Consider the following 114,393-nt stretch of genomic DNA (forward strand, 5'->3'; position numbering starts at 1 on the left):
GTTCGACCAGATCGGACAGGACGCGCGCACGGCGATGGTGTCGATGAACAAGATGCTCGTCAAGGCGGACAAGCTCGTGGCACAGGTCAACGGCGATGTGGCTCCGCAGGTGGTCGCTGCCCTGCAGGATATGCGCCGCACGCTCGATACGGCCAATGGCGCGCTGGCGCCCGACGCATCACTGCAACAGGATACGCGCAGGATGATGCAGGAACTCACGCAAACAGCCGTCTCGCTGCGCATGCTCACCGATTATCTCGAGCGGCATCCCGAAGCGCTCCTGCAAGGCAAGAGGGAAGAGAAATGATGAAACGTCTAACGATGCTCCTTACGCTGGCCGCCGCGGCCACGACCCTGATAAACGGCTGCGCGTCGCCCGAGGCGCGCTACTACACGCTGGCGGCCAGTCCCTCCGACGCCGCGCCGGCCGGTACCTCGCGAGCCGGCCGTAGCGGCGACCCATTATGGATCGAAGTCACGCCGGTGCGCGTGCCGGAGCGCCTGAACCGTATTCAGCTGGTGGTGCGTGACGGCAATGGGGGCCTCAAGCTTTCCGACACCTCTCGCTGGACGTCGCCATTACCCAACGAACTGCGCGATGCGCTGTCGCAGCAGCTGCAGGCGAGCCTCGATGCGGTGGATGTCTACCAGCGCGGCCTGTCGGCGACGCAGCCGGCATTCCGTGTGACGACCGATGTGGTAGCCCTCGACGCCGACGTGGGCAAGCGGGCAGCGGCGACCATCGCCTGGACCGTGCGGCGACTGCCGGACGGCAAGGTCCTGAGCGGCCGCACCGAAACGGAGGTGCCCGCGCCCGGGCAGGTGGAGGGCGTGGTGAAAGCATATCGGGAGATCCTCGCGACAACCGCGGCCGATATAGCAATTGGCGTGCAATCGCTAAACCGCTAGACGTGACGTTCGTACCCGGCGCCACCGCGCCACATCTCGACGCAGCCGGTTCCGGCCGACCGACGGTGGACGCCTGCCAGCTAAGGGGCCACCCGTTTTTCTGGGGCATACTCCAAGGTTCTGAGTGTCAGGCAACTGGAATGACGGACGATCGAACTACGGGGAATGAGTGGCCGGACCTGTCGGCTGAACGGGGCGTTGCGCAATATCAGCGGCTGGCCTCGTTGCTGAGGCACCGGATCGCAAAGGGCGAGTATCCGCTCGGCATGCTGCTGCCGCCGATCACGCAGCTCGCCGCTGACCTGGGCGTGGCCGTCGTTACCGTCCGGCAGGCGTATGAGTTGCTTTCCAAGGAAGGCCTGATTCGTAGCCAGCGAGGCATCGGGACCCGCGTGGCTGCCCTGCCCGCCGCCACCGCGACCTCGAACTGGCGATCAACGATCCGTTCGCAGCGCCGGAGGCGCTCGCCTTCGAAGTACTCGAAGTCCGGCGCCGCACCAAGGTGCCGCAGGAACTGCTCGGACCGGGCGACCGGTCGGACGGCGAGTACGTCTGTGTCCGCAAGCTACACACCTATTCCGGCGAGCCGTTCTGCTACGCGGAGATCTATGTGTTGACCCTGGTCTTCGACGCATTGCCCAAGGACACCGCCAGGAACAAAAAGCTTCTCGCCGCGCTGCTCGATGAACTGGGCTCGCGGGGGCAAACGTGTGCGACAACGGTTGACCGTAATGCCGGCGGATTTTCCCCTGTGCGACATGCTGAAAATCCCGTTCGCCACACCCGTCGCGAAGATGTCGCGACGTCTTCTTGATAACAAAGGCAACGTACTCTACGCCGGCGTCACATGGTATCGGGGTGACCGCTACGTCTCCGAAATTGACATCCCGGCGTCCGCGTTGAAGGCGGTGCCTGCCATTACCGAACCTCGCAGGGCCGCTGGCGAGCGCAAGTAAGGCTAAAAATCCTGGTCAGTCAGCCCCTAGGGTAAACAAGGGGCAGAAAAATCCTTCCTCAGCCACTAACATTCCAACATTAGAACTTTAGAAGTATCAACTTGACATGCAAGCCCGTTAGCCAGGCTTCGCCGTTGCACTGGGCGCTTCTATTCCTCCGGCGCGTTGCCGCCGTACTGAGTTTCCCGCCGAAGCGGCGTCCCTCTTCCGTGTCGTCAAAGGGCGACTTCCTTCTCAAGGATTCACATCCTCTAACAAACGGAGACAACTCATGACTGCAAGAGTACTTACACAGCCCACGACGTCCACCGGCGCCAAGCTGCCGCTGCCCGCCTTGCCGCAGGACAAGCTCCTGACCGTCAATATCGAGCAGATCCCGCTGATCAAGGATGTCTTTCCGGGCATCCACATCAGGCCGCTGCGCATGGACCCGGAGCGTGGTGAGTGGGTCATCATGGCCATCGTGGAACCCGGCTGTTCCCTTCCGATTCACTACCACACCGGAACGGCGCAGGTGTGGACAATCCAGGGCTGCTGGAAGTATCGCGAGTACCCTGACCAGCCGCAGACGGCCGGCTCCTACCTGTACGAACCCGGCGGCTCGGTGCACACCTTCTACACCCCCGAGGACAACACCGAGGACACGATCACCATCGCCTGGATCGAAGGCGCGCAGGTGAGCTTCAACGAGGACGGCACGTTCCACTCGCTCAATGACGCACTCTCGATCCAGTACGCGATCCAGGCTCTCGCGGCGGCGCGCGGCATCGGACCGGTGCCCTACGTCCGCGGCAATGGCACCGACGTTATCGAGGGATAAGAAGCGACTGACACCAAGGCAGGCTGCTCGCCGGCCTGCGCGGTGCCGTTCCTCTGCTCCTTACAGGCCAGCGTGTACGACACCGATCAGATCAATCAGTGACGATCCATCAATCCGCGAGATTGAGAGAGTGCAAGATGCGAATGATCAAAGCCGAGAGGATGTCGATACTGCCGATGCTGTTGTTGCTCGTTTTGCTGGCGACGCCGCAAGCCACAAGAGCGTGGGAACGCGGCAAGGTCGAAACCTTCGCCAAGTTGCCCGCTGGTGAGGCGCATCCCGAGGGGATCACCGTGGACCGCGAGGGCAATGTCTACGTCGTCACGGTGGCGGCGAACAAGCCCAGGACGAGCGAGGGCACGCTACTTGTGTTCGATCCGCGGGGCAAGCACCTGCGCACTGTCACCATCAAGGGCTCGAGCAGATTGTTACTTGACCTCGGCTTCCATCCCCGGACGGGCCAGTTGCTCGTCGTCGACTACAAGGGCGCGAAGGTCCTGAGCGTCGACCCCAGGACGGGTGCCTCGTCCGTGTTCATGACGGTCACCGGCAAGAACCCCGGCCTCGACGGGTTGACGTTCGACCCCGCCGGAAACGTCTACGTGACCGACGCCCACCAGGGCATCATCTGGAAGGTCGGACCCGATGGCGGCGAAGGGACGGCCTGGGTCACCAGCGCGCTGCTGAAGCCCACGCGGATACCACCGACCATCGGCGCCAATGGCCTGGCGTTCAACAACAAGAAGACGGCATTGTTCGTTGCCAATACGGCGAACGACATCGTTGTCAGGATACCGGTGAGCGGCCCGACGCTCGAGCCCGGCACCCCTGAAGTCTTCGTCAACCGGATCGGCGGCGGACCCGACGGCCTGATCATCGACGAGCACGACAACCTCTGGATCGCGTGCAACCAGTCCAACGAGATTCTCGTGCTCGAGCCGACGCAAGGCCGGGTCATTGCCAAGCTCGGCGATTTCGGCGGCATCGATCGCAACGGGGCGCCGATCGGCTTCCTCTGGTCGAACAGCCTCGTCTTCCATGGCGACGACATTCTGGTCACCAACCTCTCACTCGATGTCGAGACGGCCATTTCGCAGCTCAGTGACGAGCTTGGCCTGGCGCATCTTGTGGGCAAGAATCTGCGCACCATCGATGGGCCGTGGGCGCGCCAGGTGAAGACCCACACCATCTCGAGAATCAAGAAGCCGATACCGGAACGTCTTGCGCTCGACCGCGGTCCACGCTAACCAGATCCTGGTCGCTGACCGCACGACACCGGTCGATGAAAGCTTGCAGCCGATGATGGTGGACGAATTCAACTGAGTTAATCCAGCCGGAGCCCGACCGATGAACGATGCGTTGTTGCAAGCCCGAGGTCGCGGCCGATCGGCACGGAACGGCGGCCTTCCGGCCAGCCGTCATACATTGCCCCAACGGGATGAAAAGGATATGAAGAAAGAGGAGACAACGGGGCCGCTGGCCGGCGTAAAAGTCGTCGACATCACGTCAGTATTCATGGGGCCTTCTGCCACCCAGATGCTGGCTGACCTGGGCGCCGACGTGATCAAGGTCGAGCCTCCGGGCGGAGACAGTACGCGCGGCATCGGTCCCTGCGGCGATGAGAAGATGGGCCCGCTATTCCTGGGCCTGAACCGCAACAAGCGCAGCATCGTGCTTGACCTGAAAGCGCCCGCGGGGCGTGAGGCCCTGCTTTGCCTGGTACGGGATGCCGACGTGCTGGCCTACAACGTGCGCCCGCAGGCGATGCAGCGGCTGGGGCTGGACTATGAAACGCTGTCGGCCATCAATCCGCGCCTGGTCTATGTCGGCATGTTCGGCTTTTCGCAGCGGGGACGCTACGCGCCCCAGGCTGCCTTCGATGACCTGATCCAGGCCGCAACCGGCCTGCCGCTGGCCGTTTCGCTGGGCAGCGGCGACAGTCCCCGGTATCTGCCCATCACCATCGCGGATCGCTCGGTGGGGCTCTATGCTTTCGGTGTGATCTGCGCCGCCCTGTATTCGCGCATGAGCACTGGCAAGGGCCAGCGCGTTGATGTGCCCATGTTCGAGACGATGGTTCCCTATGTGATGGGAGACCACCTGTATGGCGAGACCTTCGTCCCGCCGAAGGGCGGCTTCGGCTATCCGCGACTGCTCTCGCCCGAGCGGCGCCCGTATAAGACGAAGGACGGACATGTCTGCTGCCTGATCTATCACGATCACCATTGGCGGGCCTTCCTCCGGGTCATTGGCAAGCCTGAGTTGTATGACACCGATCCGCGCTTCGCCAACATCAACACCCGCACCGCCCACATCACCGACCTGTATGCCATGGTCAGCAACGAAATGGCCAGGCGCAGCACCGAGGAATGGCGCACCCTGCTCAAGGAGGCCGATGTTCCGGTCTTTCCGATGCACACGTTCGAGTCGCTGCTGGACGATCCGCATTTGCAGGACATCAGCTTCTTCAGCGAATCGGACCACCCGGCCGTCGGGCGTATCCGGGAGATGGCGGTGCCCAGCGAATGGCATGGCACCCCACCGACCAGCCGCCGCCATGCACCCGGCCTGGGTGAGCACAGCCGCGAGGTACTGCGTGAGGCCGGCTACGACGACGCCGCCATCGATGCGCTGCACGCGTCCGGCATCTTGGGGGACTGGCCGAAAGCGCTCCACGCCAAAGGAGAAACCAGCCATGAGTGAAGAATTGCTGAGCGAGGTCCGGGGCGCAGTGCTCTACCTGACCATCAACCGCCCGGGGCGCCGCAATGCCATCACGCCGGGCGTAGTGCAGGGACTTCGCGACGGCATCCTGCGCGCCGATCGTGATGCCGACATCCGCGCTGTGGTCATTACCGGAACGGGCGAGCAGGCGTTCTGCGCCGGCGCCGATCTGCAGACCGGCAGATCCTTTGCCTTCGATTACGCCGAGCCCTACCTGGGGATGGCGGACCTTTTCCGCTGCGCCAGACAGTCGACGGTACCGCTGATCGCCCGTGTCAACGGCGCCTGCATGGCGGGCGGCATGGGGCTGATGGCGATGTGCGATCTGGCGATCGCCAGCGAAGGCGCCCGCTTCGGCCTGCCGGAGGTCAAGCTGGGCTTGTTCCCGGCACAGGTCCTGAGCGTGCTGCAGCACCTGGTGCCACGCCGCACGCTCACCGAATTATGCCTGTGCGGCGAGCCGCTGTCCGCGAGGGAAGCGCTGGCCGCAGGACTCGTCAACGATGTCAGCGACGCTCTCGACGCCAGGCTGGACTTGCTGCTGGCCCGCCTGCTGAACAATTCGCCCGCCGCCATTCGTCGGGGGCTGTACACGCTCAAGCATATGGAAAACATGTCGTTCGAGCAGTCCATGGCGTTCACGGAAAGCCAGATCGGGCTCTTTGCACTGACTGAGGACGCGCGCGAAGGCCAGCTGGCATTCCGCGAGAAGCGCGAGCCCTTGTGGACTGGCAGATAGGGAGATGGGAATGGACGTGAAAACGGTACGCATTGGCGGGGCTTCCGGGTTCTGGGGCGACAGCAGCGTTGGCGCGCCACAGCTTGTGCGCCACGGCGATATCGATTACCTGGTGTTCGACTACCTGGCCGAACTGACCATGTCGATTCTCGCCGCCGCCCGATTGCGCAAGCCGGAACTGGGTTACGCCACCGATTTCGTGACGGTGACAATGAAGCACCTGCTCGGAGAGATTGCCGAGCGCGGGATCCGCGTGGTCAGCAATGCCGGTGGCATGAACCCGCACGGGTGTGCGCAGGCCATTGCCGCGCTGGCCGCGGAACAGGGCCTGACGCTGCGCATCGCCGTGGTGGAAGGCGATGACGTGATGCCCCTGCTTCCACAGCTGCGCGAAGCCGGTGTGCAGGACATGCAGAAAGGCCGACCCCTGCCGGAGAAGGTGGTCAGCGCCAACGCGTACCTGGGGGCCTTGCCGATCAAACAGGCGCTGGACCAGGGCGCCCAGATCGTCATCACCGGGCGCTGCGTGGACAGTGCCGTGACGCTCGGCGTGCTGATGCACGAGTTCGGTTGGCAAGCCGACGACTATGACCGCCTGGCGCAAGGCAGCCTGGCCGGCCACATCATCGAGTGCGGGTGCCAGGCCACGGGCGGCTTGCATACCGACTGGGAAAGCGTCCCGGACTGGCACGACATCGGCTATCCGGTGGTCGAGTGCCGTGCCGACGGCACCTTCCTGGTCGGCAAGCCCCCCGCCACGGGGGGACTGGTCAATACCGCCACGGTCGGCGAGCAGGTGTTGTACGAGATCGGCGACCCGGCCACCTATCTGCTGCCAGACGTCACCTGCGATTTCACGCAGGTAACCCTTCGGCAGGCCGCAGCCGACCTGGTGGAAGTCAGCGGCGCGCGCGGGCGGGCCCCAGGCAATGCCTACAAGGTCTGTGCCACCTATATCGACGGCTTTCGCTGCAATGCGCAGCTTTCCATCGTCGGCATCGACGCGGTGGCCAAGGCGGAACGCACGGCGCAGGCGATCCTTGCCCGCACGCGCAAGCTGTTCGGGGAGAACGGGTGGGGAGACTACAGCCGCACCCACGTTGAGGTGCTGGGAGCGGAGTCCTGCTTTGGGCCACATGCTGCCGTCCGTCACACCCGCGAGGCGGTGATGCGGCTGGCGGTTATGCATCCCGAGAAGGCGGCGCTGGAATTGTTCGCGCGGGAAATTGCCGCGGCGGGGACCAGTTGGGCGCCGGGCACGACGGGCTCGGCTGGCGGGCGTTCCAGTCCCTCGCCATCGATCCGCCAGTATGCATTCCTGCTCGACAAGGGCACCTTGATCCCGGCGGTGGTGATAGACGGCGTACGCAGCGGCGTCACTGTTCCTTCGGGCGGTCAGGCGGTACCCGTCGCCCCGGTGGCGTCTTCACTCGCGGAAGCGCCGGCCACGGGCCCGGCAGAAAGCGACACCGTCGAAGTTCCGCTGATCCGGCTTGCCTATGGCCGTAGCGGCGACAAGGGGGATACCTCGAACATCGGACTGATCGCCCGCCGGCCGGCGTACCTGCCCGTGCTGCGGGCGGAAGTGACGGTGGCGCGCGTGGCGGAGTGGCTTGGGTACCTTGTGAAAGGGCCGGTGACCTGCTACGACCTGCCTGGCTTCGACGCCATGAACTTTGTCTGCGAGTCGGCACTGGATGGCGGTGGCATGGCGTCGCTGCGCAATGATCCGCTCGGCAAGGGAATGGCGCAGATTCTGCTTACCATGCCCGTGCGCGTGCCGCGGGAGTTGTTGTCATGACCAGTAATGCGACCAGCGCTGCGGCCAACGAGAGCGTCATCCTCGCCGACGACGGCACCGGCGGCGTGACGCGATATCGACAACTCGCCAGCGTCATCCGGCACAAGATCGTGTCAGGCGAGTACCCGGTGGGCATGCAGCTACCAACCGTGGACAGCCTCGCCCAAAGCTACGGGATCGCCAAGGTCACCGTGCGCCAGGCCTTTGCCGCGCTGACGGAAGAGGGGCTAATCAGCAGCCAGCGCGGTCGTGGCACCCACGTCATGAAGCAGCCGCCAGCACCCGGAGAAGGCCTGCGCTCCGCCATCAATGACGAATCGGCCCATGGCAGCGAACTGGAAATCCGCATCCTCGAACTGCGCGAGGGCGTGGCGCTGCGGCCGGGGCTGGCCCGCCGCGGCACGCCGCTGGACAGTTATGTCATGGTCCGCAAACTGCATTTGCATGGCGGCACGCCATTCTGCCTGATCGAGGTGTATGTGGCCTCGTCAGTCTTTGCCCGCTTTCCCCGCGGTGGCGAAAGACACCACAAGCTCGGTCACCTGCTGCGCCAGGTCGAAGGTGACCGCCTTGGCATGATGCAGCAGACCATGACAGTGGAGCCGGCCGACTACATCCTGGCGCGCGACCTCGCCTATGGCTTCGGGGCGCCTATTGCCAGGATCGTCCGGTCGACGCTGGACGTCGACGGCAATGTACTGCTGGCAGGGGAGTTCTGGTATCGCGGCGACCGGTTCATCCTGGACGTGGAAATGCCCGCCAAGCTGACCGAGCACTACCCCGCGCTCGCCATCCCCGACAGCCGTCGCTGAGCGCGACAGATTTCACCTTCAAGCGAGGAGACATCCGAATGACATCATCCTATGTACGGCGGGCCGCTGACGTGCCCGCGTACGCACCGGCCAACCATACGGGAACGGCGAACCAGCGCATCATCGGCAAGGAGACTGTCGGCGCGCGCCGGCTCGAGGTCCTGCTGGGCACGATTTCGCGGGGCCACGGCGCGTTGCCGCATGCACACCCGAATCTTGAGCAGGCGTCGTTCCTGCTCGCCGGCGAGGGTCTTGGCGAACTACCGGGAAAGCAGCGCATCTTGCGCGCGGGTGACTGGAGCTTCAACGCCGCCGGCGTCTTCCATCGCTTCGAGGTCATCAGCGACGAACCGGTACAGGTGATGGTGGTCTACGCGCCGCCGTACAGCGAAAACCCGAACGCTGCAGTGACCGCGGCCGGCCCGGACGACCCACGCCTTCAGACCGGTGCTGCCGATGTCCGCGACGTTCCTGCCAGCACCGAACCGATCGCGCTGCCGCACTACCGTGGCGCGCTCGTCAGGCCGGTCATCACACGCGAGACCGTCAATTCCCGCTTTCTCGACATCTATATGGTCGAACTTGATCCCGATGGCGGCGCCGAGCCGCACAGGCTTGGCGAGACCGAGCAGGTGCTCTTCGTGCGTGGCGGCACGCTCCACGGGCACATTGAAGAGGAGCGCTTCGCAGCCGGGACCGGGGAGTGGGTCTACGTTCCCGACGGTGCGGAACTCAGCCTCGAATCGGCGGACGGGACGTGTGAGCTGATTGTCATTCGCGCACACGATCCGCTGTCTTGACGCAAGCTCGGCCAAGTCAATCCATCAGATCCCGAGATGCGGGAGGAGACAAGATGATCCAGCGATTTCCCCGGCGGCGCATGCTCGCCCTGCTGTCCGGACTGGCCGCTGCTTCCGCGGCCCCGCAATGGGTGTGGGCAGCGGGCCTCAACGAGTATCCGGACAAGCCGATCCGTGTCGTGGTGCCGTTCCCTGCAGGCAGTGGCACGGACAACATCGCGCGCTACATCGCGCGGATTATCACTGACCAGACCGGACAGTCCGTCGTCGTGGAAAACCGCCCCGGTGCCAACGGCTTCATCGCGGCAACGGCGGTCGCGACTGCGCCCGGCGATGGCTACACGATGCTCATCACGACAAATACCACCCACGCGGCCAATGCGTCCCTGTTCAAAAAGCTGCCCTATGATCCCATCAAGGACTACGCGCCGGTGTCGTTGATCGCAAGAAGCGGATTGGTCCTGGTGGTGCCATCCGACAGCCCGGTGCAGAAGGTCTCAGAACTGACCACGCTGGCGAAAAGCCGGCAAGGCAAGTTGACCTTCGCCAGCGGCAGTTCCTCCACCCGGGTCGCCAGTGAGCTCTACAAGATGATGAGCGGCGCACCGGCACTGCATGTGCCCTACAAGGGCGTGCCGCAGGGCCTGACCGACTTGATGGGCCACCAGGTCGACTTTATGATTTCCGACATCAATCCGGCCCTGCCCCTGATCCAGAACGGCAAGCTGCGCGCAGTCGCCGTGACCACGTCCAGGCGCCATCCCCTGCTCGCCAATGTTCCGACCATGGCGGAAAGCGGCCTGGCAGGGTATGAGATGACGGCCTGGGTTGCTGCCTTCTTTCCTGCCACCACGCCGAAACCCGTCGTCGCGCGCATGAGCCAGCTGATTCGGCATGGGCTGACGAGCCCGGCGGCTACCGAACACTTCAGCCGGACAGGAGGCCAACCCTTCCCATCGACGCCAGAAGAACTGGCAGCGTTCGTGCGCAGCGAGACCGTCAAATGGTCTGAGGCAATCAAAGCCGCCGGCATTCAGCCGGAATGACCTGCGCCGCCGTCGGAGGCCGGGAATACTCGGCCGGCCCCCTGGCGGTAGTCAGAACATCCGGATCAGTCGGATCCGGGTGAACTTTCCGTGCTTGGCATTGCGCGACGGCGCCACGAAGAGGATTTAACTCGTTGATTTTTAAGGAGTATGACAACGGAAATCGCCTCTCTTCGGCACCAAAAAGAATTCAGGGCATCGCCCACGCAAACCCGGACAGCCCTCACGCTCTCCGGGTTTTTTGTTGCCTGATCTCCGAAGCGCGGCCCAGGCCAGCGCAAGCGGATCTTCTTCCGTCTCGATAAGCTCCCATCCTCGCGGCATCTAGCGCATGGCGTCTGCCCACGGCGCGCATGATGCCACCGCAGACGCGTCGGCCATGGCGTTCCGGCAAACGGGGAGAGGCAGGCTACCGCCCCAACCGCCGCGCCCACCAATACCGGAACGGATGGTCGAAGTCGGGATAGAGCACCGGCTGGCTGAAGCAGCCAGCGTGCTTCATCAGGAGGTAGGCGACAAGCATGGTCGCCCAAAAAGCAAACAGGTCCACGATGCACGGCCACCCTTGTTTGCCAGGTGGCCGTTTTCATTATAGGGAGCGCTGCCGCTGCGGGGCCGATACCGCACTCCGCACTTACCCTAACGCCAGGTGCGTCAGTACACTTCCGGCACGAACATCTGTTGCGGCACCGGATGCCGCACATAGTCCTCATGCCGCTCGCGCGCCGGCAGCACGATCGTGGGTGCGTCCACGTCCTGGTAAGGCACCAGGCTGAGCAGGTGGTGGATGCAGTTCAGCCGTGCGCGCTTCTTGTCGTCGGCCTGCACCACCCACCACGGCGCCTCGGGGATGTGGGTGCGCTCGAGCATGATCTCCTTGGCCTTGGTGTAGTCCTCCCAGCGCCGCTGCGATTCCAGGTCCATCGGGCTGAGCTTCCATTGCTTGAGCGGATCGTGGATACGGCTGAGGAAGCGCAGGCGCTGTTCGTCGTGCGTGATCGAGAACCAGTACTTGACGACCTGGATGCCAGAGCGCGCCAGCATCTTCTCGAACTCTGGCACCGAGCGGAAGAATTCTTCGTACTGCTCGTCGTTGCAGAACCCCATCACGCGCTCGACGCCGGCGCGGTTGTACCAGCTGCGGTCGAACAGCACGATCTCGCCTGCCGCGGGCAGGTGCGCCGCATAGCGCTGGAAGTACCACTGGGTGCGTTCGCGGTCGTTGGGCGCGGGCAGCGCGGCCACGCGGCATACGCGCGGGTTCAGCCGCTGCGTGATGCGCTTGATCACGCCGCCCTTGCCGGCGGCGTCACGCCCTTCGAACAGGATCACCAGCTTGTGGCCGGTGGCCGCGACCCAGCTCTGCAGCCTGACCAGCTCGCCCTGCAGGCGGAACAGCTCGCGGAAATAGTGGCGGCGGCTGTCCTGCTCGGCCCCTTCGGGCAGATGTACCGGGTCGCCGAAGGCTTCGCGGGCTTCGCGGTCGTCCAGCTCCAGTTCGATCTCTTCGTCGTAGTAGTCGGCCACTTCATTGTGGATGCGCCGTACCAGCTCTGCCTCGCCCGGTCTCATCTGCTCCTCCTGTCGGATACATCGCGGTCGCGCCGATGCTGGCACGCCAGTGTTGCAGCCGCGTGAACGCCTGCGCGCGCTATGCCGCCGGGTTGATGTTGTGGTTGTGGCGGAACAGGTTGCCCGGGTCGTAGCGGCGCTTGACCTCGACCAGCCGTGCGAAGTTGGGACCGTAGGCGGCGCCGATGCGGTCGGTTTCTTCCTGCGTCAGGAAATTGACGTAGACGCTGCCCAGCGCGAACGGCGCCGCGGCGCGGAATACTTCGCGGGCCCAGCCGATGCACGCGTCGTCCTCGGCCGGCGTGTCCCAGCGCCCGTGCAGGTTCATGATGAACTGCGCGTCGCGGTTGGCATAGGCGGTGGCGTCCGGCGCCACGCGGTTGGTCTGGCCGCCCATCGCGCCGACGAACACCTCGCATTGCGGCGACGGCAGCTTGCCGATCTGCTCGACCAGCATCGCGATCAGGCCGTCGTCGAGCCCGGCGAAGTTGTGCGATTTCCAGTAGTTGCGCGCTCCCGGCGTCAGCAAGGGATCGAAGGCCTGCTGCCATGCCGTGAACGGCATCGGTCCGATATGCTCGCCATAAGGCGTGCCCAGTTTGCGCAGCGGCTCGACCAGCGCGGCGCCATGCTCCGGCGGGCCGATATAGCAGATCGCCAGCGCCACGATCGGCTTGCCATGCGCCTCCGGTGGCAGGAACGGCAGCGGTGGGGCCTGGCGCAACACCGCCCATACCGTCAATTCATCCGGCATCGACTTGAACTGCTCGCGAAAGGCCGGCAGCACGGTGGGACCCTGCTCGAGGGGGTAGATGATCAGGCCGCCATAGACCTCGGGGCCGACGGGGTGCAGCCGGAACTCGAACATTGTGACCACGCCGAAATTGCCGCCGCCGCCGCGCAGTGCCCAGAACAGGTCGGGGTGCTCGTCGGCGCTGGCGCGCAGCAGCTTGCCGTCGGCAGTGACCACCTGCGCCGAGACCAGGTTGTCGACGGTGGTGCCGAACTTGCGGCTGAGCCAGCCGAAGCCGCCGCCAAGGGTCAGACCCGCGACGCCGGTGGTCGAGTTGATGCCCAGCGGCGTGGCCAGCCCGAAGGCCTGCGCCTCATGGTCGAAGTCGCGCAGCGTGGCGCCGGGCTCTACCCAGGCACGCTGTGCCCGCGGGTCAATGCGCACCGAGCGCATCGCCGTCAGGTCGAGCACCATGCCGCCGTCGCAGATCGCCAGCCCGCCGATATTGTGGCCGCCGCCGCGTATTGCCAGCAGCACACCGTGCTCGCGCGCAAAGTTGACCGTGGCGATCACGTCGGCGACGCCGGCGGCCTGCACGATCAGTTGCGGCCGGCGGTCGATCATTGCGTTCCAGATGCGGCGGGCATCATCGTAGGCGGCGTCGGCGGGCTGCAGCAGCCGTCCGCGCATTTGCGCCTTTAGTGATTCGATATGTTCTTGCGATAACTGGCCCATGATCAGCCTCCCGATGCGGGTTTGGAAACATCGGACGACGCGCGGCTGCCGGGGTGCAGGAAGATGGCCACGAGGACCGATGACTTCACCATTTAAGGCAGGCCCCCGGCGAATGTAAACGCGGCGTGCAGCGCGCCCCGCTCAAGTGCCGCAACGCGATCATGGCGCCGTGCCCGCCTATCATGGAAGCAACGCCGGCACGGTGCAAACGGGCGCCGGCCGGCTGCGCAAATGGACACAACCAGCCACCCTCCCCTGTTCCTGTGCGGCGATGTGATGACCGGGCGCGGCATCGACCAGATCATGGCGCATCCCAGCCAGCCGCTGCTCCACGAGTCGTATGTGCATTCGGCGCTCGACTATGTGCGCCTGGCCGAGCGCAAGGCGGGCCCGATCGCTCATCCGGTGGCGCCCGCGTATCCGTGGGGCGATGCGCTTGCCGAACTCGACAGTCGCGGCGCATGGCCGCGCATTGCCAACCTGGAGACGGCGATCACCACCAGCGACGACGCATGGCCCGGCAAGGCCGTGCATTACCGCATGCATCCGGACAATGTCGATTGCCTGCAGGCGGCAGGCATCGACTGCGTGTCACTGGCCAACAACCATGTGCTCGACTGGGGACGCGCTGGCCTGGCCGATACGCTGGCGGCGCTCGATGCCGCGCGTATCGCGCATGCCGGTGCCGGCCCCGATGAGGACAGCGCGATGCGGCCGGCGTGGCTGCCGCGGCCGGGCGGCGGGCGCGTCGCGGTATTTGCCTTCGCCATGCATAACTGCGGCACGCCCGCTGCATGGCGCGCCACCGCCGGCCACTCCGGCGTGAACCTGCTGGATGACTGGTCCGCCGCCTCGTGCGACCGCATTGCCGCGTGGATTGGCAGGGACAAGCGTGCCGGCGACCTCGTGGTGGCATCGATCCACTGGGGTGGCAACTGGGGCTACGACATCGCCCCGGCGCAACGCGCCTTCGCGCACGGGTTGGTGGAGCGGGCCGGCGTGGATATCGTGCATGGGCATTCCTCGCACCATCCGCTCGGCATCGAGCTGCATGCGGGCAAGCCCATCCTTTATGGCTGCGGCGACTTCATCAACGACTACGAGGGCATTGGCGGCTACGACGACTACCGGCCGGACCTGGCGCTGATGGTATTCGTCCGCTTCGATGCGGCAGGCAACGCAGACCTGCGGCTGGTGCCGCTGCGGCGCAGCCATTTCCGGCTCGAATATGCGGGCGAAGTCGACATCGCCTGGCTGCTGGCGATGTTCGCCTATGAAGGACGCACGCTCGGCACGCGGGTCGAGCGCAGCGGGCTGCACGAACTGCGCCTGTCGGCGGCATGAGATCGCACCATGAGGCCGGCGCCATGAAAAAGCCCGCCGGCACGGCGGGCTCTTGCGGCACGTACCGCCAGGCTGCGGTGCGGCGCTAGTGGCGGTGAATCATATGGTCGAACCATGTGCGTACCGACTGCTCCTGCTGCTGCAGCAGCGTCGGATTCTTCTCGCGCATGATCCAGATGGCAAAGGCGGCACAGGCCACCAGGGCGATCAGCGCCAGTGCCGTGATCAGTGCGGCAGTCATAGCAACCTCCTGTAGAAGACTGGTTGCACCTTCAGTGTAGGTCGGATCGCGCGCGATGCAGGGGACGTGCAAAAGCAGGAAGGCCAGCCGCATTGGCTGGCCTTCCGGTATCTCAAGTGCCACGTGAGTCGGTTCCGTGTAACGCTTCCACAGTTTGCTGGTCCGCTTCTGCATTCACTGCCCGAGACTAGCTCTCTCGCCCATCCTGCGGCACCCCAGGACATACCTGCAGGATAGTACAAATTCGGGCGCGGGGAAGCGCGCGCGCTGATGCGGGCACAGGTCACGCACAGGTCACGCTCACGTCACCTCAATACGGTCGTCGACGAGGCAGATCTGGCCACCGGGCTTGTCTTCCACCACCTTGAGCACGCGGCTGCCCACCTGCAGCGTGACGCCGCCATGGATGCGCCGTGCCGCGTCGATGACGGCACCGGCTGCGGGCTGCATCTGCTGGCCCAGTTCGGCCAGGCGGCCTTCCAGCTCGAACAGGTCACGCGAGAGCTTGAACAGCGTGGCACGCGCCTTCTCGCGCAGGTCGCCGACGGCCTTCTCCGGATGCCTGGCAAAGAACGCCACCAGCTGCCTGACCTTGTTCTGCTCGTCCAGCAGCCGCCGGCGGTCTGCCTCGAGCGCGGCGCGTTGCGCGTCGGCATAGGGATTCAGTCCCACCTGCACGCTGGTGGCGCTGCCGGCAGGACTGCCGAGCACCGCGGCGTGCACCGCCAGCATGGCGCGCGTGCGCCCGCCGCTGATGCTGCCCTGCACGCCGGGGCCTCCGACCACGATGCGCGCGCCCGCGGCAACATCGCTCTGGCGGATGCCGCTGTCGACGTTCACCTCGGTGCCGGCCTCGACCACGGCGTTCTCGATGAAGCGGGCCTTGACCGCGCCCTTGCAGCGCACGCTGGCGCGGCTGATGCCGCCGTCGGCATGGCCGGTCTCGGACTTGCCGATGATGCCGCCCTTGACCACGACATTGCCGCCGGCGTCGATGTCGGCGGCTTCGATGGTGCCTTCGACCAGCACGTCGCCGCTGACGCGCACCGACATGCCGGTACGGATATCGCCCGCCACCCGCAGCGTGCCGTCAAATGCGACGTTGCCCGAATGCAGGTCGACCGCCTCCACCTGCACCACCGGGCTGACGGCGATGCCATGCACGCCGGCTACTGGGGCGCCGGCGATCACGGCAACCAGCAGGTCGGGGTCGTCGGGATCGGCGGCGGCGCCGGTCAGGCCCTCGGCAAAGGGCGGATCGTCCATCGGATCGGCGGCAATGGGCTTGCCGAACACGTCGACGCCATCATGTCCGGGCACCGCCGGGATGCGGCGCATCAGCGGCATGCCGGGACTGACCAGCAGCAGGTTGCCGAGGTCGCGCAGGTCGACGCGCGAATCTTCCTCATCGGCCTGCACTGGCTTGCGCGGCTGCAGCAGGTTGACGAAGCGTGCCGGCTCGCCCTGGCGCGGCGCCACGCCGGCGGCGATGGTGCGCAGCTCGCTGCGGCCTTCGGCCAGCGCGGCGTCGAGCGCCAGCGCCTGGATCGGCGCCACCACGCCGCGCTCGGCGACGGCGCGGCGGATCTCGTCCTCCGTGACCGGGCGGCCGCCTTCGGCGGGCATCAGCGTGAGCCGCGCGGCCAGGCCGTCGTCCGTGATATCGAGCTCGAACGCGCCATCGACCAGCACACCGATGGCGGCGTCGATCTCATGCTCGGCGCGCTGGCACTGCTGCAGGAACTGCGCGACCGCGCGTGCATCCAGCCTCGCGCCGGCCCAGCCGTGGCTGTCCAGGCACTGCCTCAGGCTGGCGTGATCCGGAGCCAGCCTGCCTGGCTCCGGTGTGTAGCGTGCATGCACCTGCTCACCTGGCTCGGTCAGCTCCAGGCGCAATCCCGACTCGTGCATCATGAGTCCCCTGACGTTGGTTGCGGAGCTGCATGGCGCTCGGCCACGGCGGCCTGCCCGCGCTGGCGGACAGCGCGTGCCCGGACGGCTGGCGCTCCACTTGTTATCGATCCAAGACCATCGGCAGCGGGAGTACGAAACTTGAGCGGGCAACGGCCCCCGCCGAGGAGGGGTGGGCCAGGCCATCAGCGGATGGCATCGCCGGACTTTTCGGTAAACTGTCGGCATTTCCGGGACGCGCCGCGTCCCGCAGCCTGTGCAGTCCCCATGTCAAATACCCACGAAATCCGCCCCGGCCAGTCCCTCGAGCTGCTCAAGGAACTCCATATCCTGACGCGCGACGGCAAGATGAACCAGGACAGCCGGCGCAAGCTAAAGCAGGTCTACCACCTGTTCCAGTTCATCGAGCCGCTGCTGCAGCAGGTCAAGGATGAGCGCGGCCGTGTCACGCTGGTCGACCATGGCGCCGGCAAGTCGTACCTCGGCTTCATCCTGTACGACCTGTTCTTCAAGGCCTTGAAGGACGATTCCCATATCTACGGCATCGAGACGCGCGAGGAACTGGTGAAGACCTCGCAGGCGCTGGCAGCGCGGCTGGGCTTTCCCGGGATGTCGTTCCTGAACCTGTCGGTGGCGGACTCGATCACCTCGCCACAGTTGCCGCCGACCGTCGACGTGGTCACCGCGCTGCATGCGTGCAATACCGCCACCGACGACGCCATCCGCTTCGCGCTGGCCAAGCGCGCGCAGCACATCGTGCTGGTGCCCTGTTGCCAGGCCGAAGTGGCCAGCGTGCTGCGCAAGCACAAGGGCAAGCTGCTGGCGGGCAATCCGCTGACCGAGATCTGGCGCCACCCGCTGCATACGCGCGAATTCGGCAGCCAGGTGACCAATGTGCTGCGCTGCCTGCAGCTGGAGGCGCATGGCTACCAGGTCAGCGTGACCGAGCTGGTGGGCTGGGAACACTCGATGAAGAACGAGCTGATCATCGCCCAGTACAAGGACCTGCCGCGCCGGCGCCCGGCGGAGCGGCTGCAGAACGTGCTGGAAACGCTGGGACTGGAAGAGATGAACGAGCGCTTCTTCACCGCCCCGGTTTCGGACAAGCCGGCCGAGCCAGCGTAAGTCAGTCTTTCGGGGGCGGGTTCTTGCCGGTGGCTTTGTCTTCGGCTTTGTCTTCGGCTTCGTCCTCGCCCGCCATCACGCGGCGCCAGCCCGCATGCCCCAGGCGGCGCATGGTTGCCTGGTTGCGCTCGTAGATATCCGCCGCATCCGGGAAGGCCGCCGCCGCGCGCGCGATGCTGTCCTCGCGCAGCAAGTGCAGGATCGGATACGGTGCGCGGTTGGTGTAGTTCTCGATGTCGTCAGGCTCGCTATCGGCGAACTGGTACTGCGGATGGAAGCTGGCGATCTGCAGCGTGCCTTCCAGGCCCAGGCTGCCGAGCAGGCGGTCGGCGAAGTACAGCAGGTCGTTGTAGTCGAGGAAATCGGCCACCGCGTGGGGCAGGATCAGCAGCGTGGTGTCGATCTCCGCCGGATCCGTCTCATCGAGCAGGCGCAACTCGCGCTCGAGTTCACCCAGCACATCCGGCGCTTCGGTGGCGGTGCTGACCACGTAGCGCACCTGCTCCTTCACATAAACACTCTTGGCAAATGGGCACAGGTTGAGCCCGATCACCGCGCGCTCAAGCCAGTGGCGGGTGGCGGCGATGACAGCGTCTGCGGAAGTGGCGGCGGAGGGCATGATGGGGATACCGGGCAAACCGTCATTCTAGCGCTGCCGCAGGCTCTATAATCCGCGGCGGAAACACTGCTGTCCTTGCCGAGCGCCCCATGTCCCCTGCCACGCCTCCCGCTGCCACCGCCAACCCACCAGATGTCGCCATCATCGGCGGAGGACCGGCCGGGCTGATGGCTGCCGAAGTGCTGGTGGCGCAAGGCGCCAGCGTGGCGGTCTATGACGCGATGCCGTCGGTCGGGCGCAAGTTCCTGATGGCCGGCAAGGGCGGCATGAACCTCACGCATGCCGAGCCGGAACCGGCCTTCCTCGGCCGCTATGGCGCCCGTGCCGCGCAGATCGCGCCGATGCTTGCGGACTTCGGCCCGCAGGCGCTGCGCGAGTGGGTGCACGGGCTTGGCATCGACACCTTCGTCGGCAGCTCGGGCCGCGTTTTCCCGACCGACATGAAGGCCGCGCCGATGCTGCGCGCATGGCTGCACCGGTTGCGCGAGGCCGGCGTGCAGTTCCATATGCGGCATCGCTGGCTGGGTTGGGAGGACCGGGATCAGGGAGCGCTGCACGTGCTGCGCTTCGCCACGCCGCATGGCGAAGTGCCGGTGCCCGCGCGTGCCGTGGTGCTGGCGCTCGGCGGCGCAAGCTGGGCGCGGCTGGGATCGGATGGTGCGTGGGTGCCGCGGCTGGCTGACCGTGGCGTCGATATCGCGCCGCTGCGGCCGGCTAACTGCGGTTTCGATGTGGCATGGAGCGAATCGTTTGCCGACCGTTTCGCCGGCACGCCGGTCAAGCCGGTGGCGATCGCACTGACCGATCGCGATGGCAACGCGCACTATCGCCAGGGCGAGTTCGTCATCAGCGCTACGGGCATCGAAGGCAGCCTGGTCTATGCGTTATCGGCGCCGATGCGCGACCGGCTCGAAGCCGATGGCAGCGCGGTGATACACCTCGACCTGCTGCCCTCGCACACCGCGGAACAGGTCGGCAACGAAGTGAACCATCCGCGCGGCTCGCGTTCGCTGTCGAGCCACCTGCAGAGCCGGCTCGGCATCACCGGCGTCAAGGCCGGGCTGCTGCGCGAATGCCTGACGAAAGATGCGATGCAGGATCCCGGCACGCTGGCCGTATCGCTCAAGGCGCTGCCGTTGCGCCTGCTGCGCCCGCGTCCGATTGACGAGGTCATCAGCAGCGCCGGCGGCGTGCGTTTCGAAGCGATGGATGAACGGCTGATGCTGCGCGCCCTGCCGGGCGTCTTCTGCGCGGGCGAAATGCTGGACTGGGAAGCGCCCACCGGCGGCTACCTGCTGACGGCATGCTTCGCCAGCGGACGCACCGCGGCGCTGGGCGCCGCGGCGTATCTGAGGCAAACCTAAGCCTGCTTGCCGCCGACGATGCTGAGCGCCACCGCCTCGGCCACCTCGATGCCATCGATCGCGGCCGAGTAGATGCCGCCGGCATAGCCAGCGCCCTCGCCCGCCGGGTACAGGCCCCTGACGTTGATGCTCTGGTAGTCGTCGTTGTTACGGCGGATGCGCAGCGGCGACGAGGTGCGCGTCTCCACGCCGGTCAGCACCGCGTCATGCAGCGCGAAGCCGGGCAGCTTCTTGTCGATCTCCGGAATGCCTTCGCGGATCGCCTCGATCACGTAGTCGGGCAATGACGTGCTCAGGTCGGTCGGCGTCACGCCCGGCTTGTACGAAGGCTCGACCGAGCCCAGCGACGTCGACGCACGGCCGGCGATAAAGTCGCCCACCAGCTGTCCCGGCGCGTTGTAGTTGCTGCCGCCAAGCTCGAACGCGCGCTCTTCCCACTTGCGCTGGAACTCGATGCCGGCCAGCGGGCCGCCCGGATAGTCTTCCGGCGTGATGCCGACCACGATGCCGGCGTTGGCATTGCGCTCGGCGCGCTTGTACTGGCTCATGCCGTTGGTCACCACGCGCCCCGGCTCCGACGCCGCCGCCACCACCGTGCCGCCCGGGCACATGCAGAAGCTGTACACCGAACGCCCGTTGCTGCAGTGGTGCACCACCTTGTAGTCGGCCGCGCCCAGCAGCTTGTTGCCGGCGAACTTGCCGAAGCGGCTGCGGTTGATCAGGCCCTGCGGATGCTCGATGCGGAAGCCCAGCGAGAACGGCTTGGCCTCCATGAACACGCCGCGGTCGTGCAGCATCTGGAAGGTATCGCGCGCGCTGTGGCCGACCGCCATGATGACGTGGTCGGCTTCCAGGTACTCGCCATTCGACAGCTTCAGGCCGCGCACCTTGCCGCCGTCGATGTCGATATCGTCGACGCGCGTTTCGAAGCGGATCTCGCCGCCCAGCTCGATGATCTCGGCGCGCATCTTCTCGACCATGCTGACCAGGCGGAAAGTGCCGATATGCGGGCGCGCCTTGTACAGGATGTCTTCCGGCGCGCCGGCGCGCACGAACTCGTTCAGCACCTTGCGCCCGTAGTGCTTCGGGTCCTTGATCTGGCTGTACAGCTTGCCGTCCGAGAACGTGCCCGCGCCGCCTTCGCCGAACTGCACGTTCGACTCCGGGTTGAGCACGCTCTTGCGCCACAGGCCGAACGTGTCCTTGGTGCGCTCGCGCACTTCCTTGCCGCGCTCCAGCACGATCGGGCGGAAGCCGGATTGCGCCAGGATCAGGCCGGCGAGCAGCCCGCACGGGCCCATGCCGATCACCACCGGCCGCAGCGCGGGCCCGCCCTGCGGGGCGCGCGCGACGAAGTGGTACTCCATATCGGGCGTCACGCTCCAGTTGGGCTTGCCGGCCATGCGCTTGCGCGCCTCGGCTTCGTCGCTGACTTCGAGATCGATGATGTAGGTCAGCTTGATGTCGGAGCGCTTGCGCGCATCGTGGGCGCGGCGGAATACGGTATAGCCGATCAGGCCGTCTCCCTTGACACCGATCTGCGCGGCGCTGGTACGCACGGCGGCGTCCAGGTCGGCTTCGGCATGGTCGAGCGGGAGTTTGACTTCACTTAGACGTAGCATGGGGAACCCGGGAACTGCGGCCGGGGGGTTGGGCACACCAATGTGCCAGGTCCGGCCGGAGCGCAATTTTATAGTTTTTCGGGCGCCGGGTCGGCAATCGATTGCGGCTGGTGCCGCGATAGCCACGGCACGCGGCGCTTGCGCCACTCCAGCAGCGCCGCCAGGCGGGAGAACAGGCCAGGCGGCACCGCGATGGTAAAGACGGCGTCGCAGCCCGCCGCCACCTGCACCCAGCCTCGCGCCGGCATGGTCAGGGACTCGCCCGCACGCAGGCGCCGGCGCGGAATGTGGCAGGTTTCGGCCAGCCATTGCGGCGGCCCGCTGATCTCGACCTGCCCTGCGCCGGCATGCAGCACCGTACCCGCGGGCACATGCAGATGCAGGCATTGCCCGGCGGACAGGCGCGTGGCTGACACCTGCGGGACGGCTGCTGAAGTGTCGATCGATACGCTTGGCATGGCTTGGCTCCGGTAACAGGCACAGGACTCCAGCCTATCGACCGCCTCTCGCGCGCGGCAGGCACACCCCCGTGCGACCTCGACCGTAACAGCAAGGCAAAACCGGGGCTGTTACGATACAGAGGCCCCGCATCTGTATCTGTAACCCGATGGCCTTCCGCGCCACCATGCCGCCATGGAATCCACCCCGCTCTACCGCCAGGTTGCCGGCCACTACCGCCGCGCCATCGAAGCCGGCACCCTGACCGCCGGCGACCGCATGCCCTCCGTGCGCGCGCTGATGGGACTGCACGGCGTCAGCCTGTCCACGGCGCTGCAGGCCTGCCGCCAGCTGGAGAGCGACGGCCTGCTCGAAGCCCGACCGCGCGCCGGCTATTTTGTTTCGGCGCCCCAGCGCGCGCCGCTCGCGCCGCTGACCGAGCCCGACGCAGCGCTGCCCGATCCCGCGCAGTACGTCGGCATCCACCAGCGCATTTCGGGGCTGCTGGCGCGCAGCCAGCACCAGCATGTCCATACCAACCTGGGCGGCGCCTACTGCGCGCCCTCGCTGTATCCCGCCGATGCGCTGCGCAGCGCCGCAGCGCGCGCCCTGCGCCGGCATCCGATGCTGTTCGCCGAGGCGGTCGAGCCGGAGGGCCATGCGCCGCTGCGCGGCGCCATCGCGCGCCAGGCGCTGCACGCGCGGATGCAGCTGGCGCCGGAGGAGATCGTCATCACGCACGGCTGTACCGAGGCGCTCAACCTGGCGCTGCGCGCGGTGGCCGGCCCGGGCGACGTGATCGCGGTGGAATCGCCCACCTACTACGGGCTGCTGCAGATCCTCGAAAGCCTCGGCATGCGCGCGCTGGAAATCCCGTGCAGCCCGCAGACCGGGATGTCGCTCGAAGCGCTCGAACTGGCGGCACAGCACTACGACAATATCCGCGCGGTGGCGGTGGTGCCCAACCTGCAGAACCCGCTCGGCTGCATCATGCCCGACGCGCACAAGGCGCGGCTGGTGCAGTGGTGCGAGGCGCGCGGCATCGCGCTGATCGAGGACGACTGCTTCTCCGCCACCGCCGACGGCGATACGCAGCCGGCGGCGGCCAAGGCCTGGGATAGCAGCGGCAACGTGATCCACTGCGCTTCGCTGCACAAGGTGCTGGCGCCGGGCATGCGGCTCGGCTGGATCGCCGCCGGCAAATGGCAGCCGCGCGTGGAAATGCTCAAGTTCGGGCTGTCGCGGCCCAACGAGATGCTGTCGCAGATGGCGGCGGCGGACTTCCTCGCCAGCGGCGCGCATGAACGGCACCTGCGCCGCCTGCGCACGCGGCTGCAGCTGCAGCGCGAATGGTTCGCCCAGGCGGTGGCGGCCAGCTTCCCGGCCGGCACGCGGCTGGGCTCGCCGCGCGGCGGCATGCACCTGTGGGTGGAGATGCCCGCGCAGGTCTCGTCCGAGGCAGTTTTCGACCAGGCGCTGCAGGCCGGCATCCGCGTCATGCCCGGGGTGATGTTCTCCAACGCCGGGCGCTTCGACCATTGCCTGCGCATCAACTGCGGCACGCCGCGCTCGGCGCAGATCGAGCGCGCGCTGGCCACACTCGCCGGCGTGGTCCAGAAGCTGGCGGGCTGAGCATCCGCTGCCGCTACGCATTTTTGCAGCACCGGCCCGATCCGCCCTTCCCGATCGACCGGCTTTTTTGCGCCGGTTTGTCCCCATTTGCCGCCGCCTCGCCTATCCTAGTGCGCTGGCGCGGCGGCCATGGCCCGGCTGGTCCCCGGTAACTTGCGAGCTCCGCCGCCAGACGGGAACAAGAACAAAGGAGAGTGGCCTTGAGCAGTCCATCCGCGGCATCGCGCAACCGCCCTGCCGGCACCGAGCCGGGCAACAGCTTCGACGATTACCAGACACTGTTCCAGCTCGCCCCGGTGTCACTGTGGCTGGAAGACTTCAGCGACGTGCGGGTGCACTTCGAACAGTTGCGACGCGACGGGGTCACCGACCTGCGCGCCTACCTGCGCGCCAATCCGCACCAGGTGGCGCAATGCTCGTCGCTGATCCGCGTGATCGACGTCAACCAGCGCACGCTCGACCTGTTCCGCGCGGCCGACCTCGATGACCTCATCGCCAATCTCGAGACGGTCTTCCGCGACGACATGTTCGACCAGCATGTGGAAGAACTCGGCCAGCTCTGGGACGGCGGCAACCGCTTTGCCAGCCAGACCGTCAACTACACGCTGGACGGCGAACGCCTCGACATCCGGCTCGAAGCCACGGTGATGCCCGGCCATGAAGGCAGCTGGGAGCGCGTACTGCTGTCGATCGAGGACATCACCGCGCGCGTGCGCACCGAACGCGAGCTGCGCCGCAGCGAGCAATACGCCGTTGGCCTGTTCGAACACTCGCCGGTATCGCTGTGGGTGGAAGACTTCAGCGCGGTCAAGATGCTGCTCGATGAAGTGCGCGCAGCCGGCATCACCGACTTCCGCACTTTCCTCAACGTGCATCCGGACTTCGTCTCGCGCTGCATGCAGGAGATCCGCGTGCTCGACGTCAACCGGCAGACGCTGCTGATGTTTGGCGCCGAGTCCAAGGAGATCCTGCTGTCGCGCCTCGGCGACGTGTTCCGCGACGACATGCGCATCCACTTTGCCGAGCAGCTGATCGACCTCTGGCACGAGAAGCTGTGGCAGCAGCGCGAAGTCATCAACTACGCGCTCGATGGCCGCCAGGTCGACGTCTTCATGCAGTGGTCGGTCTTCCCCGGCTGCGAGGCCGACTGGGACCAGGTGCTGGTGTCGCTGACCGACATCACCGCGCGCAAGAAGGCCGAGGCCTATGTCGAATTCCTGGGCAAGCACGACGTGCTGACCAAGCTCTACAACCGCGCCTACTATGAAGACGAACTGGCTCGGCTCGGCCGCAAGGGACCATGGCCGGTCAGCGTGGTGGCGGTGGATTTGAACGGACTGAAGGTGGTCAACGACCAGTTCGGCCACGGGGACGGCGACGGCCTGCTGCGCCGCACCGGCGAGGTGCTGAAGAAAGCGGTGGGCGAGCAGGCCTGCGTGGCGCGCATCGGCGGCGACGAATTCATGGTGCTGCTGCCCGGCCGCGACGAGCGCGGCGCCGCCACGGTGGTCGAGCAGATCGAGAAGGTGGTCGAGCTGAACAACACCTTCTATCCCGGCGTGCGCCTGAGCTTCTCTATCGGCCACGCCACCTGCGTGCAGGGCGAGCGCCTGACCGACTCGGTCAAGGTGGCCGACAGCCGCATGTACGAAGCCAAGCGCGCGCACTACGAGGCGCTGGGCAACGAGCGCCGCCGCGAGAACTGAAGCAGCCCAGCGCAAAAGAGCCGGCTTGCGCCGGCTCTTTTGCTGATGACATCGCGTACTACAGGAAGATGACCAGGGCCACGCCCCCCACGATCAGGCCGAACTTGGCCACGTAGTACAGCTGGCGGTTCCACGCCTTGAAGCGGCGGCGATATTGCCCGCCCAGCCAGACAAAGCGGAACAGCTTGTTGATCATGCCGGTCTGGTCGTGCTCGTCATTGGGCGAGCTGGCCGCGGTCATGACCTTGCGGCCCATCCAGTGGTTGAACCTGGCGGCCCAGCCATAGCGCATCGGCCGCTCGATATCGCAGAACAGGATCAGCCGGTTGGCGTCGCTGCGGTTCTCGGCCCAGTGCAGGTAGGTTTCGTCGAACACCACGCCCTCGCCGTCGCGCCAGCTGTGGCGCTCGCCGTCGACCTCGATGAAGCAGCGGTCATCGTTGGGCGTGGCCAGGCCCAGGTGGTAGCGCAGCGAGCCCGCGAACGGGTCGCGGTGCGGATTGAGCTTGCCGCCCGGGGGCAGCTCGGCGAACATCGCGGCCTTCACGCTCGGCAGCTCGCGCAGCAGCGCCACGGTCTTAGGGCACAGCACTTCGGCGGACGGGTGCTGGGCCTCGTACCACTTCAGGTAGAAACGCTTCCAGCCGTACTTGAAGAAGGAATTGAAGCCGGCGTCGTCGTTCTTGTCCGCGGCCTTGATCTTGCGCATCGCGGCCAGCGCCAGGCCTTCGTCGCGGATCTCCGGCCACGCGGCGCGCAGCTTCTCCAGGTCGGGGAAATTTTTGACCGGAATATACGGCGTGCGCGGCACGCCCGAGAACGCGTACATAAAGCAGTTGATCGGCGCGACCAGCGCCGAATGGTCCAGCAGCTGGCGCCAGATCTTCAGCCTTACCTTGCCGCGGAAGTGCACATACAGGATGGCACCGAGGTAGCCCGCGACGATTATCCACTTGATCACCCGAAATCCTCCTGGTTGGCCGCCCTGGCGCGCATGATGACGGGCGCAGCGGGCAGTTGGGCGAAAACCGGCATTTTACCGAAATGGCCGCCACAGCGCAGCCAGTGGCGGCTGCAGCACATCGCAACGGAGCGGCTGTCAGGACTCGCGATCCGGGCCGCCGCGCGACTGGCGCGCGATCCGATCGATCAGCGCCTGGGCATCTTCGGGCATGCCCTGCAGCGTCAGCAGGCGGGCGTTAAGCACCAGGTTTTCCAGCACCAGCTTGGCGGTCGAGGCCCACATCGTGGCCAGCAGCGCTTCCATCGGCATGCCGGAGGCTTCCAGCTGCTCGGAGCGCTCGGCGATCAGCCGGCATGCCAGCTGGCGCAGCGCGCGGTCATCGAACGGCAGGTCGGCGTAGTCGATCGGGTCTTCCTTCTCGACCTCGGCCATCAATTGCAGCAGGGTGTCTTCTGTCATGGGCAGACTCCTGGCACAGCATGAACGCGATGGGCATCGCCAGTCACGCGGCGACGAACTACGTGCCATCGCGCTCGACCTGATCGGCGTAGCCATTGCCATAGCCTACCATCGCATGGCCTGTCGGGCCACGATGCCTGCCCGCCACCCGCGTGGGATTGTGCCTTCCGCTCGGCGCCACAGACGCGAGCAAATCCAGCGCGCCGGGGCCTGTGGACCGGCCGCGGCGGCGAGCGTGGCGCTATGTTCAGAGCGCCGGCGGCTGGCGGCGGAAGCCGACGCCGAAGCGGTTCCACGCATTGATCATCGAGATCAGCAGCGTCAGGTCGGCAATTTCCTTTTCCGAGAACTGCTCGCGCACCGCGTTGTAGTCGGCGTCGGGCGCCTGGCTTTGCGGCAGCAGCGTCAGCGCCTCGGTCCAGGCCAGCGCGGCACGCTCGCGCGCGCTGAACCAGCTCACTTCGCGCCATGCCGGCAGCAGGCTCAGGCGGCGATCGCTCTCGCCGTGCTTGCGCGCGTCGGTCACATGCATATCCAGGCAGAAGGCACAGCCGTTGATCTGCGAGGCACGGATCTTCACCAGTTCCTTCAGGCTGTTTTCCAGCCCGCAGCGGGCAATGTAGATCTCTACGCCGACCATGGCCTTGTAGGCATCAGGGGCCACGTCTTGCCAGTTCATACGTTCTTCCATGTCGATTCTCCAGGGATCCGGTTGAGTGATTGGCGGGCGCTGGCCCGTTGGACTCAAAGATAGCCGCCGCGATTGGCTCCGTACACAGCCAATTTCCGGCAAAATCGGTAGACCAATTCCACGCAACGACCATGGAGCTCCATCTCGCGCTGGACCACGCCGGCGACCTGACCGCGCAGATCGTCCACCAGATCCGCGACGCCATCCAGTCGGGGCGCCTGGAGGCCGGCGCACGCATGCCGCCCACGCGGCTGCTCGGCACGCAGCTGGGCGTCGCGCGCAAGACCGTGACCACGGCCTACGAGCGGCTGGTGGCGGAGGGCTGGCTGCACGCCCGCGTCGGCGATGGCACCTATGTCGCCGAGGGACTGGCGCGCAAGCCGGTGCGCATCGCCGCCGCGCCGGTGCTGCCGCCGGCAGTTCTGCGCTGGATGGCGGCCGAGGCGCCCTTCCTCGGGCCGGCCGGCGGCGCGCGCTACGCCTTCCAGCCAGGCCAGGCCGACACCGCGCGCTTTCCGCACGAAGCCTGGTCGCGCTGCGTGCGCGCGGCACTCGCGGCGGAGCGGCAACGCGCGCCCGGGCCCGCGGATCCCAGTGGCGAGATGCCGCTGCGGCAGGCCATTGCCACTCATATTGCCTTCACCCGCGGCGTGCAGGGCGCTCCCACCGATATCCTGGTCACCGCCGGCGCGCAGCAGGGCATCGACCTGGCCGCGCGGCTGCTGCTTGGGCCGGGCGCCGTGGTAGCCATGGAGAATCCCGGCTACCCGATGGCCCGCGCGTTGTTCCAGGGGCTGGGCGCGCGCGTGGTGCCGGTACCGGTGGACGGCGAAGGACTGGTGGTGGAGGCGCTGCCCGGCGAGGCGACGCTGGTCTTCGTCACGCCGTCGCACCAGTCGCCGCTGGGCGTGCCGATGAGCCTGGCGCGGCGGCAGGCGCTGCTCGACTGGGCCGCGCGCCGCCACGCGGTGATCCTGGAGGACGACTACGACAGCGAGTTCCGCTATGGCGGGCAGGCGCTGGACGCACTGCAGACGCTGGACCGCCACGGCCGCGTGGTGTACCTGGGGACGTTTTCCAAGACGCTGCTGGCCAACCTGCGCTGCGGCTATCTGGTGGTGCCGCCATGGCTGATGCCGGCGGCACGCAAGGTCAAGCACCTGATGGACTGGTACACCCCGACGCTGATCCAGCAGGCGCTGGCGCGCTTCATGTCGGAGGGACACCTGCTGCGCCATATCCGGCGCTCTCACGCGCGCCATGCGCAGCGGCGCGCGCGGCTGCTGGCGCGGCTGCACGGCGACCTGTCACCGTGGCTCGAAGCCCTGCCGGCAATGGCCGGGTTTCACCTGGCGGCGCGGCTGCGCGTGCCAATGGCTTCCGACGCGCTGGTGGCGATGGCACGGCTCGCGGACCTGGAACTGGCCACCCTCGACCCCTTCTACGCCACGCCGCCACCGACCTGCGCCGGCCTGCTGCTCGGCTTCGGCGCCATCGACCTGCTCGACATCGATCCGGCGCTCGACCGGCTGGCAATGGTACTCTCTGCCTTGGCCCCCGAGCCGGCGCGCGTCGTGTGACGCTGCCGCCATCCAGCAGAAGTGCCGGCCTCAGGGTACGCACCGAATGCGTAGTAGCGCACGCGCAGTCATACTGGCGTTCGCAAGCTTCCGTTGAACAAATCGGACCGGAAGCAGTCTTATTCGCACTTCCAACCACACCAGAGTCGCGTTCATGACCAAGCGTTTGTTGTCCGCCATGCGTCAGTACGCATGGTTTTCAGGGGTGAAGCATCATGTCGTGCAGGGCGTCGAAGCCCTGGCGGAGTTGCTCAAGTCCCCTTCCGCCGCGGCGCGTGCCGTCGCGGCCGTGATCGCCGAAACCGAACACGGCGTGCAGGTCTGGGTCTCGTATCTCGGCAAGCCGCTGGACCCGCACACCAACTACGTGCTGTGGCCGAACCGCGCCCTGCGGCCGGCACGGCGCCGCATCCAGCCCTCCCCCATCGAGCAGTTGCAGATGCGGCGACGGCGCGACGAATAGCCCGAACAGCCGCGCCCTCCGCTGCATCGACGCAGCGCCCCGCCGGTATCCCGGCGCCGGGCGCTGGCAGCGCTCAGGCGTCCGCCCAGCGGCGCAGCAGGTTGTGATAGACGCCGGTCAGGCCGATAACGGCTTCATGCGACTGACCGAGTTCCTGCGCGGTCTGGCGGATGCGCCCGTCCATCTCGAACAGCAGCGCACGCTGGCCGTCGTCGCGCACCATGCTCTGGATCCAGAAGAACGACGACACCCGCGCGCCGCGCGTGACCGGCGTCACGTGGTGGATGCTGGTGGCCGGGTACAGCACCATATGCCCGGCGGGCAGCTTCACGCGCTGCTGGCCGTAGGTGTCCTCGATCACCAGTTCGCCACCGTCGTACTGGTCCGGTTCGGTCAGGAACAGCGTTGCCGACAGGTCGCTGCGGATGCGGAAGCTGGTGCCGCGCAGGTAGCGGATCGCGTTGTCGACATGGTTGGCAAAGGTGTGCCCGCCCTCGTAGCGGTTGAACAGCGGCGGATATACCTTCAGCGGCAGTGCCGCCGAGAAAAACAACGCGTTGTTGCCCAGCGCATCCTGGATCAGGTCGCCAACCTGGCGCGCCGCGGGCGAGCCTTCGGGCAGCTGCAGGTTGCGCTTGGCCAGCGCCGACTGGTAGCCCGAGGTTTCATTGCCATCGGTCCACGGCGCGGCGTCGATGATCTGCCGCACCTGCGCCACCTGGTCCTTGGAAAGTACGTCTGGAATCTGCAGCAACATGGTGGCGACAACCTCTGGGCAAGAATGGGGAAAGCGCGCACGCCGGACGGACGCGTCGTGAACGCGTATTGTATGTGAACCCTGATGCCGCTCGAACAAGAATCATTATTGTTTGAGCTTGCGCAGGCGCCGGTTCCACTACAATGGTTTTTGTGTTCCCGTCATCGCCAAGGAGAAGACATGTCCGAACCGCTACACGACGAAGCGCTGGTCAATCTCTACCTGGAACGCATTTCAGCCCTGTCGGTGAGCGCCTTCGATGGTGCCGATGTCGGCGCCGAGCTCGATGCCGTGATGCGCGAAGCGGTGGCCAAGTGCCAGGCAGCAGGCGGTCCGCAGGCACAAGGCACGCTGGCGGTGCTGGCCAAGCGATTGCGGGAGCGCGCCGATGCAGCCGAGCGCGAAGACCAGTCGCTGGTGCGCAATACCTTCCTGCAGGCGGCGCAACGATTGCCGGCCTGACGACGAGCAAGCACCGAGCGCGATCATCGCGGAGGTTCGCAGTTCAGTTCGGAGCTGGGAATGAATCAGGCCGGACGGCCTTGAGAACAACACCTTGAAGAATTGCGGCGGACACCGCGAAAGGTGTTGGTTGCGGGGGCAGGACTTGAACCTGCGACCTTCGGGTTATGAGCCCGACGAGCTGCCAACTGCTCCACCCCGCGTCTGAAGAAACAAATTATGCAGCATTCGCGCGGATCTGGCAAGTCTTTTCTTGACCGGCTGCAAAAATCGCCAGCGTGCTCACACGCGATGCCTGGCGGTGTCACCACATCCAGCGTAGGAACGCCGGCCCGGATCAAAAATGATCCAGGTCAACGGCCACAGATCATGCCGTGATATATGCCATTGCGAACCGCGCAACGGCGCGCAAGTGGCGCGCGGGGGCATCACTCGGGCGGCGGCCCGAGCAGGCGGTCCACCAGCGCATAGCCAGCACCGAATGCCGCCACTTCCGCCGCATGGCGCGTAGCGAACTGTTGCGAGCCGCTCACCAGCACTTCGGTATCGCCCGCATCGGCGGGATCGACGCCTTCCTGGGCCACGCGCACTTCATAGCCCCATCGACCGATGCTTCCCTGGCCCTGCGGCGACACCTGGACGTAGACATCCATGTCGCGGTACTGCTCGACGCGCCAGTCGTTTTCCATGCCCATTGCTCCGGTTTGGCTTGTACTGCCCTTGAGTCGAGCCTAGGAGGCGGCAAGGACGCGCGCAAGCCGTGGCGCAGCAAAAACGCTGGCGGCGCGGGGACTACAAGCGATGCGAAAGACAGGGAGAGAGAGGCAGGAAAACAAAAAGGGCTTCCGTTTCCGGAAGCCCTTTTCTTACTGCATAGGTGGCGCGGCTGGCAGGATTCGAACCCACGACCCCTTGGTTCGTAGCCAAGTACTCTATCCAACTGAGCTACAGCCGCACTCGAGAAAAGAGATTATATCTGAGATTTCAGATTTGTGAACCCCCTTCTGCACTTTTTTCTCATCTTTTTGCGAGCGTGGGTCTGTCCGCAGCGTTTTTCTATAATGAGAAGCCGAAGATGTGATCCGGACCATGAACAAGGCATTTGTCAAAGAGTCCTCTGGCGACGAGGACGACGACCTCCCCGAAGGCGCAACGCCGCTGCCACCCGGCACCAAGAACTACATCACCGCCGAAGGCTACCACCGCCTGCGCAATGAGCTGATGCAGCTGATCGACGTCGACCGGCCCGATGTGGTGCAGATCGTCTCGTGGGCGGCATCCAATGGCGACCGCTCCGAGAACGGCGACTATCTCTACGGCAAGAAGCGCCTGCGCGAGATCGACCGCCGCATCCGCTTCCTGACGCGCCGCCTGGACAAGGCCGAGGTGGTCGATCCCTCATTGCAGGGCGACAACGACCAGATCTTCTTCGGCGCCACCGTCACCTACGCCAACCGCGCCGGCGAAGAGACCACCATCACTATCGTGGGCATGGATGAAGTGGACCTGGACAGCAACTGCGTGAGCTGGATCTCGCCGATCGCCAAGGCACTGATCAAGGCGCGCGAAGGCGACACCGTGCCACTGCGCACGCCGGCCGGGATCGAGCAGATCGATATCCTGGAAGTGAGCTACCCGTCAAAGAAACAATAAGTGGGCATGTGCCCTGGCGCGGCGTGCGGCCGCAGACTGTACAAGTAGCACGGCAACAAGGCCGCACAACGACGCCAGGGCCGTCCTGAAACGCCCGCCTAGCCGTCGTTGCGGTCGCGGAAGATGCGGATGACGTCGGGGTTGCGGCGCAGCCCGCGCATCACGTTGGCCAGGTGCAGGCGGTTCTGCACCTGGATAATGAACTGCATGTAGGTGGCTTCCTGGTGGCTGCCGTCCTGCTGCTCCATCGCCACGTGCGCGACGTTGGCATCGGCGGCGGTCAGGTCCGCGGCGACGCGGGCGACGATGCCCTTGACGTTGCGCACCATCACTTTGATCGACACGTCGAAGGCACGCGTGGTTTTCTTGGCCCACATCACGTCGATCCAGTGCTCCGGATCCTTGCTGTGCAGGCGCTTGGCGATCTTGCAGTCCTGCACGTGGATCTGCAGCCCTTCGCCCTTGCCCAGGTAGCCCACGATCGAATCGCCGGGGATCGGACGGCAGCACGCCGAGAAGATTATCGACATGCCCTCGTCGCCGGTGATCGGCACCGCGGGCGCCTCTTCGCCGGCAAAGGTCTGCACCGCCGCCAGCAGCGCGCTGTCGACGTCGCCGGACAGCTCCTGCAGCAGGATCTCCATGCGCTTGGCCACCACCGCCGGCACGCGCCGGCCCAGCGCCAGGTCGGCGAAGATGTCTTCGCGCTGCTTGTTGCCGGTCCACTGGATCATGCGGTCCCACACCGACTGCGGCACCGCCTTCAGCTCGATGCCGAGCTGGCGCGCGGATTGTTCCAGCAACCGCTCGCCGAGCTGGATCGCTTCGTCCAGCTTGGTGGTCTTCAGGTAATGGCGAATCGCCGCGCGCGCCTTGCCGGTGCGCACGAACGACAGCCACGCCGGATTCGGCTTGGAGTACGGCGCCGTCACCACCTCGACGATATCGCCGCTCTTGAGTTCGGTGCGCAGCGGCAGCAGCTCGTTGTTGATCTTGACCGCGACGCACTGGTTGCCCAGGTCGCTGTGCACCGCGTAGGCAAAGTCCAGCGCGGTGGCGCCGCGCGGCAGCGCGCGGATATGGCCCTTGGGCGTGAACACGTAGACCGCATCCGGGAACAGGTCGATCTTGACGTGCTCGAGGAATTCCTGCGAATCGCCGGTCTGGCTCTGGATATCGAGCAGCGACTGCAGCCACTGGTGCGCCTGCTGCTGGATATCGTTGGCGTGGTCGGCCTGGTGCTTGTACATCCAGTGCGCGGCCACGCCGGCCTCGGCGATCTGGTGCATGTCGCGCGTGCGGATCTGGAACTCGACCGGCGTGCCGAACGGGCCCACCAGCGTGGTGTGCAGCGACTGGTAGCCGTTGATCTTGGGGATCGCGATATAGTCCTTGAACTTGCCGGGCATCGGCTTGTACAGACCGTGCAGCGCGCCCATCGCCATGTAGCAGTGCATCTGCGTTTCCACCACCACGCGGAAACCATACACGTCGAGCACCTGCGAGAACGACAGCTGCTTGTCGTGCATCTTGCGGTAGATGCTGTACAGCGTTTTCTCGCGGCCGGACAGTTCGGCCACGATGCCGGCATCGGCCAGCCCCTTCTGCGCCGCCTCGAGAATGCGCTTGACCACCTCGCGCCGGTTGCCGCGCGCGGCCTTGACCGCTTTTTCAAGCGTGGCGTAACGGAACGGCGAGCCGACCTTGAACGACAGTTCCTGCAGTTCGCGGTAGATGGTGTTGAGACCGAGACGGTGCGCGATCGGCGCATAGATCTCCATGGTCTCCAGCGCGATGCGGCGGCGCTTCTCCGGCGGCACGAAGTCGAGCGTGCGCATGTTGTGCGTACGGTCGGCCAGCTTCACCAGGATCACGCGCACGTCGCGCGCCATCGCCAGCAGCATCTTGCGGAAGCTTTCCGCCTGCGCCTGCTCGCGGCTCTGGAATTCGAGCTTGTCCAGCTTGGTCAGGCCATCGACCAGTTCGGCGACCTTGGGGCCGAATTTCTCGGCCAGTTCGCTCTTGGTGATGCCCTGGTCTTCCATCACGTCGTGCAGCAGCGCCGCCATGATGGACTGCACATCCAGCTTCCAGTCCGCGCACAGCTCCGCCACCGCCACCGGATGTGTGATGTAGGGCTCGCCGCTCTGGCGGTACTGGCCCAGGTGGGCCTCGTCGGAAAACTGGAAGGCTTCGCGTACGCGCGCCAGGTCGGGCGCCTTCAGGTACGCGAGCTTTTCCATCAGCCGGGTGATGGAAATGACCTGCTGGCGCGGCGGTACCGCCGGCTGCGAGGTCGGCCCGAAGAAGTGCCGGTATGACTGCGCCAGCACTGCATCGATAAACAGGCTGTCCGCCACCGGAGGCGTCGCTTCCTGCACTGCGGCCAGCTCATCCTGCAGCGCGGGCGCCCTCGCCTTGCCCGGCGCCAGCGCGGGCGCGACGGCACGCTCCCCGACGACATCGTCGCCGAGCGGATCGGGAAGATTGGGAGCGCCGGTGCGCGCGTTCACGGAAGACTGGCCCGGGATGGTGCGCTTACGCGCCGTGGGCGGTGCCGCATCGCCGTGCGCGCCCGCCGCGGGCGTCGACGGAGAGGAAGGCTGGGAGGGCGGTTGCGGCGAAGGCATGGCGGCGGCCCCTGGAATCCGGCTGGAGAGCCTGGAAATATGCTGGCACGTTGCGAGGATGAGCCATGGGCCGGCCGCTCGATCGGGTCGATCAGGTCGGGACCTTCTTCAGCATCTCGATGCCGACCTGGCCCGACGCGATCTCGCGCAGTGCCACCACGGTCGGCTTGTCCTTGGCCTCGACCTTGGGCGTGTGGCCCTGCACCAGCTGGCGCGCACGGTACGTGGCCGCCAGGGCGAGCTCGAAACGATTCGGGATGTGTTTCAGACAATCTTCGACGGTAATACGCGCCATATCAAATCCACCTTGGGACAAAACCTTGTGTTGGGTTGCTATTTTACAGCACGCGGCGGAAAACGCCGGAGGCGCCTGCGCTCGCGTGCCTCGGCTCAGTGGATGCCGAGCTCGATGAACAGCTCCGCGTGCCGTGCCTTTTGCGACGAAAAGCGCAGACGGGTGGCCCGAACCACGTTGCGCAGCTCTTCCAGCGCATCGTCGAAGACCTCGTTGATGATGACGTAGTCCGACTCCGACGCATGCGACATCTCGCTGCCCGCCGCCAGCAGCCGGCGCACGATCACGTTGGGCTCGTCCTGGCCGCGCTTCTTCAGGCGCTCTTCCAGCGCGGTCAGCGACGGCGGCAGGATAAAGATCTCGACCGCGTTGGAGAAGCGCTGGTGCACCTGCTGCGCGCCCTGCCAGTCGATCTCGAGCAGCACGTCGTTGCCTTGCGCCATCTGCTGCTCGATCCACACGCGCGAGGTCGCGTAGTAGTTGCCATGGACCTCGGCCCACTCCAGGAAATCGCCGCGGTCGCGCGCGGCGCGGAAGGCGTCGACGGTGACGAAGTGGTATTCGCGACCGTCCTGCTCGCCCGGGCGCGGCGCGCGCGTGGTGTGCGAGATCGACAGCCGGATGGCCGGGTCCTGCGCCAGCAGCGCGTTGACCAGCGTCGACTTGCCGGCTCCCGACGGCGCCACCACCATGAACAGGTTGCCCGGGTAGACGGTGTCGATGGGAGGATGCGGCGCGGTTTGAGACGTTTGGCTCATGATGATGATTCGGTGACTTCGGGGTGATTCTGGTTTTTTACTGCGTTATTCGAGGTTCTGGACCTGCTCGCGCATCTGCTCGATCAGCAGCTTGAGCTCCATCGAGGCATCGGCCAGTTCCTTGGCGGCGGCCTTGGAACCGAGCGTGTTGGCCTCGCGATTGAGCTCCTGCATCATGAAGTCGAGTCGCTTGCCGACCTGCCCACCCTTCTTCAGGATATGGCGGGTCTCGTTCAGGTGTGCCTGCAGCCGCGACAGCTCTTCCGCGATGTCGATGCGGATGCCGTAGACGGTGGCTTCCTGGCGGATGCGCTCGGCAATCTCGTCGCGGCTCATCGACGGCATGCCGGCGGGCGCGGCCAGGTTGAACGCTTCCTGCAGGCGCTCGGTCAGCTTCTGCTGGTGGTGCGCGATCAGCTGCGGGATCGCCGGCGTCAGGCGCTCGACGATCGCCAGCATGGCATCGACGCGCTCCATCAGCGCCGACTTGAGCGCCTCGCCCTCGCGGCGGCGCGCTTCCAGCAGCTGATCCAGTGCCTCGCGCGCGGCGCCGGTCACGGCTTCGCGCAGCGCGTCCTGCGACAGCTCGGGCTCGACCAGCACGCCCGGCCAGCGCAGGATCTCGCCCATGCGCAGCGTGCCGGCGCTGGGGAAGGTGCCGGCCACGGTGGTCTCCAGCGCGCGGATCTGCGACAGCAGGCTGTCGTTGAGCGCCAGCGTGGCGCCGCCCGAATCGGTGCGCTGCAGGTTGATGCGGCATTCCAGCTTGCCGCGCGACAGCTCGGCCATCAGCATCTCGCGCAGCGCCGGCTCAAAGGCGCGGCACTCTTCCGGGGCCCGGAACAACAGGTCGAGGAAACGCGAATTGACAGTGCGGAATTCCACCGAAACGGAGGCGGTGCGACCGCTCGGCTCGCCCTGTGCGTTGGTCAGTGGCGCCTGGCGCGTCGCCAGGCCATAGCCTGTCATGCTGTGGATCATTGGATGTTCTCGTGAGTGGAGGCGGCCCCGGGGGCGCTGGCGGCCCGCGGGCACCCTCCCCGAGCCTCCCGCAACCGGACCGGGAGCGCTCTCAAAACGTTGAAAGGAGGGCAACAATGCCCGTATTTGTGTTCTTTACAAGTGACCGATTAGCCCGGACAATCCGTTGGCAAATCTGCGGAGTCATCCGCGGAGGCAAATCCGGCCCCTATTCCCATGACAGAGTCCAAGGGCACGACACAACCGAAGAGTGCACCGCTGCCCGTCGGCACGCTGTTGTCCAACTATCGTATTGTAAAGAAGTTGGCCAGCGGGGGGTTCAGTTTCGTCTACCTGGCCACCGATGAAACCGGCGCGCCGGTCGCGATCAAGGAGTACCTGCCGTCGTCGCTGGCGCGGCGCAACCCGGGCGAACTGATCCCCGTGGTGCCCGAGGAAAACGCCGCGGCATTCCGCCTCGGCCTCAAGTACTTCTTTGAAGAAGGCCGCTCGCTGGCCCGAATTTCCCATCCGAGCGTGGTGCGCGTGGTGAATTTCTTCCGCGAGAACGCCACGGTCTACATGGTGATGAACTACGAGCTGGGCAAGACGCTGCAGGAGCACGTGCTGGCGGCCCGGCAGCAGGGCCGCGCCAAGGTGCTGCGCGAGCATTTCATGCGCAAGGTCTTCCACGACCTGATGAGCGGCCTGCGTGAAGTGCATATCCACAAGCTGCTGCACCTGGACATCAAGCCCGGCAACATCTACCTGCGCGAGGACGAGTCGCCGATCCTGCTGGATTTCGGCGCCGCGCGGCAGACGCTGACCATGGAAGCGGCGCGCTTCCAGCCGATGTACACGCCCGGCTTCGCCGCGCCCGAACTGTACGGCAAGCATTCCGACCTGGGGCCCTGGACCGATATCTACAGCCTGGGCGCCACGCTCTATGCCTGCATGGCCGGCATGCCGCCGCAGGAAGCCAACCAGCGCGAGAAGGAAGACCGCATGGGCGAGGCGCTGGTGCGGCTGCGCAGCAGCTATACCAACGGCCTGGTCGACCTGGTCGAATGGTGCCTGCGGCTGGTGCCGTCGGAGCGGCCGCAGAGCGTATTCAGGCTGCAGAAGGAACTGCGCGAGCAGACCAACGCGCTGAGCGGGCAGGCGCTGCTGGCGCCGCCGCCGGCCCCCGTCGAGCGCCCTGCCCCCGCTTCGCGCTTCCTTACGCTGCTGCGCCGCCGCGACGAGCCGGGCTCCGGCGCGAGCGTAGAATAAATCACAAATCGCGCCCATCGGGGCGCGGTGACCTTACTGAATTTCCGAAGCCAACATGCGATTCTCTGTCTACCAGGAAAGCAGGAAAGGCGGCCGCCGCGTCAACCAGGACCGCATGGGCTATTGCTTCACGCGCGACGCGCTGCTGATGGTGCTGGCCGACGGGCTCGGCGGCCACGCGCACGGTGAAGTCGCAGCGCAGCAGGCGCTGCAGACGCTGGCGCGGCAGTTCCAGGCCCAGGCCCGCCCGGCGATACGAAACCCCGCGGAGTTCCTGCAGGACACTATCATGCTGGCGCATCGCGAGATCCACCGCTACGCGGAAGCCAATCGCATGGCCGACGTGCCGCGCACCACGGTGGTCTGCTGCCTGGTCCAGCACGGCCAGGTCTACTGGGCCCATGCCGGCGATTCGCGCTACTACCTGTTGCGCAAGGGCCGGCTGCTGACGCGCACGCGCGACCATTCCAAGATCGAGAACCTGCTGCAGCAGGAACGCGTGCTGCCGATGCACGTGGCCAACCACCCCGAGCGCAACAAGCTCTACAACTGCCTGGGCTCGCCCAACCTGCCGCTGATCGACCTGGGCGGCCCGGTGCGGCTGGAGCCCGGCGATGTCGCCCTGCTCTGCTCCGACGGCCTGTGGGGGCCGCTGGACGACCAGGCGCTGGTCGACAAGCTGTCGCGGCTGTCGGTGGTGCAGGCGGTGCCGGCGCTGATCGAGCAGGCGCTGCAGAACGCCGGCGAAGGTGCCGACAACACCACCGGCATCGCCATGATGTGGGAGCTGGACAACAACACCACCGGGCCGGATTCGGTGATGACCGATACGCTGCCGCTGAACGCGTTCACCACGTCGATCCTGGACCGCACCGGCACGGACAGCGACCTGCTGTCCGAGGAAGAGATCGAGCGCTCGATCGCCGAGATCCGCGCCGCCATCGACAAGACCAGCAACCTGATGCGCTGACCCGGTTCGCGGGCGGCCTTTGCCCTTCACCGCGCGCCGGTATGCAGCGCGCGCGGGCCGGCGGCGGTAGAATCGCGGTCTCTCCCCCGATTCCGACCCGAACATTCCATGCGACCCAGCGGCCGCGCAGCCGATGCGCTGCGTTCCATCAGCCTTACCCGCCACTACACCCGCCACGCCGAGGGCTCAGTCCTCTGTGCCTTTGGCGATACCAAGGTGCTGTGCACCGCCAGCGTGCTCGCCAAGGTGCCGCCGCACAAGAAAGGCAGCGGCGAAGGCTGGGTGACGGCCGAGTACGGCATGCTGCCCCGCGCCACCCACACGCGCTCGGACCGCGAGGCCGCGCGCGGCAAGCAGACCGGCCGCACGCAGGAAATCCAGCGCCTGATCGGCCGTGCCATGCGCTCGGTGTTCGACCTGGCGGCGCTGGGCGAATACACCATCCACCTCGACTGCGACGTGCTGCAGGCCGACGGCGGCACCCGCACCGCTGCCATCACCGGCGCCTTCGTCGCCGCGCACGACGCGGTCGCCACGATGCTGCGCGATGGCCTGATTGCCGCCAGCCCGATCCGCGACCACGTGGCCGCGGTCTCGGTCGGCATGGTCGACGGCGTGCCGGTGCTCGACCTCGACTACGCCGAGGACAGCAGCTGCGACACCGACATGAACGTGGTCATGACCGGCAGCGGCGGCTTTGTGGAGGTGCAGGGCACTGCCGAAGGCGCGCCATTCAGCCGCGCCGACCTCGACGCCATGACGCGCCTGGCCGAAGCCGGCATCGCCCGCCTGGTGCGGCACCAGCGCGAAGCGCTCGGCCTGGCCTAAAGCGGGATCCGACCATGCAACGACTGGTACTGGCCTCCAACAATCCCGGCAAGCTGCGCGAGTTCGGCACGCTGCTGGCACCGCTCGGCTTCGACGTGGTGCCGCAGGGCGAACTGGGCATCCCGGAGGCCGAGGAGCCCTTCGTCACCTTTGTCGAGAATGCCCTGGCCAAGGCACGCCACGCCAGCCGGCTGTCCGGGCTGCCCGCGCTGGCCGATGACTCCGGCATCAGTGCGCGCGCGCTCGGCGGCGCGCCGGGCGTCTATTCGGCGCGCTATGCGCAGATGGCCGGCAAGCCCAGGTCGGATGCGGCCAACAACGCTTACCTGGTATCGCAACTGGCCGGCAAGCTGGACCGCCATGCGCACTACTACTGCGTGCTGGTGTTCGTGCGCCATGCCGAGGATCCCTGCCCGCTGATCGCCGAAGGCGTGTGGCATGGCGAGGTCGTCGACGCGCCCCGCGGCGCGGGCGGCTTTGGCTACGATCCGCATTTCCTGCTGCCGGGGCTGGGCAGGACTGCCGCCGAGCTGTCGGCGGAAGAGAAGAACGCCGTCAGCCACCGCGCGCAAGCTCTGCGCGCACTGGTGGCCAGGCTGCAAGCCGACGCCGCGCAGCGCAACGGCCGATGATCCCGATCGTACCGGCCGGCAGCGCGCCGTCCGCCGCCTCCCCCGTCGACAGCAAGCAGCTGTGGCTCAAGCCCGGGCAGATCAGCCTGCCGGGGTCGCCGCCGCTGTCGCTGTACGTGCATATCCCGTGGTGCGTGCGAAAGTGCCCGTATTGCGATTTCAATTCGCACGCGGCGCCGGGCGCCGACAACCACGAGATCCCGGAAGAGATCTACCTAGACGCATTGCGCGCGGACCTCGAGCAATCGCTGCCGCTGGTGTGGGGCCGCCCTGTCCATACCGTCTTTATCGGCGGCGGCACGCCCAGCCTGCTGTCGGCCGCTGGCATGGACCGGCTGCTGTCCGATATCCGCGCCTTGCTGCCGCTCGATGCCGACGCCGAGATCACGATGGAAGCCAACCCCGGCACCTTCGAGTCCGACAAGTTTGCCAGCTACCGCGCCAGCGGCATCAACCGGCTGTCGATCGGCATCCAGAGCTTCAACGACCGGCACCTGCAGGCGCTCGGGCGCATCCATGGCGGCGCCGAGGCGCGCAAGGCGATCGATATCGCGCAGGCGAGCTTCGACAACATCAACCTCGACGTGATGTACGCCCTGCCCGGGCAGACGCTGGAAGAATGCCGGCAGGACCTGGAGACCGCGCTGTCGTACGGCACCACGCACCTGTCGCTGTATCACCTGACGCTGGAGCCGAACACGCTGTTCGCCAAGTTCCCGCCCGCGCTGCCGGACGACGACAGCGCGTACGAGATGCAGGACCTGATCGAGGCACGCACGGCCGAGGCGGGCTATCGCCACTACGAGACCTCGGCCTATGCCAGGCCGCATCGCGAGGCGCGCCATAACCTCAACTACTGGCGTTTCGGCGATTACCTCGGCATCGGCGCGGGCGCGCACGGCAAGCTGTCGTTCCCGCACCGCATCCTGCGCCAGATGCGGCACAAGCATCCCGCTACCTACATGGAGCAGGCGCTTGCCGGCAATGCCGTGCAGGAGGCGCGCGATGTGAGCGCCGACGAGTTGCCGTTCGAGTTCATGCTCAATGCGTTGCGTCTGACCGATGGCGTGCCGGCATCGAGCTTCCACGACTACACCGGGCTGCCGCTGCACACCATCAGCAAGCAACTCGCCGAAGCCGAGAAGAAGGGACTGCTGGAAGCGGACCTGACCACCATCCGGCCGACGGAGCTGGGGCGGCGCTTCCTGAATGACCTGCAGGAGATGTTCCTGAAGGACTGAGTTGTGGACGCTGCGGCGTCCCGGTAAGTCTCAACGAGAAAGGCCACGCAAGCGCGTGGCCTTCTGCTTTCCGACCGCCGTCAGCGTCAGTACGGCGTCGCCATATCGTTGGCCACGCGTGCGCGCATGCCCACTTGCAGGTTGCCCAGGTTCGACTGGGTCACCGTCGCGACGCGGCCGTCGTCCAGGCGCACGTTGACGCGATACGCGGTCTGCGTATTGCTGCCCGCACGCTTCTCGATCTGGTTGCCCGCTACCGCGCCGACCACGGCACCGCCGATGGTGGCCGCGGTCTGCCCGCGCCCGCCGCCGATCTGATGGCCCAGCAGGCCGCCGGCGGCACCGCCGATGACCGTGCCCAGCAGGCCAGAGCTGCCTTGCGTGGAGGTGATCGGCTCGATCGATTCCACACGGCCGTAGTACACCGAGCCGGCAGGCGCCTGCGTGGTGTTGGGGGTCTGGTAGCCCGGGGGCGGCGCCGTGTTGTAGCCGGTATTGCTGTAACCGCCGTTGTACGGCGCAGCACAACCGGCCAGCACCGCCACCGCGGTAGCTGCCGGCAGGATCAGCCATTTCTTGCTTTGCATTCGCATTTTGAGTTCTCCTCTGTTGCCAGTCGAAGCAGGGATTGCAGCACACACCGGCAGCAAACACCGGCGGCACACGCCGCGACCCCGTGCACTCCAATATGAGCAGCAGTCCCATGTGAAGGTTCCGCGGTGTCAGACAGACGCCGACAGCCGAGGCCAGCGGTGTGGCAGGAAGTTTACGCATGCCGCCTCGCCGCGCTGCAAGAGCACCCCGTTGCCCGCGTGGCCTTGTATAATGCGCGGCCTGACCTTCAGGTCGATGGCAACGCGGCGCCGAGGGACCCGCCCTTTCGCGCTACAATGCCCGCACTTTCCGGAAGCGTGGCCGAGTGGTTTAAGGCAGCAGTCTTGAAAACTGCCGATGGGGTGACCCATCCGTGAGTTCGAATCTCACCGCTTCCGCCAGACAGCAAGACGGCCCGCACCAGGCAACCGGTGCGGGCCCTTCTTATTTGGAAGTGGATTCGGGACTCTGCGTCAGCAACCGGTAGGCTTCCGGCTCAGAAATCTTCAGCCGGTACTTCTGAGCCAGCACGCGCGCAAAGGCGTGTGCCGAGTCCGGGTGACAGTACCGCAACTGCTCCCGGTACGCCTCCACTTCATAGCGCAGCCGCCAGCGTCGGCTGGCGAGATACAGCACGCCCATCAGCCCCCAGCTGCGCCAGAACTGGCGCACGTGGACCTTCTCGTGCTCGATCAGCGCGTCGCTGGCGCCGGGCCGCAGCAGGATCAGCGGCCCGGGCGTAAAGCCGTCAAACCCGCGCGGGATCAGCCAGCGGGTTTCGACGACGAGGCATAGCGGCGAGCGGCAGTAGCGGAGCATGTGTCAAGCATAGCCCGGATGCCCGCACTCTGCCGTGCGTTGCGCTCAGGCCGCCGCGCGCAGCGTCGCCGGCGCGGGAACCGCCGGCAGCGCCAGCGCCGACTGGCCGCGCGAGCGGCCGGAACTGAGGTAGCCCGCGATCGATTCCTGCGTCACTTCGCCCAGGTAGTCGCCGTCCGCGCCCATCACCGGCAGCCAGCTGGTGTTGTGCTGGTACATGCGCGACAGCACGATGCGCAGGTGCTCGTCGAACGCAGCGGTGACCGCGAACGGGCGCATCACGTCGCTGCACACGCCCTTGCCCGGGCGCGCGTCGCGGCGCGTGACATAGCCCAGCGCGCGCTGCGCATCGTCCACCACCGGCAGGTGGCGCACGTCGGCATCATCCATCACGCCCAGCGCCTCGGCCAGCGGCATGTCGGGGCGGCAGCTCGGCGGCATGGTGGCGGCGTCGCCGGCGCGCACCAGCAGCAGGCGCTTGAGCGTATTGTCGTGGCCGACAAAGGCCTGCACGAACTCATCGGCCGGGTGCGCCAGCAGCGCGTCGGGGTGGTCGAACTGCACCAGCTTGCCACGGCGGAACACCGCCACCTTGTCGGCCAGCTTGATCGCCTCGTCGATATCGTGCGAGACCATGATCACGGTCTTGCCGAGCTGGCGCTGCATCTGCAGGAATTCGTTCTGGATGCTCTCGCGGTTGATCGGGTCGACCGCTCCGAACGGCTCGTCCATCAGCAACACCGGCGCATCGGCCGCCAGCGCTCGGATCACGCCGATGCGCTGCTGCTGCCCGCCAGACAGCTCGCGCGGGTAGCGGCCGAGCATCAGGTTGGGATCGAGCTGCACCATCGCCATCAGCTCGCGCGCGCGCTCGCGGCACTGCTTCTTGTCCCAGCCGAGCAGGCGCGGCACGACCATGATGTTCTCTTCGATGGTCATGTTGGGGAACAGGCCGATCTGCTGGATCACGTAGCCGATCTTGCGGCGCAGGGTCACGCCGTCGATGCCGCGCGTGTCCTCGCCCTCGATGCGCACCGTGCCGGAAGTGGGCTCGATCAGCCGGTTGATCATCTTCAGCGTGGTGGTCTTGCCGCAGCCCGACGGGCCCAGGAAGACGCAGATCTCGCCGCGCGGCACCGTCAGCGACACGGCGTCGACGGCACGCACTTCGGTGCCGTCTTTCTGCTGGAAGGACTTGGTGAGTTGGTCGAGTTCGATCATAGACGGATCCCCTTCGGCGTCAGCGCCCGCTGCAACCACTGCAGGAAAGCGTCCGCCACGATGGCAAGCAGGCTGACCAGGACCGCGCCCACGGCCAGCTTGCTCATGTTGCTCTGGCTGATCGCTTGCAGGATCAGCACCCCAAGGCCACCCGCGCCGATGATGGCGGCAATGGTGGCAACCCCGATATTCATCACCACGGCGGTACGCACGCCGCCGAGGATCACCGGCACCGCCAGCGGCAGGTCGACCAGCCGCATCCGTTGCCAGGTGGTCATGCCGATGCCGCGACCCGCTTCCTGGATGCCGGGGTCGACATTGGCCAGCGCGGTGTAGGTGTTGCGCATGATGGGCAGCAGCGAGTACAGGAACACCGCCGTCACCGCCGGCACGTAGCCGAGCGCATGGCCGAAGCGCGCGAAGATCGGGATCATCAGTCCGAACAGCGCGATCGACGGCAGCGTCAGCACGATGGTGGCCAGCGCCAGCAGCGGCGTGGCCAGCGCGCGGAAGCGCGTGATCACGATGCCCAGCGGCACCCCGATCAGGATCGCCAGCCCTACCGCCGAGCCGACCAGCGCGAGATGCTCGCCGGTCATTTTCAGCAGCGTGGGCCAGCTGTGCTGCAAGTAACCAAATATGTCCATTCGCAGGTCCATGCGGCCCTCCTCAGATCAGTCCGTGGCTGCGCAGGAAGTCCTCCGCGACCTTGTCCACCGGCTGCTGGCCGATGTCCACCTTGTAGTTCATGTCGGTCATGCTCTGGTTGTCGAGCTTGGCAGCGAGTGCATTGAGCAGGCCGGCTAGTTCCGGATGCTTGTCGAGCACCGGCTTGCGTACCACCGGCACCGCGTTGTAAGGCGGGAAGAAATGCAGATCGTCTTCCAGCAGCACGAGGTCGAAGCCCTTGACGCGGCCATCGGTGGCATAGACCAGGCCCAGCTCGACCTGGTTGTTCTTCAGCGCGGTGTAGACCAGGCCGGGGTCGAGCTGGATCACGTCGCGGCGCGAGAACGGCAGCTTGTACAGGTCCTTGAGCGGCTCCAGGCCATCCGGGCGCGCTGCGAATTCCATGTCGACCGCGAACGGATGGGTGGCGTCGGCGCCGGCCTTGCGCATCTGCTCGGCAAACGCCGACAGCGTAGTCACGCCTTTGCCGGCGCGTTCCTTCGGCATCGCCAGCGCGTAGGTGTTGTTGATGCCCGAGGCATCCAGCCACACCAGGCCGCGTGCGCCGTCCATCTGCCTGACGCGCTCATAGCTTTCCTTCGCGCCCAGCTTTTCCTGGACCTTGTTGAACACGATCAGCGCGGTGCCGGTGTAGTCCCAGACCACGTCGAGCTGGTTGCTCTCCATGGCCTGGCGCATCAGCGTGCTGCCCAGCCCGGCGGTCAGCTCGGTGGTGAGGCCCTTGGCGCGCAGGTACTTAGACGTCATCGACGACAGCAGCAGCTGCTCGGTAAAGTTCTTGCCGCCCACGCGGATCGGTGCTGCGGCAGCATCGGCGGCGTGCGCATCGGGCGCCGTTGCCAGCGCCAGCCCTGCCGCGAACGCGGTAACAGCCGCCACCAGCATCGCGGCGCGCCGCGCGCGGCGGCGGATAAATTGCATTGGATCTTTCATGTCGGCCCCTTTGTTCAGCGCACCAGCCCGCGGCGGCGCAGGTACACCTGGCCGGCAGCGGCGAACAACGCGTCCAGTGCCAGTGCCAGCAGCGCGGTGGCGGCCGCGCCCAGCAGCAGCAGCGACTGGTTGTTCAGGTAGATGCCCGGGAAGATCAGTTCGCCCAGGCTGTTGGCACCGATCAGGAACGACAGCGGCACCGTGCCGACGTTGATCACCAGCGCAATGCGGATGCCGGCCAGCATCACCGGCAGCGCGTTGGGCAGTTCCACGCGCACCAGCCGCTGCACCGGGGTCATGCCGATGCCGCGCGCCGCTTCCAGCAGCGTGGGCGAAACGTTGCGCAGCCCCTCGTAGGTGTTGCGCACGATCGGCAGCAGCGAAGCCAGCCACAGCGCCAGGATCGCCGGGCGCTCGCCGATGCCGAGCACTGCCAGCGCGAGTGCCAGCACCGCCAGCGACGGCACCGTGTTGCCGACGTTGAAGACCTGCATCAGCCGGTCGGCCCAGCGGCGCATGCACGGGCGGCTCAGCGCGATGCCGGCCGGGATGCCGGTGGCCAGCGCCAGCGTCATCGAGATCGCGACCAGGCGCAGGTGGTCGGCAACGTCGTAAATCAGGCGTTCCTGATATTTCCGAATCACATCGACGCCGATCCACGCGACCAGTGCGGCGATCGCGGCAAGCGTCAGTCCTGCCCAGGCGAAAGACCGGGCCGATTGCTTTGACATACTCTCCCCTCTTCCGGCCGGAAAAGAGCGCAAGACGCCACTTCCAGATCGCGGAAAACAATATGGGCTGGTGGTTGCGGAGATGGAGGCGCCACCCGCCCGGTTCAGATTGCATTGCCGCCATGACCGGCACGATTGCCGGCGGACGGTCTGTGGGCCTTCCGCGTTGGCGGGGAGCCCGATTGACGGGATGCCGGCATGCGGCCGGACATTCCCTGAAGCGGCGCAACCGGCGACGCTTCAAGCGTGGCGACCAGTTGGCCTGTGGCAGCGCAGGTATTGAGGTTTTTCGACGCGCCGCCGATCCATCGGCCGTTGACTGGCAAGGGCTGGCGCGGAATCGGCCACCTTGCAACCCACATCAACGGATGACAATGAGAGCGCTATTATAGCGATCTTCTTTTATTTTGTCATCTTTCCGCCTTCCGGCGCCAAATTTGCGGCAATTTTATGCTTTTGGGAGGCGTTCAGGGCACCGGTTTTCCCGGGCTTGCGGCGCCGGGTGCGCCGTTCCAATTTTGATAGCGACTCCTTCGCGCTATGCCTATGAGTAGAACAATCTGTTCCCTTCCCGCCCTCTACTCTTTCCCAGCCAAACCACTAAATTGACGGGGTAGCTGAAACGACGGGACCGCGCGGCACGATCGCAGCGCTTCCCGCCCACCGGAGAAAGACATGGACATCCGTACCCCCTTCACCACCGTTCCCGCCACCGCCGCGGAAAGCGTGCAACGCTCGCGCACCGTGGACCGCGTCGTGCGGGGCATCGCCACGTCCGACGGCGCCGGCGTCAAGCTGACCCGCGTGCTGACACAGAACCTGCAGCGCCGGCTGGACCCGTTCCTGATGCTCGATGCCTTCGGCACCGACAGCAAGGACGACTACATCGGCGGCTTCCCCGATCACCCGCACCGCGGCTTCGAGACCATCACCTACATGCTGGCCGGCCGCATGCGCCATCGCGACAGCGCCGGCAACGAAGGCCTGCTGCAGAACGGCGGCGCCCAGTGGATGGTGGCCGGCGCCGGCGTGGTGCACTCGGAAATGCCCGAGCAGGAAGACGGCCGCATGGAAGGCTTCCAGCTCTGGCTGAACCTGCCGGCCGCGGACAAGATGACCGCGCCGTGGTACCGCGACATGCCGTCGGCCGAGATTCCGACGGTGGCACTGGACAATGGGGGCACGGTTCGCGTGCTGGCCGGCGCCAGCCATGGCGTGGCCGGCGCGGTGGCGCGCCCGGTGACCGAGCCGCTCTACCTCGACGTGCACCTGCCGGCAGGCCAGGTGTTCACGCAGGCGCTGCCGGCCGGGCATAACGCCTTTGTGTACGTGTACCAGGGCGAGGTGTCGATCGGCGACGAGGGCGACGACGGCGACCGCGCGGTGGTCGAGGCCCAGCGCATGGGCGTACTGGACAACGCCGGCACGGCTGACGGCGTGGTGGTGCGGGCCAACGCCGACGCGCGCTTCCTGCTGATCGCCGGCAAGCCGCTGAACGAGCCGATTGCGCAGTACGGCCCGTTCGTGATGAACACGCAGGAGCAGATCTACCAGACGCTGGCGGATTTCCGGGATGGGCGATTCGCGACCATCGCGGCTGGGAACGGTGCCTGAGGACGGGCTCCAGGCCGTCACCGCGCCGCCGGCTTGCGCCCCTCTCCCGCCCGCGGGAGAGGGGCGCAAGGGGAGAAAACAATCTCAAAGGCCGCCGCCTCCACCAGGAGGCCGCGGCTTTTTTTCGTGCCGCAACCGGCACGCGACTTGCAACCCGCCTGCAACCGTTGCAGGGACTGGACACTCGCCCGTTTCAAGCCTTCCATCCCCTGCTCACTTATATAATTCGTCACCTATATCGAGCATCACCAGTTCATGATGAATGCTGCAATGCGTCGCGGCGATCCTGCGCCACGCACTGCCGCGCTTTGACTCATCCGACGTTGCTGCCCTCACAACAACCCGAGCCGCCTCAGTGACATCACAAACCCCTCCCAGGCTGGCGCTTTCCCATATCAGCAAGCGCTATCCGGGCGTCGTCGCCAACGACGACGTCAGCCTTACCGTCGCACCCGGCGAGATCCACGCGGTCCTGGGCGAGAACGGCGCCGGCAAATCCACCCTGATGAAGATCATCTTCGGCGCCGTCCGGCCCGATGCCGGCGAGATGCACTTCAACGGGGCGCCGGTCACGATCAACAGCCCGCACGATGCCCGCAACCTGGGCATTGCCATGGTGTTCCAGCATTTCTCGCTGTTCGACACGCTGACCGTGACCGAGAACATTGCGCTCGGCCTGCCGGCCAGCCAGCAAGGCAACATGAAGCAGCTGGCCGAGCGCATCCGCGCCACCGCCGAACGCTACGGCCTGCCGCTGGAACCGAACCGCCACGTGCACACGCTGTCGGTCGGCGAGCGCCAGCGCGTGGAGATCGTGCGCGCGCTGCTGGCCAATCCGCAGCTGCTGATCCTGGACGAGCCCACTTCGGTGCTGACGCCGCAGGCGGTGGAGACGCTCTTCGTCACGCTGCGCCAGCTGGCCGGCGAAGGCACCAGCATCCTCTACATCAGCCACAAGCTCGACGAGATCCGCGCGCTGTGCCATCACGCCACCGTGATGCGCATGGGCAAGGTCACCGGCGTGTGCGATCCGCGGCAGGAAACCGCGGCGTCGCTGTCGCGGCTGATGATCGGCGGCGAACCGCCGCGCGAGGCGCGCGTGACTGCCTTCCGCGGTCCGGTGCAACTGAGCGTGCAGGAGCTGTCGCTGCCGCGCGCGCATGCCTTCGCCACCGAGCTGAGCCGGATTTCGCTGGACCTGCATGCGGGCGAGGTCGTCGGCATCGCCGGCGTCTCCGGCAACGGCCAGCAGGAGTTGTTGGCGGCGCTCTCGGGCGAGGACACGCGCGCGGCCAGCGCATCGGTGCAGATCGGCGGCAGGCCGGTGGGCAAGCTCGACGCGCGCCGGCGCCGCCGCGCCGGCCTCGCCTTCGTGCCGGAGGAACGCCTGGGCCGTGGTGCTGTGCCGGGCATGAGCCTGGCTACCAATGTCCTGTTGTCGCACCAGACGCGACCCTACGTGCGCAAGGGCATGATCTCGCCGAAGGCCGCCACCGGGCTGGCCACGGCGGTGATCGACCGCTTCCGCGTCAAGGCCAGCGGACCGGATGCGCTGGCGCGCAGCCTGTCCGGCGGCAACCTGCAGAAATTCATTGTCGGCCGCGAGATCGAAAGCGGCCCGAGGGTATTGATCGTGGCGCAACCGACCTGGGGCGTGGACGTGGGCGCCGCGGCGCAGATCCATAACGAGATCCTGGCGCTGAAGGCCACCGGCTGCGCCATCCTGGTGGTGTCGGAAGAACTCGACGAGCTGTTCGCGATCTGCGACCGGCTGCACGTGATCGCCAAGGGCCACCTGTCGCCGTCGGTGCCGACCGAAACTGCCACGCGCGAGCAGGTCGGCCTGTGGATGAGCGGCTTGTGGCAAGGCGGCCCCGCCAAGGCACACCCGGCGGAGGTGGCAAACCATGGCTGATGTGCGACGCCTCCTCCCCCGCTCCCCGCTAACGCTGGCACCGCGCGGGCTGCCGTCGCGCACCATGGCCTATGCGTCGCCGGTGGTTGCGCTGGCGCTGACGCTGCTGTTCGGCGCGCTGCTGTTCCTGGTGCTGGGCAAGGACCCGGTGGCCGCGCTCAAGGTCTTCCTGGCGGATCCGCTGCGCGACAAGCGCGCGATCGGCGAGGTGCTGCTGAAGACGGTGCCGCTGGTGCTGTGCGCGCTGGGGCTTTCGGTGTGCTACCGGGCCAATGTGTGGAACATCGGCGCCGACGGCCAGCTGATTGCCGGCGGCATCTGCGCCGGTGCCGTGGTGCTGTATTTCGACGTGCCGGGGCAGGCCCTGAACGGCACCGTGGTTCTGGTACTGGCTTCGCTCGCCGGCATCGCCGGCGGCATGGCGTGGGCTTCGCTCACGGCGCTGCTGAAAGACAGGTTCAACGCCAACGAGATCCTGGTCTCGCTGATGCTCACCTATATCGCGCAGCAGTTGCTGCTGTGGGTGGTCAACGGGCCGCTGAAGGATCCCAATGGCATGAACTTCCCGCAGTCCAAGGTGTTCTCGTCCGAGTTCCTGCTGCCCAACCTGATGTCGGGCTCGCGCCTGCACGCCGGCTTTGCGGTGATGCTGGTGCTGGTGGTGGTGATGACGGTGTTCGTGTTCCGCAGCTTTGCCGGCTATCGCCTGCAGGTCGGCGGTACCGCGCCGGCGGCGGCGCGCTACGCGGGCTTTTCGGCGCGCAGCGCGTTGTGGAGCGCGCTGCTGATCTCGGGCGCGACCGCGGGGCTGGCAGGCGCGTTTGAAGTGGTCGGACCGATCGGCCAGTTGCTGCCGTCGATCTCGCCGGGCTACGGCTTCACCGCGATCATCGTCGCGTTTATCGGCCGGCTGCACCCGGTCGGCACCGTCTTCGGCGGCATCATGATGTCGCTGTTCTATATCGGCGGCGAGATGGCGCAATCGCGCCTGGGCCTGCCGTCGGCCATAGGCTGGGTGTTCCAGGGCATGCTGCTGTTCTTCCTGCTGGCCTGCGACACGCTGATCGAAAACCGCCTGCGCTGGCGCGCCACCACGGCCTGAGCGGAGCAAGAAAAAACATGGAACAACTCGCTCCCCTCATTGCCACCGCCATCAACGCCGGCACGCCGCTGCTGCTGGCGGCGCTGGGCCTGCTGATCAACGAACGCTCGGGCGTGCTCAACCTGGGCGCCGAAGGCATGATGCTGGTCGCCGCGGTGGCCGGCTTCATGGTCGGCTACCAGACCCAGTCGCCGATGCTCGGCTTTGCCGCCGGCGCGCTGGCCGGCATGCTGATGGCCACGCTGTTCTCGTGGCTGGCGCTGGTGCTGGCCACCAACCAGGTCGCCACCGGCCTGGCGCTGTCGATCTTCGGCACCGGGCTGTCGGCCTTCATGGGCCAGCGCTTCGTCGGCTTCGCCATGCCGGCGCAGGCCAAGGCCGTGCCGGGACTGGCCAACCTGCCTTTCTTCGGTCCGGCGTTCTTCCAGCATCACTGGATGGTCTATTTCAGCCTGCTGCTGTGCCTTGCCATCATGTGGTTCCTGTTCCGCACGCGCGCCGGCCTGACGCTGCGCGCGATCGGCGAGTCGCCGGAATCCGCGCACGCGCTGGGCTATCCCGTGCGCACCATCCGCTTCGGCGCGCTGCTGTTCGGCGGCGCCTGCTGCGGGCTGGCGGGCGCCTACCTGTCGCTGGTCTATACCCCGATGTGGGTCGAGAACCTGGTCGCCGGCCGCGGCTGGATCGCGCTGGCGCTGACCACCTTCGCCACCTGGCGTCCGGGCCGCGTGCTGATCGGCGCGTGGCTGTTCGGCGGCGTGACCATCCTGCAGTTCTACCTGCAGGGCATCGGCGTATCGGTGCCCTCGCAGTTCCTGTCGATGCTGCCGTACGCGGCCACCATCGTGGTGCTGGCGCTGATCTCGCGCAACCCCGCGTGGATACGGCTGAACATGCCGGCATCGCTGGGGAAGCCGTTCCGGCCCGGCAATGCCTGATCGCCAGTATCTGATCGATTTTTTTGACGGAAATCCCCGAGCTACCAAACAATTCACACAAGGAGAAATCATGATCGTCACGCGCAGGAAGACCCTGGCGGCGCTGGCCGCCACCGCAGTGCTGGCCCTGGCCGGCTGTGGCAAGAAGGAAGCCGAGAAGCCTGCCGAGACCGCCGGCCCGGCCTCCGCGCCGGCTGCCGCTGCCGCGGGCGAACCGCTCAAGGTCGCCTTCGTCTATATCGGACCGGTCGGCGATGCCGGCTGGACCTACGCGCATGACAACGGCCGCAAGGCCGTGGAAGAAAAATTCGGCAGCAAGGTCAAGACCACCTTCGTCGAAAACGTGCCCGAATCCGCCGCCGACGCCGAGCGCGTGTTCCGCGACCTGGCCAGCCAGGGCAACAAGCTGATCTTCGGCACTACCTTCGGCTACATGGAGTCGATGCTCAAGGTCGCCAAGGAATTCCCGGACGTGAAATTCGAGCACGCCACCGGCTTCAAGACCGCCGACAACCTGGCCCAGTACGACGTGCGCACCTATGAAGGCGCGTACCTGGCCGGCGTGGTCGCCGGCAAGATGAGCAAGACCGGCAAGATGGGCGTGGTCGCGTCGGTGCCCATCCCAGAAGTGATCCGCAATATCGACTCGTTCACGCTGGGCGCGCGCAGCGTCAATCCGAACGCCACGGTCAAGGTGGTGTGGGTCAACAAGTGGTTCGACCCGGGCAAGGAGCGCGAAGCCGCCACCACGCTGATCGGCCAGGGCGTCGACATGCTGATGCAGAACACCGACTCCGCCGCGGTGGTGCAGACCGCGCAGGAGAAGGGCGTGCATGCCTTCGGCTGGGACAGCGACATGACCAAGTTCGGCGACAAGGCCCACCTGGCCGCGTCGGTGATCTCGTGGGGCGTCTACTACAACAAGGTGGTGGAAGACGTGCTGAACAACCAGTGGAAGAACGGCACCACGTGGTGGGGCCTGAAGGAAGGCATGATCGACCTGAAGTCGTTCAACGCGGTCGTGCCCGAAGATGTGAAGAAGCTGGTCGAGGAGCGCAAGAAGGGCATTGCCGATGGCAGCGCGCCGATCTGGAAGGGTCCGATCAAGGACAACACCGGGACCGAGCAGCTGGCGAAGGATCAGGTCGCGGATGACAAGTTCCTGCACGGCGTGAAGTTCTATGTCGAGGGTGTGGAAGGGAAGATTCCGGGCTGATTGGTAGTGATCCAAAGCCGCTCGGGCTGACCCAAAGCGAGGTGCACCCATGCGGCCCGAGCCTGCCTTGGCAAGGTGTTCTCCCTCTCCCCTCAGGGGAGAGGGTTGGGGTGAGGGGTGGGTTAGCTAGAGACCACGTCAACCGAAGCCTTCGGTTTTAACCTGCGAGCGTTAGCAACCCTCCTGCCCTCCCCCCGGCCTTTTCCCGCGCGCGGGAGAGGGAGCATATCTCCCATCACATTGCCTCCGCGGAACTTGAAGCCGACAACAACGGCCCAAGCTATCTGCGTATGCGCCAGTGTCAGGCGCGCGCCATGTGAAGGAGGCCTCTCATGTTGAAGCGATTTTCGGCCCTGTGGACGCTGGTACGCCGCGACGGGCGGCTGTTCTGGTACGCGCTGCGCCACCCGGATGCCCCGGCATGGCTGAAACCCGCGGCGATCGGGCTGCTGCTGTACGCGATTTCGCCGATCGACCTCGTGCCTGACGTGGTCGCCGGGCTTGGCATCATCGACGACGTGGTGCTGATCCCGCTGGCCGTCCACCTGATCCTGAAGCGCCTGCCGCCGCATATCCTGCGCCAGGCGCAGGCGCGCGCCACAGCCACCACGGTCCGGCCGCACTGAAGCCGCCAAAGAAAAATCCCCGGGGCACTCGCTGCGCCGGGGATTTTTTTGCCTGCGCGGAACCGGATTCAGCGCGGCAGCAGGATGGTCGAGCCGGTGGTCTTGCGCGCTTCCAGGTCGCGGTGCGCCTGCGCCACTTCCGACAACGCATATTGCTGGCGGATATCGACCTTGACCTTGCCGGTCGTGACCGCATCGAACAGGTCGGCCACCATCGGCTCGAGCAGCTCGCGGTGCACCACGTAGGTCATCAGCGTCGGGCGCGTCAGCCGCAGCGAACCCTTGTTGCCGAGCACCGAGAGGTCGAACGGCGGCACCGGGCCCGAAGCATTGCCGAAGCTCACCATGGTGCCGCGCGGCGCCAGGCAGTCGAGCGAGCCCTGGAACGTGTCCTTGCCGATCGAGTCATAGACCGCCGGCACGCCCTTGCCGTTGGTGATTTCCTTGACGCGGTCGACGAACGACTCGCGCGTGTAGACGATGGTATGGGCGCAGCCGTTGGCGCGCGCCAGCTCTGCCTTCTCGTCCGTGCCGACGGTGCCGATCACGGTCACGCCAAGCGCCTTGAGCCACTGGCTGACGATCAGGCCCACACCGCCGGCAGCCGCGTGCAGCAGCACCGTGTCGCCCGGCTGCGCCTGGTAGCTGTCGCGGATCAGGTATTGCGCGGTCAGGCCCTGCAGCATCATGGCCGCGGCGGTGTCGAACGGGATCGCGTCCGGCAGCCGCACCACGATATCGGCCGGCATCACGCGCACCTGCGCATACGCGCCGGTCGGACGGCCGGCATAGGCGACGCGGTCGCCCACGCTCACGTGGCCGACGCCCTCCCCCACGGCCTCGACCACTCCCGCGCCTTCCATGCCCAGGCCGCCCGGCAGCGGCTGCTTGTACAGGCCGGTGCGGAAATAGACGTCGATGTAGTTCAGGCCCACCGCTTCGTGGCGCACGCGCACCTGGCCGGGGCCGGGCTCGCCCACTTCCACATCGACCCACTGCATGACTTCAGGACCGCCGGTCTGCTCGATCCGGATGGCTTTGCTCATCTGCGTCGCTCCTAGTTGTGGTGTTGCATCGATCGGGGGAATTCAGCTTGCCTGCGCGCCGTCGGCCTCGTTGGCCAGGCCCGCGATCAACAGTTCGGCAGTAGCCACGTTGGTCGCGCACGGCACGTTGTGCACGTCGCACGCGCGCACCAGCGCGTTGATGTCGGGTTCATGCGGCTGCGGCGTCATCGGGTCGCGCAGGAACACCACGGCGCGCACGCGCCCTTCGGCCAGCTGCGCGCCGATCTGCAGGTCGCCGCCCCACGGCCCCGACAGCATGCGCGTCACTTCCAGTCCGACCTCGTCGATCAGGCGGCCGCCGGTCGTGCCGGTGGCCAGCAGCTCGCATTGCGAGAGGAACGCGCGATGGCGCGTAGCGAAGGCGACGATATCGTCCTTCTTGTGGTCGTGGGCGATCAGCGCGATGCGAGGGCGTGTCATCAGTAATTCCTGGTTGGGGTGGTGAGACTGCAGCAGGCTGGTGGAAATCAGAACGTGCCGGGGTAGGCGCCGCCGTCGATCAGCAGGTTCTGCCCGGTGATATAGGCAGCCTGGCGGCTGCACAGGAAGGCGCAGGCAGCGCCGAACTCGGCCGGCTCGCCGAAGCGGCGCGTCGGGTTCTGCGCGGCACGGCGCTGCGCCACTTCCTCGACGCTCAGGCCGGCCTTCTGGGCGCCGCCTTCCATGGTCTTGCGCAGGCGATCGGTATTGAACGGCCCGGGCAGCAGGTTGTTGATGGTCACGCCATGCTGCGCCACTTCGCGCGCCACGCCCGCGACAAAGCCGGTCAGGCCCGAGCGCGCGCCGTTGGACAGCCCCAGCACGTCGATCGGCGCCTTGACCGCGCCGCTGGTGATATTGATGATGCGGCCCCACTTGCGCGCGATCATGCCGTCGACGGTGGCCTTGATCAGCTCGATCGGGGTCAGCATGTTGGCGTCGAGCGCGGCGAGCCAGTCGCTGCGCTCCCAGTCGCGGAAGTTGCCCGGCGGCGGGCCGCCGGCGTTGTTGACCAGGATGTCGAGGTCGCCCAGCCTGGCGGCGGCGTCCAGCGCCGCCTTGCGGCCTTCGGGCGTGGTGATGTCGGTCGCCACCGCGATCACGCGGCGGCCATGGCGGGCGCGCAGGTCGGCGGCGGCCTTCTCCAGCGCCTCGGCGCCGCGCGCCACGATCACCACGTCAACGCCTTCCGCCGCGAGGGCGTCGGCGCAGGCCAGGCCAAGGCCCTTGCTGGCGCCGCACACCAGCGCATGCTTGCCACGCAATCCCATGTCCATGTGTTTCTCCTTTGTCTGTTGTGTTGGTACGGCCGGGAGCGCCCGGCCGATGCATCAATTTCTCTTTGCCGAGAGCAGGTACATGCCGCCCATCACCAGCGCGCCGCCGGCCAGCTGCACGCCGCTGATCGGCTCGCCCAGCAGCCAGTAGCCGAGCAACAGCGTCGATACCGGGCCGATCATGCCGGCCTGCGAGGCCAGCGGCGCACCGATGCGCGCCACCGCGACCATGGTCATCGACACGGGCAGCACCGTGCAGAACACCGCATTGACGAGTGACAGCCACATCACCGGCGCCGGCTGCGCCAGCTCGGCCACGGGCCGGCCCAGCGCCACATACTGGATCACGCAGCAGGCGGTGGACACGCACATCGCATAGGCCACCAGCCGCAGCGAGCCGATGCGCCGCACCAGCTCGCCGCTCAGGATCAGGTAGACAGCGTACGTCATGGCACTGCCCAGGACCAGCGCGCCGCCCAGCCACACCTGGCCGCCGCTGACGTCGAGGTCATGGGCAAAGACCAGTACGATGCCGGCATACGCCAGCAGCAGCGACAGCCACTGGCGCGAACTGATCGGCCGCCGGAACACCAGCGCGGTGGCCAGCAGCACGAACGACGGCGTCAGGAACAGGATCAGCCGCTCCAGCCCGGCGGTGATGTACTGCAGGCCGATGAAATCCAGGAAGCTCGACAGGTAATAGCCGATGAAGCCGAGGAACACCACGCGCCCGCGGTCCGCCCACGACAGCGGCGCCAGGCGGCGCGACTGCCACCAGCCGATCGCCATGAACAGCGGCACGGCGAACAGCATGCGCAGCGTCAGCACCATCACGGCATCGACGTTGTAGCGGTACATCAGCTTGGCGACGATCGCCTTGGCGGAGAACAGCACCGCGCCGACGGCGGCGATGGCAAGACCCGCGCGCTGCGGCGACGGCAGCGCGGCAGGCGCGGCGAGGGACTTCTGGGAGACGGACACGGGAATACGTGGAAAGCGGGCCGCAGGGCCGGCGCACCGGCCCCGCGCGGCCCCGCGAAGCGACCCGACGATTGTATTCGAAAAGACGCAACCGCATCGGCGGTGCCCCCGGCCCTGCCCTGCCTGCGGCCTATCCCCTACAATGGCCGCGCGCCGCCTGCGTCACGGCCGGCGCCACAATAACAACCCCAGGAGACTTCTCGCCATGCCAATCCACCCCGCACACGCCGGCCGCCGCGCGCTGCTGCTCGCTGCCCTGACCGGGGCCGCGGCGCTCGCCGCCAGCTTCAGCGCCGCCGCCGCGCCCGGCGACGGCTATCCGTCCCGTCCGATCCGCTTTGTCGTGCCCTACGCCGCCGGCGGCACCACCGACCTGGTGGCGCGCACGGTCGGCCAGCGCGTGGGCGAGAAGCTCGGCCAGCCGGTGGTGATCGAAAACCGCCCCGGCGCCGGCGGCAACGTAGGCATGGACGCGGTGGCCAAGGCCGCGCCGGACGGCTACACCATCGGCTTCGGCGCGATCTCCACCAACGCGCTCAACCCGCATATCTACAAGCAGGTGCCGTTCGACCCGCGCAAGGACTTCACCGCGATCAGCCTGCTCGGCACGTCGACCATCGTGCTGGAGGTCAGCCCGGCGCTGCCGGTGAAGACCGTCAAGGAACTGGTGGCCTACGCCAAGGCCAACCCGGGGCTGACCTATGCGACGGCGGGCACCGGCACCTCGATGCACCTGGCCGGCGCGATGTTCGCGCAGATGACGCAGACCAGCCTGACGCATGCGCCTTACAAGGGCAGCAGCCCGGCCATCAACGACATGCTGGGCGGCCATATCAGCGTGATGTTCGACAACCTGCCGGCATCGCTGCCGCATATCCAGGCGGGCAAGCTGCGTGCGCTGGCGGTGGCCGGCAAGCAGCGCTCGCCTTCGCTGCCCGACGTGCCGACGCTGGCCGAGGCGGGCTTGCAGGGCTATGCGGTCGAGCCATGGTTCGGGGTCTTTGGTCCGGCCAACCTGCCGGCGCCGGTGGTGCAGGCGCTGAACAGCGCCTTCGTCGAGGCGCTGGCCCGTCCCGATGTGCGCGAGAAGCTGGTGCAGGCGGGCTTCAATCCCAAGGGATCGAGCGCGGCCGAACTGCAGGCGCTGACGCAGTCGGAATACGAGCGCTTCGGCACGGTGGCGAAGACTGCCGGGATCACTGTGGAGTAGTAGCAGTAGCGGACCAGCAGGCAGCGGATATACTCGGGGCACGCTCATCCAACGCATCACCATCGACGTGCCCAACCCCTCCGCATCCTCCGCATCGTCAGCAGACCAGGCCGCCCCCGACTACGATTTCACCGAGCAGGTGGGCCACCTGCTGCGCCGCGCGTACCAGCGCCACGTGGCGATCTTCCAGCAGACCATCCCGGATTCGCAGCTCACCGCGGCGCAGTTCGTGGTGCTGTGCGCGGTCAGGGACCGGCAGCCGTGCTCGCTGAATGAAGTGGTGCGCGCCACGGCGATCGACCAGGCGACGGTGCGCGGCATCATCGAGCGGCTGAAGGCACGCAAGCTGATTGCGGTGTCGCATGACCCGAACGACCGGCGCAAGGTGGTGGTGACGGTGACCCCCGGGGGGCTGGCGTTGATCGACGAGACGGTGCCGTTTGCGAAGCAGATCTCGGAGCAGACGTTTGGCAGCCTGAATCCGGCGGAGCGAGTGGCGGTGACTTACCTGCTGCGGAAGATGAGCGAGATCGATGAGGGGAATGGCGGCGTGTAAGTGAGACCTCCACCATGCCGCCGGTTTGCTCCCCCTCTCCCGCTTGCGGGAGAGGGGGCACACCACCAGTTGGTTAAGGGCGCTCGCTCCTTAGCGCCGCCAACACCGTCTCCGGCACGAACGGCGGCCGCCGCAGACGCATGCCGATCGCATCGAACAACGCATTGGCAATTGCCGGCGCCCCCGGCAGCGATGCCGACTCCCCTGCACCCATCGGCGGCTCTTCCTGCCGCGGCATCAGCACCACCTCGATCGGCGGGATCTCCGGAAAGGTCAGCAACGGATAGCTGCCCCACTCGCGGCTGGCGACACCGTCGGCGTCGAAGCGCACCTGCTCCTTCAACACCCGGCTCAAGGCCTGCACCACGTTGCCGTGGATCTGGTGGCGCACGCCGTCCGGGTTGACCATCATGCCGGTGTCCTGCCCGACCACCAGTTTCTCCACGGCGATGCGGCCCGTTGCCGCCTCCACCGCCACGTCGACCACCCATGCCGCCCATGCCGCGCCGAAGCCTGGGAAGCGGCTGTGGATATAGCGCGCATAGGCAACGCCGCGCCCGCGCAGCATGCCGTCGTTGCCAGCCTTGCCACGCGAACCGTGCGCGCCCCGCTGCCAGCCCGCCGCGTCGGCCACCGCGCGCAGCAGTTCGGCTGCGCGCGTGTCCGGCAAATGACGCAGCCGGAAATCGATCGGATCGGCGCCGGCTTCGGCAGCCAGTTCATCGATCACGCATTCATGCGCGAACGAATTCGGCAGCGCCGATACGCCACGCAACCATGACGCGCGCACGATGGCGGGCGTGTCGTCGCAGCCGATGCGGCGCGCGCGGTAGTCATACGGCGGCACCGCGGTGCGGTCGCCCATTTCCAGCGTGCGCGGCGCGTTAGGCACGATGCCGGCGAGCACCAGCGCCAGCGTCGGCGCATCGTTGGACGGATAGCGGCTGGTGAAGTCATAGCCGAGCAGTTCGCCGTCGGCGCCCAGCGTTGCGCTGACATCCATCAGCTGGGCCGCGCCCTTGGGTTCCCACAGGTGCTCCTGCTCGCGCGACAGCTGCACGCGCACCGCATGGCCGACGGCGCGCGACAGCAGCGCGGCATCGGCGCAGACATCGTCCGCGCAATTGCGGCCGTAGCAGCCCGAGGCTTCCATGCGCACGATCTCGATGCGGTCCTCGCCCAGCCCGCACAGGCGTGCCAGGTCGATGCGCAGAACATGCGGATTCTGCGTGCCCGACCATACCGTCAGGCCATCCTCATGCCAGTCCGCAACCGCGCATGAGGGGCCGATCGAACCGTGCATCTGGTATGGCCAGACGTAATGGCGATCCAGCGTCTTGCCGGTACCGGCCGTAGGCATCTCGCCGTCATTCAGCAGTTCGCGCCGCGTTGCGGGGTTGGCGCGCAGCGCGGGTTCAGGGTCGGCGAGCGACGGCATCGGCGGCACGGGTTTCCACTGCACCCGCAGCTTGCGCGCGGCAAGCACCGCGTACTCTTCACGCTCGGCCACCACGCCGACGAAGTCGCCCTGCACCACCACGTCGACCAGTCCCGGCACATCGCGCACCGATTCGCGGTCGACCGCGAGCAGGCTGTTGCCGACGAAGCCGCCGCTGTCGCGCCCGGCGTAAGGTGGCCGCACCACGCGCCCATGCAGCATGCCGGGCACGCGCACGTCATGGACGAAAGTCAGCACGCCGCGCGCCTTGTCGGGGATATCGACGCGTCCGGCCGGGTGGCCGACGATGCGGTAGGAGTCCACCGGCTTGGTCGGCACCTCATCGGCCAGCGGAAGCGCCACGTGCTCGCCTTGCACCAGCGCGCCATAGCCGATGGCGGCGTCGGCCCCGCGCACGCGGAACTCGCCATCCTGCGCTTCCAGCTGGCCGGGCGCCACGCCAAGCTGTTGCGCGGCGCGTGCCAGCAGCCACGCGCGCGCCTGCGCCGCGGCACGGCGCAGCGGGATGGCCGAAATCTGGATCGATGCGCTGGCGATGGTCGGCCCCTGGTTGGGGGTGGCTTCGGTATGGCCCAGCACCAAGCGCACCCGCGACAGCGGCACGTCGAGTTCTTCCGCCACGATCTGCGCCAGCGCCGTGCGGATGCCGGTGCCAAGGTCGACATGGCCGTTGAAGGCCAGCACCTCGCCACTGTCGCGCACGGCGATGAAGATATCGGGCAGCGCCGGCACGTAGTCCGACGCCGCGCCGGGCTGGCCGGGCGCGGGACGCGCCGCCGCCTGCGGCGCGCGCGTGACCAGCAGCACGCCGACGGCCTGCAGCAACGCCAGCCGCAGTGCGCGCGGCGTGGCGAGATCGGCCTGTGCCGCGGGTTGCAGCGTTGTTGCGGTCATCGTCTTCCCATCTCCTTCAACGGGGCCCCCGTTATACTGCCAGCCAACGGAGTCAGAGCCACCCAATCATCATGACGAACACCACCGCGGCGAAACCTGCCGCCAAGCAGGCTCCCAAGCGGGCTGCCCCAGGCACGCGGGCCAGGCAGGCGCAGGACAGCCGCGACCGCATCCTGAAAGCGGCGATCAAGGTCTTCGCCCAGCGCGGCTATGACGGCGGCCGCATCGAACGCATTTCGTCGCTGGCCAAGACCTATGACCGGATGATCTACTACTACTTCGGCAGCAAGGAAAAGCTGTTCGTCGAAGTGCTGGAGACCATCTACCTGCAGCTCAACGAAGCCGAGCAGCAGCTCGAGCAGGAACTCGACGCCGCCGACCCGGTGCGCGCGCTGTCGCAGCTGGTCGACTTCATCTGGCAGTACTACCTCGACCACCCCGAATTCGTCGCGATCCTGTCCAGCGAGAACATGAGCCAGGGCAAGCACGCGAAGAAGTCGGTCCGCCTCAAGGAAATCTCCAGCTACGCGCTGTCGGTGCTCGACGGGATCCTCACACGCGGCAAGTCCGCCGGGCTATTCCGTTCCGAGACCAGCGCGCGCGATGTCTACATGGTGATCGCCTCGCTCGGCTACTTCTACAACTCCAACCATCATACGCTCAGCGCCTTCCTGGGCGAGGCCATGATGAGCCCGCCCGCCTTGGCGCACTGGCGCGATGTGATCCAGCAGACAGTGCTGCGCACGGTGACGCTGCCCGGCGCCGTGCCGGAAGCCAGCGTGCCGCCGGCTACGCCGGCGCGCAAGGCCGCACGCAACAGGCGCGCGGCTGCAGGCTGAGACGCGGCGCCGGGTCGCCTCAGGCGGCGGCGCGGACGCCCTCACCCGCAATCCGCGCCAGCGCCTCGTCGCGCGCCAGCACGGTCGCGTACTTCTGCGCCATGTCGAACAGGTTGGCATCGTGCGGCCCGATGGCGCGGTCGCCCACGCAATCGGACACCACCAGCGGGCGGAAGCCCAGCGACATCGCATCGACCACGCTGGCGCGCACGCAGCCGCTGGTGACGCAGCCGGCCACCAGCAGCGTCTGCACGCCGCGCTGCGTCAGCCACGCCGCCAGCGAGGTGCCGAAGAACGCCGACGGCACCGTCTTGCGCACCACCAGCTCGCCCGGCGCGGGCACGAGCTCGGGCACGAGCTGGCTGTTGTGGCCATCTTCCTTCAGCGTCAGCATGCCGGGCACCTTCAGCGTGAAGATGTTGTGGTCACTGTCGTCGTCGGCGAACACGATGCGGCTGTGCGCCACCGGCCAGCCCTGCTCGCGCGCGGCGCGCAGCAGCGGCTGCGTGTTGCGGATTGCCTCGGGGATATTGCCGCCACCGAACACGGCCGGGTCGGCAAAGCCGTTGACGAAGTCGATGATCAGCAGCCCGTACGGCGCTTTCAATTCCATCGACGCGCCGAACCCTTGGCGCTGGTAGGTCTGCACTGCGTCATCCATGGCGCGAATCCTTGTAGAGCGATGCGGCGGGAGCATGGTGCCCGTCCATCACCTTGCCGCGCACCACCACCGGCTCGCCGTCGAGGCTGACCGTGCAGTGGCGCACCGGGATATCGATATGGCAGGCAGTGGTGCGGCTGCCGCCTGCCTCGTTGTTGGGGCCGAACGAGCACAGGAAATTGCCTTCATACGCACGCGCGTCCATGCCGATGGTGGCCTCGCGGTCGTACATCGCCAGCGCCGACCAGCTGGCGCGCGGCTGCAGGCCCCAGCCGATATGCGACATCGCATACGCTTCCGGGTCGTTGAACGAGGCCATGTAGTCGGCCAGCAGCTCGGCATCGACACCGCCTTCGATGCGGCGCACGTAGCCGGCCTCCACCGTGATGCGGATCGGCGCCTGCAGATAGGACTTCATCGGCAGCAGGATGTCGCCGCGGTCCAGCACGATGGTGCCGTTGGTGCCGCCCTCGTCCGGCCAGGTCAGCACGAAGCCGCTCGGCCAGTGGTCCCAGCGGCCGGGCTCGTCGACAAAGCCGTACTCGCTGATTGCCGGGAATTCACCCAGCCTGCAGCGCAGATCCATGCCCGCCTCGGACACGATATGCATCTCTCGCGCGCGGCCCAGCCGTTCAGTGGCAGCCTTGACGCGGGCGCGGTCGGCCTCGGTCGGCACCAACCGGGCCAGCACTTCGGGCGGCTCCACCGCCAGCAGGATCTTGGTGCCGCCGGACAGTATCTCGTGCTGCTCGGGCGAGAACAGCAGCGTCATCAGGTCCAGCACCAAATCGCTTGCTTTCAATGCGGCAATCGCCGCCGGATTGCCGGTCAGCGGCGTGGTGCCGAGATAGGCCAGTGCGTCGCGGCTGAGCGCCTTCTCGCCGTTAACCGGCGGCAGGTCGAGCCGGTTGACGATGGCGCCCATCGACTGCGCCGCCACCATCGCCGTACGCAGCGTCTGCGGATGCGTGGCCGCGCCGGTCAGCACGGTGACGGTCTGCCCCGGCTGCAGCCTCGACAGCGTCAGCACCTGCTTCCACGCCGCGGTCAGGTCGTAATCGCTTACGGGCATGTTCCCTCCTTGATCAGTTCAGCGCCGCGCCGAGGAAGTCGCCGAAGGCACGATAGAAGCCGGGCTCATCGTCCCACGGGATCATGTGGCCGGCATTGGCGACATGCGCGACCAGCAGCGCGGGCAGCAGCCTGCGCATTTCCTGCACGTCTTCCTCGCGGATCACGTCGCCGCGGCCCGCGGTCATCAGCAGGACCGGCACATCGACCTGCGGCAGGTCGGCGTGGATATCGTCTTCATGGAAGCCGTTGAAGCTGGCCAGGATCGCGCGCTCGTCGCAGGTATGCAGCCATTGCGCGCGCAGGCGCAGCTGGTCTTCAGTCCATGTGGGGCAGAAGCGGCGCATGCCTTCCGCGTCGATGCCCTGCTGTGCCAGCCGGATCGAATCGATGTACCACGGCAATTGCGCCGGATAGGCGCGGCGCCCCGGGCCCGACACCGGCGGATCGACCAGCACCAGCCGCGTCAGGCCAGCGGGCTTGCTATGCGCGGCGCGGATGCCGATGCGCGCGCCCATGGAATGGCCGACGATGGCGTAGCGCTGCAGCCCGAGCGCTTCGGCAAACGCGATCACGTCGGCGGCCTGCGCATCGAGGCTATAGTCCAGCTCCGCGCCGGCCTGCGACAGCCCGCGGCCGCGCACGTCGAGCACATAGGTATCGAACTGCCGCCCGAACTGCTCGCCGACGAAGCCCCACGTGACCGCCGGGCTGGTGATGCCGGGCACGATGATCAAGGCATCGCGCTGCGCGCGCGCGCCGTCCTGGCCGCCATAGCGCAGGTAGTGCTGCCGGATGCCATTGGCATGGACGTTGCCGCCGTAAAGGAAAGTACTGGTCGCCATGGCCGGCTCCTTCAGTAGGCGCCGGACAGCAGCGCGCCCGCGCCCGGCACCACCGGCTCGAGGCCCAGGCGCTTGAGCATTGCATAGGTGGTGGCGATGGCGGCGGTGACCACCGGCTTGCCTGTCATTGCCTCGACCTTGGCCACCGCCGGCAGCGACGGCATCTGTACGCAGGCGGACAGCACGATCACGTCGGCATCGGCGAAATCCATCTGCGCGACGATCTCCGGCAGCCGCGACGGATCGTGGCGGCCGACGTCGAGGTTGTCGGGGATCTCCAGCGCGCGGTAGTCGACCACCTCGTAGCCCTCATTGCGGATGTAGTCGACCACCAGCTCGGTCAGCGGCTTCATGTACGGCGCCACCACGGCGATGCGCCTGGCGCCCATCACCTTGAGCGCATCGACCAGCGCGCCGGCGCTGGTGATCACCGGCGCGTCGCCGCCGTTCTCGGCGGTGTGCGCCTGCAGCCGCTGCTCGGAGACGCGGTGGTAGCCGTGGCCCATCGCCATGATCGCCACCAGGCAGGCATAGCCGAGCACGTCGACGCGGGCGTCGCTCAGCTCCACCGCGCAGCGGTCGGATTCGGCATCCATGGCCGCCAGTTCCTCCTTGACCACCTTCTTCATCCGCATGCGGCTGGAGTGGAAGGTAAAGCGCTCCGGACGCACCTGCTGGCGCGCGGCCAGCATCGCCGGGATCTCGGTTTCCATCGTGGTGTTGGAGCTCGGCACGATCTGGCCGATTCGGAAAACTTTCTGCACTGTCGACTCCGTTATCTGTTTGTCTGTCTACCCGCCTGCCCTGCCCGGATGGCCTTGCATGCTGCGAATCGATTGTAGTGTACACACTTTATATAGGCAAATAGAATCTGCGCCAAGCGCGATTCACTCGTTCAGTGCATACTTAATTAACCAATCCCTTGTTTAGCGCACAAATTCACCGTATTAAAGCATCGTGCGCAGACATTCATAAGATCATAAGGGTTTTCCATAGGACCCTCATTTTCTTCCTTGCCCTTGATATTTTGAGTGTGTACACTCGTTTTCAACGGTCGACCACATAGGTCGCCCAAGCCCCCATCGACCCATGTGTCATTGCCCCAGGAGAAATAACGTGCAAGGCAAACCGCGAATCGCAGTTGTCGGCGCCGGACTCGGAGGAACGGCCGCGGCCGCCCTGCTGCAGCGAGCCGGCTTCCAAGTCAGGCTGTATGAACAGGCACCGGCGTTCTCGCGCCTGGGAGCGGGCATCCACGTGGGGCCCAACGTGATGAAGATCATGCGGCGCATCGGCATCGAGGACGCGCTCAACAACATGGGCTGCCACCCCGACTTCTGGTACAGCCGCGACGGCCTGACCGGCGAAGTGATCGCGCAGATCCCGCTGGGCGACTACGCGGAGCGGCACTACGGCGCCAGCTACCTGACCGTGCACCGCGGCGACTTCCACAAGCTGCTGACCGACGCCGTGGCGCCGGGCACGCTGTTCTTCAACAAGAAGCTGGAAAGCGTCACCGACCGGGGCGACGTGGTCGAGCTGCGCTTCACCGATGGCACGCTGGACCAGGCGGATATCGTGATCGGCGCCGACGGTGTCAACTCCCGCATCCGCGAGACCCTGCTGGGCGCCGAGCCTCCCAAGTACACCGGCTACGTCGCGCACCGCGCGGTGTTCCCGATCTCGCGCGTCAAGGGCTTCACGCACGAGCGCTGCACCAAGTGGTGGACCGACGACCGCCACATGATGGTGTACTTCGACACCAGCAAGCTGGACGAGATCTACTACGTCACCGGCGTGCCCGAGCCCGAGTGGGACATGAGCAAAAGCTGGGTGCCGAGCAGCATCGAGGAAATGCGCACCGCGTTCGACGGCTGGCACGAAGGCGTGCAGTCGCTGATCGAAGGCACGGTCGAAGTGACCAAGTGGCCCCTGCTGGAGCGTGACCCGCTGCCGCTGTGGAGCCGCGGCCGCCTGGTGCTGCTGGGCGATGCCTGCCACCCGATGAAGCCGCACATGGCGCAAGGCGCCGCGATGGCGATCGAAGATGCCGCCATGCTGACGCGCTGCTTCACCGAGACCGGCCTGGACGACTACGCCGCCGCGTTTGCGCTGTATGAAGCCAACCGCGCCGAGCGCGCCGGCAAGGTCCAGCTGGTCTCGCACAACAACACGTGGCTGCGCAGCAACGAGAACCCGGACTGGTGTTTCGGCTACGATGTGTTCAACATGCCGCTGGTGTCGGCCGGGCGTACGCCGCTGTCCGCGGCGGCGTAACACCGACCTTAGGCCTGACCTGAACCTGCACGCCGCAGCCCCTCGCACGAAGGGGCGCGGCGTGCCTGCCGCGTGATCTGCAACTTGCCGCCCCCGATGAACACGCCTCGCCCCCTGACGCTACAAGTCAACCACGCGGAGCACACGCTCAGCGTGGCGCCCGACACGCCGCTGCTCTATATCCTGCGCAACGACCTGGCCTGCAATGGCCCCAAGTACGGTTGCGGGCTGGGCCAGTGCGGCGCGTGCACGGTGCTGGTCGACGGCCTGGCCGCGCGCTCATGCGTGCTGCCGGTCAGGGCCGCGGTGGGCCACGCGGTCACCACGCTGGAAGGCCTGGGCACGGCGGAGCATCCCGACCCGGTGCAGCAGGCCTTTATCGACGAGCAGGCCGCACAATGCGGCTATTGCCTGAACGGCATGATCATGACCGCGAAGGCGCTGCTCGCGCAGAATCCCGATCCTGACGAAGCGCAGATCCGCGAGGCGCTGCGCTTCAACCTGTGCCGCTGCGGCACGCATGTGGAAATCGTGCGTGCAGTGCAGCGCGCCGCGGTGCTGATGCGGCAGGCTGGCGTGGGAGCGGCATCGTGAAGCAGGAACTCGTGCGACAGGCCGTGCAAACCGGCGCCCTGGCGAAACATGAGCCACCGCCGGCTTCCATGTGCCTCGTCGCCCATGTGCTGACGCCGCCAGGGCTGCGCTGGATCGACGGCAAGCCGTTGGTACCACGCCTGCTCGGCGCGGAGCGCGATGCCGCGCTGGCGTTGCCCGGCGTGCGCGCGGCCGTGGTGCGCAACCAGTTTGCGGGCGTGGCCGCGGAAAGCGATGCCTTGGCGGCCGACGCCGCCAGGGCCCTGCAGGCACGCTGGTCGGCGCCGCCTCGCGCGGATGAAGCTCCCGTACCGCGCCACGCCGTTGCGCGGCGAGGTGACGCCACCCGCGCGCTCGCCAGCGCCGCCACGCGCCACGCGCAGCACTACCAGTGGCCGCTGGCCGGCACCGGGACCGAAGCGTTCTGCACCGCGATCGCGGACTGGCGCGACGGCATGCTGTATGTGTGGCTGCCAAGCCTGCGCCACGGCGCACTGCGCGAAGAACTGGCCGCGCTGCTGGGCATTGCGCCGCAACAGGTCGCGCTGGCCGGGTGGCAGGCGGCCGCCGACGCCGGCGATCCGGCCCTGCTCGCCCACCACGCGGCCGCCGACGCCGCACTGCTGGCCCATGCCGCCGGCAAACCCGTGATGCGCCGGCTGTGCGCCGGCGATATCGGCCTGTCCGGTGCGCAGCTCGCCGTATGCATCGACAGCGCGCGCAGCGGCAATGCCATCGACGCCTACGCCGCAACACTGGCCGGCACGGCTCCGCCGCCGGTGCCGCTGGCACTTTGGCTCACGCATACGGCGTCGCCCGTGACGGACACCGGCGACAGTGGCAGCGCAGTCATGCCGCCCTACCGCATTCCCGATGTCGATGTCGGCACCGCCGGCGCTGTAGCCGCTTTCGATGCCGCACCGCTTGCGGCGGCGCGCGCCCATGTCTTTGCGCGCGAATCCCATCTCGATGAAATCGCCGCCGCATCCGGCACCGACCCGGTCGCGCTGCGGCTTTCGCACCTCGACGACTCACGCGGCTCGGCCCTCGTCAGGCAGGTCAGCGAGCGCTCCGGCTGGACGCCATCCGTTCCGCATGCCGCCACATCGGCAGGCAATGTGCGGCGCGGGCGCGGTTTTGCCTATGCGCACACCGTCGACCACGACGCCGGCCAGAGCTGGTCGGCATGGGTGGCGGAAGTCGAAGTCGATGGCACCACCGGCGAGCTGGCCGTCACGCGCGTGACGGTGGGGCATGACAGCGAATCGCTGGCGCCCGCGCAAGCCACACCTGCTGCGCGCTCGCTGGAACAGGCTGTTGCCGACGCTACCCTGCAATTGACCGCTGCCAGCCCGGCATTCGATACCTGGCCTGCCACGGAGGCTTCTGCCAACCAATCGCTCCCCGCCGTCGCAACCAGCGCAGTATTGCCGGAGGTCCACCTGGCTGGCACGCTCACCGAGCGCGACCAACTGGCCGCAGGCCCGGCCGATACGCTGCCCGCGGCTGCCGCCGTGGCCAACGCCATCTTCGACGCCACCGGCGTGCGCCTGCGCACGCCGCCCTTCAGCGCCGAACGCATCCGCCTGGCGCTGGCCGAGAGTGAGGACAAGCGCGCCGGCAAGCGCAGCAAGCGCGGCTGGATCGCCGCCGCTGCCGCGACCGCGGCCGGCCTGTGCGCAACGCTGATGCCGTGGCGCGCGCCGATCGCGCCGGTCGCACCGCCCGGGCCCGGCTTCTATTCCGCGGCCACGCTGGAACGCGGCCGCCTGGTGGCCGCGGCAGGTGACTGCGCGGTATGCCATACCGTCCCCGGCGGCGTGAAGAATGCGGGCGGCCTGCCGCTGGAAACGCCGTTTGGCACGGTCTATAGCACCAACATCACGCCCGATGTGCAGACCGGCATCGGCAACTGGTCGTTCGCCGCCTTCGAGCGCGCGATGCGCGAGGGCATCCACCGCGACGGACGGCGCCTGTATCCGGCCTTCCCCTACACCGCGTTCGCCAAGGTCAGCGATGCCGACATGCAGGCGCTGTATGCGTACCTGATGTCGGCCGAGCCGGTGAAGTCAGAGGTGCCGCAGACCCGGCTCACGTTCCCGTTCAACCTGCGTCCGCTGCTGGCGGGCTGGAACCTGCTGTTCCATCGCGACGCACCCTTCAAGCCCGACCCCGCGCGCTCCGCGCAGTGGAACCGCGGCGCGTATCTCGCCGAGGGGCTGGGCCATTGCAGCGCCTGCCATTCGCCGCGCAACGCGCTCGGCGGGGAACAAGGCGGGCGCAAGTACCTGACTGGCGGCAGTGCCGAAGGCTGGGAGGCACCGCCGCTGACATCGCTCTCCCACGCACCGGTGCCGTGGACCGAGGCGGCGCTGTTTACCTACTTGCGCGGCGGCTATGCACCGCATCACGGCGCCGCCGCAGGACCGATGGCGCCGGTGGTGGAAGAACTCGCGCAGTTGCCCGAATCGGATGTGCGCGCGATCGCGCATTACGTCGCGTCATTCGGCACGCCGCCGCCAGCGCCTTCCGTGCTCGACGCGCAGGCTGCCAGACTCGAACAACGCAGCGCACAGGCTGCACGCACCCTAGGCGGCCCCGGTGAACGCCTATACCAGAGCGCCTGCGCGGTGTGCCATCAATCAGACCAGGGCATCGCGCAGTTTGGCGTAAAGCCGTCGCTCGCACTCAACACCAACTTGCACAGCAAGCTGCCCGACAACGTGATCCAGGTGCTGCTGCAAGGCATGCCCGCGCCGCCCAACAGCGAGCTGGGCGCGATGCCGGCCTATGCCGACACCTTCGACGACCGGCAGATCGCGCAGCTGGCGCAGTACCTGCGCGCGCGCTTTGCCCCCGACCAACCCGCCTGGCAGGACCTGGAGAACACCGTCGCGCGGCTGCGCGCGGCGCCTGCCCACTGAAGACCAGCGAAGGGCCTTCGCGGCCGGCCCGCCGCGCCTTCGCATCCATCCTGACAGTATCCGTGCCGTGCCTGGCAGGGCGCTTTGCCACCGGGCAGGGAGGCCTGCGCCGACAGATCGGCGCACTGCGCGCCAGGCGCGGGAAAACCCCAAGGAGAGAAACCGCAGTTCGGCCTTGCCCGCCAGTTTCATGTAGCTTACGCTGAACGATCATGTAGTGCGCACTACATGAGTGCCGGCATCGATACCAAAAGCCGCGCCGCGGTGCCTCCCGGCACAAGGACGGCGCAAGAACCGCGCACACAAGCGGCAGACGAGACAACAAGACCACAAGATTGGCCCTTTACATCACCGGAAGCGCTGGCCCGGGGCTTGCGTAGTCCCTCGCCGTGCCGACCGGGAACCCGGGCCCGGACAACCAAGGGTAGACAACAAGGAGTGACTATGTCGTATCAGTACCAGGAAGGTGTTGCGAGAGGACTACCTGGCCAGGTCTGGCCTCGCTAGCTTGGGGTAGCCACAGGTTTCGCCGCATCGCGGTGCTTGGCTTCCGAATTCAAGAATCAGCCTATAAAGACAGGTAGACAAAATGTCGTCATCAATTTCCTCAATGGCAGCAACGACCATCCCCGAAGCGACGATCAGCGTGCCCCCGCAGTCAAGCGCGCGGGCATCGTCGTCCCAGACCATCACGATCGAGCAAGGCATCCGCGCAGCCGGTGTCGGCCGGTTCCAGTATCGGCTGTTCGGCATTTTCGGCCTGGTGTGGCTGGCCGACGCGATGCAGGTCCTGTCGATCGGATTCACCGCGCCTTCCATTGCCGCGACATTCGGCATCCCCGTGCCGAGCGCCTTGCAGACCGGGACGATGTTCTTCGTCGGCATGCTGATCGGCGCCTTCGCGTTCGGCCGGCTGGCGGACCGGATCGGCCGCCGGCCGGTGCTGATGATGGCGGTGATCCTTGACGCCATCTGTGGCGTCGCCTCCGCCTTCGCCCCGGATTTCCAGTGGCTCCTGCTGCTGCGCTTCCTGACCGGCATCGGCGTGGGCGGCACGTTGCCCGTCGACTACACCATGATGGCCGAGTTCCTGCCCTCTGACCGGCGCGGCCGCTGGCTGGTGCTGCTGGAGTCGTTCTGGGCCGTCGGCACGATCCTGCTCGCCGTCCTGGCGCTGGTCGCCGTCTCGCAAGGCAACGATGCCTGGCGCATGATCTTCTTTGTCACCGGCCTCCCTGCGCTGGTCGGCGTAGTGGTTCGGTTCTTTGTGCCAGAGTCGCCGCTCTACCTGAATAAATCGGGGCGCTCGGAAGAGGCCCGCGCTGTGCTGCAGCGCGTTGCCAAGGCCAATCGGGTTTCGGTCGAGATCGCCCCGCTGGAGCCGCAGAAGATGGAGCGCAAATCGGTGTTCGCGCTGTTCGCGGCCGGATGCCGGCGCCGCAGCATCTGCCTGCTTGCTGCGTGGATGCTGATCTCGATCGCCTATTACGGTGTCTTTGTCTATCTGCCGGTAAAGCTGGCCGGCCAGGGCTTTGGCTTCATGCGTGGCCAGGTCTTCCTGATCCTGCTCGCGCTGGTCCAGCTCCCCGGCTTCGCGCTCGCCGCGCACGGCGTGGAGCGCTGGGGTCGCAAGCCGACCCTGATCGGCTTCCTGCTGCTCAGCGCCGCGGGCTGCATGCTGTACAGCCTGGGCACGTCCACCGCGCTGATCGTCGGCTCCACCCTGTTGATGAGCTTCGCGCTGCTGGGCACCTGGGGCGCGCTCTACGCCTTCACGCCGGAGGTGTACCCGACGGACCTGCGGGCCAGCGGCATGGGCACCGCCGGTGCGATGGCACGATTCGGTGGCCTGTTCGCCCCTTCGATCATTGCGCCGATCATGGCCACCCAGTTCACGCTCGCGCTTGGGTTGCTTTCGTCGTTCCTGGCGGTGGCGGCGTTTGCCATCTTCATGGTGGATATCGAGTCCAAGGACCGCGCGCTGGACTGACGCCCGCCGGATAAGGCCAGCTTGCCGGGGACCGGGCCGCAGCCGCGCTGCGGCCCGCTTCCATTACAATCCGGCTACAACGGCGCGGCGGCCGGGTCCACCCGACCCGGCCGCCCGCTCCAGCCGCTTGCCCCTATCCCCGCCGAGCCCTCGCCGCCAGCCATGAAACAAGATCCGCGCTTTCCCAACCTGTTTATCCTCGACCACCCGCTGATCCAGCACAAGCTCTCGCACATGCGCGACAAGGAAACGTCCACGCGCACCTTCCGCGAGCTGCTGCGCGAGATCACGCTGCTGATGGGCTATGAGATCACGCGCAACCTGCCGCTGACCACGCGCCGCATCGACACGCCGCTGGTGGAACTGGATGCGCCGGTGATCGCCGGCAAGAAGCTGACCATCGTCCCGGTGCTGCGCGCCGGCGTGGGCATGAGCGATGGACTGGTCGAGCTGATCCCGTCGGCGCGCATCGGCCATATCGGCGTGTACCGCGACGAGCAGCACCGCCCGGTCGAATACCTGGTGCGGCTGCCAGACCTGGAAGACCGCAGCTTTATCCTGTGCGATCCGATGGTGGCGACCGGCTACTCGGCCGTGCATGCGGTGGAAGTGCTCAAGCGCCGCGGCGTCAAGGACGAGGCCATCACCTTCGTCGCGCTGGTGGCGGCGCCGGAAGGCGTGGAGGTGTTCCAGAAGGCGCATCCGGGCGTGAAGCTGTTCGTGGCCTCGCTGGACAGCCACTTGGATGCGGATGCGTACATCGTGCCGGGCCTCGGCGACGCGGGCGACCGGCTGTTCGGCACCAAGAACTGACGCGTGCCGGCGCGGCGCGGGCTTGACCAGCCTCAATAGCCCGCGCCGCCTGGCTCCCTAAACTGGCGACACCCGCTGGCGACACCCGCTGGCGGTTCTTCCGCCGGCACATGCCGCCAACCCGAGGGAGCCAACCATGGAAGCCATCAAGATTCTCTTCAGCACCAGCACCGGCCTGATGAGCCTGGGCGTGATCGTTTTAATCATCGGCATGGGCTGGTTCTTCGCCCGGATGTTCGCGCGCAAGATGCGCGAGGATGCGGCGGCCGCGAAGGCGCAGGCCGGACAGCGGCAATAGCGCGTCCTGCGAGCTGATCGTTTGCTCCCCTACCCGGCGAGCGGGAGAGATGAGCAAACCAGCGGCTTTTCAAGGGTTCAACTACTTCTTCTTCCCTAGCAAGCTGCCCAGCACGCCACGAATCAGCTCGCGGCCCACCTGCGAACCCACCGTGCGCGCGGCCGACTTGGCCATCGACTCCAGGATCGAATCGCCGCGCCCGCTCTTGCCGGTGCCCTTGGTCAGCGTGCCGAAGATGTCGCCGGCAGTGCCAAGCCAGCCGCTGTCCTGTTCCGCTTCCGGCTTGGCTTCAGGTTTGGCGTCCGACGGCTTGCCCTTGCCATTGGCCACCGTCGGCACGCCGCCACGCAGCTTTTCGTAAGCCGATTCGCGATCCACGGCCGCTTCATAGGTCCCCGCGACCAGCGAATTCGCGATCAGTTGCCTGCGCTCCTCGTCGGTCGCCGGGCCGATGCGGCTACCCGGCGGCAGCACCCATGCGCGCTCGGTCACGCACGGCGTGCCCTTGGCATCCAGGAACGACACCAGCGCCTCGCCCACGCCCAGTTCGCCGATCGCGGTTTCCAGGTCCAGCTTCGGGTTGGCGCGCATGGTGGTGGCCGCCACCTTGACCGCCTTCTGGTCGCGCGGCGTGAACGCGCGCAGCGCGTGCTGCACGCGGTTGCCCAGCTGGCCGAGCACCGTGTCGGGGATGTCGACTGGATTCTGCGTGACGAAATACACGCCCACGCCCTTGGAGCGGATCAGCCGCACCACCTGCTCGATCTTGTCGAGCAGCGCCTTGGGCGCGTCGTTGAACAGCAGGTGGGCCTCGTCGAAGAAGAACACCAGCTTGGGCTTGTCGAGGTCGCCGGCCTCGGGCAGCTTCTCGAACAGCTCGGACAGCATCCACAGCAGGAAGGTCGCATACAGCCGCGGCGAGTTCATCAGCTTGTCCGCCGCCAGGATACTGACCACGCCCTGGCCCTTCTCGGTCTGGATGAAGTCTTCCAGGTTCAGCATCGGCTCGCCAAAGAAGACATCGCCGCCCTGCGACTCCAGCGCCAGCAGCCCGCGCTGGATCGCCCCGATCGAGGCGGCGGAGATATTGCCGTACTCGGTCGTGAACTGCGAGGCGTTGTCGCCCACGTACTGCAGCATTGCGCGCAGGTCCTTGGCGTCGAGCAGCAGCAGGCCGTTGGCATCGGCGATGCGGAACACCAGGTTGAGCACGCCCTGCTGGGTGTCGTTGAGCTCAAGCATCCGCGACAGCAGCAGCGGGCCCATGTGCGAGACCGTGGCGCGCACCGGGTGGCCCTTCTGGCCGAACACGTCCCACAACGTTGTCGGGCATCCGCCCCAGGCCGGCTCCGGCAGCCCCAGGTCGGCCAGGCGCTGCTTGAGCTTGTCGGACAACTGGCCGGATTGCGAAATGCCGGTCAGGTCACCTTTGACGTCGGCCATGAACACCGGCACGCCCAGGCGCGAAAAGCCCTGCGCCAGCGTCTGCAGCGTGACGGTTTTGCCGGTGCCGGTGGCGCCGGTGATCAGGCCGTGGCGGTTGCCCATCTGCGGCAGCAGCACCAGCTCGTGTTCGGCGTTCTTGGCGATAAGGATGGGGTCGGCCATGGTCTTCCTGGTAGCAAGTGCCGCGGGACTCGCCGCGGCAGCGGCGCGGGCAGGCCCGCGTGATAAAATCCTGGGCTGATTATAGCCAGCCGCCAGGCATATCCGTCACCTGGCGCCCGCGCCTGGCATCCCGCATTCCATCACCGCATAACACCTTTTCCGCCTCGGAGAGCATCATGGCCGGTCACTCGAAATGGGCCAATATCAAACACAAGAAAGCCGCAGCTGACGCCAAGCGCGGCAAGATCTGGACCCGCCTGATCAAGGAAATCACCGTTGCCGCCAAGCTCGGCGGCGGCGATGCCGACACCAACCCGCGCCTGCGCCTGTCGATCGACAAGGCCATGGACGCGAACATGCCCAAGGACAACATCCAGCGCGCGATCCAGCGCGGCGTGGGCGGCCTGGAAGGCGCCAACTACGAAGAGATCCGCTACGAAGGCTACGGCCTGGCCGGCGCGGCCATCATCGTCGACTGCCTGACCGACAATCGCACCCGTACCGTGGCCGAAGTGCGCCACGCGTTCTCCAAGCATGGCGGCAACATGGGCACCGAAGGCTCGGTGGCATTCATGTTCACGCACTGCGGCCAGTTCCTGTTCGCGCCCGGCACGCCGGAAGACAAGCTGATGGACGCCGCGCTGGAAGCCGGCGCCGACGACGTCGTCACCAATGACGACGGTTCGATCGAAGTGACCTGCCCGCCCAACGATTTCCCGGCGGTCAAGGCCGCGCTTGAAGCCGCCGGCTTCAAGGCCGAAGTCGCCGACGTGGTAATGAAGCCGCAGAACGAAATCAGCTTCGCCGGCGACGACGCGGCCAAAATGCAGAAGCTGCTCGACGCCCTGGAAAACCTCGACGACGTGCAGGAAGTCTTCACCAACGCGGTGATCGAAGACTAAGCTGAAGCAACAAGCCCCCCATGGCGGCGGCCCGGACTCAGACCAGGCCGCCGCCTTTTAGTATCTGTTTCTTTTCTGGCAGTGGATCATGAAAGTATTGGTTGTCGGCTCGGGTGGACGTGAACACGCGCTGGCCTGGAAATTGGCCCAATCCCCCAGGGTACAGGTGGTGTACGTGGCGCCGGGCAACGGCGGGACCGCGCTCGACAAGCGCCTGCAGAACGTTCCGCTGACGGATCCGGAGGTCATCGCCGCCTTTGCCGAGCGCGAAGGCGTGGCCTTTACCGTGGTCGGGCCGGAGGCACCGCTGGCGGCCGGCATCGTCGATATCTTCCGTGCCAAGGGCCTGCGCATCTTCGGGCCGAGCAAGGCGGCCGCGCAGCTGGAATCGTCCAAGGACTTCGCCAAGGCGTTCATGCAGCGCCATGGCATCCCGACCGCCGCCTACCAGACCTTCTCCGACGCCGCACAGGCGCATGCCTATATCGACGCGCAGGGCGCACCGATCGTGATCAAGGCCGATGGCCTGGCCGCGGGCAAGGGCGTGGTGGTGGCGATGTCGCTGGAAGAGGCCCACACCGCGGTCGATATGATGCTGGCCGACAACAAGCTGGGCGACGCCGGCGCGCGCGTGGTGATCGAGGAATTCCTGGAGGGCGAGGAAGCCAGCTTCATCGTGCTGGTCGACGGCAAGAACGTGCTGGCGCTGGCCACCAGCCAGGATCACAAGCGCCTGCTGGACGCCGACGCCGGCCCCAACACCGGCGGCATGGGCGCCTACTCCCCCGCCCCGGTGGTCACGCCCGCGCTGCACGCGCGCGCGCTGCGCGAGATCATCCTGCCGACCGTGCGCGGCATGGAGAAGGACGGCATCCCCTACACCGGCTTCCTGTACGCCGGCCTGATGATCGACAAGGACGGCAACCTGAAGACACTGGAATTCAACTGCCGCATGGGCGACCCGGAAACCCAGCCGATCCTGGCGCGCCTGAAGACCGACCTGGTCGACGTGATGGAGCACGCCGTCGACGGCAAGCTCGACGCGATCGAGCTGGACTGGGACCGCCGCACCGCGCTGGGCGTGGTGATGGCCGCCTACAACTACCCGGACAGTCCGCGCAAAGGCGATGTCATCACCGGCATCCCGGCCGAAACCGACGACAGCGTGACCTTCCACGCCGGCACCACGCTCAAGGACGGCACCCTGCTGACCTCGGGCGGGCGCGTGCTGTGCGTGGTCGGGCTGGCCGACACCGTCAAGGCCGCGCAGCGCGCCGCCTATGCCGCGGTCGAGCAGATCCGGTTCGACGGCATGCAGTACCGGACCGATATCGGTTATCGCGCCATCAAGCGCTGATTGGCCACCGGCTGGCCGCCGGCGCGGCCTCAGCGGGCTCTGGCGACCACCTGGCCGCCCCAGCCGGTACAATCGTGACAACGCTGTGACGCAGCCGGCAGCCCCAGGGCTGCCGGAATGCCATCAGCCCGGTCCATCCGGTCCATTCGTTTTCCGCCCACCATGATCGATTCCCAGGCAGTCCGTGCCTATCTGCTCGGCCTGCAAGACCGCATCACCGACGCCATCGGCGCCATCGACGGCCAGCCGTTCCTGACCGACGCCTGGGAGAAGCCGCCCACCGAACGCCTGCGCGGCAGTGGCCGCACCCGCATCCTGGAAGGCGGCGCGGTGATGGAGCGCGCCGGCGTGGGCTTCTCGCACGTCAGCGGCGATACCCTGCCGCCGTCGGCCAGCGCCAACCGGCCTGAACTCTCCGGGCGCAGCTTCGAGGCGATGGGCGTATCGCTGGTGTTCCACCCGCGCAACCCCTACGTGCCCACGGTCCACATGAACGTGCGCTGCTTCCTGGCGGTCAAGCCCGGCGCCGAGCCGGTCTGGTGGTTCGGCGGCGGCATGGACCTGACGCCCTACTACGGCAATGCCGGCGACTGCGCGCATTTCCACGGCACCTGCAAGCAGGCGCTTGCGCCATATGGCGACGAGCTGTATCCGCGCTTCAAGCAGTGGTGCGACGAGTATTTCTTCCTGAAGCACCGCAACGAGGCGCGCGGTGTGGGCGGGATCTTCTTCGACGACTTCTCGGCGCTGGGCTTCGAGCGCAGCTTCGCCATGATGCAATCGGTCGGCGACGCCTTCCTCGACGCCTACCTGCCCATCCTGCAGGCCCGCAAGGACACGCCCTACGGCGAACGCGAGCGCGGCTTCCAGGCCTACCGGCGCGGGCGTTATGTCGAATTCAACCTGGTGTTCGACCGCGGCACGCTGTTCGGCCTGCAGTCGGGCGGACGTGCCGAATCCATTCTGATGTCGATGCCGCCGCTGGTGACCTGGCGCTATGACTGGCAACCGGAAGCGGGCAGCCCTGAAGCGGCGCTGTACACCGACTTCCTGCCGGCACGCGACTGGGCCTGACGGCAGACCTATGGCCAATCCCGCGCAAGACCATATGCCCGCCGCCGATGCGGGCGACCTTCCCGCCCGCCCCTACCGACTGGGTATCCTCGGCGGCACCTTCGACCCGCCCCATGTCGGCCACCTGGCGCTGGCGCGGCTGTGCATCGACCACCTGGGCCTGGACGAACTGGTGTGGATCCCCACCGGCCAGTCGTGGCAGAAGGGCACTGATGTGACGCCTGCTGCGGACCGCCTGGCCATGACTGAACTGGCCGCCGCCGCCCTGGGCGACACCGGCGCCAAAGTCCGCGTCAGCCGCATGGAAGTCGACCGCGCCGGCCCCAGCTACACCATCGACACCGTGCGCCAGCTGCGCGACGACTACGGCCCGCAGGCCTCGCTGTGCTGGCTGATGGGCGCCGACCAGTTGCTGCGCCTGCACACCTGGCACGGCTGGCAGGAACTGTTCGCGCATGTCCACCTGTGCACCGCCACCCGCCCGCGCTTCGAGCTGGCCGCGCTGGAAGGCCCGGTGCTGGAAGCGCTGTCGCAGCGCCAGGCCGACACGACCCTGATACAATGCACGCCCTCCGGCCGGATGTGGATCGACCAGACGCTCGCCGTCGACCTGTCTTCCACCCACCTGCGCCAGCGCCTGGCGGCCGGCCAACCCGCAGATGACCAACTGCCGCCGGGCGTGGCACACTACATCGCCAGCCACGGGCTGTACCGCGACGCCCCGGCCAGGGCCTGACCCCCGGTTGCCCGCAACCGGCGCCCACCACCCAACCGATCTCAGCTGAACAAGAAGACACCATGGATATTCGTAAACTGCAACGCGCCATCGTCGACGGCCTCGAGGATGTCAAAGCGCAGGACATCAAGGTGTACGACACCAGCCACCTGACCGAACTGTTCGACCGGGTGGTGATTGCCAGCGGGACGTCCAACCGCCAGACCAAGGCGCTGGCAGCGTCGGTGCGGGATACGGTGAAGGAAGCCGGCGGCCATATCGTGGCGGTCGAAGGCCTGGAGACGGGCGAATGGGTGCTGGTCGACTGCGGCGACGCCGTGGTCCACATCCTGCAGCCGCAGCTGCGCCTGTACTACAACCTGGAAGAAATCTGGGGCGACAAGCCGGTGCGCATGAAGCTGGCCACCGGTGCCCGCAGCCTGGCCAAGGCCAGCGAGCCGATGGACGAGGACGAGGACGAAGTCCCGGCCGCGCGCGGCACGCGCCGTGCCAGCAGCCTGCGCCCGGCGCTGGCCCGCCTGCCCGAAGGCATGAAGGAGCCGTCGCCGCCGATGGGCCACGAGGACACCGACCCGGACGCCATTGCCACGGTGCGCAAGCCGGCGCGCAAGACTGCCGCCAAGACTGGAGCCAAGACGGCAGCCACCAAGACCGCCGGCACCCGCGCCGCCGCGCCGCGCAAGACCGCCGCTGGCACCACGGCACGCAAGACTGCACCCCGGACGGCGACCAAGACCGCTGGCAAGACGGCAGGCAAGACCGCCACCAAGACCGCGGCGGCCAAGCCGGCCGCGCGCAAGCGCACCACCCGCTCGGCCTGATGCCGCGGCGCGCGGCCGCCTGACGGCCGCGCCGCCTGCACTGGCCTCCGCACTGCCGCCAATCCGCCCTCATGCAACTGGTAATCGTGGCCGTCGGCCACAAGATGCCCGCCTGGATCGAAACCGGCTTCAACGAGTATGCCAAGCGCATGCCGCCCGAGCTGCGCATCGAGCTGCGCGAGGTCAAGCCGGAGGCCCGCTCGTCCAGCAACAACGCCACCACCGTGATGCAGCGCGAAGCCGCGCGCATCGACGCCGTGCTGGGCTCGCTGTCCAGGCAGTGCCGCATCGTCGCGCTGGACGAACGCGGCCGCGACTTCACCACCGTGCAACTGGCTGCGCAGCTGACCGACTGGCAGCGCGAGGGCGGCGATGTCGCCTTCCTGATCGGCGGCGCCGACGGGCTCGACCCGGCGCTGAAGGCGCGCGCCAGTACGCTGATCCGCCTGTCCAGCCTGACGCTGCCGCACGGCATGGTGAGGGTGCTGCTGGCCGAGCAGTTGTACCGGGCCTGGTCGGTCACGCAGAACCACCCCTACCACCGCGCCTGACCCGGAACCGCGCCGCCGCGGGCGTTACAATTCACGCCACTGCCGGCCCGCCGCCGGCAGGTCCATACTCCCGCCTGCCCCGCCTGCCGCGATGCACGACTACCTCTACCTCGCCTCCCAAAGCCCGCGCCGCCGCGAACTGCTGACCCAGCTGGGCGCGCGCTACGAGTTGCTCCTTGCCGATGACGACGAGGACGCCGAAGCGCTGGAAGCCGTCCTGCCCGGCGAAACGCCCGACGACTACGTGCAGCGCGTCTGCGCGCTGAAGGCCGAAGCCGCGCTGCGCCGCCGCGAGCGCCGGGCCCTGCCCGACGCGCCGGTGCTGACCTCCGACACCACCGTCTGCCTGGGCGGCCGCATCCTCGGCAAACCCGGGGACGCCGCCGATGCGCACGCCATGCTGGCCGCGCTGGCCGGTAGCACGCACCGCGTGCTCACTGCGGTCACGGTGGTTTCCACCCTGGGCATGCACCACGCGCTATCGGTCTCCGAAGTGACCTTCCGCCCGATGCGGCCCGACGAGATCGCGCGCTACGTCGCCAGCGGCGAGCCGCTCGGCAAGGCCGGCGCGTACGGGATCCAGGGCCGCGCGGCCGAGTTCGTCGAGCGGATCGCGGGCAGCTATTCAGGTATCATGGGCTTGCCCTTGTTTGAGACGGCGGCGTTACTTCGCCAGGCCCGCCTGCAGTTCTGAGCCGCGGCCACGCCGCCGCCCAGGACAAGACCCGGCCGCGCCGGGCAACCCCAATACCGCCGGGCCACCGGCGACCGCGTTTCACCGCTATGACTGAAGACATCCTCGTCAACATCACGCCCCAGGAGACGCGCGTTGCCATCGTGCAGCAGGCTGCCGTCCAGGAACTGCACGTCGAACGCACGCTCACGCGCGGGCTGGTGGGTAATATTTACCTGGGCAAGGTGGTGCGCGTGCTGCCCGGCATGCAGTCGGCCTTCATCGACATCGGCCTGGAGCGCGCCGCGTTCCTGCACGTGGCCGATATCTGGCACCCGCGCGACAACGACCGCAACGGCGGCACCCCGCAACTGGCGATCGAGAAGACCCTGTTCGAAGGCCAGGCGCTGATGGTGCAGGTGATCAAGGACCCGATCGGCACCAAGGGCGCGCGCCTGTCCACGCAGGTGAGCATCGCCGGGCGCACGCTGGTGTACCTGCCGCAGGATCCGCATATTGGCATCTCGCAGCGCATCGAGGGCGAAGTGGACCGTGAAGCGCTGCGCAGCCGCGTGCAGGGCCTGGTGCCGGCCGACGAGCGTGGCGGCTTTATCGTGCGCACCATCGCCGAAGAAGCGACCGACGAGGAACTCGGCAACGACATCGCCTACCTGCGCAAGATCTGGGGCACGATCCGCCAGAACGCCACCACGCTGCCAGCGCCGGCGCTGCTCTACCAGGACCTGAACCTGGCCCAGCGCGTGCTGCGCGACTTCATCAACGACGCCACCGGCGTGATCCAGATCGATTCGCGCGAGAACTACCAGATGCTGGTGGAGTTCGCCAAGGAGTACACGCCGGCGGTGCTGTCGCGGCTGTCGCACTACACCGGCGAGCGGCCAATCTTCGACCTGTTCAATATCGATGCCGAGATCGAGAAGGCGCTGTCGCGCCGGGTCGACCTGAAGTCGGGCGGCTACCTGATGATCGACCAGACCGAGGCGATGACGACGATCGACGTCAACACCGGCGGTTATGTCGGCGCGCGCAATTTCGACGACACGATCTTCAAGACCAACCTGGAGGCGGCCCACACCATCGCGCGGCAACTGCGGCTGCGCAACCTCGGCGGCATCATCATCATCGATTTCATCGATATGGAGAATGCCGAACACCGCGAAGCGGTGCTGTCCGAACTCAAGCGCGCGCTGTCGCGCGACCGCACCCGCATTACCGTCAACAACTTCTCGCAGCTCGGGCTCGTAGAGATGACGCGCAAGCGCACGCGCGAATCGCTGGCGCACGTGCTGTGCGAGCAATGCCCGGTGTGCCACGGCAAGGGCCAGGTCAAGACGCCGCGCACGGCGTGCTACGACATCCTGCGCGAGATCATGCGCGAGTCGCGCCAGTTCAATCCGCGCGAATTCCGCATCCTGGCCTCGCAGGAAGTCATCGACCTGTTCCTGGAAGAAGAAAGCCAGCACCTGGCGATGCTCGGCGATTTCATCGGCAAGCCGATCTCCCTGCAGGTCGAATCGACCTTCCATCAGGAGCAGTACGACATCATCCTGATGTAGTCATTGCCTGACGCCATGCTGCGGGATGGTCCTACTCCTAATTCGTCTTCGATCCGCTATAACTAAGCGAAGGTCGAGGGTTGCGAGAAGGAGTCCAGCATGAACGCCACGAAACATGGGGCCTGCCTGCTGGCCGTCCTGGTGTGCTCCGCCTGCGTGCCGCTGCCGATCGCGCAGCGCCGGCCGCCCCCACCGCCCCCCGCCGCACCGGTTGCCGAAGCGCCGCCACCGAAGGCACGCGCGGCCCCGATCGCCCCCAAAACCATTACCATCGCCGGCGCATGCAAGCGCACCGAGGAAGACGGCTTTCGCGAGGACGCGCTGATGGACGTCACCGCCAACAAGGTGGAAGCGTTGAAATGGAAACTGTGGGTATCGCGGCGCGGCAGCTGCGAGTTCAACCTGATCCAGTTCCGCCAGGTACGCACGACGCCGCACATCGAACTGCAGGCCATCGACGGCAGCCAGTGCAAGCTGCTGGTGTGGCAGGACCCGCGCCGCGTGACGCTGGCGCATAACCGCTGCGAGAAATACTGCACGCCGGGCATCTACGAGCAGGCCTGGCCAGTGCTGTTCGACCCCAAGAGCGGAAATTGCGCCGAGGTGCGCTGAGCCTCCCCGGCGCGCCGGCTCTCGCTGGCTCTCGCTGGCTCTACTTCGCCTTGGGCACGCGGCCCATCAGGTAGAACTCGTCGTTCGGGCGCATGCTGATGGTGTTGGCCATCCGGTTCGACAGCCCGAAGAACGCGGTGATCGCGGCGATATCCCACGCGTCTTCGTCGGAGAACCCATGCTCGCGCAGCGCGGCAAAATCCGCGTCGCCGACGTCATGCGACGCCTCACACACCTTCATCGCAAAGTCGAGCATGGCCCGCTGGCGCGGGGGAATATCGGCCTTCAGGTAGTTCACCGCAACCTGGTCCGCTACCAGCGGCTTCTTCTCGTAGATGCGCAGGATCGCGCCATGCGCCACCACGCAATACAGGCACTGGTTGGCGCCGGAAGTCGCCACCACGATCATCTCGCGCTCGCCCTTGGTCAGGCCGCCCTCCTTGAGCATCAACGCGTCGTGGTAGGCGAAGAAGGCACGGAATTCGTCGGGGCGATGCGCCAGCGCCAGGAAGACATTAGGGACAAAGCCGGCCTTGTCCTGGACTTCCAGGATGCGGGTGCGGATGTCGTCGGGGAGGTCCTTGAGCGCGGGGACAGGGTAGCGGCTGATGGGGAAGGCTGTGGCGGGCATGGTTGTCTCCTGTTGGCGATATGTTCTCGTCGACCTTGTCGGCCCTGATGGTTATTGCCGGGTACTGCTTCAAAGTCTACCGGATCGCCGGGACAAGGCCGTGCACCATGTTGCTCATGCATCGCAAAACCAGATGCCTGCGGGATAAGGCATACTACGTCCCTTCCTGAACAAGGCGAGCGCCCCTGGCCGCATGCGCCAACCCTTCCCGATGAAACGTATTCTCATCGTCAAGCTGACCTCGCTGGGCGACATGGTATTCACGCTGCCGCTGGTCGCCGACCTGCAGCGCGCATTCCCCGGCGTGAAGATTGACTGGATCGCGGACTCCTACTGCGCCGACGTGCCGCGCTGGAACCCAAATATCGAGCGTGTCATCGCCGCGCCGCTGCGCAGCTTCAAGAAGGCACGCAGCTGGGCCGGGCTGCGGGAGATCTTCCGCGCACTGCGCGAATTGCGGCGCGAGAAGTACGATGCGGTGCTGGACGTCCATGGCGTGTACAAGAGCGCGATCGTGACTCGGCTGGCGCGCACACGGCACCGCTGGGGCTATCCGGTGGCGGAACTGGGCGAAAGCGGTGCGCGCTTCGGCTATAACCATGTGTTCCAGCCCGTGCTCGAAGAGGATTGCGCCAGGCAGCGCATGCGCCGCGCGGTCAGCCGCGCGTTCGGCTATGAACTCACCAAGGAAATGCACTACGGCCTCGAAATGTCCGGGGACACGCCCGCCCCCGCGGCGAAGGGCCCGTATGCGATGCTGTTCCACGCCACATCCAGCGAAGAGAAGAAGTGGCCGATCGCTGACTGGATTGCCGTGGGCAGCGCGATCTCCGCGCGCGGCCTGCGCGTACTGGTGCCTTGGGGCAACGATGCCGAACGCAAGGAAGCCGAGACGATCGCGGCAAGCGTGCCCGGTGCGGAAGTGATGCCGCGCCTGAGCATCACCGGGCTGGCGCAGGTGGTGGGCAAGTCGTCGCTGGTGGTGGGCATGGACACGGGCTTCGTGCATATCGCCGATGCGATGCGCCGCCCGACCGTGCTGCTTTTCACGACGACCTCGCGCGAACTGTATGGCGTCAACACGCCGGGCCGCGCGGTCTCGATGGGCGGGCATGGCGTGGTGCCGACGCGCGAGCAGGTGCTCGCCGCCATCGACGAAGTGATGGCACAGCAGCCGCCGGTGGCTTCGCCCAACTGAGCGGCTTCAACCAGCAAACCCAAAAAAGGGCCGGCACGATATCCGACGTGCCGGCCCTTTTTTCGTCATGGCCGCGGCAGGAGCGCCCTGCCGCGCCGCCGACCTTTACTGGGTCGCGAACTGGATCCGGTGCAGGCCGGCGTAGAGGCCGTTGGCCGCCAGCAGTTCGGCGTGGGTGCCCTGCTCCGCGACGCGCCCATGGTCGAGCACGGCGATACGATCGGCATTCTCGATGGTCGACAGCCGGTGCGCGATCACCAGCGTGGTCCGGCCCTTCATCAGCTCTTCCAGCGCCGCCTGCACCTGGCGCTCCGATTCCGAATCCAGCGCGGAGGTGGCCTCGTCCAGGATCAGGATCGGCGCGTCCTTGTACAGCGCACGGGCGATTGCCAGGCGCTGGCGCTGGCCACCGGATAGCTTCATGCCGTTGTCGCCGATATTGGTATCCAGCCCCTCAGGCAGGCCCTTGACGGTCTCGGTCAGGTACGCCGCCGCCAGCGCACGCTCCACGCGCGCCATGTCGATCTCGGTCTCGCCATGCGCGCCATACGCCACGTTGGCGGCGACCGTATCGTTGAACAGCACCACGTCCTGGCTGACAAAGGCGATCTGGTTGCGCAGGTCCTTCAAGGCCAGCTCGCCCAGCGGCGCGCCGTCCAGCAGGATTCGCCCTTCGGTCGGGTCGAAGAAGCGCGGCACCAGGTTGACCAGCGTGGTCTTGCCGCTGCCCGACGGCCCCACCAGCGCCACCACCTCGCCCGGGCTCACGCGCAGGTCGATCTGCTGCAGCGCAGGCCGCTGTGCCTCGCCATAGCGGAAGCCGACGCCCTCGAAGTCCAGTTCGCCGCGCGCGCGGCCGATGGCCTTGCCACCGTCCTGCGGCTCGATCGGCTCGTCGATCAGCCGGAAGATCATCTCGGCGGCGGTAATACCGCGCGTCAGCGGCTGGTTGATGTCGGTCAGGTGCTTCAGCGGCGAAATCAGCAGCAGCATTGCCATCACAAAACCGGTGAAGCCGCCGACCGTGGTCTGGTTGGCCTGCGCCTGCACCATTGCGATGGTAATGACCACCGACAATGCCAGCGCGGCCAGGAACGCCGTGACCGGCTGGTTCAGGCCGCCAGCCACCGCCATGCGCATCGAGTAATTCTTCAGCCGCTCCGCGACCATGCGGAAGCGCGACAGCTCGTACTGCTCGCCGCCGTGCAGCTTGACGACCTTGTAGCCCCCAACCGCCTCTTCCACCACGTAGGCGGCGTTGTTGGTGTAGGTCTGGGCGAAGTCGCTGCAAGCTACCTCAGTCGACTAGCTGCAGCATGAACCAGACGTGTCCGCGCTGGACAGAACACCTCAAAGGGCCGCAAGGAGCGCAGCATCCCGCTGTGGTCCAACACGGCGCGGGTGCTAAAGACGTGGTTCGACGAACTAAAGCCAACCCATACGCCGATCGCGTTCCCCAGTCATCGCGGCCGGCAGCTGTCGCGCAACGGCGTCGACTGCATCCTGCAGCAGGCCGTCGATCAAGCTGGTTCGCAATGTCCGAGCCTGATCGGCAAACGGATCTCGCCGCATGTCGTGCGTCATTCGACGGCCATGCATCTGCTCCAATCGGGCGTCGATATCAGCCTCATTGCGCTCTGGCTCGGACACGAGAGCATCGAAACGACCCACGTCTATATCGATGCCGATCTGGCCACCAAGGAACGGGCGCTTGAGAAGCTGGCGCCGGCCGAAGCGGCTTCCTTCCGGTTCAAGCCTTCGGACAGCGTACTCGCCTTCTTGCAACAGCTCTAATTATGCGCAGTCTCGTCGCCGGCGATCCAGCGCCAGCTGGCGTCAGGCGACGAGCTTCACATAACCAACAACTGTGCCTAAACGCCCTTATGCGCTGCAGAGCATAAGGGCGTATCCCGGCCGGCCCTCTTATTTTCCTGGGTGTTAGCCCGCATGCTCCATCGTTACAATCACGGATGTCACCAGCCATAGTGCTCCAAGGGACTTCGAAAGCGCATCTTAAATTGGTGCGTGCAAGACCTTTGACTCCCATTGACAATGCCTGCCCAGGCAGCTATATTGCGTCGAACCAATGGAGCTGCCATGCAAGCACGGAAACGTTCGGTCCTTGCGGAGCTGAGTTCAGGTGAACTGGGCTATCTCGTCACCGAAGTCCGCAATCATCTGCTTGCCGGCATCGAGCGCGAGCTGCTGCCACTGCAGATCACCGCGGCGCAGTTCGTGGTCCTGAACAGCATCGTGTCTGGCAAAGGCCGCACACTCAGCGAATTCTGCAAGCTGCTCGGCTACGACTCGGGCGCGATGACACGCCTGCTGGATCGTATCGAGGCCAAGGGAATCATTCGCCGGGTGGACAATCCCGCGGACCGGCGCAGTTACATCGTCGAGCTCACCGAGCAAGGCAAGGCGGTGTTCCCGCAGGCCCGGCAGGGTACCGAGTCCGCGTTCCGCAGCATGCTCTCAGGCTTTAGTGAAACCGATGCCGAGACACTTCGCGGCCTGCTCCATCGCATTCTGGCCAATTCGAACAGAGGCTGAGCGTATTTTTTTGCATATTTATCTGCCTAGGCATATTTAGCCTGAGCAGGCATGCGAAGTATTCAAGGATGGTTCCTGAAAGGTCATGCACTTCGATTCCAGACCTCTACATGTGGCGCCTTGCCATCATGGCTAATACCCGCGTATGAGTGCACTCAGCCTAGGTAGGGGCACCGCAACCCGACCGTAGCATGGGCGTTACGCTGCTCGCCCCCTACCCTTGTCTTAGGGCTTGCGGCCCACTGGACAAGTGAAGCGGCCCCGATGGCTCGCCGTCGCATGCCATCGATCAGGTCCGTCGCCGGCATCCATGCGCTCACAGATCGCGCCATGCGCGCTCCTCATCATGTTCTTCTCTATCCAGTCCATTGTGATCATTCCCACCGCAAAGCGGTTGGCTGCCTTCTTTCGCATGTCGCTTGCCAGGCATCGATCCCCGACGATGCGGCGGCGGCCTATCGCCGGGGCCCTGCCGTGCGTTGGCGTACTTGGCGCAATCCTTCTGCTGTCGGGGTGTGCCAGCATGAAGGGATTGCAGACGCAGGCCAGCATCGACGATGCCAACCGCCTTGCCGCGAGCGCGTCGCTGGGTGTTACGCCTGTCTCGCCTGCGGCATGGCCAAAGCCGGCGTGGTGGAAAGGCTTCGGCGACCCGCAACTGGATGGCCTGGTCGAAGCGGCGCTTGCCGGGCAGCCGACGTTGCGCATTGCTGCGGCGCGGGTGCGCCAGGCCGGAGCGCTGGCAGGCAGCGCGGAAGCGGCGCTGTATCCGCAGGCCAACCTGAGCGCCAGGACAATGCGCCAGCGCTTCAGCGAGAACGGCGCCGCGCCGCCGCCGCTGGCGGGCGGCTGGCGATGGAACAGCGACGTGCTGTTCGGCCTCGGCTACGAACTGGACTTCTGGGGCAAGAACCAGGCGACGTTCGACGCCGCGCTCGATCGGACGCGCGCCGCCAAGGTCAATTACGACGCAGCGGAACTGGTGCTGACCACCTCTGTGGTGCGGACTTACCTGAGGCTCGATGCCGCCTACGCGCAGCGGGAGCTGACCGAGCAGACCTACCGTCAACGCCAGAACGCACTGGAGCTGACGCGCCAGCGCGTTGCCGCACAGCTCGACTCGCGCCTCGACATGAAGCAGGCAGAGTCAGCACTGCCCGCCACGCGCGAACGGCTGGCTGCCGTCAACGAGGTCATTGCGCTCACGCAGAACCAGCTGGCCGCGCTGACGGGCAAGGGGCCGGACGCCGGTGCCGAAATCCGCCGCCCCCGGCTGCGCGACAGCTTCGTCACGGTATTGCCGGCTTCGCTGCCGGCCGAGCTGATCGGCCGCCGGCCCGACGTCGTGGCGCAGCGCTGGCGGGTCGAAGCCGCCGGCCATGACATCAAGGCGGCCAAGGCCCAGTTCTATCCCAACATCAGCCTGACTGCCTTTGCCGGCCTCCAGAGCCTGAGCTTGTCCGACTTCCTGATGGCCGGCAGCCGCACCTTCGGCATCGGACCGGCGCTATCGTTGCCGGTTTTCGACGGCGGCCGCCTGCGCGCCAACCTTGGCGCCAGGCAAGCGGAGTATGACGCCGCGGTCGAGCAGTACAACGCCACGCTGGTCACCGCGCTGCACGATGTGGTCAACCAGCTGGTGTCGCTGCGCTGGCACGCCGAGCGCGCTGGCGAACAGCATCAAGCGCTGCAACTGACGCAGGAAGCCTATGACCTGGCCGTGGCGCGCTACCGCAGCGGCGTCGGCAACTACCTTCAGGTGCTCTCGGCCGAAGGCCAGGTGCTGCAGCAGAAGCAGCTGCTGATCGACCTCGAAACCCAGGAGCGCTCGCTTCACCTGGAACTGATCCGCGCCCTCGGCGGCGGATACGACACAGCCTCCGTGCCCGCAATCGGTGCCGCTCCGGCCACGCCCCCTTCATCAAGGAACGCATCATGACACCCGCCAGCCAACCGAATCCCGCCAACGCCAGCCAGATAGAGCCGCCCGCACCGCGCCCGCCGCGGGGCCGGCGCATCGTTGCCGGCATTCTGGCCGCCGTCTGTCTTGCCGTGGCGACCGGCTGCTGGGTGCAATACCAACGCCATCAGGTATCGACGGAAAACGCCTACGTCGAAGGCAATGTGGTGCAGGTGACGTCGCAGGTCGGGGGAGTGGTCACCGCGATCCTCGCTGACAACACGGATATGGTTGAGTCCGGCAAGACGCTGATCGAGCTCAATGGCGTGGATGCGCAGCTCGCTCTTTCCGCGGCGCAGGCCCAGTTGGCGCGCACCGTGCGCCAGGTGCGCGGACAGTTCGCCGCCGCAGGCCAGGACCGTGCGAACGTGGAGCTGCGCTCGGTGGACCTGGCACGCGCGCAGGAAGACCTGGAGCGCCGCACGGCGCTGGCCGCCAGCGGCGCAATCTCCGGCGAAGAACTCATCCATGCCAGGCAGGCCGTGCGCACCGCGAAGGCGTCGCTGGCCATGGCGACCGAGCAGCTCAAGCGCAACCAGGCACTGGTCGAGCGCACCTCGGTGGACTCGCACCCTGATGTGCAGGCGGCCGCGGCGCAAGTGCGCAATGCCAGCATCGCGCTGTCGCGCACGCGCATTCCCGCGCCGACGGCAGGCGTGGTCACCAAGCGCTCTGTCCAGGTGGGGCAGCGCGTCAGCGCCGGGGTGCCGCTGATGTCGGTGGTGCCGCTGCACCGCCTGTGGGTCACGGCCAACCTGAAGGAATCGCAGCTGCGCGATGTACGCCTGGGCCAGGCGGTCACGCTGACCACCGACCTCTACGGCGACGACGTAGTGTTCCACGGCCGTGTCGTCGGGCAGGACGCCGGCACCGGCAGCGCCTTTGCGTTGCTGCCGGCGCAGAACGCCACCGGCAACTGGATCAAGGTGGTGCAGCGCGTGCCGGTGCGCATCGCGCTGACACCTGCCGAGATCGCTGCCCATCCGCTGCAGATCGGCCTGTCGATGAAGGTCTCGATTGATACGAGCGTCCGCGACGGCAAGCGGCTGGTCGCCGCCGATGGGGAGAGCGGAAACTACCGCACCACGGTGTTCGCCGACGAGCTGGCGCGTGCCGATGAAGTGGTGCGCCGCATTGTCGAAGCGAATCTGTAAGCCAGCCACCTCCCGGAGACACTGCCATGACGCCCGCCAAGCCCCCACGCCTGCTGCTGATGACGATCAGCGCACTGACCCTGATCGACTTCCTGCAGAACGGCATGGTCGCCTTTGCCACCGCCCCGATCATGGGCGAGATCGGCGCCAGTCCCGAGGAGTACAGCACCGTCGCCTCGGCCTACGCCAGCGTGGCGGTGGTCATGATCGCGCTGCAGCGCTGGATGGTGGAACGCATCGGCTGGCGCCGCTATGTCCAGGCCGCACTCGTCGCCACGGCGCTCGGTGCGGTCCTGTGCGCGAACGCCGGTAGCTATCCGGCATTCCTGGCCGGCCGCATGGTGATGGCGCTGGGTTGCGCGGGCATGGTGACCTCGTCGCGGCTGGCGGTCAACCTGATTCCGCCAGGCCCCGCGCGCTTTCTCGGCATCAGGGCCCTGGTCATCGGTGTTTGCTCCGGCATGGCGATCGCGCCGTGGCTGGCCTCGGCCATCGTCACCGCGGATCACTGGCCGCTGATCTTCTGGGTGGCCGCCGCGGCGGCGCTGGCGGTGCTGCCGGCCACCCGCATCCTGCCCGCGGCCACGGTAGCGCCGGCGCAACGCTCCGATGCGCACCTGTTGCGGCTGGCCGCGCTGGCGGTGGGTAGTTTCCTGGTCCTGTATGTGCTGCAGCGCTCCTACTACGATTTCTATGCCGACCGGCTGTGGCTGGCGTCCGGCGCGGTAGCGGGCGCCGGCGCGCTGCTTGCCTTTGTCTGGAGCGAATCCCGTAGCCAGCGGCCGCTGCTGAAGCTGCGCAGCCTGGTCGAGCCGCGCTACCTGAGCGGGCTGACGCTCTTTACGTTCTGCTACGTCACGCTCGGCGCGAACGGCTACCTGCTGCCAATCGTGCTGCAACGCTCGCTGGGGCATTCATGGTCCACCGCCGGCGAGTTCTACGCACTGGGCCTCGCGGCCGCTATCGCAACCTGGATCGTGATGTCGCGCTTGCTGCCGCGCTGGCCCAGCCCGCGTAAGTACTTTGTCGGGGGCTTCACGGCGCTCGCGGCTTCTGCCTGGCTGATGAGCCGTCTCCCGCCTGCGCCTGACTTGTGGGGCCATGTGCTGCCCGCGCTGGCGCTCTATGGAGTATTCATCATGACGCTGATCCCGATCACCGCCATGCAGACCTTCAACGGTGTCGCACACGACGAGTCGGTGTTCTCCAATGCGCAGCAGACCAAGAACATGCTGGGGCAGATAGGGACGGCGCTGGGCGTGACCATTGCCACGGTCGGGCAACAATGGCTGACGACGTTGCATTACAGCACGCTGCATGGCGCCGTGAATGTTGGCAGCCCGCAGTTCCAGGAGACCATGGCGCGCTATACCGCGGCGCTCTCGGCTTCGATGGATCCCGCTCGCGCCTCGGAGCTCGCCATGGCGCAGGTCGCGCAGGTGCTGGCGCAGCAGTCGGCGCTACTGGCCAATCTCGACCACTTCCGCGCGCTGGCGGCATTGGCGGTGCTCGCGATCATGGTCAGCCTGGTGCAGAGGGTGATCCGGTAATTACGAGCCGGCAGCGACGAGACAACAGCAACGAGACAACAGCGCGCGATTGCGCTGGGGCCTGCACTGTCAGGAGGATGGTGACCAGGCTGATGCGCGTTCCAGTGGGGAAAACAAGGGCAACCAGCCCTTCTGCTCACTCCGCGAGCACCCCTGCACCTGCGATGCGCTGGCGATACCGGCGCACGCGCCCTACTCGCCCGCGCATCGCATGGAGTTGTCCGCGCGCGAGCATGAAAAGCGTCCGGATGCCCAGCCACGGGTTGCGCAGGCATCGGCGTACCTGTTCGCTGCGCCCGACGCCTGACACGCACCAGCTGCAGAAATGCTCGCAGTTGTTGGTCAGGAACTGATACCGGTCTTCGCCCAGGCGCGACCTGGCCCGCTCCACCACTTCCGGCCCCACATAGATCGCGTTCGGATCGACCTGGACCCTGAAACCCTTGCCTGACGCAAAACCTGGCAACGGAATGGTCTCGACGGGGCGGCGCTTCGCGGAACGGTCAAAGCCGCCATAGTGGATGACCTGCCCCGCCCCGGCATAGATGCCATGATGGATGTAGCCATCGCGCTCGGTAATGAGATGGGCACCGATGGCGATCGTGGATGCTGCGCTGGCCGCCTCTGGCGACGCTGCGAGCCAGTCGAAGTACAGTGTTTCCATGGCGAGCCGCGAATTGGCCTGGCAATGACTCCCGTACCGCTGGCGGACTTCATAATGGACTCACCGGAGCGCTGGCCACATTCGCCCGATCAAGGGCAAAGGGCGTCCCGCCGAGGAAGAGTCCTCCTCGGGAAAGGGCTTCACTGCGTTGATTTCAGAGTGGCTTCAGGCCTGTGCGGCCGCATAGCAATCGCACTGGCCTTCGATACAAGGGTAGGTCCCCGGCACCGTGAAACCCATTCTACGGACGGCTGCTGCTGCTCCTACATTGGCGTCTAACGCTCATACCGCGGTATATATCGGAGCCAGCGCCATCTGGAGACCCAAGGCAACGATGCAGGCTTCAATTACATGACTCATCCATTCCGTCATTACTGCGTCAGCGGGAATCCCCGTCTTTGTGCGCGAGGCAGAGGCGCTCTCGCCCGACCTACATAGTGATCCATAATTCACTCGGACAAAGCCCGGCCCTGCCAACGGGCCCCATGGTCCAGCCGCCATTTGGCCCGTCCGAATCACCTAAAATAGCGAGCATAATCCCCGGTGATGCCGGTGCCAGCCCAAAAAACGGGAGACGAGATGAGTTCATCGTCGCATTCGACTTCGGGCCACAAGCCAGACGACCGCCAAGCACCTGTGGTCTATGTGGTTGACGATGACGAGTCGATGCGGCTCGCGCTGTGTGGCTTGCTACGCTCGGTCGGGCTACGAGTGGAAACCTTCGAATCATCTCAGGAGTTCCTGGCCTTCCCGAAGGACGACGTGCCGAGCTGCCTGATCCTGGACGTCAGGTTACGCGGCGAAAGCGGCCTGGCCTTTCAGGAGCAGGTCGGAAAGAGCGGCGTACGCATGCCGATTGTCTTCATGACCGGGCATGGGGACATCCCGATGACGGTCAAGGCCATGAAAGCTGGGGCTATCGACTTCTTCGCTAAGCCGTTTCGCGACCAGGACATGCTCGATGCGGTCGCCAATGCCTTGGCACGCGATGGTGAGCGACTCGCGGCCGAACGCTCGATCGCAGCGCTGCGTGCCGCCTATGACTCGCTGACACCACGCGAGCGGGAGGTGATGGTGTTTGTGGTCGCGGGCCTGATGAACAAGCAGATCGCCGGCGAACTTAACCTCAGCGAAATCACCGTAAAGATCCACCGTGGGCAGCTCATGAAAAAGATGGCAGCGCGTTCAGTTGCAGAGCTTGTCAGGATGGCGGAATCGCTGGGTGTGAAGCCTCAGCCGAAGAAGGCGAGTTGAGATCGCAACAGGGTGATTCGCCAGTCATGCCTGTCGGCTGGTGTTCGCATTGCTACGCCTGGTCCAGCGCGATGCTGAGCCAGTGCGCAATGGCCCCGACATTGACTGGCTTTTCAAGTACGACCAGCGCACCGTTGGCTAAAGCTTTGGCCTGAAGGTCGGAACTAGGGAACGCCGTGATGAAGATGGTGGGCGGTGCGTAACCTAGCGCCAGAATGCGCTCGTGCATCGCCAGCCCCGACATGCCGGGCATCATCACGTCGGAAATCAGGCACGACGTTTCTGCGATGTGGCCGGACGCCAGGAACTCCTCCGCGGACGCGAAGAGCCGTGTCGGCCTGCCCAGCGAGCGCACTAGACTAGCTGTTGCGAGGCGGACGCCCTCATCGTCGTCCACGATTGAGACTGTTCGAGCGGAACACAAAAGAGCGGCCCTCTTGGTTCGACAACGTGCGCGCATGCCAATGCCTGGTATCAGCGCGCGTCGACGTGGCACTGCCGTAGCAACTCTCCAACACTCCTTGGCGCTACCGTGCCACTACGTTTGCAGGCTAAATCGCGATGCGGTTTTGGGAAATCATACGAACGTATAGGTTCCGGCAAATCTCTTGCGAGGAAAGCATCAGTGGGACCGGTGCAGCACTTTCGCTCGCCGTCATTGTTCGGCGTCATACCTGAGTATGAGCGTCCAAAGCGTACGTAGGGTCAGCGGCACCGCTGCGTAGGATGGCCGTGCTGCACGCCCCGACCTACCCTTTGCTCAAGGGCAAAGCGAACGCGCCGAGCCTCGCGAGCATTTCAAGGAAGAGCGGAGTCAGCAATGATGCAATCGGATACCTCGAAGCCTGGCTTTCGCGTTGGCTTGTCACATTCCTCCGACGGCTTGTCCTCATGCTTCTCGGCCAGCTACACGGGAATCATCGCCTTCATGGCGGTCGCAACCGAGGGAAGCTTCGCCAGGGCCGGGGAACGACTGGGAGTCGGTCGCTCGGCGGTCTGCCGCAACGTGCAGAAGCTCGAAGCACAGTTGTGCACACGCCTGTTCCTGCGTACCACGCGGTCAACCCAGCTGACGCGGGAGGGCGAGAGGTTCTTCGAGAACTGCAACCGCGGCGTGGCCCATATCGTCGAGGCGATGAACGACATGCTGGAGTTGCGCCAAGGCCCGCCGCGCGGCTTACTTCGCATCAGCGCGCCGGTCGACTTCGGGCGCAAGGTAGTCGCACCGCTGCTTTCCCGGTTTGCCGAGACCTTTCCCGACATCGCCGTCGACCTGATGCTGGATGAGAGGCCAGCGGATTTCGCCGCTGCACAGATCGATGTCGCGTTTCGCAGTGGCCGCATCGAGGATTCGAGCATCATAGCGAAGCCGCTGGCCCCGATGCGAAGGGTGCTCTGTGCATCCCGCACCTACGCCGCACGGCGGGGACTGCCATCCACGCTGGAAGAGTTGAGCGAGCATGACTGCATCAATTTTAGGTACCCCGGAGGCTGTGTCTCCGAGTGGGAGTTCAAGGTCGACGGCCATGTCCGCAAGCACCTTCCGGCAGCCAGGCTGACCTTCAATGACGCGGAACTGGTCATGAAGGCGGTGCTGGATGGCCGCGGCATCGCGCAAATGGCGGGATACCAGATCCGCGATCCCCTTGCGCGCGATGAGCTGGTCATGGCTTTGCCGCGGTATATGCCGGATGACTGCGCCCACTATATCTGCTACCTGTGTCGGCAGCATTTGCCGAGGCGTACCCGGGTCTTCATCGATTTCATGACCGAGGAGATTCGCGCGCTGGATCGGGACGACCTCGCCGGCTTTCACCCAGTCGATGCCCAGCACTGTACGGAGAAGCTTGCCGCTTGAGAGTTCGCCGCGCGCTGTTCCTACCGATTGCGCCCGCTCGCCGCAAAATCGTTTTATCCATGTGCCTTTAACGCTATCCGCGCACACAGCTCTTGCAAGCGGTGGCTCGGTGGCTTCTTTCCTGACCACCCCCCGGCGCCGATAGCGTCCCCAAGGTGTATTCTCTAGGATGCTGCATCCGCAGCCTTGGTGATCGAAAAGATGCCGTGTTGTAACTCGGCGCCGATCCGGGCCGATCGAATCGGACCTGTCTGATTTCCGGTCGCATGTCAGGTGGCAGCTGATGGCAGCGCGGCAGACGGAGAGCTGCAAATGGTTCAGGCGCCGACGGCTAGCACCCTCCTGGCTTCGCGGGACCAGCCTCCTTGGGACGATGGCGAGCGCGTTTTTTGCCGAGCGGTGCGCCCGGTCGACGGCTCTGTCCAGTCCGTGCTGCTCGCCCGGCCCGCGGCCGAGCATCCCTTGCCTGCCACGCTGGATCGTCTGGCGCACGAGCTTGACCTGAAAGGTGAACTGGATGGGGCTTGGGCGGTGCGCCCGCTGGAGATCGTGCGCGAGGCCGGCCGGACCCAGCTGGTGCTGGAGGACCCGGGCGGTGAGCCCCTTTCGCGTCTGCTGGGCGCCCCGATGGAGGTGGCGGATTTCCTGCGGCTCGCGATCTGTATCGCCGCGGCACTGGGGAAGCTGCATCGTCGCGGTCTGGTCCACAAGGATCTCAAGCCTGCGCACATCCTGGTGAACTGCGCGGATGGCCACGCGCGCCTGACCGGCTTCGGCCTCGCCTCGCGGCTGCCGCGCGAGCGGCAGCCACCTGAGCCCCCCGAGACCATTGCCGGCACGCTGGCCTATATGGCGCCCGAGCAGACCGGCCGGATGAATCGCTCGATCGATTCGCGCAGCGACCTCTATGCGATGGGCGTGACGCTGTACGAGATGCTGACCGGCGCACTGCCATTCGCGGCCGCCGATCCAATGGAATGGGTGCATTGCCATATCGCGCGCAAGCCGATGCCGCCAGACGCCCGGGTGTCTAGCGTTCCGCCCGTGATCTCGGGCATCGTGATGAAGCTGCTCGCCAAGACGGCCGAGGAGCGCTACCAGACCGCCGCCGGTGTCGGGAACGATCTGCAGCGTTGCCTGGATGACTGGCACCGGCACAGCAGCATTGCAGACTTTCCGCTGGACGAACACGGCACGCCTGACCGCCTGCTGATTCCCGAGAAGCTGTACGGACGCGAGCGGGAGGTCGGCACGCTGGTGGCCGCCTTCGAACGCACAGTCGAACTGGGCGTGCCGGGGCTGGTGCTTGTCTCCGGCTATTCCGGCATCGGCAAGTCCTCGGTCGTCAATGAACTGCACAAGGTGCTGGTGCCGCCACGAGGGCTGTTCGCATCCGGCAAATTCGACCAGTACAAGCGCAATATTCCGTATTCGACACTGGTGCAGGCGTTCCAGGCCCTGGTGCGGCCACTGCTTGGCAAACGCGACACGGAACTGGCCGGCTGGCGCGCCGCGTTGCTCGAGGCGCTGGATCCAAACGCCCGGCTCATGACTGACCTGATTCCAGAACTGAAACTGATCATCGGCGAACCGCCACCGGTGCCCATACTTGAGCCACAACAGGCGCAACGCCGCTTCCTCTTGGTGTTCGGGCGCTTCATCAGCGTATTTGCCCGGCCTGAGCACCCGCTTGCGTTGTTTCTTGACGATCTGCAGTGGCTCGACGCCGCGACGCTCGACCTGATCGAGGAGCTGCTCACCGGCTCTGACATGCGCCACCTGATGCTGATCGGCGCCTATCGCGACAACGAGGTCGACGCCATGCATCCGCTGACGCTAAAGCTCCATGCGATCCGCAACGCAGGTGTCAGGGTTGACGCCATCACGCTGGCGCCGCTTGCCAGCGAACACGTGTCCCAGCTGATCTCAGAGGCCTTGCACGCCGAGCCGGAACGCGTTGCGCCGCTGGCGCAGTTGGTGCATGACAAGACCGGCGGTAACCCCTTCTTCGTAATCCAGTTCCTGCATGCGCTGGTCGACGAAGGCTTGCTCGCCTTTGACCATGACGCGAGGCAATGGCGCTGGGATCCCGACAGCATCCATGCCAAGGGCTACACCGACAATGTGGTGGAGCTGATGGCCGGCAAGCTGACCCGCCTGCCGGTCGCGACGCAGCAAGCGTTGCAGCAGCTTGCCTGCCTCGGCAACGTCGCTAGTTTCGGCGCGCTCTCGACCGCGCTCGGCGTACCGCAGCCCGAGGTCAGCGTTGCGCTGTGGGAGGCAATCCGCCAGGAGCTGGTCGAGCGGCAGGACGGTGCCTACGCCTTTGTCCATGATCGGGTCCATGAAGCCGCCTATTCGCTGATCCCCGCCGCTTCGCGTGCCCAGGCCCATTTGCGCATCGGGCGTCTGCTTGCCGCACAGACACCGCCGGAGAGGCGCGCGGAGGCAAGTTTCGAGATCGCGGGCCAGCTCAATCGCGGCGCAGCGTTGATTACCGCGCAGGACGAACGCGAGCAGCTGGCAGAGTTCAACCTGCTTGCGGGCCAGCGCGCAAAGGCTGCAACCGCCTATGCATCGGCCCTGACTTACCTGGTCAGCAGTGCCGAGTTGCTGGACGACGATTGTTGGCAGCGCCGGCATGACCTGATTTTTACCCTCGAGCTGAATCGGGCCGAATGCGAATTCCTTACCGGGCAATTGTCAATCGCGGACGAGCGCCTGATGGCGCTGTCCGAGCGCGCCACCACGACGGTTGAGAAGGCGCTGGTGACGTGCCTGCAGCTGGATGTCTACCTGGTGCTGGACCGGAGCGACCGGGCGGTCGAAGTTTGTCTCGCCTACCTGCGGCATGTCGGCATCGACTGGTCGCCGCATCCGGACGATGCTGACGTGCGGCGCGAATACGACCGCATCTGGTCGCGGCTTGGCGACCGAACCATCGAGGACCTGGTCGACTTGCCGCTGATGGAAGATGCCGCCTCACTCGGTACCGTCGAGGCGCTGAGCAAGCTGTTCGCCCCGGCCTTGCAGACAGATGCAAACCTGGCTTGCCTGACGATCTGCAAGGCGGTCAGCCTGAGCCTAGAGCGGGGCAACTGCGATGCCTCGTGCGTGCTCTATGCCAATGTTGGCCGGGTCGCGGGTCGGCGCTTCGGCGACTACCAGGCAGGATACCGGTTCGGACTGCTGGGGTGCGAGCTGGTCGACCGGCGCGGACTCAAGCGTTTCGAGGCTAAGACTTACCTGTGCTTTTCAATCTTTGTTGTGCGCTGGCTGAAGCCGGTGCGAACCTGCCGTGCCTTGCTGCGCCGCGCCTTTGACGCCGCCGATCGCATCGGCGACCTGCCATATGGCGCCTACGCGGGCAACAGCCTCAACTCGGACCTGCTCTTCGCCGGCGAGCCGCTGCCCGAGGTCCAGCGAGAAGCCGAGCGCGGCCTTGCCTATGCACAGAAGGTGCGATTTGGCCTGGTTGTTGACTTCATCACCACGCAACTCGCGCTGGTACGCATGCTGCGAGGGCTGACACCGGCGTTCGGCTGCCTTGATGACGATGAGTTCCGAGAAGCCACCGCCGAAGCACATCTGGCCGGCAGCCCCGACCTCGCACTTGCCGAGTGCTGGTACTGGATCCGGAAGCTGCAGGCGTGCTATCTCGCCGGCGACCATGCCTCAGCCATAGCGGCCGCGGTGAAGGCGCAACCGCTGCTCTGGACCTCGTCCTCGTTCTTCGAGGAAGCGGAATATCACTTCTACGGCGCGCTCGCGCTGGCCGCATGGTGCGACCTCGCGCCGGCCAGCGAACGGGCGCAGCACCTGCGGGCGATGACCGCGCACCATCGCGAGCTCCGCGCCTGGGCGCAGCACTGCCCGGAGAATTTCACCGATCGCGCCACCCTGGTCGCTGCTGAGATCGCCCGCGTCCAAGGCCGCGTGGTGGAGGCTGAACAGCTGTACGAACAGGCCATTCGTGCGGCGCAGGAGACCGGCTTTGTCCACAGCGAGGCGCTCGCCAACGAACTTGCATCCAGTTTCTACGCCGCGCGTGGTCTCGAGAAAGTTGCCCGAGTCTACTTGCAGGACGCCCGCTACGGCTACCTGCGGTGGGGCGCCGAAGGAAAGGTGCGGCAGCTCGAGGAGCGCTATCCGTACCTGAGGACGGAAGAATCGACCCCCGGCCCGACCAGTACGATCGCAACGCCCGTAGAGCACCTCGACCTTGCTACCGTGCTCAAGGTATCGCAGGCGGCGTCAGGCGAGATCGTGCTGGACAAGCTGATCGACATGGTGATGCGCACCGCCATCGAACAGGCCGGCGCCGAGCGCGGCCTTCTGATCCTGGCGGACGGCGGCGAGCATCGGATCGCCGCAGAGGCAACTACCGGGGGCGACGCGCCCCGGCTGCAGCTGCGCGACGAGCCAGTGAACGGTGCGATGCTGCCGGAGTCAGTTCTTTATCATGTGCTGCGTACAGGCCAGAGTGTCTTTCTTGACGATGCCGCTTCAGACCCTTCGTTTGACGCGGATCCCTACATCCGTCAGCACCGCGCCAGGTCGATTCTGTGCATGCCGCTGATGAACCAGGGGAAGCTTACCGGCGCACTCTACCTCGAGAACAACCTGACGGCGCGCGTGTTCAGCCCCGCCCGCATCGCCGTACTGAAGCTGGTTGCCTCGCAGGCCTCGAGCTCGCTGGACAATGCGCGTCTGTACCGTGATCTGGCTGAGCGCGAAGCCAAGATCCGCCGCCTGGTCGATGCCAACATTATCGGCATCATCGTCTGGAACGCCAGCGGTGACATCATCGAAGCCAACGATGCATTTCTTCGCATGGTCGGATACGAGCGCGAGGACCTGATCTCGGGACGCGTGCGCTGGACTGACCTGACGCCCGAGGAACTACGTGCCGACAGCGCACAGGCACTGGCGCATGCCGTGCGCACGGGCAGCGCCCTGCCTTTCGAGAAGGAGTACATCAGGAAGGATGGCAGCCGCTTGCCAGTCATCGTCGGCCTGGCGATGTTCGCGGACAATCGCAAGGAAGGTGTCGCGTTCGTACTCGACCTGACCGAACGCAAGCAGGCGGAAGAGCGCGTGCGCGAGAGCGAGCGGCGCTACCGGGACGTGCAGAACGAGTTGGCGCACGCGAACCGGCTGGCCACCATGGGACAACTCACGGCATCGATCGCGCATGAAGTGAACCAGCCGATTGCCGCGACGGTGACCAATGCCCAGGCAGCGTTGCGCTGGCTGGGCACCCAGCCACCCGATATCGACGAGGTCGGCCAAGTGCTGGAACGCATCATCAAGGATACCAATCGGGCCGGCGATGTGCTGCGGCGCATCCGTGAGATAGTGAGGAAGGCGCCACCGCGCAAGGAACCGGTAGACATCAACGAGGCGATCCGCGAGGTCATCGAGCTGACCCGTGGCGAGATCGCGAAGAGCGGTGCCGAGGTCCAGACCCGGCTTGCCGACGGCCTACCTTTGATTGAAGGTGATCGGGTTGAACTTCAGCAGGTGCTGCTGAACCTGATCATCAATGCACTCGAGGCGATGAGCGAGGTCAGCGATGGCGTCCGAGAACTGCGCATCAGCACTGGTGAGGCCGGCGCTGGTTGCGTGCTTGTGACTGTGTGCGATTCTGGACCGGGCTTTGCCTCGCAAAGCGCCGAGCAGGCGTTCGCGCCGTTCTACACCACCAAGCCAACAGGTCTCGGGATGGGACTGTCAATCTGTCGTTCAATCATCGATACGCATGGCGGTGAGCTGTCGCTTGGCAATGGCGTGCCCCATGGTGCTGTGGTGCGGTTCACTGTGCTTGCGTGTCGAGATGAAGCGTGATGGCCCCTCCCGCTTGTTGCGTCGCCGGCAATGCAAGACCTAACTTGCTGACCACGCTGTTAGCAAGCTTTCTTCTCCCGCGCGCGGGTGAGCCAGTGCTGGATAAGACAGTAAGCCGACGCCCGCGAGGGAGAAGCGTCGGCCCGGAGGAACTGCGAGAATGCCTCAGGCGTATGAGACGTTGGGATTGCCCGCGGCCAGCGCCTGTTCCCGGTCCGCGGCCGGCGGATAGATCCACTGGGTATTGATCAGCAGCTTGCGTTCCTTGCCTTCGGCGTGCGTCAGCTTGACCTGCCGATCCCAGCCCTCGGTATAGACAGCGCCCCACTCGCCCAAGTCCAGGCATGTGGCATAGAAGTCCTGCCGGTATGCGATCGTTGGCAAGCCCAGCAGGTCCGCGGCAACGTTATGGCCGGCAAATCGCCCCATGTACAGCGCGTGCTGGCATGACATCAGCGAATAGTGCCCGTCGTCATCGGTCAGCGCTCGCACGACGTCGCCGGCGCCGAACACATCTTTTGTGCCAGTCACGCGCAGGTCCGCGGTGACTTCCATGCGGCCCTGGCGGTCGAGGTGAGGAGAGACTTGTGCCGTCAATCCGCTGGCAATCATGCCGCCCGTCCAGATGACGGTGCCTGCGTCGATCCGCTCCCCGGTCGCGGTCACCACGCCGGCGGCATCTACGGAGACAACGCCTGCGCCAACACGGGTTTCGATGCCGAGCTGGTCCAGTGCCTGCATGATCTGCGGGCGCGGGCCGGGCCCGAGATCCGGGCCGATCGCATCGGCACGCTCCACGATCACGATGCGGGGGCGCACGCCATCGCCGAGGATCGCGCGCAGCCGCTGCGGCAGTTCGGTCGCCACTTCCAGCCCCGTAAAGCCACCGCCGACGACGACCAAGGTATTGCGCAGCGGACCATCCGGCTGCAAGGCCAGGCATTCCAGATGTTCGCGCAATGCCACCGCCTCATGCAGCTGGTCCACCGCGAATGCGTGTTCGGCCAGGCCCGGAAGCGGCGGGCGGAACAGGCGGCTGCCGCTGGTAAGGACCAGGCGCTCGTAGCCTTCAACTCTGGTTTGGCCATCGGCCGTTCTGATATCGACACAATGGTCAGCCACATGGATGCGCTCGACCGTGCCTTCGATGAACCTGACGTCGACGGCATCGAGCACCGGGAGGAACGGCACCGCCATCCGCGCCGGGTGGGCTTCGTGAAGGCGCGGACGGACGTGGAGCTCAGGTTGCGGCGCCACCAGCGTGATCTCGACATCCGCAGCAGCATCGCGCTGCATATCGACAACGCGCGCCGCGCCGAGAGCTGTCCAAAGTCCGGCAAAGCCGCCGCCTACAATCAGGATCCTACGTTTCATGGTGGTTACCTCACATCTTTCAGTTGCAGAGTTTTCAGCCCCCCGGACCTGGCGGCCGAACTTGGGTCCAATTCGCCGGATCCGGCCGCGGCATTCCCCTTATTCACCGTCGGGCGCAACGCCGGCAAAACCAGGCCGGCGCGGGATGTTCGCTGGACCTGCTCTGGAAAGTCGCAGGCACCGCTTGGAGAAAATCGTAGCCTTCGATCCGCGGCACCAGTAGTGTGGCCAACGTACCCACTCTGTTTCCGCATCGACACCAATCGGAACCAGCGCTGGTGATACCGACTCACCGACACAAACGGTTTTCTCCCCCGGACGCATCGCGGTGAGGCGTTGGGCACTACCGCGCGATATGTCGGCCATCGCGAAATGCGGTCCGGTGGATCGCTCTCTTCCAGCGCTCCAGCAGGAAGACAACTCACGCTGTGCAGGGGCCTTTTGGGGAGACGGTGCCAAGGCGACCATGCGAATCCATCCTGGTCCCATGGAATGCGGAGCCAAGGTCACGTCGTAATCGGCTCGAACAAGGTCTACCATTTAAGCCGAGCAAGGAACTCGTCATCGCAATCAGGCGCCCCCTTGTCGCAGAAATAGGATTAGATGAAGTCGATCCTTCTACTGGGCAACATCAACCATGCCGCATTCAATCCGCGTTCCTCCAGAGACTGTCAAAAAATGGCAAGAGATCGTCGACCTGTTGGCAGAGATCATGCACGTTCCTTCCGCGCTGATCATGCAGGTTGGCCCCTCTGATATCGAAGTCTTCGTTTCCAGCGAGTCCGAAGGGAATCCTTACGAAGCGTCTGAAACTGCGGCTTTAAACACGGGGCTTTATTGCGAGACCGTGATGAAGACGCGTCAGCCCTTGCTTGTGCCTGACGCGCTCCAGGACGAAGCGTGGAAGTCGAACCCCGACATCAAGCTGGGAATGATTTCGTACCTGGGTGTCCCGATAAGTTGGCCCGATGGCGAGATATTCGGCACGATCTGCGTGCTTGACAAAAAAAGAAACGACTATAGCGGGTTGTTCCTCAGGCTTCTGCTACTGTGCCGCGACGTTTTGCAGGCTGACTTGAGTGCGTTGACAGCATTGCACAAGCAGCTCGAAGAGCGCGAAGCGAAAATCCAGCGGCTGGTCGACGCTGACATTATCGGGATCTTCATCTGGGAGTTCGGCAGCCGGATTATCGATGCCAATGACGCGTTCCTGCGCATCGTCGGTTACGAACGCGACGATCTCGCCTCCGGCCGCCTCAGTTGGACCGACCTGACCCCGCCTGATTGGCTCGACCGCGATCTTCAGCAATGGCTACCGGAACCCAAACGCACTGGCCGCCTGGAACCGTTCGAGAAGGAATATTTCCGCAAGGACGGCAGCCGCGCGCCAGTGCTGGTTGGCGTGGCGAGCTTCGACGAGAGGGCGAACCAAGGCGTCGCCTTCGTGCTCGATCTGACAGAGCGTAAGCGCGCCGAGGCGGAAGCGCGAGAAAGCGAGCGCCGCTACCGCGAGATCGAGGCTGCGTTGGCGCATGCCAACCGTATTACCACCATGGGACAGCTCACGGCCTCGATCAGTCATGAACTGAAGCAACCGATGAGCGCGTGCGCCGCCAATGCCGAAGCTGGTCTGCACTGGTTGTGCGCACAGCCACCGAATCTGGACGAAGTCGAACAGGCGTTGGAACGGATCACCAGGGACGCGAAGCGCGCCGGCGAGATGATGAACCGCATACGCGGTCTCGTCAGGAACGCCCCAATGGAAAAGGAGCAGGTGCAGATCAACGAGGCGATTGGCGAGGTCATTGCCCTGACGCGCGCCGAGGCGATCAAGAACAACGTTGCTGTGCGGATGGCGCTTTCCGAAAACCTCCCACTCGTACAAGGAGACCGAATACAACTCCAACAGGCCATGCTGAATCTGATCCTGAACGCCATTGAAGCAATGAGCACCACTGACAACGAGGCGCGAGAACTGATGATTCGCACCGGTAGGGACGAATCGGGAGGTGTCGTTGTCACAGTGCGCGATTCAGGGCCGGGTGTCCCTCCGGCGAATGCGGAGCGCATCTTTGATCCGTTCTGCACAACAAAGGTCAGCGGAATGGGCATGGGGTTGTCCATTTGCCGCTCGATAGTACAGGCTCACGGAGGAACGCTACGACTGAATGCGGACGTGCCTCGCGGCGCTGAATTTCAGGTTACTGTGCCTGGGGGCCAAGGATAGTCGATGGCACTGGGCGCACCGGAGATTGGCAGCTTGAGTCAAGCATATTGAGGCCCGCCGTCCATGCTGCGACAGTGTGCATTGGTGCGAATGAGGAAACGCTGAGGAGTCAGGTACAGATCTACTGCTGCATGGGTGCGGCGCCTAATCTGTCATTCATCGGCGCCTGGCGCAAACCAGTGGAGAGCAATATGCACCGCTACGGACTCGTCATTTCGCTGGTCGGTTGGATCACGGTGGCAACGCTCAATATCGGACTTGCGCTTGCGGTTTGCCGCAGTGGCGTGTTCTGAGGAGTTTCAGTCGGCAACCTGCAGCCGCTAAACCGAAATCAGTAGCATCCGGCATTCGGATCTTAACCTACACCGATGTCCACCCGTCCCGGCCGCGGAACAAACGACCCATCCTTCACCGATAATACGCGTTATCGTGCCTTGTTTACCGTTCAGGCTAAAGGCCGATTCCGAATCGTTCCCTGATGTGAGCCACCTGGGGAACGGCGGCGGAGCCATCGCACGGCGATTGCCGGCCATGAGCGGTGAATGGCTGGCATAGTTTTACCTACGTGCACAAGCTGGAGCGCCGGCCGGCCGATCGTATGCGGAACTTTTTCTCGACGCGATATTCAGGCGCGGCCCGTAAGACTATGGCGACAATGCCGCTTTGGTCAGGCCGTCGCAGTGTGCCGGCCTGCCTTTGATCATCTGTTCGAGGTTCTGTATCCGCATGCCGATGTGGAACCTTGCGTCGCCTTGGCACTGCCGGCACGGGTACAGCCTCGGACTGTCAATCCTGATCCCGCAGGGACTTCCCGACGATCACTTCAAACCAGCCACCCTGTCGGCGCCGGTGGCCGGCCCGCCGAAGGTAGCGGCAGTCAATGCCGACGGCGCGGACGAACTGGGCTCGAGAACTTCAGGCGAGCGGATGCTTGCGGCCACCTCCGGCCTGCTGCCAGGCGTCGGTGGCCTGTTCCGCTGCCAGCCGGCGAGCGAGCGTGGTGACCTGGCGCCGGATTGAACTGGCTGCCAGCACGTGATCGAGCGGCAATACCCCTTGCACGACGACAGTCGCCCGAACGCGCTCCGGAAGACCAAGTGATGGTGGCCCTTGCAAGCCAGCTGCGCCCCGCATGTGGGACAAACGCTGGTCCGGGCAACTGCCTCGGCAACCTGTGCCGTGACCATCGTGCGCTGCAGCCGACCCAGCAATGATTTCGCCTCCTCCAGATGCAGCCCAGCGAGCCCACATCAAGGCCATCCCTCTCGAACTGGGCAATCTCGACGACGCTGGCTGGCGCCAGCCGGGTAGCTCAGATGATGGCCGAGTTCAGCGCCCAAGGCCCGCTCGATCAGGGCCTTCTTGAACAACATCGAGGCGTCATGGACCGCCTCGGCAGTCATCGGGCACTTTACGAAATGGGCGATCAGATCCTCGGGAATGGTCGGCAGCTTACGATCGGCGGCCTGGCTCGTCTTGTTTCTACGTGGCATGACATGCTCCTTGGCGACATGTTATGCCCTACACACAAATTTCTGACAGGCCCGCGGATCGTTTTGCGGTCAACGCCGGTGACGCCCTCGATCTCACGTCTCTTGCCCGCGGCCGGTAGCGTCACAACGGTAGTTTGCAGATGTGGCTTTAAGACGTTCACCCCTCCCCCTGTCAGCGACAAAGGGATCAAAGTTACGGCCTGCCAGCAGTACAGCGGCCAAAAGCGGGGGAGTTTGACCGGCCAACCGGGGGAAGCGACGGTAGAAGCTATTTCACTGCCCGCACTACGAACATGCTCTCCCTATCGCAATGATCTCTTCATCAGTTAACTCAAACTTCGAGTCTGCGAGCTCCTTGAAGCGGGCAAAAGCAGCGTTGAGCGCCAGATCACCGTGAAGCTCAACCCCAAGCTCCCTTAGACGCTGGCTGAATGCACTTCGCCCAGAAAGCTTCCCAAGGACAAGCCTGCTGGCAAGCCATCCGACATCAGCGGCGCGCATGATTTCATAGGTCTCGCGCGCCTTAAGGACCCCATCCTGATGGACGCCAGATGTATGCGCGAATGCGTTTGCGCCAACAACTGCCTTGTTTGGTACCACCGCGAATCCGGTAATCTGCGAAACAAGCACTGACGAAGGAACAAGCTGCGTAGCGTCAACACCGAGTTCAACATCGAAGTAATCGTGCCGGGTCTTCAGCGCCATGACTACTTCCTCAAGGCTTGTGTTCCCCGCCCGAGCATTCAATCTGTCGCGCGCCGCCGAATTTGACTGCCGCAAGCGAATTTGCCACGGCCATACCGAGATCGTCATGGCAGTGCACCGACCACACGGCCTTGTCAGAATTCGGAATGCGTTCCCGCAATGTGCGAATCAACGCAGCATAGTCACCGGGCACCGCGTATCCGACAGTATCCGGAATGTTAATCGTGGTTGCGCCTTCCTGAATCACACCCTCCAGCACCCTGCACAGGAAATCCAGGTCGGAGCGACTTCCATCTTCAGCTGAAAACTCAATATCGTTCGTCAGCTGTCGCGCAACTCTGACTGCCTTGCGCGCCTGCTCGCAAACCTCGTCCGGTGACATGCGCAGCTTCTTTTCCATATGCAACGCCGACGTGGCAATGAACGTATGGATGCGAAACGATTCCGCGCCGCTCATCGCCTCGGCAGCGCAGCGAATGTCCCGCTCATTCGCACGCGCCAGGGAACAGATCGTGGAATCCTTGACTGTTTCAGCAATCGCTCGAATTGCCTCGAAGTCCCCCTCTGAGCTCGCAGCGAATCCGGCTTCAATGACGTCGATCTTCAAACGCTCCAGTTGCGTTGCAATCCGCAACTTTTCTTCTCGCGTCATCGAGGCACCGGGAGATTGTTCACCATCGCGCAGAGTAGTGTCGAACACAACTAATTTATCGCTCATCTCGATCGCAAATAGAAAATGAAATGATGTAGCGCCGCGTAGCTCGACGCTATCCGGGTACCGCGCTTGTTCTACACTGCCAGGCATGCTTGCGGCAGCTGGCTGTCGAACACGGCCGACCACCCAAGGGCCCATACCTGCGAGACGGGCACACCCCTTCCGGTGCCAAACATCCTTCGTACGTCATCGATGCGGTGAGGCGCTTTTTCGCTGGTTCACCGCTCCGCTTGCCGTTGCGCAGGCGCCAGCAATGGGGATGCCGCCCCGAACGCTTCGATGCGTTCGGACCGATGCGCATTCTTTGTACTCATGCGGCCCTGGGGAGCGGCGCGCGCTGCGCCTTGAATTGCTGTAGCGCCGCGGCAACCTTCGAGCGATAAACGCCAACCGCAGCGTCTTTCACATGGCCAAAGCCCCGGATTTCCTCGGGAAGAGCCGCGATCTCGACCGCGACCGAATGGTTATCCTTGGTAAGATTCTGGAGCAGGAAGTGAACTTGCTTCCGGTATTCAGCGATCAGTTGACGCTCCATCATCCGTTCCCCGGTCCATCCGAACGGGTCCAGCCTGGTACCACGCAGACACTTCAGCTTCGCCAGCAGGCGGAACGCGGTCCACATCCAACTGCCGAACTGCGCTTTCACGAGGTGTCCCTTGGCGTCCTTCTTGGCGAATAGCGGCGGCGCGAGATGAAACTTAAGCGTCAGGGGACCGTCGAATTGCTGCTTCAGCTTTTCCACGAACTGGCCATCGGTATAGAGCCTGGCCACCTCGTACTCGTCCTTGTAAGCCATCAGCTTGAACAGAGACTTCGCCACGGCGCGCGACAGCCGGTCCCCCTGCCCCAGCGGCGACTCGGCTTGCCTGACGTCGTTGACCAGCGATTCGTACTGTTTCGCATAGGCCTCGTTCTGGTAGGCCGTCAGGAACTCAACCCGACGCTTGACGATGCCGAGCAAGGTCTCGGGCTTCGTCAGCATCACCGGTTGCGCCGGCGCTGCGATACGCTCGACCTGCGGCAGATCAACCGCCGCGCGACGGCCCCACATGAACGCCTTTTGGTTTGCCTCGATGGCGACGCCGTTGAGTTCGATGGCGCGCATGAGCGCCACCTGGGACAATGGCAACAGCCCTTTCTGGTACGCGTAGCCGAGCATGAACAGGTTGGTTGCGATGGCATCCCCCATTAGCGCGGTCGCGAGCCGGGTCGAGTTGATGTAGTCGGCCCGCCCCCCCACCGATTCGTCGATCAGGGCCTTCACTTCATCGGCCGGGAACTCCCAGTCCGGCTGCCGCGCGAAATGGCCGGTGGGTTGCTGGTGCATGTTGATCACGGCATGGGTGCGGCCCACACGCATCTTGGCGATCGCGTCATGGGCGCCCGCGGTCAACACATCGCAGCCGAGCACCAGGTCCGCCTCGCCGGTGGCGATACGTTGAGCCCGCAGCATTGCCGGTTTCGCGGCGATGCGCACGTGCGACGTGACCGCGCCATTTTTTTGCGACATGCCCGTCATGTCGAGCACCGAAACGCCCTTGCCTTCGAGATGGGCGGCCATGCCCAGGAGCGCTCCGATCGTAATCACGCCGGTGCCGCCAATACCATTGATCAACACGTTGTAGGGCGTGTCGCACGCCGCCAGTACAGGTTCCGGCAGGGCCTGCAGGCTGAAATCGCTGGCCGACCCCGCCTTGAGCTTGCGCGGTGTCGCACCCACCACCGATACGAAGCTTGGGCAGAATCCCTTCACGCACGAGTAATCCTTGTTGCAGGATGACTGGTCGATGGTGCGCTTGCGGCCGAACTCCGTCTGCAGTGGAAGGATGGACGTGCAGTTGGACTGCTGCCCGCAGTCGCCGCAGCCCTCGCATACCGCGTCGTTGATGAACATCCGCTCGGGCGGCTCCGAAAGCTCACCCTTCTTGCGGCGGCGACGCTTCTCCGCCGCACAGACCTGGTCATAGATCAGCACCGACACGCCGGTCACCTCGCGCAGTTCGCGCTGCACGGCGTCCATGTCCTTCCTGTCGTGCAGCGTCACCTGAGGCGGCAGGCGCGAGCGGTCGTTGTACCGTGACAGGTCTTCCGTGACCAGCGCAATCCGCTGCACGCCTTCGGCCGACATCTGGTGCGCGATCTGGTGCACCGAGATCGATCCGTCAACCGGCTGGCCACCGGTCATCGCGACGGCGTCGTTGTACAGGATCTTGTAGGTGATGTTGACCTTGGCCGCGACCGCCGCACGAATCGCGAGATAACCGGAGTGGAAGTAGGTACCGTCCCCAAGATTCTGGAACACATGGGGCACTTTCGAGAAAGCAGCCTGGCCAATCCACGGCGCGCCCTCGCCGCCCATGTGCGTGGTCAGCTTGTTGTACTCCGGGTAGATGGCCGTCGCCATCACATGGCAACCGATGCCGGCCAGCGCGAAACTGCCCTCGGGAACCTTGGTCGAGGTATTGTGCGGACAGCCCGAGCAGTAGTATGAAGGGCGGGGCGGGGTACTTACGGCCGTATTCAACACCCGCTCTTTCGCTTCAAGGAACGTCAGCCGCGCCTTGATCAGGTCGCTGCCATGGAAACGCGCGATGCGCGATGCGATCACACGCGCGACCTGCGCCACCGACAGGTCGCTCTTTGACGTCAGCAGCCATTCGCCGCGAGGATGCACCCACTCGCCCTTCTCGTCGAACTTGCCAATGACGCGGGGCCGGACGCTTTCGCGCCAGTTGTACAGCTGCTCCTTCAGCTGGTACTCGACAAGCTGGCGCTTTTCCTCGACAACCAGAATCTCGTCAAGTCCCTGTGCAAATTCCCGTACGCCGTCCGGCTCCAGCGGCCACGGCATGGCCACCTTGAACACGCGGATGCCGATGTCGGCCGCCATCTTTTCATCAATGCCGAGCTCATCCAACGCCTCGAGCACGTCGAGATAGGATTTGCCCGATGCGATAATGCCCAGCCTGGCATTCGGGCTGTCGATCATCGTCCGGTTTAGCTTGTTCGCTCTTGCGTAGGCCAGTGCGGCATAGATCTTGTAGTCCTGCATCAGCGCTTCCTGCTTTCGCGCCTGCACCCCCAGGGTGTCAGTGGACAGCCGGCAGTTCAGCCCGCCTTCTGGCATCTTGAACTGCTCCGGGTAGCTGATCTTCACCCGGAACAGATCGGCGTCCACCGAAGCACTGGACTCGACGGTGTCCGCCAACGCCTTGAAACCGACGGCGCAACCGGAGAAGCGGGACATCGCCCATGCATGCAACCCGAGATCCAGGTACTCCTGTACATCGCAGGGATACAGCACGGGAATCATGCAGGACGAGAACAGATGCTCGGACTGGTGGGGCAAGGTCGACGAATAGGCACCATGGTCGTCGCCCGCCACCAGCAGCACGCCACCGTGCTTGGCGGTGCCGGCGTGGTTCAGGTGCTTGAACACGTCGCCGCATCGATCGACGCCGGGACCTTTGCCATACCACATTGCGAAGACACCGTCGTATTTGACTGGACCGATCAGGTCGACGGTCTGTGTACCCCATACGGCGGTGGCCGCCAGGTCTTCATTGACCGCCGGCACGAACTTCACATGGCAACGATCCAGGTCCTTCTTCGCTTTCCACAGCGTCTCATCGAGCATGCCGAGGGGCGAGCCGCGGTAGCCGCTGATGAAGCCGGCCGTGTTGAGTCCGGCGGCCTCGTCACGAAGCCGTTGCATCATCGGCAGCCTGGCCAGCGCCTGTGTGCCGGACAAGTAGACCTTCCCGGTGGTCGCGGTGTATTTGTCGCCGAGCGTAACGTCCGGTCGCTGGACGGGGCCCTCAGGCGTTGCGCGCTCCATTCCGGCTTGCTGGGTTTCAGTAAGCATGTCTGCTCCCAATTGGTGATGAGTGTGCGCTGCGGCCTTCGATAGCCCGGTAAGGCTTCATCGGCCCGCGGTCGCGGTGCCGCGATAGCGGCGATGTCTTGCGGTGTATTCGGATGAAACCAATATTGCCCAACGACTGGAACGAGCACTGGGTCCTCGGGTGCGGAAGCCACGCTCCGCACTTGCGGTATTGGCATGCGGGCTAGGCCGCCATCACACCACGTCCGTGGTTTGCTGCAAGAAGCCGTGAGAGTTCCAGGAGCTGGCAACGCGCTCCGCCATCTTCGACAGCCTTCTCGAAGGTTCCCTTGACGGCCGCGGCAATCCGGTCGGCTGCATCGTTGTCGTTCGCCATGGTCACGTAGTAGCCAAGATCCTTCAGTGCATTGGACATATAGAAGGGCGTGGCGGAATAGTCTCCCGACAAGATGGCTGGCCGAATCCGGGTCAACGCGACGCTGTTTCCGCCACCCTGTGCCAGGACGTCGAGAAAGATTTCCGCATCGATGCCGGCGTGCTCGGCGCAGGCCGCCGCTTCCGCGAGAAGTGCCATGAAGCCAAGGGAGATGAAGTTGTGCAGCAGCTTCATGCTGTGCCCTGCTCCCGTATCTCCCACCAGCCTGACATTCTCGGCAAAGCTATCCAAGACCGGCTTCACTTCCTCGAACAGATCGGCATCCGCGCCTACCAGCAGATTGAGGCGGCCTTCATGCGCATCCTTCGCCGTGCGCGTCATGGGAGCGTCGATGAAGCGTCCGCCAGCCTGCGCGACCAGTTCAGCCATGCGCTGGGAGGAAGCCGGAACGGCCGTCGAGCAATCGACGACGATGGATCCCGCCCGAAGTCCTTGCAGCAGTCCCTTCTCGGCCGTCAGCACCGCTTCAACCTCGGGGGTGCCGGTCACACACAGGATCACCACATCCGAAGCGCGAGCGACCTCGGCCGCCGTGCCGAGCACCCTGGCGCCGCCAGCCAGCAATTCATCAAGAGGCTGGTTGCCCGGATGGTCGAGGACAACCAGAGAATAGCCATGCTT

Annotated in this window: 99 protein-coding genes, 3 tRNA genes and 4 pseudogenes (2 of these 106 cut by a window edge); 62 read left to right on the forward strand and 44 right to left on the reverse strand. The window is 65.9% G+C overall.

The window, feature by feature from the left end:
- The 13 genes from ACAD63_RS17190 to ACAD63_RS17250 all read left to right on the forward strand — a co-directional run.
- Positions 1-307: the final stretch of an intermembrane transport protein PqiB gene (locus ACAD63_RS17190; RefSeq protein ID WP_195428346.1), read on the forward strand. Its footprint begins 1,325 nt before the window's first position; 307 of the gene's 1,632 nt are visible here — the last part of the coding sequence; its start codon lies beyond the left edge, outside the window; the stop codon is at positions 305-307.
- The gene (locus ACAD63_RS17195) at positions 304-909 is read left to right on the forward strand and encodes a PqiC family protein (protein WP_434033032.1); all 606 of its coding nucleotides are present in this window, start codon (positions 304-306) and stop codon (positions 907-909) included. Before ACAD63_RS17190 ends, ACAD63_RS17195 begins: the two co-directional genes overlap by 4 nt.
- Positions 910-1,175: 266 nt before the next feature.
- The gene (locus ACAD63_RS17200; protein ID WP_434034007.1) at positions 1,176-1,526 is read left to right on the forward strand and encodes a GntR family transcriptional regulator; all 351 of its coding nucleotides are present in this window, start codon (positions 1,176-1,178) and stop codon (positions 1,524-1,526) included.
- The gene (locus tag ACAD63_RS17205) at positions 1,412-1,723 is read left to right on the forward strand and encodes a hypothetical protein (RefSeq protein ID WP_434034039.1); all 312 of its coding nucleotides are present in this window, start codon (positions 1,412-1,414) and stop codon (positions 1,721-1,723) included. Before ACAD63_RS17200 ends, ACAD63_RS17205 begins: the two co-directional genes overlap by 115 nt.
- The gene (locus ACAD63_RS17210; RefSeq protein WP_434033033.1) at positions 1,668-1,865 is read left to right on the forward strand and encodes a hypothetical protein; all 198 of its coding nucleotides are present in this window, start codon (positions 1,668-1,670) and stop codon (positions 1,863-1,865) included. The genes ACAD63_RS17205 and ACAD63_RS17210 overlap by 56 nt, the downstream gene beginning before the upstream one ends.
- Positions 1,866-2,136: 271 nt before the next feature.
- Positions 2,137-2,685: a 2,4'-dihydroxyacetophenone dioxygenase family protein gene (locus ACAD63_RS17215; RefSeq protein ID WP_133094108.1), complete on the forward strand. Its 549-nt coding sequence runs from the start codon at positions 2,137-2,139 to the stop codon at positions 2,683-2,685.
- A gap of 143 nt (positions 2,686-2,828) precedes the next feature.
- The gene (locus ACAD63_RS17220) at positions 2,829-3,932 is read left to right on the forward strand and encodes an SMP-30/gluconolactonase/LRE family protein (RefSeq protein ID WP_434033034.1); all 1,104 of its coding nucleotides are present in this window, start codon (positions 2,829-2,831) and stop codon (positions 3,930-3,932) included.
- A 202-nt stretch (positions 3,933-4,134) separates the two neighbouring features.
- Positions 4,135-5,388, forward strand: a complete 1,254-nt coding sequence (locus tag ACAD63_RS17225; protein ID WP_434033035.1) for a CaiB/BaiF CoA transferase family protein — start codon at positions 4,135-4,137, stop codon at positions 5,386-5,388.
- Positions 5,381-6,148: an enoyl-CoA hydratase/isomerase family protein gene (locus ACAD63_RS17230; protein WP_434033036.1), complete on the forward strand. Its 768-nt coding sequence runs from the start codon at positions 5,381-5,383 to the stop codon at positions 6,146-6,148. Before ACAD63_RS17225 ends, ACAD63_RS17230 begins: the two co-directional genes overlap by 8 nt.
- A 10-nt stretch (positions 6,149-6,158) precedes the next feature.
- Positions 6,159-7,949, forward strand: coding sequence for an acyclic terpene utilization AtuA family protein (locus ACAD63_RS17235; protein ID WP_434033037.1), 1,791 nt, complete (start codon positions 6,159-6,161; stop codon positions 7,947-7,949).
- Positions 7,946-8,761 (forward strand): GntR family transcriptional regulator, encoded by an 816-nt coding sequence (locus ACAD63_RS17240; RefSeq protein ID WP_195428183.1) that lies wholly within the window; start codon positions 7,946-7,948, stop codon positions 8,759-8,761. The genes ACAD63_RS17235 and ACAD63_RS17240 overlap by 4 nt, the downstream gene beginning before the upstream one ends.
- 38 nt (positions 8,762-8,799) lie before the next feature.
- Complete coding sequence (locus tag ACAD63_RS17245; RefSeq protein ID WP_135704834.1) at positions 8,800-9,561, forward strand: cupin domain-containing protein; 762 nt, start codon at positions 8,800-8,802, stop codon at positions 9,559-9,561.
- A 53-nt stretch (positions 9,562-9,614) separates the two neighbouring features.
- A complete protein-coding gene (locus ACAD63_RS17250) occupies positions 9,615-10,607 on the forward strand; it encodes a Bug family tripartite tricarboxylate transporter substrate binding protein (RefSeq protein WP_135704833.1) in 993 nt (330 codons plus the stop codon).
- Between the two features lie 654 nt (positions 10,608-11,261).
- Here the strand turns inward: ACAD63_RS17250 and ppk2 are convergent.
- Both ppk2 and ACAD63_RS17260 read right to left on the reverse strand, forming a co-directional pair.
- On the reverse strand, positions 11,262-12,179 hold the full coding sequence (gene ppk2 / locus ACAD63_RS17255) for a polyphosphate kinase 2 (RefSeq protein WP_434033038.1): 918 nt from the start codon (positions 12,177-12,179) through the stop codon (positions 11,262-11,264).
- 79 nt (positions 12,180-12,258) lie between these two features.
- Positions 12,259-13,647: an FAD-binding oxidoreductase gene (locus ACAD63_RS17260; RefSeq protein WP_434033039.1), complete on the reverse strand. Its 1,389-nt coding sequence runs from the start codon at positions 13,645-13,647 to the stop codon at positions 12,259-12,261.
- A 231-nt stretch (positions 13,648-13,878) separates the two neighbouring features.
- Between ACAD63_RS17260 and ACAD63_RS17265 the strand changes: the two genes are divergently transcribed.
- Entirely contained in the window at positions 13,879-14,991 is a 1,113-nt protein-coding gene (locus ACAD63_RS17265; RefSeq protein WP_434033040.1) for a CapA family protein, read from the forward strand.
- A gap of 85 nt (positions 14,992-15,076) precedes the next feature.
- Here the strand turns inward: ACAD63_RS17265 and ACAD63_RS17270 are convergent, their stop codons facing one another.
- Positions 15,077-15,232, reverse strand: a complete 156-nt coding sequence (locus ACAD63_RS17270) for a hypothetical protein (RefSeq protein ID WP_167884582.1) — start codon at positions 15,230-15,232, stop codon at positions 15,077-15,079.
- A 300-nt stretch (positions 15,233-15,532) separates the two neighbouring features.
- Positions 15,533-17,146: a DUF342 domain-containing protein gene (locus ACAD63_RS17275; RefSeq protein WP_434033041.1), complete on the reverse strand. Its 1,614-nt coding sequence runs from the start codon at positions 17,144-17,146 to the stop codon at positions 15,533-15,535.
- A 264-nt stretch (positions 17,147-17,410) separates the two neighbouring features.
- Here ACAD63_RS17275 and ACAD63_RS17280 point away from each other — a divergent pair, with 264 nt between their 5' ends.
- Complete coding sequence (locus ACAD63_RS17280; protein WP_133094097.1) at positions 17,411-18,268, forward strand: class I SAM-dependent methyltransferase; 858 nt, start codon at positions 17,411-17,413, stop codon at positions 18,266-18,268.
- Position 18,269: 1 nt separating this feature from the next.
- On the opposite strand, the gene ACAD63_RS17285 is transcribed toward ACAD63_RS17280, so the two are convergent.
- The gene (locus ACAD63_RS17285; protein ID WP_135704829.1) at positions 18,270-18,887 is read right to left on the reverse strand and encodes a DUF1415 domain-containing protein; all 618 of its coding nucleotides are present in this window, start codon (positions 18,885-18,887) and stop codon (positions 18,270-18,272) included.
- Between the two features lie 89 nt (positions 18,888-18,976).
- On the opposite strand from ACAD63_RS17285, the gene ACAD63_RS17290 reads away from it, so the two are divergent.
- Positions 18,977-20,251, forward strand: a complete 1,275-nt coding sequence (locus tag ACAD63_RS17290) for a TIGR03862 family flavoprotein (RefSeq protein WP_135704828.1) — start codon at positions 18,977-18,979, stop codon at positions 20,249-20,251.
- On the opposite strand, the gene ACAD63_RS17295 is transcribed toward ACAD63_RS17290, so the two are convergent.
- Both ACAD63_RS17295 and ACAD63_RS17300 read right to left on the reverse strand, forming a co-directional pair.
- Positions 20,248-21,873, reverse strand: coding sequence for an NAD(P)/FAD-dependent oxidoreductase (locus tag ACAD63_RS17295; RefSeq protein WP_434033042.1), 1,626 nt, complete (start codon positions 21,871-21,873; stop codon positions 20,248-20,250). The genes ACAD63_RS17290 and ACAD63_RS17295 overlap by 4 nt on opposite strands.
- 68 nt (positions 21,874-21,941) lie before the next feature.
- A complete protein-coding gene (locus ACAD63_RS17300; RefSeq protein WP_240745934.1) occupies positions 21,942-22,331 on the reverse strand; it encodes a hypothetical protein in 390 nt (129 codons plus the stop codon).
- Between the two features lie 175 nt (positions 22,332-22,506).
- On the opposite strand from ACAD63_RS17300, the gene ACAD63_RS17305 reads away from it, so the two are divergent.
- The gene (locus ACAD63_RS17305; RefSeq protein WP_195428192.1) at positions 22,507-23,943 is read left to right on the forward strand and encodes a PLP-dependent aminotransferase family protein; all 1,437 of its coding nucleotides are present in this window, start codon (positions 22,507-22,509) and stop codon (positions 23,941-23,943) included.
- A 200-nt stretch (positions 23,944-24,143) separates the two neighbouring features.
- Complete coding sequence (locus ACAD63_RS17310; protein ID WP_205751648.1) at positions 24,144-25,649, forward strand: sensor domain-containing diguanylate cyclase; 1,506 nt, start codon at positions 24,144-24,146, stop codon at positions 25,647-25,649.
- A 58-nt stretch (positions 25,650-25,707) separates the two neighbouring features.
- On the opposite strand, the gene lpxO is transcribed toward ACAD63_RS17310, so the two are convergent.
- From lpxO to ACAD63_RS17325, 3 genes are all read right to left on the reverse strand, one after another.
- Positions 25,708-26,610, reverse strand: coding sequence for a lipid A hydroxylase LpxO (gene lpxO, locus ACAD63_RS17315; RefSeq protein WP_133094091.1), 903 nt, complete (start codon positions 26,608-26,610; stop codon positions 25,708-25,710).
- A gap of 138 nt (positions 26,611-26,748) precedes the next feature.
- Positions 26,749-27,072, reverse strand: coding sequence for a hypothetical protein (locus tag ACAD63_RS17320; protein WP_133094090.1), 324 nt, complete (start codon positions 27,070-27,072; stop codon positions 26,749-26,751).
- Positions 27,073-27,319: 247 nt separating this feature from the next.
- The gene (locus tag ACAD63_RS17325; RefSeq protein WP_133094089.1) at positions 27,320-27,763 is read right to left on the reverse strand and encodes a carboxymuconolactone decarboxylase family protein; all 444 of its coding nucleotides are present in this window, start codon (positions 27,761-27,763) and stop codon (positions 27,320-27,322) included.
- 131 nt (positions 27,764-27,894) lie between these two features.
- Here ACAD63_RS17325 and ACAD63_RS17330 point away from each other — a divergent pair, with 131 nt between their 5' ends.
- Both ACAD63_RS17330 and ACAD63_RS17335 read left to right on the forward strand, forming a co-directional pair.
- The gene (locus ACAD63_RS17330; RefSeq protein ID WP_133094088.1) at positions 27,895-29,343 is read left to right on the forward strand and encodes a PLP-dependent aminotransferase family protein; all 1,449 of its coding nucleotides are present in this window, start codon (positions 27,895-27,897) and stop codon (positions 29,341-29,343) included.
- A gap of 154 nt (positions 29,344-29,497) precedes the next feature.
- On the forward strand, positions 29,498-29,806 hold the full coding sequence (locus ACAD63_RS17335; protein WP_116317469.1) for a hypothetical protein: 309 nt from the start codon (positions 29,498-29,500) through the stop codon (positions 29,804-29,806).
- Positions 29,807-29,879: 73 nt separating this feature from the next.
- Here ACAD63_RS17335 and ACAD63_RS17340 read toward each other — a convergent pair whose 3' ends face one another.
- A complete protein-coding gene (locus tag ACAD63_RS17340) occupies positions 29,880-30,563 on the reverse strand; it encodes a Fe2+-dependent dioxygenase (RefSeq protein WP_434033043.1) in 684 nt (227 codons plus the stop codon).
- Between the two features lie 180 nt (positions 30,564-30,743).
- On the opposite strand from ACAD63_RS17340, the gene ACAD63_RS17345 reads away from it, so the two are divergent.
- On the forward strand, positions 30,744-31,025 hold the full coding sequence (locus ACAD63_RS17345; RefSeq protein WP_133094086.1) for a hypothetical protein: 282 nt from the start codon (positions 30,744-30,746) through the stop codon (positions 31,023-31,025).
- 127 nt (positions 31,026-31,152) lie between these two features.
- Here the strand turns inward: ACAD63_RS17345 and ACAD63_RS17350 are convergent.
- From ACAD63_RS17350 to ACAD63_RS17360, 3 genes are all read right to left on the reverse strand, one after another.
- A tRNA-Met gene (locus ACAD63_RS17350) sits at positions 31,153-31,228 on the reverse strand.
- A gap of 225 nt (positions 31,229-31,453) precedes the next feature.
- Positions 31,454-31,714, reverse strand: coding sequence for a hypothetical protein (locus ACAD63_RS17355; RefSeq protein ID WP_063237150.1), 261 nt, complete (start codon positions 31,712-31,714; stop codon positions 31,454-31,456).
- Positions 31,715-31,903: 189 nt separating this feature from the next.
- Positions 31,904-31,980: transfer RNA gene (locus ACAD63_RS17360), tRNA-Arg, on the reverse strand.
- Between the two features lie 134 nt (positions 31,981-32,114).
- Here ACAD63_RS17360 and greB point away from each other — a divergent pair.
- The gene (greB, locus tag ACAD63_RS17365; RefSeq protein ID WP_133094085.1) at positions 32,115-32,678 is read left to right on the forward strand and encodes a transcription elongation factor GreB; all 564 of its coding nucleotides are present in this window, start codon (positions 32,115-32,117) and stop codon (positions 32,676-32,678) included.
- Between the two features lie 98 nt (positions 32,679-32,776).
- Here the strand turns inward: greB and ACAD63_RS17370 are convergent, their stop codons facing one another.
- The 4 genes from ACAD63_RS17370 to ACAD63_RS17385 form a co-directional block, all read right to left on the reverse strand.
- On the reverse strand, positions 32,777-35,308 hold the full coding sequence (locus ACAD63_RS17370) for a RelA/SpoT family protein (protein WP_218959574.1): 2,532 nt from the start codon (positions 35,306-35,308) through the stop codon (positions 32,777-32,779).
- Between the two features lie 91 nt (positions 35,309-35,399).
- Positions 35,400-35,603 carry a DNA-directed RNA polymerase subunit omega gene (rpoZ, locus tag ACAD63_RS17375; RefSeq protein WP_006578656.1) on the reverse strand — a complete coding sequence of 68 codons (204 nt, stop codon included), beginning with the start codon at positions 35,601-35,603 and terminating at the stop codon, positions 35,400-35,402.
- 95 nt (positions 35,604-35,698) lie between these two features.
- Positions 35,699-36,361 carry a guanylate kinase gene (gmk, locus tag ACAD63_RS17380; RefSeq protein ID WP_133094084.1) on the reverse strand — a complete coding sequence of 221 codons (663 nt, stop codon included), beginning with the start codon at positions 36,359-36,361 and terminating at the stop codon, positions 35,699-35,701.
- 45 nt (positions 36,362-36,406) lie between these two features.
- On the reverse strand, positions 36,407-37,342 hold the full coding sequence (locus ACAD63_RS17385) for a YicC/YloC family endoribonuclease (RefSeq protein ID WP_434033044.1): 936 nt from the start codon (positions 37,340-37,342) through the stop codon (positions 36,407-36,409).
- 216 nt (positions 37,343-37,558) lie between these two features.
- On the opposite strand from ACAD63_RS17385, the gene ACAD63_RS17390 reads away from it, so the two are divergent.
- From ACAD63_RS17390 to hemW, 5 genes are all read left to right on the forward strand, one after another.
- Positions 37,559-38,593, forward strand: a complete 1,035-nt coding sequence (locus tag ACAD63_RS17390; protein ID WP_135704824.1) for a serine/threonine protein kinase — start codon at positions 37,559-37,561, stop codon at positions 38,591-38,593.
- A 55-nt stretch (positions 38,594-38,648) separates the two neighbouring features.
- Positions 38,649-39,563 (forward strand): PP2C family protein-serine/threonine phosphatase, encoded by a 915-nt coding sequence (locus tag ACAD63_RS17395; protein WP_133094081.1) that lies wholly within the window; start codon positions 38,649-38,651, stop codon positions 39,561-39,563.
- A gap of 108 nt (positions 39,564-39,671) precedes the next feature.
- Complete coding sequence (rph, locus tag ACAD63_RS17400) at positions 39,672-40,391, forward strand: ribonuclease PH (protein WP_133094080.1); 720 nt, start codon at positions 39,672-39,674, stop codon at positions 40,389-40,391.
- 14 nt (positions 40,392-40,405) lie between these two features.
- A complete protein-coding gene (gene rdgB, locus ACAD63_RS17405; protein ID WP_133094079.1) occupies positions 40,406-41,023 on the forward strand; it encodes an RdgB/HAM1 family non-canonical purine NTP pyrophosphatase in 618 nt (205 codons plus the stop codon).
- Positions 41,020-42,264, forward strand: coding sequence for a radical SAM family heme chaperone HemW (hemW, locus tag ACAD63_RS17410; protein ID WP_133094078.1), 1,245 nt, complete (start codon positions 41,020-41,022; stop codon positions 42,262-42,264). Before rdgB ends, hemW begins: the two co-directional genes overlap by 4 nt.
- A gap of 86 nt (positions 42,265-42,350) precedes the next feature.
- Here hemW and ACAD63_RS17415 read toward each other — a convergent pair whose 3' ends face one another.
- Entirely contained in the window at positions 42,351-42,857 is a 507-nt protein-coding gene (locus ACAD63_RS17415) for a glycine zipper 2TM domain-containing protein (protein ID WP_133094077.1), read from the reverse strand.
- Between the two features lie 312 nt (positions 42,858-43,169).
- Here ACAD63_RS17415 and ACAD63_RS17420 point away from each other — a divergent pair.
- Positions 43,170-43,259: transfer RNA gene (locus tag ACAD63_RS17420), tRNA-Ser, on the forward strand.
- Between the two features lie 43 nt (positions 43,260-43,302).
- Here the strand turns inward: ACAD63_RS17420 and ACAD63_RS17425 are convergent.
- Genes ACAD63_RS17425 through ACAD63_RS17445 form a run of 5 tightly spaced genes read right to left on the reverse strand, consistent with a single transcriptional unit; the run spans position 43,303 to position 47,252 of the window.
- Positions 43,303-43,677: a hypothetical protein gene (locus tag ACAD63_RS17425; RefSeq protein ID WP_434033045.1), complete on the reverse strand. Its 375-nt coding sequence runs from the start codon at positions 43,675-43,677 to the stop codon at positions 43,303-43,305.
- A gap of 45 nt (positions 43,678-43,722) precedes the next feature.
- Positions 43,723-44,898, reverse strand: a complete 1,176-nt coding sequence (locus ACAD63_RS17430; RefSeq protein WP_135704822.1) for an osmoprotectant ABC transporter ATP-binding protein OsmV — start codon at positions 44,896-44,898, stop codon at positions 43,723-43,725.
- On the reverse strand, positions 44,895-45,545 hold the full coding sequence (locus tag ACAD63_RS17435; protein ID WP_133094239.1) for an ABC transporter permease: 651 nt from the start codon (positions 45,543-45,545) through the stop codon (positions 44,895-44,897). Before ACAD63_RS17435 ends, ACAD63_RS17430 begins: the two co-directional genes overlap by 4 nt.
- A gap of 22 nt (positions 45,546-45,567) precedes the next feature.
- Positions 45,568-46,509, reverse strand: coding sequence for a glycine betaine ABC transporter substrate-binding protein (locus tag ACAD63_RS17440; RefSeq protein ID WP_135704821.1), 942 nt, complete (start codon positions 46,507-46,509; stop codon positions 45,568-45,570).
- Between the two features lie 26 nt (positions 46,510-46,535).
- Entirely contained in the window at positions 46,536-47,252 is a 717-nt protein-coding gene (locus ACAD63_RS17445; protein WP_133094073.1) for an ABC transporter permease, read from the reverse strand.
- A gap of 675 nt (positions 47,253-47,927) precedes the next feature.
- Between ACAD63_RS17445 and ACAD63_RS17450 the strand changes: the two genes are divergently transcribed.
- The 6 genes from ACAD63_RS17450 (at position 47,928) to ACAD63_RS17475 (ending at position 54,663) form a co-directional block, all read left to right on the forward strand.
- Positions 47,928-48,866, forward strand: coding sequence for a pirin family protein (locus ACAD63_RS17450; protein ID WP_434033046.1), 939 nt, complete (start codon positions 47,928-47,930; stop codon positions 48,864-48,866).
- A 355-nt stretch (positions 48,867-49,221) separates the two neighbouring features.
- Complete coding sequence (locus ACAD63_RS17455) at positions 49,222-50,781, forward strand: ABC transporter ATP-binding protein (RefSeq protein WP_133094071.1); 1,560 nt, start codon at positions 49,222-49,224, stop codon at positions 50,779-50,781.
- A complete protein-coding gene (locus tag ACAD63_RS17460) occupies positions 50,774-51,883 on the forward strand; it encodes an ABC transporter permease (RefSeq protein ID WP_135704818.1) in 1,110 nt (369 codons plus the stop codon). Before ACAD63_RS17455 ends, ACAD63_RS17460 begins: the two co-directional genes overlap by 8 nt.
- A 17-nt stretch (positions 51,884-51,900) precedes the next feature.
- Positions 51,901-52,821 carry an ABC transporter permease gene (locus ACAD63_RS17465; RefSeq protein WP_133094069.1) on the forward strand — a complete coding sequence of 307 codons (921 nt, stop codon included), beginning with the start codon at positions 51,901-51,903 and terminating at the stop codon, positions 52,819-52,821.
- 70 nt (positions 52,822-52,891) lie between these two features.
- On the forward strand, positions 52,892-54,037 hold the full coding sequence (locus ACAD63_RS17470) for a BMP family ABC transporter substrate-binding protein (RefSeq protein WP_195428222.1): 1,146 nt from the start codon (positions 52,892-52,894) through the stop codon (positions 54,035-54,037).
- 332 nt (positions 54,038-54,369) lie between these two features.
- On the forward strand, positions 54,370-54,663 hold the full coding sequence (locus ACAD63_RS17475) for a YkvA family protein (protein WP_062797448.1): 294 nt from the start codon (positions 54,370-54,372) through the stop codon (positions 54,661-54,663).
- A gap of 68 nt (positions 54,664-54,731) precedes the next feature.
- On the opposite strand, the gene ACAD63_RS17480 is transcribed toward ACAD63_RS17475, so the two are convergent.
- Genes ACAD63_RS17480 through ACAD63_RS17495 form a run of 4 tightly spaced genes read right to left on the reverse strand, consistent with a single transcriptional unit; the run spans position 54,732 to position 57,928 of the window.
- Positions 54,732-55,709, reverse strand: a complete 978-nt coding sequence (locus ACAD63_RS17480) for a quinone oxidoreductase family protein (RefSeq protein WP_133094067.1) — start codon at positions 55,707-55,709, stop codon at positions 54,732-54,734.
- A gap of 42 nt (positions 55,710-55,751) precedes the next feature.
- Positions 55,752-56,153: a methylglyoxal synthase gene (locus ACAD63_RS17485; protein WP_195428350.1), complete on the reverse strand. Its 402-nt coding sequence runs from the start codon at positions 56,151-56,153 to the stop codon at positions 55,752-55,754.
- Between the two features lie 44 nt (positions 56,154-56,197).
- Positions 56,198-56,986: an SDR family oxidoreductase gene (locus ACAD63_RS17490; protein ID WP_133094065.1), complete on the reverse strand. Its 789-nt coding sequence runs from the start codon at positions 56,984-56,986 to the stop codon at positions 56,198-56,200.
- Between the two features lie 54 nt (positions 56,987-57,040).
- The gene (locus ACAD63_RS17495) at positions 57,041-57,928 is read right to left on the reverse strand and encodes a DMT family transporter (RefSeq protein WP_133094238.1); all 888 of its coding nucleotides are present in this window, start codon (positions 57,926-57,928) and stop codon (positions 57,041-57,043) included.
- Between the two features lie 244 nt (positions 57,929-58,172).
- Between ACAD63_RS17495 and ACAD63_RS17500 the strand changes: the two genes are divergently transcribed.
- Together ACAD63_RS17500 and ACAD63_RS17505 are read left to right on the forward strand one after the other, a co-directional pair.
- Positions 58,173-59,177 (forward strand): Bug family tripartite tricarboxylate transporter substrate binding protein, encoded by a 1,005-nt coding sequence (locus tag ACAD63_RS17500; RefSeq protein WP_135704815.1) that lies wholly within the window; start codon positions 58,173-58,175, stop codon positions 59,175-59,177.
- Positions 59,178-59,244: 67 nt separating this feature from the next.
- Entirely contained in the window at positions 59,245-59,733 is a 489-nt protein-coding gene (locus tag ACAD63_RS17505; protein ID WP_133094063.1) for a MarR family winged helix-turn-helix transcriptional regulator, read from the forward strand.
- Positions 59,734-59,806: 73 nt separating this feature from the next.
- Here the strand turns inward: ACAD63_RS17505 and ACAD63_RS17510 are convergent, their stop codons facing one another.
- Positions 59,807-62,086: a molybdopterin cofactor-binding domain-containing protein gene (locus ACAD63_RS17510; RefSeq protein WP_434033047.1), complete on the reverse strand. Its 2,280-nt coding sequence runs from the start codon at positions 62,084-62,086 to the stop codon at positions 59,807-59,809.
- Between the two features lie 71 nt (positions 62,087-62,157).
- Between ACAD63_RS17510 and ACAD63_RS17515 the strand changes: the two genes are divergently transcribed.
- A complete protein-coding gene (locus ACAD63_RS17515) occupies positions 62,158-62,925 on the forward strand; it encodes a TetR/AcrR family transcriptional regulator (protein ID WP_133094061.1) in 768 nt (255 codons plus the stop codon).
- Between the two features lie 19 nt (positions 62,926-62,944).
- On the opposite strand, the gene ACAD63_RS17520 is transcribed toward ACAD63_RS17515, so the two are convergent.
- From ACAD63_RS17520 to ACAD63_RS17535, 4 genes are read right to left on the reverse strand one after another with little or no spacing between them, the layout of a single operon-like run.
- A complete protein-coding gene (locus tag ACAD63_RS17520) occupies positions 62,945-63,586 on the reverse strand; it encodes an N-carbamoylsarcosine amidohydrolase (protein ID WP_133094060.1) in 642 nt (213 codons plus the stop codon).
- Positions 63,579-64,658 (reverse strand): 2,5-dihydroxypyridine 5,6-dioxygenase, encoded by a 1,080-nt coding sequence (locus ACAD63_RS17525; protein ID WP_133094059.1) that lies wholly within the window; start codon positions 64,656-64,658, stop codon positions 63,579-63,581. Before ACAD63_RS17525 ends, ACAD63_RS17520 begins: the two co-directional genes overlap by 8 nt.
- Before the next feature lie 13 nt (positions 64,659-64,671).
- A complete protein-coding gene (locus ACAD63_RS17530) occupies positions 64,672-65,502 on the reverse strand; it encodes an alpha/beta fold hydrolase (RefSeq protein ID WP_133094058.1) in 831 nt (276 codons plus the stop codon).
- Between the two features lie 11 nt (positions 65,503-65,513).
- Positions 65,514-66,266 (reverse strand): maleate cis-trans isomerase family protein, encoded by a 753-nt coding sequence (locus tag ACAD63_RS17535; RefSeq protein ID WP_434033048.1) that lies wholly within the window; start codon positions 66,264-66,266, stop codon positions 65,514-65,516.
- A gap of 352 nt (positions 66,267-66,618) precedes the next feature.
- Here ACAD63_RS17535 and ACAD63_RS17540 point away from each other — a divergent pair, with 352 nt between their 5' ends.
- The 6 genes from ACAD63_RS17540 (at position 66,619) to ACAD63_RS17565 (ending at position 74,398) form a co-directional block, all read left to right on the forward strand.
- Positions 66,619-67,779: an FAD-dependent monooxygenase gene (locus ACAD63_RS17540; RefSeq protein WP_434033049.1), complete on the forward strand. Its 1,161-nt coding sequence runs from the start codon at positions 66,619-66,621 to the stop codon at positions 67,777-67,779.
- Positions 67,780-67,875: 96 nt separating this feature from the next.
- Positions 67,876-68,373, forward strand: a complete 498-nt coding sequence (locus ACAD63_RS17545) for a (2Fe-2S)-binding protein (RefSeq protein WP_135704809.1) — start codon at positions 67,876-67,878, stop codon at positions 68,371-68,373.
- Positions 68,374-68,441: 68 nt separating this feature from the next.
- Entirely contained in the window at positions 68,442-71,297 is a 2,856-nt protein-coding gene (locus ACAD63_RS17550) for a c-type cytochrome (RefSeq protein ID WP_434034008.1), read from the forward strand.
- Between the two features lie 589 nt (positions 71,298-71,886).
- A complete protein-coding gene (locus ACAD63_RS17555; protein WP_218959576.1) occupies positions 71,887-73,287 on the forward strand; it encodes an MFS transporter in 1,401 nt (466 codons plus the stop codon).
- 162 nt (positions 73,288-73,449) lie between these two features.
- Positions 73,450-74,100, forward strand: a complete 651-nt coding sequence (gene upp, locus ACAD63_RS17560) for a uracil phosphoribosyltransferase (protein ID WP_116317432.1) — start codon at positions 73,450-73,452, stop codon at positions 74,098-74,100.
- A gap of 136 nt (positions 74,101-74,236) precedes the next feature.
- Positions 74,237-74,398, forward strand: coding sequence for a DUF3149 domain-containing protein (locus ACAD63_RS17565; protein ID WP_434033050.1), 162 nt, complete (start codon positions 74,237-74,239; stop codon positions 74,396-74,398).
- A gap of 81 nt (positions 74,399-74,479) precedes the next feature.
- Here ACAD63_RS17565 and ACAD63_RS17570 read toward each other — a convergent pair whose 3' ends face one another.
- A complete protein-coding gene (locus ACAD63_RS17570; RefSeq protein ID WP_434033051.1) occupies positions 74,480-76,006 on the reverse strand; it encodes a helicase HerA-like C-terminal domain-containing protein in 1,527 nt (508 codons plus the stop codon).
- 176 nt (positions 76,007-76,182) lie between these two features.
- Between ACAD63_RS17570 and ACAD63_RS17575 the strand changes: the two genes are divergently transcribed.
- From ACAD63_RS17575 to ACAD63_RS17615, 9 genes are all read left to right on the forward strand, one after another.
- Entirely contained in the window at positions 76,183-76,908 is a 726-nt protein-coding gene (locus tag ACAD63_RS17575) for a YebC/PmpR family DNA-binding transcriptional regulator (protein WP_133094052.1), read from the forward strand.
- Positions 76,909-76,996: 88 nt separating this feature from the next.
- Positions 76,997-78,265 (forward strand): phosphoribosylamine--glycine ligase, encoded by a 1,269-nt coding sequence (purD, locus tag ACAD63_RS17580; RefSeq protein ID WP_133094051.1) that lies wholly within the window; start codon positions 76,997-76,999, stop codon positions 78,263-78,265.
- A gap of 162 nt (positions 78,266-78,427) precedes the next feature.
- Positions 78,428-79,339, forward strand: coding sequence for an oxygen-dependent coproporphyrinogen oxidase (gene hemF, locus ACAD63_RS17585; RefSeq protein ID WP_133094050.1), 912 nt, complete (start codon positions 78,428-78,430; stop codon positions 79,337-79,339).
- Between the two features lie 10 nt (positions 79,340-79,349).
- Entirely contained in the window at positions 79,350-80,075 is a 726-nt protein-coding gene (locus ACAD63_RS17590; RefSeq protein WP_133094049.1) for a nicotinate-nucleotide adenylyltransferase, read from the forward strand.
- A 62-nt stretch (positions 80,076-80,137) separates the two neighbouring features.
- Complete coding sequence (rsfS, locus tag ACAD63_RS17595; protein WP_434033052.1) at positions 80,138-80,896, forward strand: ribosome silencing factor; 759 nt, start codon at positions 80,138-80,140, stop codon at positions 80,894-80,896.
- 71 nt (positions 80,897-80,967) lie between these two features.
- Complete coding sequence (gene rlmH, locus ACAD63_RS17600; RefSeq protein WP_133094047.1) at positions 80,968-81,447, forward strand: 23S rRNA (pseudouridine(1915)-N(3))-methyltransferase RlmH; 480 nt, start codon at positions 80,968-80,970, stop codon at positions 81,445-81,447.
- A gap of 91 nt (positions 81,448-81,538) precedes the next feature.
- Entirely contained in the window at positions 81,539-82,141 is a 603-nt protein-coding gene (locus ACAD63_RS17605; protein ID WP_135704805.1) for a Maf family protein, read from the forward strand.
- Positions 82,142-82,230: 89 nt separating this feature from the next.
- Positions 82,231-83,697 (forward strand): ribonuclease G, encoded by a 1,467-nt coding sequence (gene rng, locus ACAD63_RS17610; protein WP_133094045.1) that lies wholly within the window; start codon positions 82,231-82,233, stop codon positions 83,695-83,697.
- A 99-nt stretch (positions 83,698-83,796) separates the two neighbouring features.
- Positions 83,797-84,309 carry a hypothetical protein gene (locus tag ACAD63_RS17615; RefSeq protein ID WP_133094044.1) on the forward strand — a complete coding sequence of 171 codons (513 nt, stop codon included), beginning with the start codon at positions 83,797-83,799 and terminating at the stop codon, positions 84,307-84,309.
- Between the two features lie 40 nt (positions 84,310-84,349).
- On the opposite strand, the gene ACAD63_RS17620 is transcribed toward ACAD63_RS17615, so the two are convergent.
- Complete coding sequence (locus ACAD63_RS17620) at positions 84,350-84,940, reverse strand: peroxidase-related enzyme (RefSeq protein ID WP_135704804.1); 591 nt, start codon at positions 84,938-84,940, stop codon at positions 84,350-84,352.
- Positions 84,941-85,151: 211 nt separating this feature from the next.
- Here ACAD63_RS17620 and waaC point away from each other — a divergent pair, with 211 nt between their 5' ends.
- Positions 85,152-86,138, forward strand: a complete 987-nt coding sequence (gene waaC, locus ACAD63_RS17625; protein ID WP_133094042.1) for a lipopolysaccharide heptosyltransferase I — start codon at positions 85,152-85,154, stop codon at positions 86,136-86,138.
- 105 nt (positions 86,139-86,243) lie between these two features.
- Here waaC and ACAD63_RS17630 read toward each other — a convergent pair.
- Positions 86,244-87,413 (reverse strand): annotated as a pseudogene (locus tag ACAD63_RS17630) (ATP-binding cassette domain-containing protein); the annotation flags it as partial.
- Positions 87,414-87,539: 126 nt separating this feature from the next.
- Here ACAD63_RS17630 and ACAD63_RS17635 point away from each other — a divergent pair.
- The 5 genes from ACAD63_RS17635 (at position 87,540) to ACAD63_RS17655 (ending at position 93,355) form a co-directional block, all read left to right on the forward strand.
- The gene (locus tag ACAD63_RS17635) at positions 87,540-87,932 is read left to right on the forward strand and encodes a tyrosine-type recombinase/integrase (RefSeq protein WP_434033053.1); all 393 of its coding nucleotides are present in this window, start codon (positions 87,540-87,542) and stop codon (positions 87,930-87,932) included.
- A gap of 303 nt (positions 87,933-88,235) precedes the next feature.
- Positions 88,236-88,691, forward strand: coding sequence for a MarR family winged helix-turn-helix transcriptional regulator (locus tag ACAD63_RS17640; protein ID WP_434033054.1), 456 nt, complete (start codon positions 88,236-88,238; stop codon positions 88,689-88,691).
- A 523-nt stretch (positions 88,692-89,214) separates the two neighbouring features.
- Positions 89,215-90,630: an efflux transporter outer membrane subunit gene (locus tag ACAD63_RS17645; RefSeq protein WP_434033055.1), complete on the forward strand. Its 1,416-nt coding sequence runs from the start codon at positions 89,215-89,217 to the stop codon at positions 90,628-90,630.
- On the forward strand, positions 90,627-91,805 hold the full coding sequence (locus ACAD63_RS17650; protein WP_434033056.1) for an efflux RND transporter periplasmic adaptor subunit: 1,179 nt from the start codon (positions 90,627-90,629) through the stop codon (positions 91,803-91,805). The genes ACAD63_RS17645 and ACAD63_RS17650 overlap by 4 nt, the downstream gene beginning before the upstream one ends.
- A 26-nt stretch (positions 91,806-91,831) precedes the next feature.
- The gene (locus ACAD63_RS17655; protein WP_434033057.1) at positions 91,832-93,355 is read left to right on the forward strand and encodes an MFS transporter; all 1,524 of its coding nucleotides are present in this window, start codon (positions 91,832-91,834) and stop codon (positions 93,353-93,355) included.
- Between the two features lie 136 nt (positions 93,356-93,491).
- On the opposite strand, the gene ACAD63_RS17660 is transcribed toward ACAD63_RS17655, so the two are convergent.
- On the reverse strand, positions 93,492-94,019 hold the full coding sequence (locus ACAD63_RS17660) for a lecithin retinol acyltransferase family protein (protein WP_434033058.1): 528 nt from the start codon (positions 94,017-94,019) through the stop codon (positions 93,492-93,494).
- Between the two features lie 579 nt (positions 94,020-94,598).
- Here ACAD63_RS17660 and ACAD63_RS17665 point away from each other — a divergent pair.
- Positions 94,599-95,273 (forward strand): response regulator transcription factor, encoded by a 675-nt coding sequence (locus tag ACAD63_RS17665; RefSeq protein WP_434033059.1) that lies wholly within the window; start codon positions 94,599-94,601, stop codon positions 95,271-95,273.
- Positions 95,274-95,325: 52 nt separating this feature from the next.
- Here ACAD63_RS17665 and ACAD63_RS17670 read toward each other — a convergent pair whose 3' ends face one another.
- Positions 95,326-95,733 (reverse strand): response regulator transcription factor, encoded by a 408-nt coding sequence (locus tag ACAD63_RS17670; protein ID WP_434033060.1) that lies wholly within the window; start codon positions 95,731-95,733, stop codon positions 95,326-95,328.
- Between the two features lie 360 nt (positions 95,734-96,093).
- Here ACAD63_RS17670 and ACAD63_RS17675 point away from each other — a divergent pair, with 360 nt between their 5' ends.
- Together ACAD63_RS17675 and ACAD63_RS17680 are read left to right on the forward strand one after the other, a co-directional pair.
- Complete coding sequence (locus ACAD63_RS17675; protein ID WP_434033061.1) at positions 96,094-97,131, forward strand: LysR substrate-binding domain-containing protein; 1,038 nt, start codon at positions 96,094-96,096, stop codon at positions 97,129-97,131.
- A gap of 312 nt (positions 97,132-97,443) precedes the next feature.
- Complete coding sequence (locus ACAD63_RS17680; RefSeq protein WP_434033062.1) at positions 97,444-102,978, forward strand: trifunctional serine/threonine-protein kinase/ATP-binding protein/sensor histidine kinase; 5,535 nt, start codon at positions 97,444-97,446, stop codon at positions 102,976-102,978.
- Positions 102,979-103,143: 165 nt separating this feature from the next.
- Here the strand turns inward: ACAD63_RS17680 and ACAD63_RS17685 are convergent, their stop codons facing one another.
- Positions 103,144-104,352, reverse strand: a complete 1,209-nt coding sequence (locus ACAD63_RS17685; protein ID WP_434033063.1) for an NAD(P)/FAD-dependent oxidoreductase — start codon at positions 104,350-104,352, stop codon at positions 103,144-103,146.
- 637 nt (positions 104,353-104,989) lie between these two features.
- Here ACAD63_RS17685 and ACAD63_RS17690 point away from each other — a divergent pair.
- Positions 104,990-106,579 carry a GAF domain-containing sensor histidine kinase gene (locus ACAD63_RS17690; RefSeq protein WP_434033064.1) on the forward strand — a complete coding sequence of 530 codons (1,590 nt, stop codon included), beginning with the start codon at positions 104,990-104,992 and terminating at the stop codon, positions 106,577-106,579.
- Positions 106,580-107,374: 795 nt separating this feature from the next.
- Here ACAD63_RS17690 and ACAD63_RS17695 read toward each other — a convergent pair.
- The 5 genes and pseudogenes from ACAD63_RS17695 to ACAD63_RS17715 all read right to left on the reverse strand — a co-directional run.
- Positions 107,375-107,882 (reverse strand): annotated as a pseudogene (locus ACAD63_RS17695) (ISKra4-like element ISBte1 family transposase); the annotation flags it as partial.
- Positions 107,839-108,072: pseudogene (locus tag ACAD63_RS17700) on the reverse strand (IS256 family transposase); the annotation flags it as partial. The pseudogenes ACAD63_RS17700 and ACAD63_RS17695, both read right to left, overlap by 44 nt.
- A 303-nt stretch (positions 108,073-108,375) precedes the next feature.
- A pseudogene (locus ACAD63_RS17705) lies at positions 108,376-109,495 on the reverse strand (2-isopropylmalate synthase); the annotation flags it as partial.
- Between the two features lie 307 nt (positions 109,496-109,802).
- Entirely contained in the window at positions 109,803-113,330 is a 3,528-nt protein-coding gene (locus tag ACAD63_RS17710) for an indolepyruvate ferredoxin oxidoreductase family protein (protein WP_434034009.1), read from the reverse strand.
- 229 nt (positions 113,331-113,559) lie between these two features.
- A protein-coding gene (locus ACAD63_RS17715) for an NAD(P)-dependent oxidoreductase (protein WP_434034010.1) crosses the window boundary here: on the reverse strand, positions 113,560-114,393 show its 3' portion. The gene runs 66 nt beyond the window's last position; 834 of the gene's 900 nt are visible here — the last part of the coding sequence; its start codon lies beyond the right edge, outside the window; the stop codon is at positions 113,560-113,562.

It is taken from the genome of Cupriavidus sp. a3, assembly GCF_051015765.1.
GTDB classification, from domain to species: Bacteria; Pseudomonadota; Gammaproteobacteria; order Burkholderiales; family Burkholderiaceae; genus Cupriavidus; species Cupriavidus oxalaticus_A.

Bases quoted from the DNA above. Each gene is read 5' to 3' on its own strand.
- ACAD63_RS17195 (WP_434033032.1), top strand. From the start codon at position 304: ATGATGAAACGTCTAACGATGCTCCTTACGCTGGCCGCCGCGGCCACG.
- ACAD63_RS17200 (WP_434034007.1), top strand. From the start codon at position 1,176: ATGCTGCTGCCGCCGATCACGCAGCTCGCCGCTGACCTGGGCGTGGCC.
- ACAD63_RS17210 (WP_434033033.1), top strand. From the start codon at position 1,668: ATGCTGAAAATCCCGTTCGCCACACCCGTCGCGAAGATGTCGCGACGT.
- ACAD63_RS17215 (WP_133094108.1), top strand. From the start codon at position 2,137: ATGACTGCAAGAGTACTTACACAGCCCACGACGTCCACCGGCGCCAAG.
- ACAD63_RS17220 (WP_434033034.1), top strand. From the start codon at position 2,829: ATGATCAAAGCCGAGAGGATGTCGATACTGCCGATGCTGTTGTTGCTC.
- ACAD63_RS17225 (WP_434033035.1), top strand. From the start codon at position 4,135: ATGAAGAAAGAGGAGACAACGGGGCCGCTGGCCGGCGTAAAAGTCGTC.
- ACAD63_RS17230 (WP_434033036.1), top strand. From the start codon at position 5,381: ATGAGTGAAGAATTGCTGAGCGAGGTCCGGGGCGCAGTGCTCTACCTG.
- ACAD63_RS17235 (WP_434033037.1), top strand. From the start codon at position 6,159: ATGGACGTGAAAACGGTACGCATTGGCGGGGCTTCCGGGTTCTGGGGC.
- ACAD63_RS17240 (WP_195428183.1), top strand. From the start codon at position 7,946: ATGACCAGTAATGCGACCAGCGCTGCGGCCAACGAGAGCGTCATCCTC.
- ACAD63_RS17245 (WP_135704834.1), top strand. From the start codon at position 8,800: ATGACATCATCCTATGTACGGCGGGCCGCTGACGTGCCCGCGTACGCA.
- ACAD63_RS17250 (WP_135704833.1), top strand. From the start codon at position 9,615: ATGATCCAGCGATTTCCCCGGCGGCGCATGCTCGCCCTGCTGTCCGGA.
- ppk2 (WP_434033038.1), bottom strand. From the start codon at position 12,179: ATGAGACCGGGCGAGGCAGAGCTGGTACGGCGCATCCACAATGAAGTG.
- ACAD63_RS17260 (WP_434033039.1), bottom strand. From the start codon at position 13,647: ATGGGCCAGTTATCGCAAGAACATATCGAATCACTAAAGGCGCAAATG.
- ACAD63_RS17265 (WP_434033040.1), top strand. From the start codon at position 13,879: ATGGACACAACCAGCCACCCTCCCCTGTTCCTGTGCGGCGATGTGATG.
- ACAD63_RS17270 (WP_167884582.1), bottom strand. From the start codon at position 15,232: ATGACTGCCGCACTGATCACGGCACTGGCGCTGATCGCCCTGGTGGCC.
- ACAD63_RS17275 (WP_434033041.1), bottom strand. From the start codon at position 17,146: ATGATGCACGAGTCGGGATTGCGCCTGGAGCTGACCGAGCCAGGTGAG.
- ACAD63_RS17280 (WP_133094097.1), top strand. From the start codon at position 17,411: ATGTCAAATACCCACGAAATCCGCCCCGGCCAGTCCCTCGAGCTGCTC.
- ACAD63_RS17285 (WP_135704829.1), bottom strand. From the start codon at position 18,887: ATGCCCTCCGCCGCCACTTCCGCAGACGCTGTCATCGCCGCCACCCGC.
- ACAD63_RS17290 (WP_135704828.1), top strand. From the start codon at position 18,977: ATGTCCCCTGCCACGCCTCCCGCTGCCACCGCCAACCCACCAGATGTC.
- ACAD63_RS17295 (WP_434033042.1), bottom strand. From the start codon at position 21,873: ATGCTACGTCTAAGTGAAGTCAAACTCCCGCTCGACCATGCCGAAGCC.
- ACAD63_RS17300 (WP_240745934.1), bottom strand. From the start codon at position 22,331: ATGCCAAGCGTATCGATCGACACTTCAGCAGCCGTCCCGCAGGTGTCA.
- ACAD63_RS17305 (WP_195428192.1), top strand. From the start codon at position 22,507: ATGGAATCCACCCCGCTCTACCGCCAGGTTGCCGGCCACTACCGCCGC.
- ACAD63_RS17320 (WP_133094090.1), bottom strand. From the start codon at position 27,072: ATGACAGAAGACACCCTGCTGCAATTGATGGCCGAGGTCGAGAAGGAA.
- ACAD63_RS17325 (WP_133094089.1), bottom strand. From the start codon at position 27,763: ATGGAAGAACGTATGAACTGGCAAGACGTGGCCCCTGATGCCTACAAG.
- ACAD63_RS17330 (WP_133094088.1), top strand. From the start codon at position 27,895: ATGGAGCTCCATCTCGCGCTGGACCACGCCGGCGACCTGACCGCGCAG.
- ACAD63_RS17335 (WP_116317469.1), top strand. From the start codon at position 29,498: ATGACCAAGCGTTTGTTGTCCGCCATGCGTCAGTACGCATGGTTTTCA.
- ACAD63_RS17340 (WP_434033043.1), bottom strand. From the start codon at position 30,563: ATGTTGCTGCAGATTCCAGACGTACTTTCCAAGGACCAGGTGGCGCAG.
- ACAD63_RS17345 (WP_133094086.1), top strand. From the start codon at position 30,744: ATGTCCGAACCGCTACACGACGAAGCGCTGGTCAATCTCTACCTGGAA.
- ACAD63_RS17355 (WP_063237150.1), bottom strand. From the start codon at position 31,714: ATGGAAAACGACTGGCGCGTCGAGCAGTACCGCGACATGGATGTCTAC.
- greB (WP_133094085.1), top strand. From the start codon at position 32,115: ATGAACAAGGCATTTGTCAAAGAGTCCTCTGGCGACGAGGACGACGAC.
- ACAD63_RS17370 (WP_218959574.1), bottom strand. From the start codon at position 35,308: ATGCCTTCGCCGCAACCGCCCTCCCAGCCTTCCTCTCCGTCGACGCCC.
- rpoZ (WP_006578656.1), bottom strand. From the start codon at position 35,603: ATGGCGCGTATTACCGTCGAAGATTGTCTGAAACACATCCCGAATCGT.
- gmk (WP_133094084.1), bottom strand. From the start codon at position 36,361: ATGAGCCAAACGTCTCAAACCGCGCCGCATCCTCCCATCGACACCGTC.
- ACAD63_RS17385 (WP_434033044.1), bottom strand. From the start codon at position 37,342: ATGATCCACAGCATGACAGGCTATGGCCTGGCGACGCGCCAGGCGCCA.
- ACAD63_RS17390 (WP_135704824.1), top strand. From the start codon at position 37,559: ATGACAGAGTCCAAGGGCACGACACAACCGAAGAGTGCACCGCTGCCC.
- ACAD63_RS17395 (WP_133094081.1), top strand. From the start codon at position 38,649: ATGCGATTCTCTGTCTACCAGGAAAGCAGGAAAGGCGGCCGCCGCGTC.
- rph (WP_133094080.1), top strand. From the start codon at position 39,672: ATGCGACCCAGCGGCCGCGCAGCCGATGCGCTGCGTTCCATCAGCCTT.
- rdgB (WP_133094079.1), top strand. From the start codon at position 40,406: ATGCAACGACTGGTACTGGCCTCCAACAATCCCGGCAAGCTGCGCGAG.
- hemW (WP_133094078.1), top strand. From the start codon at position 41,020: ATGATCCCGATCGTACCGGCCGGCAGCGCGCCGTCCGCCGCCTCCCCC.
- ACAD63_RS17415 (WP_133094077.1), bottom strand. From the start codon at position 42,857: ATGCGAATGCAAAGCAAGAAATGGCTGATCCTGCCGGCAGCTACCGCG.
- ACAD63_RS17425 (WP_434033045.1), bottom strand. From the start codon at position 43,677: ATGCTCCGCTACTGCCGCTCGCCGCTATGCCTCGTCGTCGAAACCCGC.
- ACAD63_RS17430 (WP_135704822.1), bottom strand. From the start codon at position 44,898: ATGATCGAACTCGACCAACTCACCAAGTCCTTCCAGCAGAAAGACGGC.
- ACAD63_RS17435 (WP_133094239.1), bottom strand. From the start codon at position 45,545: ATGGACATATTTGGTTACTTGCAGCACAGCTGGCCCACGCTGCTGAAA.
- ACAD63_RS17440 (WP_135704821.1), bottom strand. From the start codon at position 46,509: ATGCAATTTATCCGCCGCCGCGCGCGGCGCGCCGCGATGCTGGTGGCG.
- ACAD63_RS17445 (WP_133094073.1), bottom strand. From the start codon at position 47,252: ATGTCAAAGCAATCGGCCCGGTCTTTCGCCTGGGCAGGACTGACGCTT.
- ACAD63_RS17450 (WP_434033046.1), top strand. From the start codon at position 47,928: ATGGACATCCGTACCCCCTTCACCACCGTTCCCGCCACCGCCGCGGAA.
- ACAD63_RS17460 (WP_135704818.1), top strand. From the start codon at position 50,774: ATGGCTGATGTGCGACGCCTCCTCCCCCGCTCCCCGCTAACGCTGGCA.
- ACAD63_RS17465 (WP_133094069.1), top strand. From the start codon at position 51,901: ATGGAACAACTCGCTCCCCTCATTGCCACCGCCATCAACGCCGGCACG.
- ACAD63_RS17470 (WP_195428222.1), top strand. From the start codon at position 52,892: ATGATCGTCACGCGCAGGAAGACCCTGGCGGCGCTGGCCGCCACCGCA.
- ACAD63_RS17475 (WP_062797448.1), top strand. From the start codon at position 54,370: ATGTTGAAGCGATTTTCGGCCCTGTGGACGCTGGTACGCCGCGACGGG.
- ACAD63_RS17480 (WP_133094067.1), bottom strand. From the start codon at position 55,709: ATGAGCAAAGCCATCCGGATCGAGCAGACCGGCGGTCCTGAAGTCATG.
- ACAD63_RS17490 (WP_133094065.1), bottom strand. From the start codon at position 56,986: ATGGACATGGGATTGCGTGGCAAGCATGCGCTGGTGTGCGGCGCCAGC.
- ACAD63_RS17500 (WP_135704815.1), top strand. From the start codon at position 58,173: ATGCCAATCCACCCCGCACACGCCGGCCGCCGCGCGCTGCTGCTCGCT.
- ACAD63_RS17510 (WP_434033047.1), bottom strand. From the start codon at position 62,086: ATGACCGCAACAACGCTGCAACCCGCGGCACAGGCCGATCTCGCCACG.
- ACAD63_RS17515 (WP_133094061.1), top strand. From the start codon at position 62,158: ATGACGAACACCACCGCGGCGAAACCTGCCGCCAAGCAGGCTCCCAAG.
- ACAD63_RS17520 (WP_133094060.1), bottom strand. From the start codon at position 63,586: ATGGATGACGCAGTGCAGACCTACCAGCGCCAAGGGTTCGGCGCGTCG.
- ACAD63_RS17525 (WP_133094059.1), bottom strand. From the start codon at position 64,658: ATGCCCGTAAGCGATTACGACCTGACCGCGGCGTGGAAGCAGGTGCTG.
- ACAD63_RS17530 (WP_133094058.1), bottom strand. From the start codon at position 65,502: ATGGCGACCAGTACTTTCCTTTACGGCGGCAACGTCCATGCCAATGGC.
- ACAD63_RS17545 (WP_135704809.1), top strand. From the start codon at position 67,876: ATGAACACGCCTCGCCCCCTGACGCTACAAGTCAACCACGCGGAGCAC.
- ACAD63_RS17550 (WP_434034008.1), top strand. From the start codon at position 68,442: ATGTGCCTCGTCGCCCATGTGCTGACGCCGCCAGGGCTGCGCTGGATC.
- ACAD63_RS17555 (WP_218959576.1), top strand. From the start codon at position 71,887: ATGTCGTCATCAATTTCCTCAATGGCAGCAACGACCATCCCCGAAGCG.
- upp (WP_116317432.1), top strand. From the start codon at position 73,450: ATGAAACAAGATCCGCGCTTTCCCAACCTGTTTATCCTCGACCACCCG.
- ACAD63_RS17565 (WP_434033050.1), top strand. From the start codon at position 74,237: ATGGAAGCCATCAAGATTCTCTTCAGCACCAGCACCGGCCTGATGAGC.
- ACAD63_RS17570 (WP_434033051.1), bottom strand. From the start codon at position 76,006: ATGGCCGACCCCATCCTTATCGCCAAGAACGCCGAACACGAGCTGGTG.
- ACAD63_RS17575 (WP_133094052.1), top strand. From the start codon at position 76,183: ATGGCCGGTCACTCGAAATGGGCCAATATCAAACACAAGAAAGCCGCA.
- purD (WP_133094051.1), top strand. From the start codon at position 76,997: ATGAAAGTATTGGTTGTCGGCTCGGGTGGACGTGAACACGCGCTGGCC.
- hemF (WP_133094050.1), top strand. From the start codon at position 78,428: ATGATCGATTCCCAGGCAGTCCGTGCCTATCTGCTCGGCCTGCAAGAC.
- ACAD63_RS17590 (WP_133094049.1), top strand. From the start codon at position 79,350: ATGGCCAATCCCGCGCAAGACCATATGCCCGCCGCCGATGCGGGCGAC.
- rsfS (WP_434033052.1), top strand. From the start codon at position 80,138: ATGGATATTCGTAAACTGCAACGCGCCATCGTCGACGGCCTCGAGGAT.
- rlmH (WP_133094047.1), top strand. From the start codon at position 80,968: ATGCAACTGGTAATCGTGGCCGTCGGCCACAAGATGCCCGCCTGGATC.
- ACAD63_RS17605 (WP_135704805.1), top strand. From the start codon at position 81,539: ATGCACGACTACCTCTACCTCGCCTCCCAAAGCCCGCGCCGCCGCGAA.
- rng (WP_133094045.1), top strand. From the start codon at position 82,231: ATGACTGAAGACATCCTCGTCAACATCACGCCCCAGGAGACGCGCGTT.
- ACAD63_RS17615 (WP_133094044.1), top strand. From the start codon at position 83,797: ATGAACGCCACGAAACATGGGGCCTGCCTGCTGGCCGTCCTGGTGTGC.
- ACAD63_RS17620 (WP_135704804.1), bottom strand. From the start codon at position 84,940: ATGCCCGCCACAGCCTTCCCCATCAGCCGCTACCCTGTCCCCGCGCTC.
- waaC (WP_133094042.1), top strand. From the start codon at position 85,152: ATGAAACGTATTCTCATCGTCAAGCTGACCTCGCTGGGCGACATGGTA.
- ACAD63_RS17640 (WP_434033054.1), top strand. From the start codon at position 88,236: ATGCAAGCACGGAAACGTTCGGTCCTTGCGGAGCTGAGTTCAGGTGAA.
- ACAD63_RS17645 (WP_434033055.1), top strand. From the start codon at position 89,215: ATGAAGGGATTGCAGACGCAGGCCAGCATCGACGATGCCAACCGCCTT.
- ACAD63_RS17650 (WP_434033056.1), top strand. From the start codon at position 90,627: ATGACACCCGCCAGCCAACCGAATCCCGCCAACGCCAGCCAGATAGAG.
- ACAD63_RS17655 (WP_434033057.1), top strand. From the start codon at position 91,832: ATGACGCCCGCCAAGCCCCCACGCCTGCTGCTGATGACGATCAGCGCA.
- ACAD63_RS17660 (WP_434033058.1), bottom strand. From the start codon at position 94,019: ATGGAAACACTGTACTTCGACTGGCTCGCAGCGTCGCCAGAGGCGGCC.
- ACAD63_RS17665 (WP_434033059.1), top strand. From the start codon at position 94,599: ATGAGTTCATCGTCGCATTCGACTTCGGGCCACAAGCCAGACGACCGC.
- ACAD63_RS17670 (WP_434033060.1), bottom strand. From the start codon at position 95,733: ATGCGCGCACGTTGTCGAACCAAGAGGGCCGCTCTTTTGTGTTCCGCT.
- ACAD63_RS17675 (WP_434033061.1), top strand. From the start codon at position 96,094: ATGATGCAATCGGATACCTCGAAGCCTGGCTTTCGCGTTGGCTTGTCA.
- ACAD63_RS17680 (WP_434033062.1), top strand. From the start codon at position 97,444: ATGGTTCAGGCGCCGACGGCTAGCACCCTCCTGGCTTCGCGGGACCAG.
- ACAD63_RS17685 (WP_434033063.1), bottom strand. From the start codon at position 104,352: ATGAAACGTAGGATCCTGATTGTAGGCGGCGGCTTTGCCGGACTTTGG.
- ACAD63_RS17690 (WP_434033064.1), top strand. From the start codon at position 104,990: ATGCCGCATTCAATCCGCGTTCCTCCAGAGACTGTCAAAAAATGGCAA.
- ACAD63_RS17710 (WP_434034009.1), bottom strand. From the start codon at position 113,330: ATGGAGCGCGCAACGCCTGAGGGCCCCGTCCAGCGACCGGACGTTACG.